Source organism: Collinsella aerofaciens (genome assembly GCF_040915545.1).
GTDB lineage: Bacteria > Actinomycetota > Coriobacteriia > Coriobacteriales > Coriobacteriaceae > Collinsella > Collinsella aerofaciens_BE.
Window position 1 is genome coordinate 21,602 of the sequence record NZ_JBCPDH010000005.1, and the last position, 82,132, is coordinate 103,733.

General features: G+C 61.3%; 68 protein-coding genes and 5 tRNA genes. 63 read left to right on the plus strand and 10 right to left on the minus strand.

The genetic code is table 11. The features are described from left to right. Positions 1–396 precede the first annotated feature (396 nt). From AB5202_RS02750 to AB5202_RS02795, 10 genes are all read left to right on the plus strand, one after another. Complete coding sequence (locus AB5202_RS02750; protein ID WP_349115405.1) at positions 397–831, plus strand: hypothetical protein; 435 nt, start codon at positions 397–399, stop codon at positions 829–831. Between the two features lie 154 nt (positions 832–985). Next, complete coding sequence (locus AB5202_RS02755; RefSeq protein ID WP_267473405.1) at positions 986–1,198, plus strand: DUF6036 family nucleotidyltransferase; 213 nt, start codon at positions 986–988, stop codon at positions 1,196–1,198. Beyond that, on the plus strand, positions 1,195–1,758 hold the full coding sequence (locus AB5202_RS02760) for a transcriptional regulator (RefSeq protein ID WP_154518499.1): 564 nt from the start codon (positions 1,195–1,197) through the stop codon (positions 1,756–1,758). Before AB5202_RS02755 ends, AB5202_RS02760 begins: the two co-directional genes overlap by 4 nt. 51 nt (positions 1,759–1,809) lie before the next feature. Beyond that, positions 1,810–3,165, plus strand: coding sequence for a DNA recombination protein RmuC (locus AB5202_RS02765; RefSeq protein ID WP_368143917.1), 1,356 nt, complete (start codon positions 1,810–1,812; stop codon positions 3,163–3,165). 125 nt (positions 3,166–3,290) lie between these two features. Continuing rightward, positions 3,291–5,093 carry an ABC transporter ATP-binding protein gene (locus AB5202_RS02770; RefSeq protein WP_368143916.1) on the plus strand — a complete coding sequence of 601 codons (1,803 nt, stop codon included), beginning with the start codon at positions 3,291–3,293 and terminating at the stop codon, positions 5,091–5,093. Between the two features lie 63 nt (positions 5,094–5,156). Next, positions 5,157–5,822 (plus strand): endonuclease III, encoded by a 666-nt coding sequence (nth, locus tag AB5202_RS02775; RefSeq protein ID WP_138113885.1) that lies wholly within the window; start codon positions 5,157–5,159, stop codon positions 5,820–5,822. Positions 5,823–5,979: 157 nt separating this feature from the next. After that, positions 5,980–9,612, plus strand: a complete 3,633-nt coding sequence (mfd, locus tag AB5202_RS02780) for a transcription-repair coupling factor (RefSeq protein ID WP_368143915.1) — start codon at positions 5,980–5,982, stop codon at positions 9,610–9,612. Positions 9,613–9,699: 87 nt separating this feature from the next. Further along, entirely contained in the window at positions 9,700–10,563 is an 864-nt protein-coding gene (locus AB5202_RS02785) for a phosphatase PAP2 family protein (RefSeq protein WP_368143914.1), read from the plus strand. Positions 10,564–10,608: 45 nt separating this feature from the next. After that, a complete protein-coding gene (locus tag AB5202_RS02790) occupies positions 10,609–11,634 on the plus strand; it encodes a threonine aldolase family protein (RefSeq protein WP_368143913.1) in 1,026 nt (341 codons plus the stop codon). 76 nt (positions 11,635–11,710) lie between these two features. After that, entirely contained in the window at positions 11,711–12,301 is a 591-nt protein-coding gene (locus AB5202_RS02795; protein WP_368143912.1) for a GNAT family N-acetyltransferase, read from the plus strand. Between the two features lie 21 nt (positions 12,302–12,322). Here the strand turns inward: AB5202_RS02795 and AB5202_RS02800 are convergent, their stop codons facing one another. After that, positions 12,323–13,045, minus strand: coding sequence for a GntR family transcriptional regulator (locus AB5202_RS02800; RefSeq protein ID WP_368143911.1), 723 nt, complete (start codon positions 13,043–13,045; stop codon positions 12,323–12,325). A 205-nt stretch (positions 13,046–13,250) separates the two neighbouring features. Here AB5202_RS02800 and AB5202_RS02805 point away from each other — a divergent pair, with 205 nt between their 5' ends. The 12 genes from AB5202_RS02805 to AB5202_RS02860 all read left to right on the plus strand — a co-directional run bounded on the left by AB5202_RS02805 (position 13,251) and on the right by AB5202_RS02860 (position 26,836). Next, positions 13,251–14,243, plus strand: a complete 993-nt coding sequence (locus AB5202_RS02805; protein ID WP_006235139.1) for an SIS domain-containing protein — start codon at positions 13,251–13,253, stop codon at positions 14,241–14,243. A gap of 284 nt (positions 14,244–14,527) precedes the next feature. After that, complete coding sequence (locus tag AB5202_RS02810) at positions 14,528–15,610, plus strand: DMT family transporter (protein WP_368143909.1); 1,083 nt, start codon at positions 14,528–14,530, stop codon at positions 15,608–15,610. Positions 15,611–15,793: 183 nt separating this feature from the next. After that, positions 15,794–16,717, plus strand: a complete 924-nt coding sequence (locus AB5202_RS02815) for a PTS sugar transporter subunit IIAB (protein WP_368143908.1) — start codon at positions 15,794–15,796, stop codon at positions 16,715–16,717. Positions 16,718–16,753: 36 nt separating this feature from the next. Beyond that, positions 16,754–17,548, plus strand: coding sequence for a PTS mannose/fructose/sorbose/N-acetylgalactosamine transporter subunit IIC (locus AB5202_RS02820; RefSeq protein ID WP_006235136.1), 795 nt, complete (start codon positions 16,754–16,756; stop codon positions 17,546–17,548). A gap of 13 nt (positions 17,549–17,561) precedes the next feature. Beyond that, positions 17,562–18,395, plus strand: coding sequence for a PTS system mannose/fructose/sorbose family transporter subunit IID (locus AB5202_RS02825; protein ID WP_368143907.1), 834 nt, complete (start codon positions 17,562–17,564; stop codon positions 18,393–18,395). A gap of 198 nt (positions 18,396–18,593) precedes the next feature. Beyond that, positions 18,594–19,577 (plus strand): SIS domain-containing protein, encoded by a 984-nt coding sequence (locus AB5202_RS02830; protein ID WP_347478033.1) that lies wholly within the window; start codon positions 18,594–18,596, stop codon positions 19,575–19,577. Between the two features lie 160 nt (positions 19,578–19,737). Then, positions 19,738–20,367: an HAD family hydrolase gene (locus AB5202_RS02835; RefSeq protein WP_368143906.1), complete on the plus strand. Its 630-nt coding sequence runs from the start codon at positions 19,738–19,740 to the stop codon at positions 20,365–20,367. A 354-nt stretch (positions 20,368–20,721) separates the two neighbouring features. Continuing rightward, entirely contained in the window at positions 20,722–21,729 is a 1,008-nt protein-coding gene (locus tag AB5202_RS02840; protein ID WP_040359122.1) for a YitT family protein, read from the plus strand. A 218-nt stretch (positions 21,730–21,947) separates the two neighbouring features. Further along, on the plus strand, positions 21,948–22,667 hold the full coding sequence (locus AB5202_RS02845) for a GntR family transcriptional regulator (RefSeq protein WP_215674215.1): 720 nt from the start codon (positions 21,948–21,950) through the stop codon (positions 22,665–22,667). A 321-nt stretch (positions 22,668–22,988) separates the two neighbouring features. Beyond that, a complete protein-coding gene (locus AB5202_RS02850) occupies positions 22,989–24,965 on the plus strand; it encodes a RecQ family ATP-dependent DNA helicase (protein ID WP_368143905.1) in 1,977 nt (658 codons plus the stop codon). Positions 24,966–24,967: 2 nt separating this feature from the next. Then, on the plus strand, positions 24,968–25,723 hold the full coding sequence (locus tag AB5202_RS02855) for a GntR family transcriptional regulator (RefSeq protein ID WP_368143903.1): 756 nt from the start codon (positions 24,968–24,970) through the stop codon (positions 25,721–25,723). Positions 25,724–25,867: 144 nt separating this feature from the next. Beyond that, a complete protein-coding gene (locus tag AB5202_RS02860; protein WP_368143902.1) occupies positions 25,868–26,836 on the plus strand; it encodes an SIS domain-containing protein in 969 nt (322 codons plus the stop codon). A gap of 132 nt (positions 26,837–26,968) precedes the next feature. Here AB5202_RS02860 and AB5202_RS02865 read toward each other — a convergent pair whose 3' ends face one another. Beyond that, positions 26,969–27,946, minus strand: a complete 978-nt coding sequence (locus tag AB5202_RS02865; protein ID WP_368143534.1) for an L-lactate dehydrogenase — start codon at positions 27,944–27,946, stop codon at positions 26,969–26,971. Positions 27,947–28,156: 210 nt separating this feature from the next. On the opposite strand from AB5202_RS02865, the gene metA reads away from it, so the two are divergent. Then, on the plus strand, positions 28,157–29,083 hold the full coding sequence (metA, locus tag AB5202_RS02870; RefSeq protein ID WP_117746724.1) for a homoserine O-acetyltransferase MetA: 927 nt from the start codon (positions 28,157–28,159) through the stop codon (positions 29,081–29,083). Between the two features lie 23 nt (positions 29,084–29,106). Here metA and AB5202_RS02875 read toward each other — a convergent pair whose 3' ends face one another. Beyond that, a complete protein-coding gene (locus AB5202_RS02875) occupies positions 29,107–29,703 on the minus strand; it encodes a 5-formyltetrahydrofolate cyclo-ligase (protein ID WP_368143535.1) in 597 nt (198 codons plus the stop codon). Between the two features lie 317 nt (positions 29,704–30,020). Continuing rightward, the gene (locus tag AB5202_RS02880) at positions 30,021–33,065 is read right to left on the minus strand and encodes an insulinase family protein (protein WP_368143536.1); all 3,045 of its coding nucleotides are present in this window, start codon (positions 33,063–33,065) and stop codon (positions 30,021–30,023) included. A gap of 527 nt (positions 33,066–33,592) precedes the next feature. On the opposite strand from AB5202_RS02880, the gene AB5202_RS02885 reads away from it, so the two are divergent. Continuing rightward, the gene (locus AB5202_RS02885; protein ID WP_368143537.1) at positions 33,593–35,059 is read left to right on the plus strand and encodes an ATP-binding protein; all 1,467 of its coding nucleotides are present in this window, start codon (positions 33,593–33,595) and stop codon (positions 35,057–35,059) included. A gap of 100 nt (positions 35,060–35,159) precedes the next feature. On the opposite strand, the gene AB5202_RS02890 is transcribed toward AB5202_RS02885, so the two are convergent. Further along, positions 35,160–35,651, minus strand: a complete 492-nt coding sequence (locus tag AB5202_RS02890) for a hypothetical protein (protein WP_368143538.1) — start codon at positions 35,649–35,651, stop codon at positions 35,160–35,162. Between the two features lie 215 nt (positions 35,652–35,866). On the opposite strand from AB5202_RS02890, the gene AB5202_RS02895 reads away from it, so the two are divergent. Beyond that, a complete protein-coding gene (locus AB5202_RS02895; protein ID WP_368143539.1) occupies positions 35,867–36,949 on the plus strand; it encodes an HNH endonuclease in 1,083 nt (360 codons plus the stop codon). Positions 36,950–37,394: 445 nt separating this feature from the next. On the opposite strand, the gene AB5202_RS02900 is transcribed toward AB5202_RS02895, so the two are convergent. Together AB5202_RS02900 and AB5202_RS02905 are read right to left on the minus strand one after the other, a co-directional pair. Further along, complete coding sequence (locus AB5202_RS02900; protein ID WP_368143540.1) at positions 37,395–38,081, minus strand: DUF5710 domain-containing protein; 687 nt, start codon at positions 38,079–38,081, stop codon at positions 37,395–37,397. A gap of 242 nt (positions 38,082–38,323) precedes the next feature. Continuing rightward, a tRNA-Val gene (locus tag AB5202_RS02905) sits at positions 38,324–38,398 on the minus strand. 289 nt (positions 38,399–38,687) lie between these two features. Here AB5202_RS02905 and AB5202_RS02910 point away from each other — a divergent pair. The 3 genes from AB5202_RS02910 (at position 38,688) to glmM (ending at position 43,587) form a co-directional block, all read left to right on the plus strand. Beyond that, positions 38,688–39,710, plus strand: coding sequence for a DMT family transporter (locus tag AB5202_RS02910; protein WP_195234207.1), 1,023 nt, complete (start codon positions 38,688–38,690; stop codon positions 39,708–39,710). A 149-nt stretch (positions 39,711–39,859) separates the two neighbouring features. Next, positions 39,860–42,172, plus strand: a complete 2,313-nt coding sequence (locus tag AB5202_RS02915) for a DUF4012 domain-containing protein (protein WP_368147477.1) — start codon at positions 39,860–39,862, stop codon at positions 42,170–42,172. Between the two features lie 83 nt (positions 42,173–42,255). Continuing rightward, positions 42,256–43,587 carry a phosphoglucosamine mutase gene (gene glmM / locus AB5202_RS02920; protein WP_368143543.1) on the plus strand — a complete coding sequence of 444 codons (1,332 nt, stop codon included), beginning with the start codon at positions 42,256–42,258 and terminating at the stop codon, positions 43,585–43,587. A 97-nt stretch (positions 43,588–43,684) separates the two neighbouring features. On the opposite strand, the gene AB5202_RS02925 is transcribed toward glmM, so the two are convergent. Further along, entirely contained in the window at positions 43,685–45,268 is a 1,584-nt protein-coding gene (locus AB5202_RS02925) for a carboxypeptidase M32 (protein WP_368143545.1), read from the minus strand. A gap of 505 nt (positions 45,269–45,773) precedes the next feature. Between AB5202_RS02925 and pheS the strand changes: the two genes are divergently transcribed. The 6 genes from pheS to AB5202_RS02955 all read left to right on the plus strand — a co-directional run bounded on the left by pheS (position 45,774) and on the right by AB5202_RS02955 (position 53,256). Continuing rightward, the gene (pheS, locus tag AB5202_RS02930) at positions 45,774–46,850 is read left to right on the plus strand and encodes a phenylalanine--tRNA ligase subunit alpha (protein ID WP_117770495.1); all 1,077 of its coding nucleotides are present in this window, start codon (positions 45,774–45,776) and stop codon (positions 46,848–46,850) included. A gap of 63 nt (positions 46,851–46,913) precedes the next feature. Then, complete coding sequence (gene pheT / locus AB5202_RS02935; protein WP_035136803.1) at positions 46,914–49,367, plus strand: phenylalanine--tRNA ligase subunit beta; 2,454 nt, start codon at positions 46,914–46,916, stop codon at positions 49,365–49,367. A 246-nt stretch (positions 49,368–49,613) separates the two neighbouring features. Continuing rightward, the gene (gene cbiM, locus AB5202_RS02940) at positions 49,614–50,699 is read left to right on the plus strand and encodes a cobalt transporter CbiM (RefSeq protein ID WP_035136804.1); all 1,086 of its coding nucleotides are present in this window, start codon (positions 49,614–49,616) and stop codon (positions 50,697–50,699) included. Next, positions 50,677–51,513, plus strand: coding sequence for an energy-coupling factor transporter transmembrane component T family protein (locus AB5202_RS02945; protein ID WP_035136805.1), 837 nt, complete (start codon positions 50,677–50,679; stop codon positions 51,511–51,513). Before cbiM ends, AB5202_RS02945 begins: the two co-directional genes overlap by 23 nt. Before the next feature lie 44 nt (positions 51,514–51,557). After that, positions 51,558–52,328 carry an energy-coupling factor ABC transporter ATP-binding protein gene (locus AB5202_RS02950; RefSeq protein ID WP_052044000.1) on the plus strand — a complete coding sequence of 257 codons (771 nt, stop codon included), beginning with the start codon at positions 51,558–51,560 and terminating at the stop codon, positions 52,326–52,328. 79 nt (positions 52,329–52,407) lie between these two features. Beyond that, complete coding sequence (locus AB5202_RS02955; protein WP_368143546.1) at positions 52,408–53,256, plus strand: hypothetical protein; 849 nt, start codon at positions 52,408–52,410, stop codon at positions 53,254–53,256. 202 nt (positions 53,257–53,458) lie between these two features. Here AB5202_RS02955 and pyk read toward each other — a convergent pair whose 3' ends face one another. Further along, positions 53,459–54,919, minus strand: coding sequence for a pyruvate kinase (gene pyk / locus AB5202_RS02960; protein ID WP_138374409.1), 1,461 nt, complete (start codon positions 54,917–54,919; stop codon positions 53,459–53,461). Between the two features lie 441 nt (positions 54,920–55,360). On the opposite strand from pyk, the gene AB5202_RS02965 reads away from it, so the two are divergent. The 25 genes from AB5202_RS02965 to proC all read left to right on the plus strand — a co-directional run bounded on the left by AB5202_RS02965 (position 55,361) and on the right by proC (position 79,269). Then, positions 55,361–58,042 (plus strand): cation-translocating P-type ATPase, encoded by a 2,682-nt coding sequence (locus AB5202_RS02965; protein ID WP_368143547.1) that lies wholly within the window; start codon positions 55,361–55,363, stop codon positions 58,040–58,042. A 339-nt stretch (positions 58,043–58,381) separates the two neighbouring features. Then, the gene (gene tnpA, locus AB5202_RS02970) at positions 58,382–58,840 is read left to right on the plus strand and encodes an IS200/IS605 family transposase (protein WP_368143549.1); all 459 of its coding nucleotides are present in this window, start codon (positions 58,382–58,384) and stop codon (positions 58,838–58,840) included. Positions 58,841–59,405: 565 nt separating this feature from the next. After that, a complete protein-coding gene (gene rsgA, locus AB5202_RS02975) occupies positions 59,406–60,359 on the plus strand; it encodes a ribosome small subunit-dependent GTPase A (protein ID WP_416378174.1) in 954 nt (317 codons plus the stop codon). Between the two features lie 252 nt (positions 60,360–60,611). Next, entirely contained in the window at positions 60,612–61,271 is a 660-nt protein-coding gene (gene cpaB / locus AB5202_RS02980; RefSeq protein WP_368143551.1) for a Flp pilus assembly protein CpaB, read from the plus strand. After that, on the plus strand, positions 61,271–62,917 hold the full coding sequence (locus AB5202_RS02985) for a nucleotide-binding protein (RefSeq protein WP_368143552.1): 1,647 nt from the start codon (positions 61,271–61,273) through the stop codon (positions 62,915–62,917). Before cpaB ends, AB5202_RS02985 begins: the two co-directional genes overlap by 1 nt. After that, positions 62,914–64,242: a TadA family conjugal transfer-associated ATPase gene (locus AB5202_RS02990; protein ID WP_368143553.1), complete on the plus strand. Its 1,329-nt coding sequence runs from the start codon at positions 62,914–62,916 to the stop codon at positions 64,240–64,242. The genes AB5202_RS02985 and AB5202_RS02990 overlap by 4 nt, the downstream gene beginning before the upstream one ends. 5 nt (positions 64,243–64,247) lie before the next feature. Next, the gene (locus tag AB5202_RS02995) at positions 64,248–65,141 is read left to right on the plus strand and encodes a type II secretion system F family protein (RefSeq protein WP_368143554.1); all 894 of its coding nucleotides are present in this window, start codon (positions 64,248–64,250) and stop codon (positions 65,139–65,141) included. Further along, positions 65,138–65,779, plus strand: a complete 642-nt coding sequence (locus AB5202_RS03000) for a type II secretion system F family protein (RefSeq protein WP_368143556.1) — start codon at positions 65,138–65,140, stop codon at positions 65,777–65,779. The genes AB5202_RS02995 and AB5202_RS03000 overlap by 4 nt, the downstream gene beginning before the upstream one ends. Before the next feature lie 10 nt (positions 65,780–65,789). Further along, positions 65,790–66,023 (plus strand): hypothetical protein, encoded by a 234-nt coding sequence (locus tag AB5202_RS03005; protein WP_006235091.1) that lies wholly within the window; start codon positions 65,790–65,792, stop codon positions 66,021–66,023. Continuing rightward, a complete protein-coding gene (locus AB5202_RS03010) occupies positions 65,987–66,550 on the plus strand; it encodes a hypothetical protein (RefSeq protein WP_161115718.1) in 564 nt (187 codons plus the stop codon). Before AB5202_RS03005 ends, AB5202_RS03010 begins: the two co-directional genes overlap by 37 nt. 1 nt (position 66,551) lies before the next feature. Beyond that, the gene (locus tag AB5202_RS03015; RefSeq protein ID WP_316365221.1) at positions 66,552–66,770 is read left to right on the plus strand and encodes a hypothetical protein; all 219 of its coding nucleotides are present in this window, start codon (positions 66,552–66,554) and stop codon (positions 66,768–66,770) included. Next, positions 66,706–67,242, plus strand: coding sequence for a TadE/TadG family type IV pilus assembly protein (locus AB5202_RS03020; protein WP_195521636.1), 537 nt, complete (start codon positions 66,706–66,708; stop codon positions 67,240–67,242). Before AB5202_RS03015 ends, AB5202_RS03020 begins: the two co-directional genes overlap by 65 nt. A 64-nt stretch (positions 67,243–67,306) precedes the next feature. Next, positions 67,307–69,367 (plus strand): hypothetical protein, encoded by a 2,061-nt coding sequence (locus tag AB5202_RS03025; protein ID WP_368143558.1) that lies wholly within the window; start codon positions 67,307–67,309, stop codon positions 69,365–69,367. Then, positions 69,367–69,843, plus strand: coding sequence for a TadE/TadG family type IV pilus assembly protein (locus AB5202_RS03030; RefSeq protein ID WP_368143559.1), 477 nt, complete (start codon positions 69,367–69,369; stop codon positions 69,841–69,843). The genes AB5202_RS03025 and AB5202_RS03030 overlap by 1 nt, the downstream gene beginning before the upstream one ends. Beyond that, positions 69,840–70,199, plus strand: a complete 360-nt coding sequence (locus AB5202_RS03035) for a DUF192 domain-containing protein (RefSeq protein ID WP_338404412.1) — start codon at positions 69,840–69,842, stop codon at positions 70,197–70,199. The genes AB5202_RS03030 and AB5202_RS03035 overlap by 4 nt, the downstream gene beginning before the upstream one ends. A gap of 157 nt (positions 70,200–70,356) precedes the next feature. Next, positions 70,357–70,429: transfer RNA gene (locus AB5202_RS03040), tRNA-Phe, on the plus strand. Positions 70,430–71,078: 649 nt separating this feature from the next. Beyond that, positions 71,079–72,140, plus strand: a complete 1,062-nt coding sequence (locus tag AB5202_RS03045; RefSeq protein ID WP_368143561.1) for a glycoside hydrolase family 5 protein — start codon at positions 71,079–71,081, stop codon at positions 72,138–72,140. A gap of 6 nt (positions 72,141–72,146) precedes the next feature. Further along, on the plus strand, positions 72,147–73,025 hold the full coding sequence (gene rsmI, locus AB5202_RS03050) for a 16S rRNA (cytidine(1402)-2'-O)-methyltransferase (RefSeq protein WP_347478070.1): 879 nt from the start codon (positions 72,147–72,149) through the stop codon (positions 73,023–73,025). A 69-nt stretch (positions 73,026–73,094) separates the two neighbouring features. Beyond that, positions 73,095–74,696 carry a methionine--tRNA ligase gene (metG, locus tag AB5202_RS03055; protein WP_368143562.1) on the plus strand — a complete coding sequence of 534 codons (1,602 nt, stop codon included), beginning with the start codon at positions 73,095–73,097 and terminating at the stop codon, positions 74,694–74,696. A 110-nt stretch (positions 74,697–74,806) separates the two neighbouring features. Further along, the gene (gene rsmA, locus AB5202_RS03060; RefSeq protein WP_368143563.1) at positions 74,807–75,667 is read left to right on the plus strand and encodes a 16S rRNA (adenine(1518)-N(6)/adenine(1519)-N(6))-dimethyltransferase RsmA; all 861 of its coding nucleotides are present in this window, start codon (positions 74,807–74,809) and stop codon (positions 75,665–75,667) included. After that, the gene (locus tag AB5202_RS03065) at positions 75,657–76,574 is read left to right on the plus strand and encodes a TatD family hydrolase (protein ID WP_368143564.1); all 918 of its coding nucleotides are present in this window, start codon (positions 75,657–75,659) and stop codon (positions 76,572–76,574) included. The genes rsmA and AB5202_RS03065 overlap by 11 nt, the downstream gene beginning before the upstream one ends. Positions 76,575–76,617: 43 nt before the next feature. Then, a tRNA-Leu gene (locus AB5202_RS03070) sits at positions 76,618–76,704 on the plus strand. A 305-nt stretch (positions 76,705–77,009) separates the two neighbouring features. Beyond that, positions 77,010–77,948 (plus strand): SPFH domain-containing protein, encoded by a 939-nt coding sequence (locus AB5202_RS03075; protein WP_270226098.1) that lies wholly within the window; start codon positions 77,010–77,012, stop codon positions 77,946–77,948. 6 nt (positions 77,949–77,954) lie between these two features. After that, positions 77,955–78,425 (plus strand): 23S rRNA (pseudouridine(1915)-N(3))-methyltransferase RlmH, encoded by a 471-nt coding sequence (gene rlmH / locus AB5202_RS03080; protein ID WP_035136824.1) that lies wholly within the window; start codon positions 77,955–77,957, stop codon positions 78,423–78,425. Positions 78,426–78,498: 73 nt separating this feature from the next. Beyond that, on the plus strand, positions 78,499–79,269 hold the full coding sequence (gene proC / locus AB5202_RS03085; RefSeq protein WP_368143565.1) for a pyrroline-5-carboxylate reductase: 771 nt from the start codon (positions 78,499–78,501) through the stop codon (positions 79,267–79,269). 159 nt (positions 79,270–79,428) lie between these two features. Here the strand turns inward: proC and AB5202_RS03090 are convergent, their stop codons facing one another. Then, positions 79,429–79,602 (minus strand): DUF6724 family protein, encoded by a 174-nt coding sequence (locus AB5202_RS03090; protein WP_006235069.1) that lies wholly within the window; start codon positions 79,600–79,602, stop codon positions 79,429–79,431. A 111-nt stretch (positions 79,603–79,713) separates the two neighbouring features. On the opposite strand from AB5202_RS03090, the gene serS reads away from it, so the two are divergent. The 4 genes from serS (at position 79,714) to AB5202_RS03110 (ending at position 82,130) form a co-directional block, all read left to right on the plus strand. Further along, positions 79,714–80,997 (plus strand): serine--tRNA ligase, encoded by a 1,284-nt coding sequence (gene serS / locus AB5202_RS03095; protein WP_161161074.1) that lies wholly within the window; start codon positions 79,714–79,716, stop codon positions 80,995–80,997. A gap of 173 nt (positions 80,998–81,170) precedes the next feature. Continuing rightward, positions 81,171–81,548: a hypothetical protein gene (locus AB5202_RS03100; protein WP_161161080.1), complete on the plus strand. Its 378-nt coding sequence runs from the start codon at positions 81,171–81,173 to the stop codon at positions 81,546–81,548. Between the two features lie 77 nt (positions 81,549–81,625). Next, positions 81,626–81,702: transfer RNA gene (locus tag AB5202_RS03105), tRNA-Arg, on the plus strand. Between the two features lie 354 nt (positions 81,703–82,056). Continuing rightward, a tRNA-Arg gene (locus AB5202_RS03110) sits at positions 82,057–82,130 on the plus strand. Positions 82,131–82,132: the final 2 nt, after the last annotated feature.

Below are 82,132 nucleotides of genomic sequence, written 5' to 3' on the forward strand. Positions count from 1 at the left end.
CCTTTGCCTCGCGCGACCCTGCGAAGCCGTGAGCGAGAGGGGAAGGTTTCCCCGCCCTGCGCCCCGGCGTTGAGTCGTCGCATGCTCGTTACAGAAAAGCTGATAATAAGTTTGTGTGCCGCCCCTTTGGGGCGGCACTTTTTGTGTGGGGTCCCGGTCTCCACAATTTTCGTCAAGCTTTTGGTTAGATTTTGGTCAGTTGGCGTAAGGGTGGAAGGCCAAAAGATTGCTGGCGAAAAAAGCTCAGAGAAAGTGCTGGTAGGGGAGTTGTTGAGCTTTTCGACAGCTTTTGAGCAAAAGAAACTTTGTGGCTATTGCCGGCGATTGCGTTGTCGCGGTCATGGCGGTGCGGGATGCTGGTCGTAAGCGTCGAATGCTCCGATTTTGGAGGCCAGCATGGATCTGTTTCTTGAGACTCCGCAGCAGCAAGCCGAGCGCATGTTGCGTCAGCAGCAACGACTCATGGAGATACAAATGCAAGGGGCGGCAGTCCAGCCCTTTGCGCAAAATGTCGTGCCCGCTGCTGTACCTGCAGCTGTGCCCGGGTGCGAATCGGCACCAGAGGCCTATTCCGTACAGCAAGATTCATATGCGCAGGAGCTCGCGTTCGACAAGCGTCGTGCGCGTCGTCGCCGCGTGGGCCAGCGCCTGCGCACCTTGGCGATGATCGTGCTCATCCCGTTAGGGCTTGTGGCCATCTTTCTGGCGTCGTATGCCCTCACGTGCATCCTCAACGGCGCATCGCCCAACGAGGTACTCCAACATCTAGCGGCTCTCGGCCAGCGCCTAGGCGATGTCGTAACAACCATTCGCGCCGGCTGGGAGAGTTAGCGTTTGTAACATTAGGACTTCTAGGGTGTAGGGATTATCGCCACGATCGGAATCCTTGCATCCTGTTGGTCCTGTCGTACGACTGAATAGTATTATTGAGGATGAATAATAATAGGATTTGTTATGTATAAGCAGGATTTAGAGCAGACCCCTCTTGGAGGATCTGGCGGTAATGAAGCTCTATGCCTTCCGTCCGAACGACATCATCGATCTTCATAGTCAGGCATTCGTCGACCGACTTGATTGGGGGCTGCTCGAACGGCTTATATTCGACGAGGGAGAAGCACTGGCGTCGTCGCCTTCGGAGCGGAGTTATCAAGAGATGGTCTGTGCATACAGGCAATACAAAAAGGAGGTGCTCGGTTGAATCTGACCTTTGAGGGATTCTTAAAAGGCTATTGCCGAGAGCTATCCGGACAGCAGTCGCTCAGTTTTAGAAAGCTGGTTAAGCAGGCGACGACGGTTGCGCCGCGCGTGGCGGAGCCCCTGTTTTTGCTCGCTTTGGCGCAGGGTAAAGCCGAATACGTTCTGGGCTTGTCCGAGGGCTCGTGGATGGAAGAAGATTACCGAGGCGTTTTGTCCTTGTACGCCCAAACGGGTAGCCTGGCATCTCTATGCGCCGAGGACAAACTCCCTAACCGTTATGCCAACGTTTGGCGTGCGTATAGAGCGGTGAAGGAAAAGCCGGTGGCGGACAGGAGGATCAACGCCCTGATGCGAAAAAGAACGTTGGGAGCGCTAGGGGAATCGGGCGTAACGCGCTACGGTCTCTGCCGCGATTTGAATCTGAATAAGGGAAACGTGTACGCATACTTAGCCGGCGATGACTCAAAGGTGAGCAGGGAGACGGCGCGCCGCATTATGGAATATGCGGAGGAGAGGGGCGCCCAAGAAGGGGCCGGGCGCCCGGTGCGTGTGGCGGGGTAAGATTGATCGCGGTTTTGATTGGTGCTCGATTGGGTTTGTTGGGCGGAGTTTATGTCTGCTATTGATATTGTGCTTGTTGCGATCGCCTTGGTGGCGGTGGGGGTTGCTGTGGCTTGCGCCCTCCAGCTCAAGAGCCTGCGTGCCGAGTTGCGGGAGCGTGGCGACAGTAGCGCGGAAACGCTGGCAGCACTCGAGCAGGCCAACAACGCGCTCGATGCCCTGAACGTCGCGCTGGCCGAAACTCGCCGCACGGCCAATGCCATCGCGCAGCAGCAGACGACAGATGCGGCCGTGGAGCAGCAACGTTACCTGACCATCGCACGTGAGTTTTCGCAAGCTGGTGACCGGATGGATGACCTGCGCCGCGAGACGGCCCAACAGCTCGGTGCCAACCGCGAGGGCATCGAGCACCGCCTGGACAAGGTGCGCGAGACGGTCGATGCCCAGCTGGGTGCTATCCGCAAAGACAACAACGTGCAACTCGATCAGATGCGCGCAACGGTGGACGAGAAGCTCTCCCGCACGCTCAACGATCGCCTGTCGGCATCGTTTAAGCAGGTGAGCGACCAGCTCGAGGCCGTGTACAAGGGCCTGGGCGACATGCAATCCATCGCCACCGGCGTGGGCGATCTTAAGCGCGTGCTGGGCAATGTGAAGGCGCGCGGTATTTTGGGCGAGGTGCAGCTGGGTGCGATCCTGACGGACATCCTCACACCCGACCAGTATCTGGAAAACGTTGCCACCAGGCCCGGAGCCTCGGAGCGTATTGAGTTTGCCGTCAAGCTGCCGGTGGACGAGGGCGATCCCGTGCTGCTGCCGATTGACTCCAAGTTTCCGGGCGACGCGTACGAGCATTTGCTCGACGCGCAGGAGTCGGGCGATGCGGAGACCGTGGCGGCTGCGCGCAAGACGCTCGACACCATGGTCAAGCGCGAGGCCAAGGATATCTGCGAAAAGTACCTGAGTGTGCCGGCAACGACCAACTTTGGCATCATGTTCGTGCCGTTTGAAGGACTGTACGCCGAGGTCGTCAGCCGCCCCGGGCTTATCGAGACCCTGGGCCGCGACTATCACGTCAACGTTGCCGGCCCCAGCACCATGGCGGCCATTCTCAACAGCCTGCAGATGAGTTACCAAACGTTTAAGCTGCAAAAACGCACCGACGATGTACTGCGCGTGCTCTCCGCTGTCAAGGCCGAGCTGCCGCGCTATCAAAAGGCGCTGCGCCGCGCCCAGCAGCAGATCGAGACCGCGGGCAAAACGGTCGAGGGCATCATCACCACGCGCACCAACGTCATGGAGCGCAAGCTCAAGGACATCGACGCCCTGGAAGATGCCGAGGAGGCCGACGAGATCTTGGGGCTTACGTCTGCGAGCCTGCTCGCAGACCAAAAAGACGAGGACTAGCTTCATCTGACGGCGGGGCGCCTGCGCAAGCGCGGGGCGCGGGCGCTTTTCGCGTCGCACTTGCCTGAAGTGCGCTTTAGTGTGCAACAATGGCGTTTCGCCCTATCAGACGCGAAAGGAAGCCCATGTCTCAGAGAAACACCAGTCCGCTCAAACGCTCCACCGTGCGTCGCACGCTGCAGCGTTTTTGGGACGTCACGCGCACGCAGCCGCTGATCGTCTTTCTCTCGGTGTTCTCGTCGGCGGGCTACATCTTTTTGCTCACGTTTGCCAACACCTATGTGATGGCCCTCATTGTCGACCGCGTTCAAGCCGGTCCCGTGGCGGGTGACCAGGTGTTTGAGGTCTTCGGCTCCTATATCCTGGCGCTCGTACTCGTTAACCTGGTGGGTCAGATCCTCTCCAAGCTACAGGACTACACCGTCTACAAGCTCGAGATTGCAGGCAACTATCACCTGGCGCGCCTATGCTTCGACACGCTCTCCAACCAATCCATGACATTTCACACCAGCCGCTTTGGCGGATCGCTTGTGAGCCAGACAAGCCGTTTTATGAGCGGCTACACGGGTCTGGTCGACGTGACGGTGTATTCGCTCATCCCCACCATCACCTCGGTCATCTGCACCGTGGCCGCACTCGCCCCGGTGGTGCCGACGTTTACCGTGATCCTGGTGTGCATCATGGTCGTCTACATTGCGTTTGTCTGGCTTATGTACAAGCGCATCATGCCTCTTTCGGCCGCGACGTCCGCCGCGCAGAACAAGCTCTCGGGCGTGCTCTCCGACGCGGTCACGAACATCTTGGCCGTCAAGACCTGCGGGCGCGAGGACTTTGAACGCGATCTGTTCGACGCCGCCGATCGTGCCGCGCGCGACGCCGAGACGGTCTCGATGCACGCCATGATGCAGCGCAACTTTACGACCTCGGGCCTTATCGTCATCACCATGGCCGTGGTGAGTGTGTTCGTGGCGGGCGGCAACGCGTGGTTTGGCATTTCGGCCGGCTCGCTCGTCATGATCTTTACCTACACCTATAACCTCACCATGCGCCTGAACTACGTAAGCTCCATGATGCAGCGCATTAACCGCGCGCTGGGCGATGCGGCCGAGATGACGCGCGTGCTGGACGAGCCACGTTTGGTGGCAGATGACCCGGACGCCCCTGAGCTCAAAGTGACCGAGGGCGCGATTGATTTTGAGCACCTGAGCTTTGCGTACCGTGACGCTGCGGCGGGCGAGGGCGTGTTCGATGACCTGACACTTCATGTGGCGGCGGGCCAGCGCGTGGGCCTGGTGGGCAAATCGGGCTCGGGCAAGACGACGCTCACCAAGCTGCTGTTGCGCTTGGACGATGTGCAGGGCGGCCGTGTGCTCGTGGACGGCCAGGACGTCTCGCGCTGCACGCAGCAGAGCCTGCGCCGCCAGGTTGCCTACGTGCCGCAGGAGGCGCTGCTGTTCCACCGCTCCATTCGCGAAAACATTGCCTACGGTCGTCCCGACGCCACTGATGAGCAGATTCGCGAGGCCGCGCGCCTGGCCAACGCCCTGGAGTTTATCGACCGCTTGCCTCGTGGCTTTGACACCATGGTGGGCGAGCGCGGCGTCAAGCTCTCGGGCGGCCAGCGTCAGCGCGTGGCCATCGCCCGTGCCATCCTAACCGACGCGCCGATTCTAGTGCTCGACGAGGCGACCTCTGCCCTCGACAGCGAGTCCGAGGCGCTGGTGCAGGAGGCGCTCGAAAACCTGATGCGCGGCCGCACCTCCATTGTGGTGGCGCACCGCCTGTCCACCGTGGCGGCGCTCGACCGCATTGTGGTGCTGGCCGATGGCGAGATCGTCGAGGACGGCACGCATGCGCAGCTCGTCGAGGCGGGTGGCGAGTATGCGAGCCTGTGGAGCCGTCAGACCGGCGCATTCTTGGAGGCGTAAGCGTCTCGGACGTGGGACAATTGTGTCCATAAGTTTATTGTGCCGTTGAGCCGAGGAGTCGTTATGCCACGCGAGACCAATGCCGCCAAACGAGAGCGCGCCGTTGAGGTGTGTGAGCGCCTCAACCGTCGCTATGGCCCGGTCGAGTGCTTTTTGGACCACGAGAATCCCTTCCGCCTGCTGATTGCGGTGCTGCTCTCGGCGCAAACGACCGACGCGCAGGTCAACAAGGTGACGCCGAAGCTGTTTGCCCAGTGGCCCACGCCCGAGGCCATGGCCGGGGCGAGCGTGGCTGACGTGGCGGGCACCATCAAGTCACTCGGCTTCTACAAGAGCAAAGCCAAGCATGCCGTCGAGGCCGCGCAGATGATCGTCGCCGACTATGGCGGCGAGGTGCCGGCCGACATGAAGGAACTCGTGAAGCTGCCGGGCGTGGGACGCAAGACGGCGAACATCGTGCTCAACGTGGGGTATGGCATCGTGGAGGGCATTGCGGTGGACACGCACGTCAACCGCATTGCGCACCGCCTGATGCTGAGTCCCAAGACGCATGCCAAGGAGCCGCTCAAGACCGAGCAGGATCTGCTCAAGATTTTGCCGCACGAGTATTGGGAGTCGGTCAACCATCAGTGGATCACCTTCGGTCGCGAGATCTGCGACGCCCGCAAGCCCAAGTGTGACGAGTGTCCGCTGGCAGATTTGTGCCCCAGCGTGCGCGTAGCGGGATAGGGCGGAACGCATCTTCGTCTGGCGTTTTTTGCGGGGCTGGGTTTGCCCTTGAGCCGGAGTCCTCTCCATGCGCTACCATGACAGACAATGTATTTGACGTACGACCCGCCGAGCTTGCCCCGGCGGGCTTTTGGCGTTGCGATGCCGGAGGAACAGCATGCTCATTCACCGTATAGCCGCGCAGCTCTACACTGCCGAGGCGCTGCAGACCGTCGAGGCGGGACTCGATGCCGGCGAGGACATGACGTTGGCCGTGTCGCAGTCGGGTCGCACGCTTATGGCGGCGGCCCAGTTTGCGCGCCGTCCGCGCCCCACGGTCTACATTGTGAGCGGCGAGGACGCGGCCGATCGCGCTGCGCGCAGCCTGGCCGCCTATGTGGGACTGGCGCACGTGTGCCGCTTTCCCGAGCGCAAGGACTACCCTTGGCGCGAGCAGACGCCCGACGACGCCGTGGTGGCGCAGCGCTGCGAGGCCCTGGGACGCATCGTGCGCGGGGACAACTGCATCATGGTTGCCTCGGCTCGCGCGCTGCTGCGTTGCGTGCCGCCGGTCGAGAGCCACTATTGGGAGTCCACCACTTTTGCGGTGGGCGAGGAGATTCCCTTTGACGAGGTGCCGCAGCGCCTGGTGGGCATGGGCTACACCAATGCCGGCGCCGCCGACGCGCCCGGTCTGTTCCGCGTGCACGGCGACACCGTCGAGGTGTTTCCCGCGCAGGAAAAAGCGCCCGTGCGCATTGAGTTCTTTGGCGACGAGATCGACCGCATCCGTCGCATGGTGAGCTCAACGGGCCAGACCATCGGCAACGAGGACAGCATCGAGATCTTCCCCTGTCGCGAGCTGGCGCTTACCGACGAGGCCGTCCACAACATGCATGTGGCGCTCTACCGCGCCAGCCAGGACGACAGCAAGTTGGCGGCGCTGCTCGAGATGGTGGATGCGCGCATCGTCACGCCTGAGCTCGACCGCTTTTTGCCGGTGATGTACGGCCAGACCGTGAGCCCGCTGTCGCATGTGAGCGGCAAGGCGCTCGTGGTGCTGTCCGAGCCGCGCTCGCTGTTCGACGATTGCCTGCGCGCCTACGAGGATATCGAGGCACGTGCCGGCGAGGCGGGAGTCGACCGTCTGGACGGCCTGTACGTGCGTGCCCAGCAACTCGACTTTGGTTCCCAGCAACGCCTGAACTACGTAAGCCTTATCCGTGCCGGCGGTGCGGTGACGGCCGAGCTCAAGATTGAGCAGCCCGCCATCGCAGGCTCGGACAACCGTTTTATGACGCGCATCCAAGAGGTCGTGGGCAAGCGCTATGCCTGCGTGTTTGCCATTCCCGACCGCGGTGCGCGCGAGTCGATGGAGCTCACCTTTGGCGACGAGGGCATTACCTTTGAGGAATCGCTGACCGCGGCGCCCGAAAATGCCGGTGCCATCGGCGATCGCGTGCGCGTGGCAGCGGCGGATTCCGCCGATCGCGCCGCACGCCAGGAGGCCCATGCTTCCATTCGCGAGCGTCGCGCCGACGCGCTCAACGCCCGTTCGCTCGAGGCGGGCGCCGCGCAGGCTGCCGCCGGCGCCGCCGTGCCCACCATCTCGCGCGGGCGCGTGACCTTTGTGGACGCTGCCCTGCCGCAGGGCGTGGTGGTGCCCGATGCCAACCTGGCCGTGTTCTCGATCGCCGACCTCAACGCCCGCATGGATGCCAACCGCGCGCGCAGCCGCCGCAAGGTTGACATTACGCAGATCACCTTCACGTTTAAGCCGGGCGACTACGTGGTGCACGCCACTCACGGCATCGCGCTCTTTAGCGAGATCGCGCGTCAGGAAGTGGGCGGCAAGGAACGCGACTACTTTTTGCTGGAATATGCCGATGGCGACAAGCTCTACGTGCCGCTGGAGCAGGTTGACCGCATTACGCGCTACGTTGGTCCCGACGGCGATAAACCGCGCTTGACCAGGCTCAACACCGCCGACTGGACGCGGGCCACCAACAAGGCGCGCAAGAATGCCAAAAAGCTGGCGTTTGACCTGGTCGACCTGTATACGCGCCGCTCGTCGATTACCGGTATCGCCTGTCCGCCCGATACGCCCGAGCAGATCGAGATGGAGGAGAGCTTCCCCTACGACGAGACACGCGACCAGCTGGAGGCCATCGCCGACATCAAGGCCGACATGGAGGCGCCCAAGCCCATGGACCGCCTGCTGTGCGGCGACGTGGGTTTCGGCAAGACCGAGGTCGCCCTGCGCGCGGCCTTTAAGTGCGTGGACTCCGGCCGCCAGGTCATGGTGCTCTGCCCCACGACCATTCTGGCCCAACAGCACTACGAGACCTTCTTTGAGCGCTTTGCCCCGTTTGGCCTGGAGGTCGAGGTACTCAGCCGCTTCCGCACGCCGGCGCAGCAAAAGCGCGCGCTCAAGGCGTTTGCCGAGGGCACGATTGACGTGCTCATCGGCACGCACCGTCTGCTTTCGGCCGACGTGAACCCCAAGAACCTGGGCCTGGTGATCATCGACGAGGAGCAGCGCTTTGGTGTGCAGCACAAGGAGCAGCTCAAAAACCTGCGCGAGCAAATCGACGTGCTCACGCTCTCGGCAACGCCGATTCCGCGAACCATGCAGATGGCCACGAGCGGCGTGCGCGACATGAGCCTGATCACCACACCGCCGACCGGGCGTCGTCCCGTGATCGTACACGTGGGGGAGTACGACCCCGACGTGGTGAGTGCGGCGATTCGCCTGGAGGTGGGCCGCGGCGGTCAGGTGTACTACGTGTCCAACCGCGTCAAGACCATCGACGATGCCGTGGCGCGCGTGCACGAGGCTGCGCCCGAAGCGCGCGTGGGCGTGGCGCACGGCAAGATGAGCCCGCGCGAGGTCGAGGACGTGATGATCGAGTTCGCGACCAAAAAGATTGACGTGCTTATCGCCACGACCATCGTGGAGAGCGGTATCGACAACGCAACGGCCAACACGCTCATCATCGAGGACTCGCAGCGTTTGGGCCTGGCGCAGCTCTACCAGCTCAAGGGCCGCGTGGGCCGCTCGGCCACGCAGGCCTACGCGTACTTTATGTTCCCGGGCGAGCTGCCGCTCACCGAGGAGGCCACGGCGCGCCTGACCGCACTTTCCGAGTTCCAGGACCTGGGCAGCGGCATGCGCATCGCCATGCGCGACCTGGAGATCCGTGGTGCCGGCTCGCTCATGGGCGCCGAGCAGCACGGCAACCTGTCGAGCGTGGGCTTTGATCTGTTTACGCAGATGCTGGGACAGGCCGTGGCCGAGGCGCGCGGCGATGATGACGCCGGCGTGGAGGCGGCGAGCGTGGGCATTAACCTGCCGGCCGACTACTTCTTGTCCGAGGAGTACATGCCGGCGGTGGACCAGCGCGTGCTCGTGTACCGCAAGCTCGCGGCGGCTGAGGACCTGGAGAGTATCGACGAGGTGCAGGAGGAGACCGAGGCCGCGCATGGCGAGCTGTCGTTGGCGGGACTCAACCTGTTCAATCGCGCGCGCATCCGCATTCGCGGTGAGCGCCTGGGGCTCGAGAGCGTTACGCTCAGTGGCGGCCGCATCACGTTCTTGGGCGTCGACGTGCCCAAGAAGGTAGCCTTTGAGCTTAAGACCCGCTATGGCGCGGTGAACTTTCCCAAGAGTCGCAAGCTGTCGGTGCCCTACAAGGCGGGCGCCGGCGCGGGCAGCGGCCTGGGTCGCGGCCTCGATGCCAACGACGGCACCGGCCCGGTGGCGGCCGCGCTCATGCTGCTGCAGCAGCTGGGTGCCAGCGACGACGACTAACAAGTAGGGGCGTGGCGGGACGGAGCTATCAGCTGCTCTTTGCCCCGCCGCCTCGCAGGTTGATTCTGACCCCATCGAAAGGAAAGCATGTTCGGATACATCTATAAGAAAGATGTCGCCATTATCGCGGTTGTCCTGTGTCTTTGTCTGGGCGTGGGCAGCTTCTTCGATTATCAGATCTCGAGCGCGCTGTTCAACATCGGCAGCATGTACGGCCGCTTTGTCGAGGCGGCCGGCGAGCTGCCGTTTGAGCTGACGGCGAGCGTCGCGGGCGTTATGCTCGTGCGCTCGGCACGACCCGATTCCAAGACGAGCAAGTGGCTCGCCGTGCTGGGCGTTCTGATCAACGTGGGCCTGGTCGGCTACGAGATTATCGGATCGCTGCGCGTCGGCGGCAAGCTTATTGCGTTTCAGCTGGTTCTGACGTTTGCGTTGGTCATCGCAGCCAACTTCATCGCCTACCGCCTCACGCGCACGACCGAGCCCGACGAGCTTACGCGCTGGGCGTTGATGGTGCTGGCCGTGTGGGTCGCTCAGGCCATCATCCTCAACGTCATTGTTAAGCCGTTATGGTCGCGCCCGCGCATGCGCGTGATCGAGGTCACGCCGGGGCTCAATTTTCAGCCGTGGTGGGTGATCGGCAACCCCGACAAGTGGACCTATATCGCCGCCGGCGTGATAAAGGACGGGTTCAAGTCGTTTGCGAGCGGACACACGGCGCATGCGGCGATCGGCCTTATGCTCGCCGGGCTTCCCGCGGCAGCCTTTAAGGAAAAACCTTCGCGTCGCCGCGTGATCTTTTGGGCGGCGGCTGTGGTTGCGGCGCTCGTCGCGCTTGGCCGCATCGTGATCGGTGCGCACTTTTTGAGCGACGTGAGCTGCGGTTTTGCCCTGGTACTGGCACTTGAGTGCCTTGCCGCACGCATTGCCTATCCCAACGGCGTACAATAGCTCCGTTTGAATCATCTGGCCGATACCCGGTAAGAGAGGATTGCCATGCTCGCGTTTAACAACGATTATTCCCACGGCGCACATCCGGCAGTGCTGCAGGCGCTCGTCGACACCAATATGGAGCCGCAGCCCGGCTACGGTACCGATGCGCACACCGAGCGTGCCAAGCAGCTTATCCGCGAGGCCTGTCAGGCGCCTGACGCCGACGTGTTTTTTCTGGTGGGCGGCACGCAGGCCAACGCGACGGTGATCGACATGCTGCTCGCGCCGTACGAGGGCGTCGTTGCTGCCGAGACCGGCCACGTCGCCTGCCACGAGGCGGGCGCCATCGAGTTTGGCGGCCACAAGGTGCTCACCATCCCCGGCTACGAGGGCAAGATGCACGCCGAGGACCTCGAGAACCATATCCAGGTGTTCTACGAAAACGAGAGCTACGAGCACACGGTGTTCCCGGGTGCCGTGTACGTGAGCCTATCGACCGAGTACGGCACGCTGTACTCCAAGGCCGAGCTCGCGGCGATTCACGCAGTGTGCCAGAAGCGCGAGATTCCGCTGTTTGTGGATGGCGCCCGCCTGGCCTATGCGCTGGCGGCCGATGAGTGCGACATTACCCTGCCCGAGCTGGCGCAGCTGTGTGACGTGTTCTACATCGGCGGCACCAAGTGCGGCGCTCTGTGCGGCGAGGCCGTGGTGTTTTGCGGCATGCACGCCCCGGCGCATCCCATTCCGCGTATTAAGCAGCACGGCGCGCTGTTGGCCAAGGGCCGCCTCACGGGCGTGCAGTTTGAGGCACTCTTTACCGACGGCCTGTATTTTGAGATTGGTCGCCAGGCGATCGAAACCGCGCAGGCGCTTCGTCGCGTGCTGCACGAGCACGGCTACCGGTTCTTCTTGGAGACGCCCACAAACCAGCAGTTTGTGATTCTGCCCAACGAGGACATGGCCCGCATTCGCGAGCATGCGGCGATTGAGTACTGGGAAAAGTACGACGATACCCACACGGTGGTGCGTTTTTGCACCAGCTGGGCCACGACGCAGGAGGATATCGACGCGTTGGCGGCGGTTCTGTAGCCTGATGTAATGACGAGGGGCCGCCTTGCGCTGGGTTTGGCGCAAGGCGGCCTTTGCTTTTGGGGAGAAGGGTTGTATGACAGAGATGTCCGAGCCGACGATTCGCCTGGCGACGCCCGATGATGCGCCGGCGTTGCTTGCCATCTATGAGCCGTATGTGCGCCAGACGGCGATTACCTGCGAATACGAGGTGCCGAGCGTTGAGGAGTTCGCCGGGCGCATCGAGCGTACGCTCAAGCGCTACCCGTATTTGGTGATGGAGCTGGACGGGCGTCCGGTGGGTTATGCCTATGCGAGCCCGCTCAACAGCCGCGAGGCATACGACTGGTCGGTCGAGACATCGATCTACCTGGCGCGCGATGTACGCCACGGCGGGCTGGGCCGCAATCTGCACGATGCGCTCAAGCAATGCCTGGTCGCGATGGGCATCACCAACATGTGCGCCCTCATCGCCGTGCCGCACGATAAGGACGATGAGTACCTGACGCACAACAGCCAGGATTTCCATGCCCATATGGGATATCGCCTGGTGGGCACCTTCGACCGCTGCGCCCAAAAGTTCGGCCGCTGGTACGACATGTGCTGGATGGAGCTGGTCCTAGCCGAGCGCACGCCCAACCAACCCAAACCAACCTGGTTTCCCGACCTCCCCAAACCCACCATTTAGGGACAGGTTTATTTTGGCGGGTTAGCCGATGGGCTCGGTGTATTTGGCGCGGTCGGTGCGCTGGATGCGCTTGGAGACGTGGAGCGGGCGGCCGTCGGTGTCGTAGACGTAGTCGGTGATCAGGATCAGCGCCTGCCCGCGCTCAACGTTGAGCAAAAACGCCTCGTTTTGCGAGGCGTAGCACACCTCAAAGGTCTTATGCCCCTGTGCCGGCGCGCGATGGAACTCCTGTCGCAGCGTGGCGTAGAGCGAACCGTTAATATCGCGATCGATGAGCGTCTCGAAGCTTGGCGGCAGGTAGGTGGTCTCCAGGCACAGCGGCGCGTCGTCCAGGTAGCGCAGGCGGACAAGTTTGACGAGCTTGCTGCCCACGGCGGCGTCAAAGAACTTAGCTATGCTGCCGGCCGCCTTGGCAAAGCCCGAGTCCACGGTGCGCGTGGTGGGCTTCATGCCCTGGCCTTCGACCTGCTTGGTATAGCTCGAAAACACCAGGTTGTTCTCGTGGAGCGCGGGCGTGTCGGCCACAAAGGCGCCACGCCCGCGCTCGGTGCGCACCAGGCCCTCATCAACGAGCACCTTAAGGGCGTGGCGCACGGTGCTGCGCGACAGCCCCGATTCGTCCATGAGCTCCATCTCGGACGGCAGCTTGTCTCCGCGTGCGTAGATGCCGGCGGCGATGCGGTCGCGAAGCGTACCCGCCAAGTGCTCGTATTGGGCCAGTTTCTTTTTAGACGAAGCGTTCATGCGATCAACCTGTATCTAACTTGTATGCGTATCTAATCAAGCATGTATTCAATACAACAACAAAACCGCTGGTAGCTAGCTATCGAAAACCGCATCAGCAAAATTTCTAAGACAAATATAGCATACAACTAGTCGACATAACCAAAACATGTATGTAACTTGTATGCCATCGAGAGCATCAAACGAGAAGAAAGGCTGATGCACGATGACTACTCAGGAACAGGTTAAGGATGTCGTCTCCCAGGTTTTGGCTGACAAGGCAGACAAGGGCGGCATCAAGCGCGTCGTGTGGATTGGCGCTGGCGGATCCAACGGCGGCAACTATCCTGCCCAGTACTTTATGGAGCACGAGGCCACGCAGGTCGTGAGCTCCAGCTACACCAGCAACGAGTTCGTGCACGCCACCCCGGCCTACGTCAACGAGAACACCCTGGCCGTGGTCGTGTCCATGCGCGGCACCAAGGAGACCATCGTCGCCGCCCAGGTCGCCAAGGACCACGGCGCCAGCACCATCGCCATCTATGTCGACGAGTCCGGCCTTACCGAGGTCTGCGACTACAAGATCCAGTACGATAGCCTGGCCGTCGATGAGTCCTGCATGGGCCGCACCAACTCCGCCGTCGTGACCATGATCGCTATGGAGCTCACGCAGCAGACCGAGGGCTATGCCGAGTACGAGACCGCCATGGCCGCCTTCGACTTGGTCGACCCCATCTATCGCAAGGCCGTCGAGTACACCCGTCCGCTCGCTGCTAAGTGGGCCGAGCAGAACGCCGACAAGCCCTGCATCAACGTCATGGCCCAGGGCCCGCTCTTTGGTGCCGCCTACGTCTTTAGCATCTGCAACGTGCAGGAGATGCTGCAGATCGACTCTTGCACCATCAACACCTGCGATTTCTTCCATGGCCCCTTCGAGATCCTGGACAAGCGCACCTCGCTGTTCCAGCTCATCAGCGTCGGCCGTAGCCGCTGCAACGACGAGCGCGGCATCCGCTTCGTCAACCAGTACGGTGGCGAGCGCGTCTATCAGCTCGACGCCAAGGAGCTCGGCCTCAACGACATCAAGGACAGCGTGAGCGAGTACTTCAACCACCTGATCTTTGCCCCGATCCTCAACAACGTGTATATGCGCGCGCTCTCTGCCGTCACCCACAAGGACTACATGACGCGCCGCTACATGTGGAAGCTGGACTACTAGGGGATAGAGCGGCCTAACAGCTCGATGTCCTCATAAGTTGCGGTGGAATAGTTCCTGTTTGGGGGCTTGAAGCCTCTATTTAGGAACTATTTCACCGCAACCGCCAAGTAATCCGCTGGGGACGGAGGAAAACGGATCACTTAGGGACTGGTCTGAGTCACTGATCCGTTTTCCTCCGTTCCCAGCGGATCATTTTTCCGTTCGGCGATTTGTGTCTTGAAAAATGTATATAACGACTATAACGTAGTATGAAACATATTGGAAACAACACCGAGGAGGCTGCGTTGAAGAAAAGCAATCTGGGCTATGTGCTGGTGCTGATCGCCGCGCTTATGTGGGGCACCATCGGAATCTTTGTTAACGGAATATCGGCCCTGGGTGTTTCGTCTCAGAGCATGGCGGCCTTTCGCCTGTTGTCGGGTGCCGTCTTAATGGCTCCGGTCTTGGCATTTATAGGTTGCCAGGGAGGTGCTCGTGAGGGAAAAGCCTCGGGTCCCATGGCACTGTTCAAGGCAAGTCCTAAAGAGCTTGTTCCCTGCGCGCTTCTTGGCATTATCGGCCTCGCCACCGCTAACACGCTTTATTACGAGTGCATGGGCGAGGTGGGCATGTCCACGGCCTCGGTGCTGCTCTACACCTCGCCGGTGTTTGGCGTCGCGCTCGGCCGCGTGCTTTATCGCGAGGACGTGACCCCCAACAAGCTCGTCGCCATCGTCTTTAACATTGTGGGTTGTGTGCTCGCGGTGACGAGCGGCGACCTGTCTGGTTTCCATTTCTCGGTTTGGGGCGTCGCGTCGGGTGTGATCGCCGGACTTTGCGGTGCACTGCTGGCGGTGTTTAGCCGTATGGCTACCAAGACGCTGCATCCGCTGGCGGTGACGTTTTGGGGCTTTGTCTTTGGCGGATGCTTTATGGCAGTGCTTTCGGCTCCGTGGTCCGATGTAGCCGCGGCAATGTCCCCGCAGCTCATTCTGCTGTTCGCAGGCTTTGGCTTTATTCCGACGGCTCTTGCGTACATCTTCTATATGCAGGGCCTTTCGATGGATCTTGAGACATCGAAGGTGCCGGTCGTGGCTTCGTTCGAAACCGTGGCGACCGTTCTGGTCGGTATTGGCATCTACGCCGAGCCCGCCGGCGCGATCAAGGCCCTGGGCATCGTGCTGGTGCTCGCGTCCATTCTGATTATGAACACCGACTTCTCCAAGCTGCGCAACAGTGTGTTTGTCGGTCATGTCATTGAGAGCATGACCTTTAAGCCCAACGCGTGGTGGACGGAGAAATCGCAGGACATGGATCTGTTCCGCGAGCGCACCGGCATTGCGTTGGAGCCCACCGTGCAGGAAAGCCCCTGGTACTTCGTGCGATAGGAGATTGCGCGCGGCATCCGACCTGGGGTTATCCAGTCAGCGCCGGCCTGCCCGGCCCCAACGTTTCAAGTACGTTAAACCCGTCAACGGTCGATTTTCATCCGCGAACGGTCTTTATACTAATTAGCAATATCCGCAACGTATAAGACGTTATAATGACCATAACGAAAAGGAGGAGGCAAGATGAATCAGATCATTCTCGCATCTCATGGTGGCCTGGCCGCAGGCGCCAAAGACACGCTCGAGATGGTTCTCGGCGACGTGTCGAACGTCCACGTCGTGTCGCTTGCTCGTGACGACAAGGAGCCCATCACCAATAAGGTGGACGCCATGATCGCCACGTTCAACGCGGACGACACCGTCTATGTGTTGACCGATATGCTCGGCAGCTCGGTCAACAACAACATGGTCGAGCTTTCCAAGAACGGCACGAAGTTCACGGTGATCAGCGGTTTCAACATTCCGCTGGCACTGACGCTCGCTATGAGCCCCGTCCCCGTCAAGGGCACCGAGCTCGCAGCCCTCATCAACGAGGCCCGCACCGGTCTGACCAACCCCAACGCACCGGTCGAGGCCGCCGCGGCTCCCGCCAAGAAGGCCAAGTCGTCCCGTCACAGCTCCGGTCCCGCCAAGATCGTCCTCGCACGTCTTGACTACCGTCTGCTGCACGGCCAGGTCGTCTTTACCTGGACCACCAAGGTTCAGGCCGAGCGCATCATCGTCGTCGACAACGCTGCCGCCAACGATGACATTAAGAAGGGCGCTCTTAAGCTTGCCAAGCCCCAGGGCGTGCGCCTGAACGTCTTCACCGTCGAGCGTGCCCTCGCCAAGATGGACAAGCTCAACACCCTCGGCGAGCGCGTCATGTTCGTCTTTGGCAACACGGCCGAGATGCTGCAGTTCTGCCAGGGCTACAAGCTCGACGCCATCAACTTGGGCGCCACCGCCAACCACGACGGCGCCGATCAGGTCGGCGGCAAGGACAGCTCCGTCTTCCTCGACGCCACCCAGAAGGCCGACGTCAACCAGCTGCTCGACATGGGCATCAAGCTCTATGTCCAGCAGACCCCTACGTATCAGAGCGTCGACATCGACGCCAAGCTGTAATCAACCAGGCTTTTGCCTGACTGAAAGGAGAAGGGTATGAATACGTTCATCAGTGCGGTGCTCGTCGGCCTCGTCGGCGTGTTCTGCATGTGGGACTCCCGCCTGCTCGGTCGTCTTAACTTCGAGCAGCCCCTCGTTGGCGCTACGCTCGTCGGTCTGCTGCTGGGCGATGTGCCCACCGGCCTTGCCGTCGGTGCCGCCGTCGAGCTCGTGTCCATGGGCCTGGTGCAGGTCGGCGCCGCCGTTCCGCCCGATATGGTCCTGGGCGGCATCGTGGCCGCTGCCTTTGCGTGCCTGACCGATGCTTCCGCCGAGACCGCCATGACGATCGCCATCCCGGTCGCCGTCCTGGGTCAGCTCCTCGGCATCGTGTTCCGTTCCATCATCGCCGCCCTCACCCATGTGGCAGATAGCGCGATCGATAACGGAAAGTTCAAGACCGCCTACCGTATGCACATCTGCGCCGGCTCCGGTCTGTACGCCGTCATGTACTTCCTGCCGATCTTCCTCGCCGTCTTTGTTGGCACCGACCTGGTTCAGGCCATCGTCAACATGGTTCCCGAGTGGCTGTCCACTGGTCTTAACGTTTCGACCAAGATCATGACCGCCTACGGCTTGGCCCTGCTGCTCACCATGATGATCAAGAAGGGTATGACTCCGTTCCTGTTCATCGGTTTCCTGCTCGCCGCTTACCTCAACCTGTCCGTCATCGCGGTCGCTCTGATCGGTGTGTGCCTGGCTGTCGTCTTCATGGGCTTCAAGTTCAACGGTTCCCATGCAGCCGCCGGTGTCGATTCCGACTACGATCCGCTCGAAGACGACGAAGACTAAGGAGGAACACACTATGGCAACCGCAACCAAGGACGTGTCCCTGAACAAGAAGGTCAGCCAGTTCTTCTGGCGCTCCTGGGCCATCCAGGCCTCTTGGAACTACGAGCGTCAGATGAACATGGGCTTCCTCTACGGTATGGTTCCCACGCTCGATCGCCTCTATCCGGATGAGTCCGACCCCAAGCAGCTTGCTGCTAAGAAAGAGGCTTACCACCGTCACATGGCGTTCTACAACTGCACCCCGCAGACGAGCGCCTTCATCCTAGGCCTCACCGCCTCCATGGAGGAGGAGTACGCCAGGGATCCCGAAAACTTCGATCCCGATTCGATCAACGCGGTCAAGACCTCCCTTATGGGTCCGCTTTCCGGCATCGGTGACTCCTTCTTCCAGGGCACCATCCGCGTTATCGCCTTTGGCCTGGGCGTTCAGCTGGCTCAGCAGGGCTCCATCATGGGCCCGATCCTGGCCATGCTCATCTCCATCGTCCCCTCTGTGCTGATCACCTGGTTCGCAGCCAAGATGGGCTATCAGGGCGGCCACGAGTACCTGAGCAAGCTTCAGGGCGGCGACCTCATGGAGAAGCTCATGTATGTCTGCGGCATCGTGGGTCTTATGTCCGTGGGCGGCATGATCGCTACGCTGATTGGCGCCACCACCCCGCTGCAGTTCGCTGAGGGCACCGTCGTTATCCAGGACATCCTGGACGGCATGATGCCCCAGATGATTTCCCTTGGCCTCACCGGCCTTATGTACTGGCTCATCAAGAAGAACGTCAACACCGGTTGGCTTCTCGTGATCGCCATCGTGGGCGGCATCGCCCTCTCCGCGGCCGGCATCCTGGCCTAGTCGCGGCCAAGCGCTTAACCGCTTTCCCCCGGGGGCCTGCCTGGCATCCCATACCCCAGGCAGGCTTCCATCCCTATGCGTGACAATGGGACAGCCCCTTTGTCGCATCCTCAACGGGCCGGCGATTCGGTCCAAACTACGGTAACCCTGCGAGCGTCCGGCAATGTGGCGCCGCAAAAATCGAAAGGAATGTGTCAGATGTACGAGATCGACCTTAACCTCCCTAAGCAGATCGTCGCTGACGTCCTGTCCAACCACGAGATCCACAGCGTCGCCTTCGTCGGCTGCGGTGCTTCCATGTCCGACCTTTACCCCGCCAAGTACTTCCTGGCCAACAACACGGACAAGCTGAACGTTCAGATCTTCACCGCTAACGAGTTCAACTACGACACGCCTTCCTGGGTCAACGAGCACACCTTCGTGATCACCTGCTCCCTCGGTGGCTCCACGCCCGAGACCGTCGAGGCCAACAAGACCGCCAAGAAGCACAACTGCCCGGTCGTCTCCCTCACCAACAAGGCTGGCTCCGCTCTGACCGTCGACGCCGACCACGTTATCGTTCACGGCTTCCACGCCAACTACGCTGCCAAGTGCGAGAAGCCCGGCTATGCCATCGCTCTTGCTCTCGAGATCCTTCAGCAGACCGAGGGCTATGACCACTACGAGGACATGATCACCGGCCTCACCAACGTCTTCGAGCTCTGCGAGAACGCCGCTCAGCACTGCAAGAAGCTCGCCAAGAAGTTCGCCGAGGACTTCAAGGACGACAAGATGATCTACTTCATGGCTTCCGGTGCCTCCGAGAAGATGGCTTACTCTAACGCCGCCTTCCTGTTCACCGAGATGCAGTGGATCGACGCCGCCGCCTACAACACCGGCGAGTACTTCCACGGCCCGTTCGAGGTTTCCACCGAGGGTAAGCCCTACGTCTTCCTCATGTCCGATGGCGCCACCCGTCCGATGGACGCCCGCGCCCTCACCTTCCTTGAGCGCATGGGCGCCAAGGTCGCTCTGATCGACTCCAAGGACTACGGCCTGGCCGACGCCGTGCCCGCGAGCGTCGTCACCTACTTCAACCCGCTGCTGCACCTCGCCGTTATGCGTGAGTACGGCAACCAGATCGCCGAGGCCCGTCAGCACCCGCTGACCATGCGTCGCTACATGTGGAAGCTTTCCTACTAATCACAAGTAAGTAGACCTTACGGGTTGATTGAGAGGGGATGGGGTTTGCGCCCCGTCCCCTTTTTTGCTTTGGGGAGGGTGCGTCTGTCGCGTCGCAAAACCCCAGATAAAACCTACCAAAATAAACCTGTCCCTTTTTGGCAGGTGGGAGGAGATGCGTATGATCAAGGCAGTGCTGTTTGATATGGACGGCGTGCTGGTCGATACCGAGTGGTTCTACAACCGTCGCCGCGTGGCGTTTATGGAAGAGAAGGGGTTCCACTTTGACGAGATCCCCGATCTTTCGGGGTCTAACGAGCCGGCCATTTGGAAAGCGCTGGTGCCCGACGATGTTGAGCTGCGCGAGCGCCTGCGCGTGGAGTATAAGCAGGTCTACAGCCCGGACCATCCCGTTCCGTATGCCGAGTTGCTCAACGAGCAGACGGAGCCGGTGATGCGTGAGCTGCACGAGCGCGGCGTGAAGTGCGCCATCGCGAGCTCGTCCTATCGCGAGCTCATTGACGAGCTGGTGGAGATTGCCGGCATCGCCGACGTGCTGGACTACACCATCAGCGGTCACGAGTGCAGTGCGTTTAAGCCCGACCCCGAGATCTACCTGCGCGCCATGGAGGCGCTGGGGGTGGAGCCTGCCGAGTGCCTGGTTATCGAGGATTCGCCTTTGGGCATCGAGGCCGGCAAGCGTTCCGGCGCCCGCGTCCTGGCGCTGCGCCCGCACGAGGGCGTCAACCTCGACCAGTCCGCTGCCGACGTTGTCATCGACAACCTGACCGACATTTTGGCCGCTTTGTAGTGTCAATCCGCCGCGAGAAGCACTGGTTCACGCGTCTTTTGCTACGGATTGGCTTAATTTGTCATCTATTTGAATCCGTTTGGCTTCGATTCGGACTAAGTGAGTAGACTTTTTGGTGCAGGACGAGCACAAAGTGCATCTGCTCTAGTAAAACCGCAGGTCACAGGGGTGGCGGTTTTGGGTGTGCTCTGCAGGTCGCGTAAAGTCTACTCACTTGTAATTTGGGCCTTTGGTCGTGGGGTTGCTGGTCCCGCTTTGGTTGTCGGGAGAGGGTGAATTGAAGCGCCCCCGCACGCTCCATGCTACAATCGCGGACATATCCCACAACTACATCTGCCTTCGAAAGGAGCCTGCGTGGCGAACGCCATCGATCAGCTCACGGACCGAGTGCTCGTGCTCGGCCGCCTCACCATCGTCCGCCGCGCCATTACTGCTGTGGCGGTCACCATTTCCGCCGTTCTCCAGACATTTCTGATCCAGGCGTTCATTCAGCCCGCCGACCTGCTTCCGAGCGGTCTTACCGGCGTCGCGGTCCTACTCGATCGCGTTACCTCGCTGGGTGGCGTTCATATCGACATCTCGCTCGGCATGCTCGCGCTCAACATCCCCGTGGCGCTCCTATGTTGGAGCGGCATTAGCAAGCGCTTCGTCATCTTCTCGATGATGCAGGTCGTGCTCTCGTCGCTGTTCCTTAACGTCTTTCACTTCGCGCCGTTTTTGGGCGACAAGATCATGCTCATCATTTTTGGCGGCGTGGTCTCGGGTCTGGGCGCTGCCATCGCGCTCAAGTCCGGCGCATCCACCGGGGGCACCGACTTTATCGCGCTGTGGGTCTCCAACCACACGGGCAAGACCATCTGGGGCGTCATCTTTGGTTTCAACTGCTTTATCCTGGCGATCTTTGGCTTTATGTTTGGCTGGGACAAGGCGGCGTACTCCATCGTGTTCCAGTTTATTTCGACCAAGACCATCGACAGTTTCTATCGTCGCTACGACCGCGTGACGCTGCAGATCACGACGCGCAAGGCAGACGAGGTCATGACTGCCTACGTAAACCATTTTCAGCACGGCATTAGCTGCGCCGAGGTCGTCGGCGGATACAGCCGCGAAAAGATGTACCTGCTGAACACCGTTGTCTCGACCTACGAGAGCCAGGACATTATCAAGTTGGTGTGCGACGTTGATCCCGGCGCCGTGATCAACGTGTTCCACACGCTCAACTTTGTGGGCGGCTGGTGGGGCGGTCATGTCGACGAGCCCATGCCCACGGCCGTTCCCGATCCCGACAAGCCCGCACGCATGGCCAGCAGGCAGGCGCGCCTCAGCGAACAGGACAGCCTGCAGCAGGACGACGGCAAGTAGGGTATTGGCATTTTGCCGGTCCTGCGCAACCCATCCGAACGAGCCCCCCGAAAGCCCCGTTGCTTTCGAGGGCTCTCGTTTGCCCAGATAAAACCTACCAAAATGAAGCTGTCGCTTTTTGGTAGGGAGGGTGTATCGTTTTATCAATATGAGGTAACATGAAACTAGACGTTATATACGTATGAGAAATTTAGCTATTTTGATAAGAGTGATCAGATATGCCTGCGCCCAAAAATGCACCGCTTTACCAGCAGATTTATGACGAAATCAAGGATGCGATCGAAAAAGGTGTTTATGCACCCAAGGAGCGTATTCCGTCCGAGCTTGAACTAGCCGAGCAGTACGAGGTGAGCCGTATTACGGTGCGCCGCGCTGTCGAGGAGCTGTGCTCCGATGGTTACCTGGTTAAGCAGCAGGGCCGCGGCACCTTTGTCTCCACGCCGCACATCAACCGCCAGTTTCACGCCTCGACGCTGCAGACGTTTACCGCGCTGTGTGCCGGCAACGGCATGAAGGCCGGTGCGCACGTGATCGATCGCCAGATCGTTCCGGCGCGCCAAAACGAGATGGAGTTCTTTGGCCTGCAGAAGGATGCGCTGTTGCTGCATATCAAGCGCGTGCGCACGGCCGACGGCGAGCCCATCTTTGAGGAGAACATCTTTGTGCCGTTTGACGCCTACCGTGAGCTGTTGACGGCCGATCTTGAGGACAAGTCGATTTTTGCCGAGGTCGAGCGTGTTGGCGGAATCCCGATTGTCTCGGTTGGCTACCGTACGGTCGAGGCCGTTCGAGCTAACGCCGAGCAGGCGGCCGAGCTGGGCATTGCTCCGCACGATCCGCTGCTCAATCTGCGTGCCGGCTTTACCGGTCCCAACGATGAGCCGGTCCTGATGGGTAAGCAGTACTACGTGGGATCGCGCTACGTTATGGTCATGTAAGTTACGCGGTTTTACCAAACCGCGTAACGGCCCGACGCTGCAAACGCCCCTAAGCGGCAATCTGACGTTCAATCGTCGGTCGCGTACCGAAGTACGCTTCCCTCCTCTTTCACGTCACCTTGCTCGCTTAGGGGCGTTTTCGCTGACTTATGCTCAACCAGCGACGTTTGCGCGCTTGTCAAGAGATTAGCCGTTGGGAAAGTGTCCAAAAATCCCACGCTCGTTCCTTTCGGATTGCATCGCCCGTGGTCGGCAGCTGTGCGGCACCGGTCCGCGTGGCGGCGTATAATCGGCGGCAGATGACTTGGACGTTAGGAAACCATGACCGATAGCATGCAGCAGATGGCGCTTGACACGCTCGGCGCCTATTTTGGCTACACCTCGTTTCGCCCGGGGCAGGACCGCATGGTCGATGCGATCCTTGCCGGCCGCGATGCGCTCGGCGTTATGCCCACAGGCGCCGGCAAGTCCATTTGCTACCAGGTGCCTGCGCTTATGCTGCCCGGCATCACCTTTGTGGTGAGCCCGTTGCTGTCGCTTATGGAGGACCAGACCCGCGCGCTGCTCGCGGCGGGTGCGCGCCCCAGTTATCTCAACTCCAGCCTTACCCCGGCTCAGCAAAACACCGTGCTCAAGCGGGCGCGCGAGGGCCGCTATCAGCTTATGTACGTGGCACCCGAGCGTCTGCTCGAGCCGCGCTTTTTAGCCTTTGCGCAGGAAGCCGCGGCGGACGGTGGCATTGGCGTGCCGCTCGTGGCCATTGACGAGGCCCACTGCGTGAGCCAGTGGGGCCAGGATTTTCGTCCCGCTTACCTGCAGATTCGTGAGTTTATCGATTCGCTGCCGCGGCGCCCCATCGTGGCGGCGTTTACCGCCACGGCGACCGAGCGTGTACGCGCCGATATCCAGCAAATGCTCGGCCTGCAAAACCCGGCGACTGTGGTGACGGGCTTCGATCGCAAGAACCTCTACTTTGGTTGCGAGGAGATGGGCGACAAGGCCAAGACCGCCTGGGTGCGCGACTACGTGATCGCGCATTCGAGCGAGAGCGGCATCGTGTATTGCTCGACCCGCAAGACGGTCGACGCGTTGGCCGCGGAGCTTGCCGAGGCACTGGGCCCCAGCGGCATTCGCGTGGGCCGCTACCATGCCGGCATGGGCAACGACGCCCGCCGCCAGAGTCAGCGTGCCTTTATCGACGACGACATTCAGGTGATGGTCGCCACCAACGCCTTTGGAATGGGCATCGATAAGCCCAACGTGCGCTACGTCATCCACAACAACGTGCCCGAGAGCATCGAGGCATACTACCAGGAAGCGGGCCGCGCCGGCCGCGATGGCGATCCGGCAAGCTGCCATTTGCTGTGGAACGGCAACGATTTCCGTATGCGCCGCTTTTTGATCGACCGCGGCGATGCTGCCGATGAGGCGCTCGACGATGAGCAGCGCGCGTGGGCGCTCCAGAACCGTTATCGCCTGCTCAGCCAGATGGAGGGCTACTGCAATACCACCGGCTGCCTGCGCGAATACATGCTGCGCTACTTTGGCGACGAGGCTGCGGCCGAGCATGCGGCAGCCGCCGCGGGCGGCACGGCAGACGACGCCGAGGGCTGCGGCAACTGCAGTAACTGTCTCACGCAGTTCGAGGTCGAGGACGTCACCGATATGGCCCGCGCTGCCGTGCGCTATGTGGCCACGCGTCCCATGCGCTTTGGCAAGTCGCTGATCGCCGATGTGCTCCACGGCGGCAACACCGAGCGCATTCGCCAGATGCATCTGGACGAGGACCGCGGCTACGGTGAGCTGTCGAGCGAATCGGTCGGGCGCATCAAGGACATCATCGGCCAGCTGTGCGGCCGCGGTTATCTGGCAACCTCGCAGGGGCAGTACCCGGTCGTGGGGCTGGGCCCGCGTGCCATCGAGGTCGAGGATGAGGCGTTTGCCTTTACCGTTAAGCGTCGCGCGTCCAAGCGCAAGGCCTCGGCCCGCGCCCGCCGTGCGGTGGATCTGCTGCGCGAGGAGGCCGAGCTGGATCAGCGCCCGCGCGTGGGCGACGATGCCGAGCTGTTCGAACGCCTGCGCGCCCTCCGCAAGGAGATTTCGACGGAGTTGGAGATGGCGCCGTATATGGTCTTTTCCGACAAGGCCCTGCGCGGCCTGTGCCGCCTGCGTCCGCGGACGCGCGACGAGCTCATTCAGGTCAACGGCATTGGCGAGAAAAAGGCTGACGCCTTTGGCGAGCAGTTTATGGCGGCGATTGAAGAATTTGAGTCCGAGCATGCGCGGGATGGAGCGTAACGATGGCATTCGACGATAAAACCGGCCGCGCTGACGTGTCCGCCGTACCGCTGTACCAGCAGGTCATGGACGACCTAAAGGGCGAGATCGCGCACGGTGTGTACCCTGCCGGTTCGCGCATCCCTGCCGAGATGGAACTCGCGAAGTCCTACGGCGTGGGACGCATCACCGTGCGCCGCGCCATCGAGGAGCTGTCGCGCGCGGGGTATCTCAACCGCCAGCAGGGGAGGGGCACCTTTGTGTGCGCTCCCAAGCTCAAGCGCAAGATTCGTCAGAAGGGTGACGTCCAGAGCTTTACTGAGGGTTGCGCTGCCAACGACATGGTGCCGGGTGCGCGTCTGGTATCGCGCACGGTGGTCGCGGCGACGCACGAGGATGCGGCGTTCTTTGGCGTGGAGCCCGGCTGCGAGCTTATCGTGGTCGAACGCGTGCGTACGGCCGACGGCATCCCCGTCATGCTTGAGAACAACGCCTTTGTGCTCGCCGACCATCCCTACCTGCAGATGCTTGCCGACAGGGACCTCACGGACAATTCCATCTTTGCACTCGTTGCCGAGCATTCGGGTCGCGCGCCGCTCAAGTCCGACCCCTGCACCGTGGAGATTGCGCTTGCCGATGCTCAAGCGGCCCCGCTGCTGGAGGTGCCGGTCGGCGAGCCGCTCTTCTATATGGAGGCTTACTTTACCGATGAGGACGAGCGGCCCTTGCTGCTCGGACGCCAAAAGATTGTGGGCTCGCGCTACGTCTTTGACATCTAACATCCACAGATAGAACAACATAGAACAACTTTGGTGAAATGACTTCACGGGCGTTGCCGTGCGTGTTATAAATAGGACAACATAGAACGACAGCAGGTACGAGCCGTCGTCGCTCAAAGCCGCCGCACAAGGAGGAACATCAGGATGAACGCACACGATCTGATTCAGGAAATCATCGAGCGCAAGGGCAAGATCGAGAACGTCTTTTGGATCGCTTGTGGCGGTTCGATGATCGACCTGATGCCGGCCAACGAGCTGCTCAAGCGCGAGGCCACCACGTTTACCTCGACGGTCTACACGGCACGCGAGTTTTGCCTGATGGCCCCCAAGAGCCTAGGGCCGAAGTCGCTCGTTATTGCCTGCAGCCACAGCGGCAACACGCAGGAGGTCGTCGACGGCTGCGAGATGGCGTTGGCTGCCGGCGCCGAGGTCGTCGCCATGACCGACTGCGAGGGCTCCAAGATCGACAACGGCAAGTGGATCACCTGGGTCTATCCGTGGGGCGAAGGCGTGCCGCAGGCCGAGGTGCCTCAGGGTATCGGCGCTCTGATCGCCGCCGAGCTGCTCGACCAGCAGGAAGGCTACGAGGCACTCGCCGACATGTACGAGGGCCTCAAGCAGATGGATGCGCTGCTGCCCGCCGCCCGCGAGAAGGTCAACGCCGAGCTGGGCGCCCGCTTTGCCGAGCTCTGCCAGCAGCACAAGTTCTTCTATATCCTGGGCTCCGGCCCCAACTTTAGCCAGACCTACGCCATGGCCATCTGTTCGCTCATGGAGATGCAGTGGCAGCACTGCTGCTACATCCACTCCGGCGAGTACTTCCACGGCCCCTTCGAGGCCACCGAGCCCGGCGTGTTCTACTTTGTGCAGCTTGGCGCGGGCGAGTGCCGCCCCATGGAGGAGCGCGCGCTTGCATTCCTCAACAGGCACACCGATACGGTCATGGTGCTCGATGCGCTCGAGTACGGCGTGGGCGACGTGCCCGCCAGCGTGCGTTCGTACCTAGAGCCGATCTTCTTCTACAACATGAGCTGCGAGCTGCGCGCCGCCCGCGGCAAGGTCTTCGACCACAGCCCCGAGGTTCGTCGCTACATGGGCATCGAGCAGTACTAGGTACCGGGAAAAGTATTCACCTTCGATTCGCAAGGGCACTGCGTGAGTCAAAAAAGCGGGCCGCGCCGGGGATTTTCGGCGCGGCCCGCTTGGCATCGCGTTTAGATTCGCAAGGTTGCGGCAGCCAGCGGCCTACTTTGCGTCGTAGGCCTCGGCGTCCCACCAGTCGAGCTGGGCGATGTTGTCGCGGATGTGCTGGCAGCTCTTGTGGAAGCCCTCGAGCTCGTACTCGGACAGGTCGAGCGTGTAGACCTCCTCGACGCCCCCGGCGCCGATCACGCACGGCAGGGAGGTAAAGATGCCCTCCTCGCCATACTGGCCGGTCATAAGCGTAGAGGCCGAAAGCACAGCGTGCTCGTTGTGCAGAACGGCAGCGCAGACGCGCGCGGCGGAGTTGGCGACGGCGTACTCGGTGCACTGCTTGCCCTGGTAGGTCACATAGCCGCCCTTGCGCGCGAGCTCCTCGATCTCCATGTGGTCGAAGGCGTACTTGTCGGGGTTTTCGGCTTGAAGCTCGTTGAGGCTCTTGCCGGCGATGGTCGCGGCCTTAAAGGCGGCCAGCTGGCTAAAGCCGTGCTCGCCGATCATGTAGGCGTCGATGGACTTGGGGCTCACGCCGACCTTCTTGGAGATCTCGGTGCGCAGGCGGGCGGAGTCCAGGCCGCAGCCCGAGCCGATGATCTTCTTGGGATCGTAGCCGGTCAGGTGCCGCAGCTCGGTGCACACGACGTCGCAGGGGTTGGAGATGCTCACGAAGATGCCGTCAAAGCCGGCGTCGACGATGCGCTTGGCAAAGGTGCGGGCGGCGTCGGTGGTAAAGAACAGCTCGCCGTCGCGGTTGCCGGCGGCCAGCGCGACCTTGCCGGCGGCGTTGACGATGACGTCGCAGCAGGCAAGCTCCTCGTAGTGGTCGTAGCAGTTGACGATCTTGGTGTTGTACGGGACAAACGAAAGGGAGTCGCGCAGGTCCTGGACCTCGGACGTCACCTTGGCCTCGTTGATATCGCACAGGTACAGCTCATCGGCAATGCCCTGCATGAGCAGACTGTTGGCAACATGTGCTCCTACGTGGCCCTGGCCGACCACACCGATCTTACGCGTCTGGTACATATATGCATCCTTTCGGCCGAGTTTTTCGCGTCGAACCATTGTAACGTCCTGCTGCCACTTTGCTAGGCTAAAGCGCCATAGATTTTTGGGTATGCCTTAATCTCTACTTTTGGAGTGATTTGGGCCGCTGACGGCATCGCTGGGCGATATGCTCGCGCGGATGGGGCCGCTCGTTGTACCATAACTGCAACTGACTCGTAAGGAGCATTCATGCCCATTCGCATCCCCGACGCCCTCCCTGCCGCCGCGCAGCTCGAGAGCGAGAACATCTTTGTCATGACCGAGTACCGCGCGCTGCACCAGGACATCCGTCCGCTGCGCGTGCTCATCCTCAACCTCATGCCCACCAAAATCGCTACCGAGACGCAGATCATGCGCAAGCTCTCCAACACGCCGCTGCAGGTGGAGGTGGACCTGCTGCGCACGAAAACGCACGAGGCCACGCACGTGAGCGCCGGCCACCTGGAGACGTTCTACCGCACGTTCGACGACATCCGCGACATCCACTACGACGGCCTGATCATCACGGGCGCGCCGGTGGAGCAGATGCCGTTCGAGGAGGTCGACTACTGGCCCGAGCTCTGCCAGATCATGGATTGGTCCACCACGCACGTGCACTCTACGCTGCACATTTGTTGGGGCGCGCAGGCCGGCCTGTACCATCATTACGGCATCCAGAAGTACGACCTGCCGGCAAAGGCGAGCGGCGTGTTCGAGCATTATCTGGTGAAGCCGCAAAGCCCGCTGGTCCGCGGCTTTGACGACCGCTTCTATGCCGTACATTCGCGCAACACCGACGTGCGCCGCGAGGACGTGGAGGCCGAGCCGCAGCTTGAGGTCGTGGCCGTGTCCGACGAGGTGGGCCTGTACATCGTCAAGTCGACCGACAGCCGTCGCTTCTTTGTCTTTGGTCACCCCGAGTACGATACCGACACGCTGCGCCTGGAGTACGAGCGCGACGTGAAGCGCGGCCTCAACCCTCAGGTGCCGGCGCATTACTTCCCGGGCGACGACCCCTCCGCCGATCCGCGCAACGTCTGGCGCAGCCAAGCTCAGCTGTTCTACACCAACTGGCTCAACTACTACGTCTACCAGACCACGCCCTACGACCTGGCCCGCGCCGGCGAGGAACACTAGGCCGTCGGGAGGTGCGCCAGCCGTTAGGCGCTGATGATGTGGGGTAGCGGCAGGTCGTGGGCGTCGGCGGGAACGTGGTCGACACGCTGCTCGTCAAAGGCGATGCCGATGATTTGACATACGGGTGAGAGCATGGGCAGGTAGCGGTCATAGCAGCCGCCGCCGTAGCCCAGGCGCGCGCCGGTGCGGTCGAAGGCTACGAGCGGCACGATAATCATGTCGAGAGCCTCGGCAGGCACGATAGGGAAGCGGTCGCTGTCGATGTCCGTGGCCGCGAAGGCCCTCGCGGGGTGGGCGATAAACGGAGCCGCGGACGCATCGTCGGCGGCAACTGCTCGCATGCACATGCGCTGGCCACAAGCTGCGGCATCAATTGCCGAGAGCATGCACGGATAGGCCACGCGCCAGCCGCGTTTGGCGGCCGCAGCGGCAAACGCGGCTGGGTCGACTTCGGAGCCCATCGCGGCATAGATGGCAACGGTGTGCGGCGCCGCGGCATCCAAGCGATCCAACAGCTCAACAAGCCGCGCGCAGATAACGGCAGACTTCGCTGCCCGCAAGTCCAAATCAAGAGCATCACGCCGAGCAATCACCGCCCGCCGCAACTCAGCCTTGTCCATCCCAACCTCCTCTAGCAAACTTGCCAAAAAGGGACAGGTTTATTTTGGCGGGTTTTATCTGTGCTGTGATGGGCGTCTGCGGCGGTATGTCTCGATCTGTAACAGTAACTCGGCAAAATTGGACCTAGTTGTTACAGATTGAGACAAAAGGTCGGCGTCGTCTGGAAACGTCTCGATCTGTAACATCTGGAGCCGATATTGCCGTCTAGATGTTGCAGATTGAGACAAACCGCCGCGGTGGGCTGCGCCACCCCGCTCAAACCGCAGAAAAAAGGTAGATTTTCAGACATGTCCCAAAAATCTACCTTTGCCGTGCGTTAGCCCATCAGGTCGACTACGTTAAAGCCGGCGTTGCTCTTGGCGATGACGTCTCGGCCGCCAAAAACACAGGTTGGCGATTCGGCCGCAATGCGCGTCACGTCGGCACCGAGCGAGCGAAGCTCACCGGGCGTGGCGGCGAGCATCTGGGCGCGGCGCTCCTCGCGTGCGTGCGGATCGAGCCCGGCCAGGTAGGTCGTGTTGCGGCGCTTGGTGAGCGCGTACGGCTTCACCGGCGCGTCCATGCCGCTCACGCAGCTTACGATAAAGCCCTCAAAGGCAGCCTCGTCGGGCTCAAAGCTGCCGAGCCATTCGCCTGCGCGCGCCACACGCTCAATCGAGGGGTCGATTGCTGGGTCGCGGTAGGTGTAGAACGCCGTCTGGCGCTCGCCGGCTGCGCGGAATCCGCAGCCGTACGCACCGCCCTTCACGCGAATCTCGTTCCACAGGTAGTCGTAGGAGAGCGCGTTGGCGGCAACCGCCCAGGCGCCCGTCACGTCGATGCCCAGGCGACGCGGGTCGGACGCGCTTGCCGCAAAGCAGATATCGCTGGGGATGACGAAAGCCTCGTGGCGGTCGCGCGGCGTCGGCACCACGAGAGCGTCGCGGCCGGCATCGGCACCATCGCCCGCACCCAGCCCCAGGTCGCCCGCGGCATCCCAGTATGCGTCAAAGTCCTCGTTGCTGCCGGTAAAGCTCGCCATGCAGCCATCGGCCACAAAGATGCGCTCCGCCAGCTCGGCAAGCTTGGTACGCAGCCCGTCCACGCGCTCGTCAAAGTGGTCGAGCAGATCGCGCAGGAACAGATAGAAGTCCACGCCCGAAAGCTGCTCGCGCACCACGGCCGAAGGCGAGCTGTAGCTCATCGCGCGACCGAGCGCCGCCGAGTGACCGTTGTTGATAAAGCCCTGCTCAAGCCCAATGCGAATCTGCGTGAGAACGTCGCGCACGCGGTCGGCGTCGGCATCGAGCAAAAGCGTGCTCGACCACACCTCGCGCGGCAGGCTTGCCAGCGCATCAATCTTCTCGGACAGGGCGCCGGCGCTCACCAGCAGGTAGGGGCGCACGCCGTCCACGTCGGGCTGGGTCATGACCTCGGTCGTAAAGCTCAAAAAGCCCAGCTTGCCGGCGAGCAAGTTGTCGAGCTCCTCGGCCGAGTGCTCGCTCGTGGGCAGCTGTTTGAGCAGGCGGCAGAGCAGCGTCACATAGGGCAGGTCCTCAAACGCAACGCAGCTCAGATCGAAATACTGCATGGCGTAGGCCAGGCGGTTGGTGGGGATGCCGTGGCGCAGACAGGGGATAGGCGCAGTCGTGTCCACGACCAGCGGCGGCTCGGGGCGCGCCTCGCCAATGTCGGACACGCGCAGGCGCGGCAGCGTGGCCTTGGCCTCGGGTGTGTCTTCCGCCTCCTGCGCGGCGCGCAGCGCGGCCGTGCGCTCGACCACGTCGGCCAGCTCGGCATCGGTCATGGCATCGCGCTTGGCTGCCAGTTCGGCGGCCTCGGCACCCTCCGAACCCTCGGCGGCATCCACCGGTACCAACTCGACCAGCGCCATGTGGTCGTTTTGCAGCACCAGCTCGCGCAGCAGGTCCTCAAAGTAGCTGCCGTCCAGCTCGCCACGCAGCTCCTCGTACACCGGGCCGTACTTGAGCGCCAGCGTCGCGGCGTCGTCATCGTAGAGCCAGGTGCTCAGCGCGTCGCACGCAATGGCCACGCCGTCGGCGATGCCATAGTCGCGCTGGCGCAGATCGTACTCGTTGCTGCTGATGATGGCTTCCAGACGCTCGCGCGGAACGCCGTGCTCGCACAGGTCGAGGCAGGCGTCCTGGAACACGCGACGCAGCTCGCGCGCCACGCCGGGCTGCGCGTTCTGCAGCATGATGAGCTCGTAGGGCTGCAGGCTCTCGGCCGCGGTGTAGCTCACCACGTTGCCGCCCAGGCCGGCGGCCAGAATGGCCTTCTTGACCGGTGCCTCGTTGGAGCCCAGCAGTGCCTCAAACAGGATGTCCGCCGCGATCGTGCGCTTGCGGTCGAGCGCACTGCCCAGCACCAGGCCCAGGCCCACCAGGGCGTTCTCGGGCGTGGTGGCCATCTCGATGCGCTTGTACTCGCAGGTCACGGGCGCCTGCACGCCCAGCGGATTGGGCGCCAGCGTGGACGGGTCCTCGCCGGCGGCGACGGCAGCGTCCATGCGGCGGCTCGCGGCGCTCGGCTGCGACAGATAGCGCTCGTCCAAAAAGGCCAGTGCGCGGTCCACGTCCAGGTCGCCGTAGAGCGTGATGTAAGAGTTGGAAGGATTGTAGTGGCGCGCGTGCGTGTCCAGGAACTGCTCGTAGGTGAGTGTGGGAATCGCGCGCGGGTCGCCGCCGCTTTCGTGCGCATAGGCGGTGTCGGGGTAGAGCGCGGTGTTGACGGCGTCGTCCAGCACGCTCATGGGGTCGGACAGCGCGCCCTTCATCTCGTTGAACACCACGCCGTTATAGCGCAGCGCGCCCTCGCGCAGGCTCGCGGAGCTGCTGTCGCCCTCGCCCTCGGCGCTCTCTGGCAGATCCAGCTCGTAGTGCCAGCCCTCCTGCTCAAAAATGGTGGGCTTGGTATAGATGGCCGGGTTGAACACCGCGTCCAGGTACACGTCCATCAGGTTATACAGATCCTGCTCGTTGGTGGTGGCAACGGGGTAGATGGTCTTGTCGGGGTAGGTCATGGCGTTGAGGAACGTCTGCATGGAGCTCTTGATCAGGTCGACAAACGGCTCCTTGACGGGAAACTTGGCCGATCCGCACAGCACCGAGTGCTCAAGAATATGGAACACGCCGGTGGAATCGGCCGGCGGCGTCTTAAAGCCAATGGCAAAGGCCTTGTTTTCGTCGTCGCACGCCAGGTACAGCAGACGAGCGCCCGAGGCAGTGTGTCGCAGCACGTAAGCGTCCGAGTCGAGCTCGGGCACGGTCTCGCGGCGCTCGACGGCAAAGCCGTGGCAGGTAGTGCCGGGCACCAGCAGTGCAGCGGCTGCGGCGCGCGGGTCGGTTGAGGTAGTGGGCATATGCAGTCTCCTTTGACGCCCCAGCGGGGGGCGAATCGAGTCGAATCCTCGAGAGTATACCCATATGGAGCCCTCGACCAATCTGCCGGATGAGCGTGGATTTTCGGACACACGAGAGTGGATATTCGGACGCAAATTGAACGAGAGAGGATTTTCGGACGGAAACAGCCCCAAAACGCCAAAAACCGTCCGGAAATCCACTCTCGATTCTTGACCGTCCATCACTCATGCATTTCTCATCTCTCACTCATCTCTCATATGAGAGATAATAGAAAGATGAGAGAAAAATATGAGAGATAACTGAGCAGCAAAGAGACGGGCAATCATGGTATTGTCTCAATACCGATTGTTCTACCAGCAAAAATATGTATAAATGAAGCAAATGGTAGACATTCCATCTCTATCTATCTCTTATCTCTAAGCCGAGAGATAGAGAGATAGATGAGAGATAATTACGAGAGATGACTAAGAGACGAGGGAAATCCATTCGCGGCATTCTTCGCAGAACCAAGCGAAAGGACGTGCAGATGAACGAAAACGAACTGACCGGTCTGCTCGAGTCTTTAAGGCGCATGGGCTCGGACGATCTTAACGTCGAGGTCAAGGAGAGCGCCACGACGCTTTCCCGCGACGTGTGGGAAACGGTGAGCGCATTCGCGAACACTGCCGGCGGAATCATCGTGCTCGGAGTGAGTGAGCGCGCAGGTTTTGTCCCGGTTGAGAACTTCGAGACCGAGAAAGTGCTCAACCAATTCGTGGCGGGCATGGGCGATGCCGGCGGTCGCGGAAAGCTGGCCAATCCGCCCAAATACACCATTGAGCGCGTGGAGCTCCAGGGCACCGTGGTTCTGGTCATCACGATTGAGGAGCTCGACCCGTCGAGCAAGCCTTGTTATGTCATAGAGCGGGGCGCCCAGGGCGGCAGCTACAAGCGCATCGATGACAAAGATGTGCCGCTTTCATCGACCGAGGTGCTCGCATTGGCGTCATACGGTCGAGCGACTCCGAGCGATCGCGACGCGGTGGCGGGTGCGGGCGCGGACGATCTCGACGAGACGCTGGTCGACCGTACGATAGATCGGGCTTTCTCGTTGACGCCCCGGGCAATGCGCGGCGCGCCGGACAAACAAACGAAGCTGGAGCGCCTAAATATCCTTGATTCCCAGGGCAATGTCACCAAGGCTGGACTCCTAGTTGTGGGCACCTACCCTCAGCAGTTCTATCCCAAGCTCTTCATTGACGTGGCTGTCCATGCGGGAACTCAGAAGGGCATGGCGGGGTCGCTGAGATTCATGGACCGCACAATCTGTGAGGGAACGTTGGGCGAGATGATCTCTGATGCTGTCGCGGCCGTCGCCAAGAATTTGCGGCGAACCTCGACCGTCCAAGGTGTCTCGCGTGTCGACTCGCTGGAGATTCCCGAGGAGGTTCTGCGCGAGGCAATCGCCAACGCCGTAATCCATCGAGAATACGGGGATCGGTTCTGTGGACAATCGATTGCCGTCGACGTCTTTGACAATCGTGTCGAGGTGACGAATCCTGGCGGCCTTTACGGGGGAAAGACTCGCGAGAACTTGTTTGACGGCAGCTCCCGATGCCGTAACGCGACGCTCGTGAAACTCATGTGGATTGTCCCGCTGCCGGATGGCGCAGGTTCGCCGGCTGAGGGCAATGGCTCGGGCATCCCGATGATGATCGATGCCATGCGCGCGCATGGTCTGGCCGAGCCCCTGTTCTGCCCGGGGCTCGATCGGTTCAAGGTCGTACTTTACCGTTCAAAGATCGAACCGGTCGATCATGGCGGGGGCTTAATTGTGACGGCACTCAAACACTACGGCGAGCTGGGGACGCGTGAGCTGGCAGAACGCACGGGGCTTACAATTTCCCAGGTTAGGTCGCGCGTCAACGCGCTCATTGCTCAAGGCGAGCTTGAGCCCACGGCGCCGGCGACGAGCCGCAATCGCAAGTATCGACTGTCGGAGTGCGTGGGATAGATGCGTTAGTGGACGAGACGACCCAATAATCGACCCTCGATTGGCGTCCATTAAGGTAAAGCGGTTGTTGCCCAGTCGACGGTGATGCTAAAGACTCGGCTTACGCCGGCATGGCCCCGAACCCGTCTATCAAGAACAACCTAAGAACCAGCTTGATGACATTTCCCGGTTTGACTTCTGCCGCGTCAAAGACGTGGCGCTCGGCGAGCTCGCTGCAGTATGCATAGATGTCGCGGATAAGGTCCGCGCCCGAGAGCGTAAACATGTAGCCTGCGTCCGAAAGCGCATTGGGCGCGGCAGGCAACTTGGCCATGTGACAGAACGTTTGCAGGTCGGGCGCCATAACGTTCTGGTAGTCGAGGTGGCCGTTGGCATCCTGCGCGGCAAGCTCCAATTGGCGCACAAAATCCAGCGCCGCCGCTAACACAAAGCTCGGCGTAGGCGCATTGACGTCCTGAGTGGTCGCCACAAGCCTGCCCGCCGCCTGCGTGACAAGCCAGGCGACCTCGCGCTGGCAGCGCACGGCCTTGCGCGTAACCGGCTTGATGGACGAAGAAGAAACGCTCCCCTTAGGCGGATTCGAAGCAATCATAAGACCCTCCCATGAACAATCCGGCCCAACAAGCCCGGATGAAACACGTGCTACATCAGTATACAGGGGAGTGGGGTAGCGGGGTACAAGCGCGCCAACGGCAAACCGAGAGCATCAACGATGTGCCGATCGCGGAATGAGATCTCGTAATAATTGACTCTCGGCCATATTATTGAGGGGCATGACTCGCGTTCGTATGGTTGTAGGTGCTGGCGATGAACGACATTGACCTTGCTGTTCCGTTGATGGATGGACCAAGCTATGACCGTGCCTGCAGTCTCGTGCCTTCCGAATACGTTGAGGCATGGGAGTGGTTTCTGGGTGAGGAACAGCGCGGCGGCGTTTGGACCAGCCTTCCGCACCACACCAAGGAAGATAGCCCTCAGTATCAGTATCGTTTGAGAATTGGCTCGGACTTCTTTCCCGTAACGCGGGATTCAGGGATCTTCTGGCCGGGCCAGGATCGGGTGAAGCAAGATCCCAATAAGATCTTTGCGCTTTCGGTCCATAACTCTAAAAAGAGCTTCTACACCGATGTGCCTCCGCTCTATTTGGACGATGGTACGTGGGTCATTAAGTACTCGGTTCAAGCGCCGGGTACCGTTGGTTTCCGAGACCAGAATTACAACCGTAAAATGCTCAACTGCATGGAATGTGGCGTTCCAGTCGGAGTCATATTTGCAACCGAGGTGGGCTACAAGGTGCTCGGCCTTGCGTTTGTTGAGCGGTTCGAGCCCGAAAACGGATGGTTTGTTCTGCACGGTCCTGTTCATATAGGCGGACCGGACCCTCGTTTTGCACCCGACATGAGTTATCTGAAGCACATGCCCGTCGATATTGAGTTTGCCGGACAGGGTACGACCGACGACGAAAAGGTCCGCTATGCGTTAAGGCGCGAGCGATTGGGGCAGCAATGGTTCCGCAAGCAGCTCGTTGCCGCCTATGATGGCCGTTGCGCGGTGTCGGACTGCGGCGTCAGCGAAGCTCTGGAGGCTGCACATATCGAGAATTACTCGGGACCCAAATGGCAGGTTGCCAGCAACGGCATTCTGCTTCGGCGCGATCTTCATTCCCTATTTGATGCTCACCTGATTTCGTTTGAGCCTGTTTGCGGCGAATATCGGCTGTGCGGATCGTACCTGCTGGATAAGACCGACTACGTTTCCTTTGCGGGTGCGACGCTAAGGCAGCCGAATGAGCGTCAGTGGCGACCCAATACGGTGTTTCTTGAGGCCCATCGCATTGAGTTCGATCGCTCGGAAAAGAAGCGTGAAAAGGCGGGGCTTCTGCCGTATTAGCGTATTTGGCTTTGGCATTCTTTGACGATCGTGTTGTTTGATCGGATCGCGTGGCGATGCAATCTCGCGCACGCCTGCCGGTGCATGCTCTTCCTGTTTTGTATAGCGAGAGGGGAGCGTGTATGAGCTGGCGAGGCGATATTGCGATGGGGAAGTACGAAAAACTGCCGTGTGCCCTTATAGACAACAATATGTTTCCGAGCGTAGGGGTTGATTGCGGGTCGTTTGTCGTCACCTGCCCTTGTTGCGGCTCGCAAATACCGTGTCTCGACATTCGGTTCATCGATGCACGTGACAGGTTCAGCGACGAAGTGAGGAAACGTACGGGCGTTCATATGCCGGTGTATCCGGAGAAATGCCCTGTTTGTGGCCTCGATATCGTGTACGACGCCGGCGACGAGGGATAGGTGATGCGGAGGAGCTGACTGTGAAGGCCTCTCCGTCCCTACAAATAAATCCCCTCACCGAGTTGCTTGTGGAACTCGGCGTGATGGTCGCGTGCCCAGGTAAAGAGCGCCTGGTCAAAGTCGGTGCGCGTGGTCGGGACGCCAAAGACGCCGGCAACTTCGACGCGCACAAACTCCAGTGCCGGCAGCTTGTTGATGGCAGTGAGGGCAAACGGGGACGAGGGCTCCTCGAACAGATAGCGGCTGCCTTGCAGCGCGTCGCAACTGGTGCACGTGTTGCCGAGCGACGGGGCTTTGGAGGCTCGCGCGCCTACGGGCTTGTAGCCGCAGCGCTTATGAAGGTAGTCGCGGATCTCGCCCGGCACGCAGCCAAGAGCGGGCACGATGGCGAGTGCGTTGGCGTTGGCCGTGTCGATGGCAATGTGCCCGGCTTCGTTGGGCGCGTGCGCGATGGTGATGCTCTCGTCGTTATCGGTTCGATAGGGAATGCCGAAGGCCGCGACCGAGGTCTCTTTGTGACACTTCCAGCACTCGCGCTTGCCCAGTACTAGATATATATACGGCGCTGAGGGGTCGGATCGGTCAACACCGGGCAGCCACTCGGCAAAGGGCTCGGGGTTGACGCCGCTGGGTACATACCAGATTTTCTTGATCCGGTCCCATTTGGCGCCCAGCGCCTTGGCTTCTTCTTTGTGCGAAAAGGGGACATCGAGCTCGGTGCGCATGGCGGCTCCTTGGTGCTGCAGGTGCAAGTGGCTCAAGGATACCGCAGGGCGCAGACATCGCGGCGTTTTGCTGAGAAGTTGCGGTGCGGATGGGTTCGAGACGTGTTGGCCTCGGCCTCGGTGGCTATTGACGCGGTTTTGTGTATGGGCAGGGTGGTTGCTTGGGCGGTTGGGGCTGCCAGCTGATTTGGCGACATAAAACAAAACAGCCCAGAGGACATAGCCTCTGAGCTGCGAACATTTGGTGGGCGTTAGAAGATTTGAACTTCTGACCTCTTCCGTGTCAGGGAAGCGCTCTCCCCCTGAGCTAAACGCCCGATCAAGGGTGCGCAAGTGCGCAAGGGATAATATAACGGAGCCTGAACTCGGTGGCAAGAACATTTTTAAAAATCGCTTACATTGTGGAATTCGGGGGCTTTGTCGTATCCATTTCAAAAGAGCCTGCTGCCGCGATTTGGCTGTCGCATAATGCAAGGCCATTGCGGTATCGAGCTATGGAAAGACGCCTGCGGAATTGTCCTACCGATAAACGGACAAGCCTCCAGCTGGTGACTTCGCCGTGGTAAGGTAAGCCGAATTGTTTCCAGGCTGTTTCGGGGGAGTGGAATGAGCAAAGAGTGTGTCGAGCAGGTCGAAGGCGCAGGGGCTTCGGTGCCGATGACCGATATATCGAACATTGATGTGCCCGAGGGCACCGACGAGCTCAGCCGCAACACCCGTCGCGCATGGCGCGACCGCCTGAACAGCGCTTCGACGCGCAAGATGATCACGGGCGTCTTGGCTACGCTGGTGGGCGGTTCGTTTTGGGGCTTCTCGGGCACCAGCGCGAGTTTTTTGTTCGATACCTACCATGTCGATACGCTGTGGCTTATGAGCGTGCGTCAGATTCTCGCCGGCCTGCTCTTTATGGCTGTGGTTGTCACGCGCGACCGCGCACGCCTGGTCAAGCTTTGGACGACGCCCGCTGATCGCAAGCAGCTGCTGCTCTTTACCGCTTTTGGCCTGCTGTTCAACCAGTTTTGCTATCTTTCGGCCGTGCGCCTGACGAACGCCGGAACCGCGACGGTGCTCCAGTGCCTGCAGCTCGTTATCATCATGGGCTACGCCTGCGTGACCGATCGCCGCATGCCGCGTACTCGCGAAGTCATCGGCATTGGCCTGGCTCTGGGTGGAACCTTTTTAATCGCCACCGGCGGCGACCCCACCAGCCTGAATATCTCGCCGCTTGGCCTGGCAGCAGGTCTTATGTGTGCGGTCAGCGCCGCGTGTATGGCGGTGATTCCCGCCAAGATCCTGCCCGAATACGGTAGCCCCATCGTCACGGGCTCGGCAATGCTCACGGCGGGCGTGGTCTCATGTGTCTTCGTGCAGCCCTGGGCGCATATGCCGGCGCTCGATGCCGCTGGTATCGAGGCGCTCGCGGTGTTCGTGGTTATCGGCTCGTTTTTTGCTTACATGCTCTATATGCAGGGCGTTAAGGACATCGGCTCGGTGCGTGCGAGCCTCATCGGAACTGTGGAGCCGGTTTCGGCGACCATCACCAGCGCCGTTATGCTGGGCACGGTGTTTTTGCCGACCGACCTTATCGGCTTTGCCATGATCATCGTGATGATGTTCCTTACGGTGTAGTTGACGCCGCCGCCAAGACAGAAAAGGTGTTGTGCCGCATTTTCGCCAATTGATGTCCGTGTCTGGAGTTTAGCTGTCGATGCTCAAAATGCCATAAACTAGTAACGTTATGGACTTTTTCATTGCGACTCAATTGCGAGGATTTCTTTATGGCTGGTAATCACTTTAAGGGCAGCGATAGCGGCCGCCCTGCAGTTCCGCCGCGTCCGAACGGGGCTGGTAAGGCCGGCACGCCGGGCGGCGCTGGACAGGGCGGTTCCGGTAAGCGCGTGTCCCCGGGCGAGACGGCGATGTTTACCGCTCTGTACGAGCAGTCTCAAAAGGCAAAAAAGACCGGCCGTGCAAGAGGGAATGTCTTTGCGGGCGGTGCAACCTCCGCGTCGCAGCCGAGCGGGGCTCCTTCGGTGCCTGCGAACAACGCAGGTGCTGCCAACGCCGCGAATGCTGCCGGCAACGTTAATGCCGGCAAGGCCGCCAACAATACTCCCTCTGCTGGTGGCGCGGGGCTTACGGGTAACCTTGGCACGATTTACACCGGCGCCTCCGAGACTGGCACGTTCGCCCGCCTGGATGATAGCGGTGCCGAGTTTGCGGGCTCGGGTTCCAAGGAAGATTATTACGATTTTGGCTTGAACTACGGTAGCGACGCTTCGTCGAGTTCGACCTCTGACGGTCTGGTCCGTCATCGCCATCGCAAGGGCGAGCGCAAAAAGCGTCACGCCGGCGCCATTATTGCCGCTGTGGTCGCGGTGCTTTTCGTTGCGCTTGGCGCAAGCGGCTTGATGCTGCTTAACTCGGCAAAGACCGTAAAGAGTGAAGCGAAGGAGGCTGTCGAGATCGTCGGTGGCCTTAAGGACAAGGTCACGTCGGGCGATTTTTCGACGCTGCCTGACGACGCGAAGAAGATCGATGAGCTCTGCAACAGCATGAAGGCGGAGACCTCGAGCCCGCTGTGGACGGCGGCTTCGTTTATCCCGGTGTATGGCAGTGACATCAACGCAGCCCGCACCATGATTGATGCCCTGTCCGATGTCTCGAGCAACGCGCTGGTTCCCATGGCCGATAACCTTTCGCAGGCTACGCCCGGCAAGCTGTTCCAGGACGGCATGATTAACGTGTCCGCGCTACAGGCCGTTGCCGATTCGCTTTCCGATAGCTCCAAGGTGTTCAAGAGCGCCAACGAGAAGATCCAGGGTATTGGCGATACTCATATTTCCCAGGTGACCGAGCTGGTCGATAAGGCCAAGGACGGCTTTGCCACCCTCAACGGTGCGGTTGACGCGGCGGAGAAGGTCGCCCCCGTCCTTCCCCAGATGCTCGGCGCCAACGGCCAGACGCGCAACTACCTTGTGTACGCCATGAACAACGTCGAGATTCGTGCTTGCGGCGGCTTTGGCGGTTCGCAGGGCCTGATTTCGGTCACCGACGGCCAGATGTCGATTGGTGACTTTGTTCCATGTATTGCGCTTAGCAAAGACGAGGCGGTTGAGAGCGTCGACGAAGAGGACGAGGCACTGTTTGGTGACCACAGTAACCTGTACAACTCTGGTAACGCGTATTCGCCCGATTGGCCTCGCAACTCGCAGCGTGTCGCCGCGCTGTGGAAGTCCCAGTATGGGCAGGACGTTGACGGCGTCGTGGGTATCGACCCGGTGTTCCTGCAGTATCTGCTGGGCCTGGTCGGTAACGTGTCGCTGCCCGACGGAACGGTTGTCGACGGCGCCAACGCCGCAAAGGTCCTCATGCACGATGTGTACTGGAACTATCCGGTCGAGGAGTCGGACGGCATCTTTGCATCCGTTGCCAGCGCTGCCTTCGACAAGATTCTCGGTGGCATCGGTGACGTCGACGTTACAAAGCTTGTCGGTGCATTCGAGCGCGGTGCCGAAGAGGGCCGTCTGATTGCTTGGATGAGAAACGATGATGAGCAGAATGCCATCAAAGAGACGGGCATTGACGCCTCGCTGCCCGATCCGGATGATCCGAGTGCCGATCCCGTTGCCGGCGTTTACTTTAACAACCTGAGCTTTTCCAAGCTCGACTGGTACCTGAACGCCGATACGCAGATTGGCCAGGGCGTCAAGAACGGCGACGGCACGTGCTCGTATCGCATCACCGTTACCCTGACGAACATCATGACGCGGGAGGAGGCAGGCAAGCTGCCCGACTACGTCGCGGCGAGCGCGCCCGATGCCGCGCGCGACGACGAGCGTCTGAATGTCTCACTGTTTGCCCCGACGGGCGGCAACATCAGTGACCTTACGGTTGAGGGCACCCAGTTTGGTCTTGGCGCCGCTGCGTGGCATGGAGTCCCCTTCTATTCGGGTACCGTTGACCTGCATGCTGGCGAGACGACGACGATCACGTATACGCTGACCACGTCGGCCGAGGCGGGGGACAAGCCGCTTACACTGCGTCAGACTCCTACATGCCAGGCGGCTCGCGATAGCGCGTCGGCGTAGGGTTTTTCTGGTAGCGCAGATAATCGAGTACCATTTTGGGGCGGACAGACAATCTGTTCGCCCCTATTTTGTAAGGAGAGCGCATGAAGTACTTTGGCACCGACGGCTTTCGCGGTGAGGCCAACGTTGGGCTGACGGTAGAGCACGCTTATAAGATTGGCCGTTTTGTGGGCTGGTATTACGGCGCCAACCGCGAGCGCAAGGCGCGCGTTATCGTGGGCAAGGACACACGTCGCTCGAGTTATATGTTCGAGGCGGCGCTGGTGAGCGGTCTGGTCGCGAGCGGTGCGGACGCCTATATGCTGCACGTGATCCCGACGCCGGGCGTGGCACATCAGACCGTGGAGGGCTGCTTCGATTGCGGCATCATGATCAGCGCGAGCCACAACCCGTTTTGCGATAACGGCATTAAGCTCGTCAATAGCGACGGTTTTAAGATGGACGAGGACGTACTGGAGCTCATCGAGGACTACATCGATGGCAAGAGCGAAGTTCCGTTGGCCACGGGCAACCACATCGGTGCCACGGTGGACTACATGCAGGGCCGCAACCGCTACATTGCTTCGCTCATTGCAAGTGCGAACTTTTCGCTGCAGGGCGTCAAGATCGGTATCGACTGCGCCAACGGCTCGGCTTCCTCGGTGGCCAAGCCGGTGTTTGACGCGCTCGGTGCCGACGTGCGCGTGATCAATGCCGCGCCCGATGGCTTTAACATCAACGTCGACTGCGGCTCCACGCATATGGAGCGTCTGCAGCGCCATGTGGTGGAGCAGGGCCTGGACGTGGGTTTTGCCTACGATGGCGATGCCGACCGCTGCCTGGCCGTGGATGAGCGCGGTCGCGTGGTAGACGGCGACCAGATCCTGTACGTGTGCGGCGTGTATCTGAACAAGCACGGTCGCCTTTCGGGCGGTACCGTGGTGCCGACGATTGCCAGCAACTTTGGCCTGATCAAGTCGTTGGAGCTTGCCGGTCTGAGCGCCGTGACCAGCGGCGTGGGCGACCGTCACGTGTATGCCAAGATGCGCGAGGGCGGCTACAGCCTGGGCGGCGAGCAGACGGGCCATACGATCTTTGGCGATATCGAGCGCACGGGCGACGGCATTATGACCTCGCTGCGCGTGATGGAAGTGATTCGTGCCGAGCGCGAGACGCTCTCGCAGCTCACGGCTCCGTGCAAGCTGCTGCCGCAGGCGCAGGTGGCCGTGCGCGTGGCGGACAAGGACGCCGCGCTCGAGAACATGGGCGTGCAGAACGCCATCGCCGAGGCCGAGGTTGCGCTGGCAGGCGAGGGCCGCGTGCTCGTGCGCAAGAGCGGAACCGAGTCGGTTATCCGCGTGCTGGCCGAGGCGCCCGACCAAGCATCTGCCGATGCCGCCATGAAGCGCATCGCCGCCGCGCTGGAAGCTCTGTAAGGTAGTCGTTGGGGACGTTCTTAAACGACTAGGTGGAAAGGGGGCGCCGCGGATTGGTTCCGCGGCGTCCCCTTTGCGTTGGCGTGTCGGTTATGCCTTACAGCTCGTAGAGCGTGGTGAACTTGTCCTGCAGGTAGCTGCAGTAGTAGCGGGCATCGAATGCCATGCCGCACGCGCCCTTGATGAGCTCCGGCGCGTCCTTGGCGCGGCCCCACTGCCAAATGTGCTCGCCCAGCCAGGCGCGGACGGGTGTCAGGTCGCCGCTCGCACAGGCGCCGTTGAGGTCGACACCGTCGCGGCACATGGCCGGCACAAACATGGCGTCGTAGGCGCTGCCCAGCGCATAGGTGGGGAAGTAGCCAAACGAGCCGCCGCTCCAGTGCGTATCCTGTAGGCAGCCGTGCGTGTCGTCGGGAACGGGAATGCCCAGGTACTCATCCATGAAGCGGTTCCAAAGCGCGGGGATGTCCTTGGCCGTGGCCTCGCCGGCAAACAGCATGCGCTCGATCTCGTAGCGCACCATAACGTGCAGCGGATAGGTGAGCTCGTCGGCCTCGGTGCGGATCAGCGAAGGCTGCGCGATGTTCACGGCGTGGTAGAGCGTGTCCTCGTCGACGTCGCCGTAGACCTCGGGTGCGTGGCGGCGCAGCACCTCGAGCAGCGGTCCCATAAAGGCGCGGCTGCGACCCACGGTGTTCTCAAAGAAGCGGCTCTGGCTCTCGTGGATGCCCATGGAGGTGCCGCCCTCAAGACAGGTGCGCGCATAGGCGGGATTGACGCCCAGCTCGTACATGGCATGTCCCGCCTCGTGGATGATGCTGTAGGCGTTGGAGATGCAATCGTTCTCGTAGATGTGTGTCGCGATGCGCGCGTCACCCACGGCAAAGCCCTCGCTAAACGGGTGTTCGGTAAAGGCAAGCGTGGTGTCGTCCAGGTCCAGGCCGACGAGCTTCATAAGGTCGAAGCTCATGGCGCGCTGGGCGGCCTCGGGCACGCGGGCGTGCAAAAAGTCGGCAGCGGGCTGCTGGCCGCGCTCGCCGATGGCGTGCACGAGCGGCACGACCGTCGCCTTGACCTCATCGCAAAACGCATCGAAGCTCTCGGCAGAAAGGCCGCGCTCGTACTGGTCGAGCCAAACGTCGTATGGGTCGCGCTTGGGGTCCATGAGTTCGGCCTGATGCTTAAGTTGGGCGACGATTTTATCCACATAGGGCTCAAAACTCGCCCAGTCGTTGGCCGTCTTGGCCTTGTGCCACACGGCGTCGGCCTCGCAGGTGAGCCTGGTCCAGGCCTCGGCCTCCTCGGTAGGAATAACGCTTGCCTCGCGCTGGTCGCGGCCGAGCACGCGGATCTCGTCGAGCAGCTGCGGGTCGTCTACGTGTCCGCCTGCAACCGTCTCGCGCGCTAACGAGCGTACGAGCTCAACGGACTTCTCGCTGGTCAGGAGCTTGTGATGCTCGCCGGCAAGCGTGCCCATAGCATCGGCGCGGGCCGCGGCGCCGTTGGCGGGGGCAATCGTCGCGCCATCGAACTCGGCAATCTTGAGCAGGTACTCGCGAGTCCACAGCTTGCCCTCGAGTTTGCGGAACTTTTTGACGGCCTTGTCGACTTTAGCAGCCTTGACGCCCTTGGCAGCCTTTGCCACGGCGGCCTGGGCCTTCTTATCGAGTTTCTTTCCCATACCGTATCCTTAATCTCGCAGGCCGAGCGCCGCAGGCGGGTGCGCGGCCAATTTGCACAGCTACCTGCCTTGTACCCAGCGCGAACAAAACGGAACGCGGCGATGCGCTCGCGAAATGTGTTATCCTATAGCCCAATGCGTTGACGGAGAGGGTTTTGCCCGCCGCGTCGCCGGCAAGAGAGGGAAGGTCATGGGCTGCAAACCTTCCTGCGGTGGCAAGGGCCAAGCGTTCACTTCCGAGCAGCGACCTCAACGGGCGCGCGGCCAGCGGCGGCGATGTCCCCAGTAGGGAAGCCGTGAGCCTCGCGACAAGGGGCAAAGAGTGGGCGCGGCGGGCCAGACATCCGTCGGGTCAAACAAGGTGGTACCGCGGAATTCAACCGTCCTTGGGCAATGCACATGCCCGAGGGCGGTTTTTTGTTACCGAACCGGGCCGCGTTTTCGCAACGTCAGACGGCGGCAGCCGCCTCGGCAAGCGGGGAACGCGAGAGACGAAAGGGAAGACATGAGTCTGATTGATGATCTGGTCAAACTCGAGGAAGAGGCCAAGGAGCTCGTCACTAGCGCCGACGACGCCGCCAAGCTCGAGGCTGCGCGCGTTGAGCTGCTCGGTCGCAAGGGCCGTATCACCGGCCTGATGCGCATGATGGGCAAGCTCGCTCCCGAGGATCGTCCCATGATGGGCAAACGCGCCAACGAGATGCGCCAGCTGATCGAGGGCATGCTCGACGAGCGCACCACCGAGATGAAGGCCGCCGCCCTCAAGCACGCACTCGAGCACGAGGCCGTCGACATCACGCTGCCGGGCATCCGTCCGCAGATCGGTCACCAGCACCTGATCAAGCAGATCATCGAGGAGGCCGAGGACATCTTCTGCGGCATCGGCTACACCGTCGAGTCCGGCCCCATGGTCGATACCTCCTACTACAACTTCACCGCGCTCAACGCGCCCATGGATCACCCGAGCCGCTCGGCTCGCGACACGTTCTATGTGGTCGACAACAACCCCGGCAGCGTCGCACATCCCGAGGCTCACGCTCACGGCGAGTCCGACGTACTGCTGCGCACCCAGACCTCGGGCGTGCAGATCCACACCATGGAGTCGCAGAAGCCGCCCATCTACATGATCTGCCCGGGCACCGTCTACCGTCCCGACACGGCCGACGCCTGCCACCTGCCGCAGTTCAACCAGATCGAGGGCCTGGTCGTCGACGAGGGCATCACCTTTGGCGACCTCAAGGGCACGCTCGACTACTTTGTTAAGTGCATGTTTGGCGAGGATCGCAAGACGCGCTACCGCCCGCACTTCTTCCCCTTCACCGAGCCGAGCTGCGAGGTGGATGTGAGCTGCCACGTGTGCGGCGGCAAGGGCTGCAACTTCTGCAAGCACAGCGGCTGGATTGAGATCCTGGGCTGCGGCATGGTCGACCCCAACGTCCTGATCAACTGCGGCATCGATCCCGAGAAGTACACCGGCTTCGCCTTTGGCATTGGCGCCGAGCGCGTCGCGGCCCTGCGCTACGACCTGCCCGACCTGCGCACGTTGATGACTGGTGACATGAGGTTCTTGAACCAGTTCTAGAACGCTTTCTTCTTAGTTGCAGTTTCCGGCTCAAAGCCGCATTTATGAAAGGAGACCAGTTAGATGCGCGTTTCTTACGACTGGCTCAAGACCATGATCGATATTCCGGAGGATCCCAAGACCCTTTCGGACGAATATATCCGTACCGGCACCGAGGTCGAGGCGATCGACACCGTGGGCGAGTCCTTCGACCACGTGGTGACCGCCAAGGTGCTCACCAAGATCCCGCACCCCGATAGCGACCACATGTATGTGTGCTCGGTCGATGTGGGCGACAAGAATCTCGACGCCGACGGCAATCCCGCTCCGCTGCAGATCGTCTGCGGCGCGCAGAACTTCGAGGCCGGCGACCACATCGTCACGGCCATGATTGGCGCCGTGCTTCCCGGCGACGTCAAGATCAAGAAGAGCAAGCTTCGCGGCGTCGTGTCCATGGGCATGAACTGCTCCGCGCGCGAGCTCGGCCTGGGTGGCGACCACTCCGGCATCATGATCCTGCCCGAGGATACGCCCTGCGGCATGCCGTTTGCCGAGTACGTGGGCTCGAGCGACACCGTGCTCGACTGTGAGATCACGCCCAACCGTCCCGACTGCCTGTCCATGATCGGCATGGCCCGCGAGACCGGCGCCATCTTCGACCGCGATTTCCACGTTGAGCTGCCCGCCATCAAGGCCGAGACCGGCCGCGCGACCGACGACGAGCTTTCGGTCGAGATTGCCGACGAGGGCCTGTGCGACCGCTACGTTGCCCGCATCGTGCGCAACGTCAAGGTCGGCCCGTCGCCCGACTGGATGGTCAAGCGCCTTAACGCCTTGGGCGTGCGCCCGCACAACAACATCGTCGACATCACCAACTATGTGATGATGCTCACCGGTCAGCCGCTGCACGCCTTTGACCTGGACACCTTTGCCGAGCGCGATGGCCACCGTCGTGTGGTGGTTCGCGCCGCCCAGCAGGACGAGAAGTTCACGACGCTCGACGGCGAGGAGCGCGTGCTCGACGCCGGTATGGGCCTCATCACCGACGGCGAGCGTCCCGTGGCGTTGGCCGGCGTTATGGGCGGCATGGATTCCGAGATCGAGGACGACACCGTCGACGTGATGGTCGAGAGCGCCTGCTTCAACGCCGGTCGCACCTCGCACACCAGCCGCGACCTGTCGCTGATCTCCGACGCCTCCATTCGCTTTGAGCGCCAGGTCGACGAGACCGGCTGCGTGGATGTCGCCAACGTTACCTGCGCGCTCATCGAGCAGATCGCCGGCGGCGAGGTCGCCCCCGGCTATGTGGACGTGTTCCCCGCGCCCAAGACCATCGACAGCATCAAGCTGCGCTTGGCCCGCGTGCACGCCATCTGCGGCGCCGACATCGAGCCCGACTTTATCGAGCGCTCGCTCACCCGCCTGGGCTGCACCGTCGAGCGCGACGGCGAGGACTTTATGGTCACCCCGCCGAGCTTCCGTCCCGACCTGCCGCGCGAGATTGACCTGATCGAGGAGGTCCTGCGCCTGTGGGGCATGGGTCGCGTCACGGCGACCATCCCGGCTGCCAAGAACCACATCGGCGGTCTGACGCGCGAGCAGAAGCTTACCCGCAAGGTCGGCGAGATCCTGCGCGCCTGTGGCCTCAACGAGACCACGACCTTTGGCTTTGCCGCCCCGGGCGACCTGGAGAAGATCGGCATGTCCACCGAGGGCCGCGGCTGCCCCGTGGTGCTCATGAACCCGCTGGTGGCCGAGCAGACCGAGATGCGCCGCTCGCTGCTGCCGGGCCTGCTGCAGTCTGTGGCCTATAACGAGGCCCACGGCACGCCCAACGTGCACCTGTACGAGGTCGGCAGCCTGTTCCACGGCCGCGAGAACGCCAGCCTACCCAAGGAGACCAAGTCCGTGGCGGGTGTGCTCTCGGGCCAGTGGAGCGAGCAGTCTTGGAGCATGAAGTACCGTAAGCTGCGTTTCTTCTTTGGCAAGGGCATCGTCGAGGAGCTGCTCGCCCAGCTGCGCATCGAGAAGGTTCGCTTCCGTCCCGTCGAGGGCGAGGGCTATGCCTTCCTGCAGCCGGGTCGCGCCGCCGAGGTCCTGTCCGGCGGCACCGTGCTGGGCTGGGTCGGCGAGATTCACCCCGAGGCGCGCGAGGCGATGGGCATCGATGAGGTCGTCGTTGCCTTTGAGCTCGATCTGGACAAGCTGATCAAGGGCGCTCGCAACCAGGAGAACTACCGCGAGTTCTCGCAGTATCCGGCTGTTGAGCACGACCTGGCTATCGTGGTCGATAACTCCGTGACCTGCGAGGATCTTGAGCGCCGCATTACCAGCGCCGGTGGCAAGCTGCTCGAGGGCGTGCGCCTGTTCGACGTCTACCGCGACCCGGTCCGCGTGGGCGTGGGCAAGAAGTCCATGGCCTTTGCGCTTACGTATCGCTCCGACGACCACACACTCACCAGCGAAGAGGTCGAAAAAGCACACCAGAAGATCGTCACCAAGGTGTGCAAGGGCGTAAACGGCGAGGTCCGCGGATAGGTCCTGCACTGGGATATGGGTCGGCGGTGGCTGCCGCCGAGTCCTACGTGACCGCTATGCTCGGTATGAGGCACCGTTGAGCCTGTATATATGACACGCGCATTACATAACGGCGTGCTGCTTTGTCGGCAGTGCGCCGTTTTGCTATGATAGCCCGCGTCGTGTTACGAATTTGACAATACGTAACACTGTCAAGGTGATTTAAGCGGCGTTGCAATTCTGTGCGCCGACAACCGGGAGGCGTACATGCACATTCCAGATAACTATCTGTCCCCGCAGACCGATGCCGTCATGGCGGTGGCGATGGTGCCCGTTTGGGTTCACTGCATCAAGAAGGTGCGTGCCACGCTCGATCGCGAGCATATGGCGTTCCTGGGCATCTGCGCCGCATTCTCCTTCTTGCTCATGATGTTCAACGTGCCGCTGCCCGGCGGCACCACAGGTCACGCCGTCGGCGGCGCGCTCATCGCGCTGCTGCTGGGCCCCGAGGCCGCGGCTATCGCTGTCTCGGTCGCGCTGGCGCTGCAGGCGCTGCTATTTGGCGACGGCGGCGTTCTGTCGTTTGGCGCCAACTGCTTTAACATGGCCTTTGTGCTGCCGTTTGTCGCTGCTATCGTGTTTCGTGCGCTCAACAGCCGTCTGCACGACAAGAGCTGGGGCACTTCGGTTTCTGCCATCGTGAGCGGCTGGGTTGGCCTGTGCCTGGCGGCCCTGTGCGCGGCGGTCGAGTTCGGTATTCAGCCGATGCTCTTCACCAACGCTTCGGGCGCTCCGCTGTACTGCCCCTTCCCGCTGTCCGTGGCTATTCCGGCCATGTTGATCCCGCATATGCTGGTTGCCGGTGTGATCGAGGGCGTGGCGACGGCCGCCATCTACGGTTTCATTAAGAAGACGGCGCCGAGCATTATCGTCGGGCCCGAGGCCGTCGATGGCCAGCTTGCTGCCGAGGGCGCTGCTGCCAAGAAGACCTCGCTGGTCCCCACGCTCATTTTGGTCGCCGTGCTCGTGGTGGCCACGCCGCTGGGCTTGCTTGCCACCGGTGACGCCTGGGGTGAGTGGGACGCCGAGGGCGCCGCGACCGCCGTTCAGGAGGCTGGCGACGACAGCCTGCAGGCTTCGGTCGGCCTCGATACCCCGACCTTTGCCGACGCGCTGCCCACGGGTGATTACCTGCAGGCTTATTCCGAGGAGCAGGGTCTTGGCTTTGCCGGTCAGGCTGCCATGTATATCCTGTCCGGCGTGATTGGCGTGGCGGTGCTCACCATCGCATTCCGTCTGATCTCGCTGACGGTCAAGGAAAGCGGTGCTCATGGCAATAGCCGAGCTGCCTAGCTGGCTTGCGACCGAGCAGCGTTACGAGCCCGCGGGGGCTCGGCATCGTGTGATGCAAAAGAATGTCCTGCACCTGGCGAGCCTGCTTGAGCGGGTTCGCCTGGGTGGAGGCGCGCACGAGGGCGGGTCGATGGTCGACCGCGCCCTTTCTTGCGTTTCGGCTCCGGTGCGCCTGGTGGGGATGTTCGTCTGCGTCCTGTGCGTGTGCCTGACGCAGAGTCCGCTGTACCTGATGCTGATGGCGGCAATCGCGTTGGTGCTGGTCGCGGTGCGCCCCGCACGCGGGCTGCGTGCGACCTTTGTACCGGCGCTCGGCGCCACGGGGCTTGCCGTGGTTCTGGCACTGCCTGCCCTGCTGCTGGGCGCGTCTGCCACGGGCGCCATGCTCAAGATCGCGCTCAAGACGTTTATTAATGTGTCGCTGGTGCTGGGTGTTTCGTGGACGCTTACCTGGAGCCGCATGTCGGCGGCGCTCAAAATGCTGCACCTGCCCGACGAGGTTATCTTTACGTTTGATATGGCACTCAAGCATATCGAGGTGCTGGGACGCACGGCGCACGATCTGTGCGAATCGGTCATGCTGCGCAGCGTCGGTTCCGCGCCCGCGGGTTTTTCGCGTACCGACTCGCTGGCGGGTATCATGGGCATGACGTTTATCAAGGCGATGGAATGCAGCCGCGCGATGGACGAGGCCATGCTGTGCCGCGGCTTCGCCGGCGTGTATCCGGCGCCTGCACGGAGCGGCTTTGGCTGGCGCGATGCGGTTTACGCGGCCGGCGTTGCGTTGCTCGCCGTGTTGTGCGCGGTGCTGTAGCGCGGACGGTCGAACCGTCGATGTGAGTAGGGAAGGGCGACGTTTTGGCAAACGATACGAATAACGCGATGGGTGCGAGCGGTGCTGCCGGCACCGAGGTCACGCCGATCATCGAGTTTCGCGACGTGCTGTTTTCCTATGCGGGTCATACGGTGATCGACGGCATTTCATTGCAGGTGAACCGTGGGGAGCTCGTTGCTCTGCTCGGTCCCAACGGCTGCGGCAAGACGACGATCATGCGCCTTATCAACGGCCTTGAACTTGTGGACGCGGGTGCGTATCTGTTTGACGGGCATGCGGTCGATGCGGCATATCTCAAGGATTCCGCGACGGCCCAGCGGTTCCATCAGCGCGTGGGCTTTGTGTTCCAGAATGCCGATGCGCAGCTCTTTTGCGCCACGGTGGGCGAGGAGGTCGCGTTTGGCCCGGCTCAAATGGGGCTGCCGGCAGACGAGCTCGAGCGTCGCGTCCGCGACGCCATGGAGCTGTTCCAGGTTGCCGATCTGGTCGATGCCTCGCCCTATCAGCTTTCGGGCGGGCAAAAGAAGCGCGTGGCGCTGGCTGCCGTCGTGTCGATGAACCCGGATATCCTGGTGCTCGACGAGCCTACCAACGGACTTGACGAGGACTCTTGCGACATCGTGGTCAACTTTCTACTGGCCTATGTTGCTGCCGGTAAGACGGTCTTGATGAGCACGCACCATCAGGATTTGGTACGACGCCTGGGTGCCCGTGCAATCTTTATCGATCGATATCACCATGTGGTCGAGGCGCCGGTATCGTCGTATGGAACCGAGAGCGGCGTTGTGGAATAGTTGCTGCGTGGAGCGTGCGTAGCCGCCCGCGCGGCTTTGCCGTGATGGTATAGTTATCCAGGTTTTTATGGGGGTGGCTATGCCAAGCTGGAACATTCATATCGCTCAGACGGAGCGTTTGCTGGAGCGCACCGGTGCGCTTGCCAATAGCGTGCGCGACCGCAATGCCTTTTTGTTTGGCTGCGTGGTTCCGGATATCTTCGTGGGCTATATGGTCCCTGGCATCGCCGATCCCATCCCGTACCGCATTACGCACTTTGCAAAGCCCGAACCTATCCCTAAGCCTCGTGAGCATGAGTTCTGGGATACCTATGTGGCACCGTTGCTTAAAAGTTCGCCCACCGGTGCGCCAGCTGCCGCGACCTCGATTGTCGAGGAGCGCGAGCGACTCAATCGGGTGCATTATCCCCAACGTTACAAGGACGCCGAGCCGGTCGCCGGTCCCGGTGCTAGCGAGCTTTCGCTCGCGCCCGATGACGTGGCGCAGTCGCTGCTCGATCTGACGCTGGGCGTTTGGTCGCATCTGGTGGCCGATACCGTATGGAATACGCGTGTGAATCAGTACCTGGAGGCGCACGGCGGCAAGCCGTGCGAGGAATTCCGCATTAAAAAGCAAGGCGACTTTGACTGGTTTGGCAAGACACTCGGCATCGTTTCGATACCGCGCGCGACCGATCGCCTGTATACTGCGGCGACCCGTTTTGGTCAGTATCCCATCCATAAGGAGTATGTGCTCAAGACCATCGGCGTTATGCACGAGATTGTACGCGAAAACCCCGGCGAGTCCGATCATCCGCCGTATCGCCTGCTAACCGAGGAGTTTTTCGATACAACGTTTACCGAGGTCATCGAGCTAACCGAGGCGGGATTTGCGCCTCGCGTCGAATCGCCCGATATGCCTGCGCTTCCCCTGATTGCTAGCTGCTAGCTGGCCGGCTTGACGGTGAACAGTTCATCCCAATTGACCAACGGCTCCCGTCGCAGGGCGTCTTCGGTGGTGCACTCGGCATCGGAGAGGCTTGCGACTGAACGCAAATCGATGAGGCGGCATATGAAGAAGGTCTTAAAAAGGGCCCGGAAGGCAATGCCTTCCGGGCCCTTTGCAATGCAAATGTGCTTGCAAGTACGATTTAGCGCACCTGAGCGACGTAAGCGACGTTGGTCGAGGAGACCTTGTCCTCGAGCTGGACGCTCATGCGGGGGTCGCCGGCGGTGGCGACGGTCAGATCGCCGGCCTCGACGTAGCCGAGCTCCTTAGCGGTCTCGATCGCCTTGACGATCGTGCCGTTGACGGTGCCCTGGGTAATCTCGGCCTGGTGCGGGATAACGCCCCAGTACATGATCATCTGCTGGACGGCCCACTCGTGGCGGGAGAACGCGCAGATCGGCATGTTGGGACGGAAGTGCGAGATCAGGCGAGCGGTACGACCGGTGGTCGTCGGCACGGTGATGCACTTGGCGCCAACGGTGGTGGCCATGTTCACAGCGGACATACCCACAACGTTGTTGACAACGCGGGTGCCGTGAGCGTCAGCCGGAACCTCGAGCGGAGCGTGAGCCGGGAGGTACTTCTCGGTCTCGAGAGCAATGCTGGCCTGCATCTTGACGGCCTCGACCGGGTACTTACCGGCAGCGGACTCGCCGGACAGCATAACGGCGTCGGTGCCGTCGTAAATGGCGTTAGCAACGTCGGCAACCTCGGCGCGCGTCGGGCGCGGGTTCTGCTGCATGGAGTCGAGCATCTGCGTAGCGGTGATAACGGGCTTGTAGGCCGCGTTGCACTTGGCGATGATCTCCTTCTGGATGTGCGGAACGAGCTCGGGCTTGATCTCGATGCCCAGGTCGCCACGGGCGACCATGATGCCGTCGGAAGCCTCGAGGATCTCGTCGAAGTTCTCGACGCCCAGGGCGCACTCGATCTTCGGGAAGATCGTCACGTGCTCGCCGCCGTTCTCGCGGCAAAGCTCGCGGATGCCGCGGACGGACTCGCCGTCGCGGATGAAGGAAGCGGCGATGTAGTCGATGTTCTCGGTCAGGCCAAAGAGGATGTCCTGACGATCGCGCTCGGTGATGGCGGGCAGCGAGATGTTGACGTTGGGCATGTTGACGCCCTTGCGCTCGCCGATCAGGCCGTCGTTCTTAACGACGCAGGTCATGTCCTGGCCGTCGACGGACTCGACCTCGAGGGCAACCAGGCCGTCATCGATCAGGATGAGGGAGCCCTTCTCGACCTCGGAGGGCAGAGCCAGGTAGTCGAGGGAGATGTGCTCAGAGGTGCCGTGGAAATCCTCGGTCGTGGGCTGAGCGGTGACGACGATCTTGTCGCCGGTCTTGACGGCAACCTTCTTGCCGTCGACCAGAAGGCCGGTGCGGACCTCGGGGCCCTTGGTGTCGAGCAGGATGCCGACGGGCATACCGAGCTCCTTGGAAATACGACGGACGCGCTCGATGCGACCGTGGTGCTCGTCGTAGGAGCCGTGCGAGAAGTTAAAACGGGCGACGTTCATGCCCGCCTTGATCATCTCGCGGATGGTCTCGTCGCTATCGCAGGCGGGACCCATGGTGCATACAATCTTGGTGCGCTTGTACATTCAGACCTCCATCTGACATCGTCTTGCGCTGATAGATAAACCATAAGAAATAAAACCGAGTTGATTATAACGAAATGGCGTCCGAATACCCCAAAAAATCGACCGTATGCCGAATTAGAAGTTCATTTTTTGCGGAAAAACGGTATATGCAAAAACTTTACCAACCGTTCTAACCGCTGCTATCTGGGCGATATTTCAATTTGATGATGCGCCGAAGAAAAAACGTTTTATCAGTATTGAGCATCACACGGTCTGCACCGTTGCTTATGGACCATATTTCCAAATGGATTGTTTTGGCTAGACGCGTTGCTTTGGGGTACCATAGCTCCACTATCAACTGCCGCTCAGCACGGCAGCCTTGATGAGCCCTTGCCCTTCTCCTGGGAATTATGATCGGGCATCAATCTGCTGAGTGGCCCGAATCCCAGGAGGGGACTCTATATGCAAAAGGAATACCTGTCCGCCGCGGCGGAGGTGCTCAGCGACCAAGGTGTCGATGAGAACCTCGGCCTGAGCGACGACGAGGCGTCGTCGCGCCTCGCTAAGACAGGCCCTAACAAGCTCGAGGAAGCCGAGAAGACGCCGCTGTGGAAGCGCTTCTTTGAGCAGATGGCCGACCCCATGGTCATCATGCTGATCGTTGCCGCCGTCATCAGCGCGCTCACGGGCATGGTCAAGGGCGAGGCGGACTTTGCCGATGTCGCCATCATCATGTTCGTCGTTATCGTCAACTCGGTGCTGGGCGTGGTCCAGGAGGCTAAAAGCGAGGAGGCTCTCGAGGCCCTGCAGGAGATGAGCGCGGCGCAGTCCAAGGTGCTGCGCGACGGCAAGCTCGTGCACCTGCCGAGCGCCGAGCTCGTGCCCGGTGACGTGATCATGCTCGAGGCGGGCGACTCCGTCCCGGCCGACTGCCGCGTGCTCGAGAGCGCCACGATGAAGATCGAGGAGGCCGCCCTTACCGGCGAGTCCGTGCCCGTCGAGAAGCATGCCAACGTGATCGAGCTCGCCGCCGGCACCGACGACGTGCCGCTCGGCGACCGCAAGAACATGTGCTACATGGGCTCCACCGTGGTGTACGGCCGTGGCCGCGCCGTCGTAGTCGGTACCGGTATGAACACCGAGATGGGTAAGATCGCCGGCGCCCTGGCCGAGGCCAAGGAAGAGCTCACGCCGCTGCAGGTGAAGCTTGCCGAGCTCAGCCGCATCCTCACTATCATGGTTATCGTCATCTGCGTCGTTATCTTTGGCGTCGACATCATCCGCCACGGCGTGGGCAACGTTCTCACCGACCCGACCGCGCTGCTCGATACCTTTATGGTCGCTGTCTCGCTTGCCGTCGCCGCCATCCCTGAGGGTCTGGTTGCCGTCGTGACTATCGTGCTTTCGCTCGGCGTGACCAAAATGGCCAAGCGCCAGGCGATTATCCGCAAGCTCTCTGCCGTCGAGACCCTTGGCTGCACGCAGACCATCTGCTCCGACAAGACCGGTACCCTTACCCAAAACAAGATGACCGTCGTCAAGCACGAGCTCGCTGCGCCTAAGGAGAAGTTCCTGGCCGGTATGGCGCTGTGCTCCGATGCCCAGTGGGACGAGGACCTGGGCGAGGCCGTTGGTGAGCCGACTGAGTGCGCGCTCGTCAACGATGCCGGCAAGGCTGGTCTTACTGGCCTGACTGCCGAGCACCCGCGCGTGGGCGAGGCCCCGTTCGACTCGGGCCGTAAGATGATGTCCGTGGTCGTCGAGACCCTGGACGGCGAGTATGAGCAGTACACCAAGGGCGCGCCCGACGTGGTGATCGGCCTGTGCACCCATATCTACGACGGCGACAGGGTCGTTCCGCTGACCGAGGAGCGTCGCGCCGAGCTCGTGGCCGCCAACAAGGCCATGGCCGACGAGGCCCTGCGCGTGCTGGCGCTGGCAAGCCGCACCTACACCGAGGTCCCGGCCGATTGCAGCCCCGCCGCGCTCGAGCATGACCTGGTCTTCTGCGGCCTGTCCGGCATGATTGACCCGGTCCGCCCCGAGGTCTCCGACGCCATCCGCGAGGCCCACGACGCCGGTATTCGCACCGTCATGATCACGGGCGACCATATCGACACCGCCGTGGCCATTGCCAAGCAGCTGGGAATCGTCACCGATCGCAGCCATGCCATTACCGGTGCCGACCTCGACCGCATGAGCGACGAGGAGCTCGACGCGCACATCGAGGACTACGGCGTGTACGCCCGCGTCCAGCCCGAGCACAAGACGCGCATCGTCGAGGCCTGGAAGTCGCGCGACCAGATCGTCGCCATGACGGGCGACGGCGTCAACGATGCCCCGTCCATCAAGCGCGCCGACATCGGCGTCGGTATGGGCATCACCGGCACCGACGTCACCAAGAACGTTGCCGACATGGTGCTTGCCGACGACAACTTCGCCACCATCATTGGTGCCTGCGAAGAGGGCCGTCGCATCTACGACAACATCCGCAAGGTCATCCAGTTCCTGCTTTCGGCCAACCTTGCCGAGGTGTTCTCGGTGTTTATCGCCACGCTCATCGGCTTTACCATCTTCCAGCCGGTGCAGCTGCTGTGGGTGAACCTGGTCACCGACTGCTTCCCCGCGCTCGCGCTGGGTATGGAGGACGCCGAGGGCGACATCATGAAGCGCAAACCGCGCAACGCCAAGGACGGTGTCTTTGCCGGCAATATGGGCCTGGACTGCGTGGTCCAGGGCCTGATCATCACCGTGCTGGTGCTGGCGAGCTTCTTTGTGGGCGTGTACTTTGACATGGGCTACATCCACATCGCCGATATGATCGCCGGTAATGCCGACGAGGAAGGCGTGATGATGGCCTTCATCACGCTCAACATGGTCGAGATCTTCCACTGCTTCAATATGCGCAGCCGTCGTGCGTCGCTGTTTAGCATGAAGAAGCAGAACAAGTGGCTGTGGGCTTCGGCCGCGCTGGCGCTGGTGCTGACAGTGATCGTAACCGTGCAGCCGACGCTTGCCGAGATGTTCTTTGGCCCTGTGACGCTTGAACTCAAGGGCGTTATCGCCGCCCTGGGCCTGGCCTTCCTGATCATCCCGCTGATGGAGATCTACAAGGCGATCATGCGCGCGGTCGAGAAGGAGTAAGTTAACCTGTCCGGGCCCGCCCCACGCCCTTTCTCCCTCACTGGTCCTCGCGCTTCGCGCTGCGGGATCGTTCGGGAGAAAGGGCTTCCGGGGCGGGCCCTGCGCTATCCTTGCTGGCTTCTCTCCCGTGCGGATGAAAAGGGCTGAAGGAAAGACGGTGAGCGGTCGAGCAATTGCTCGACCGCTCTTTTTCAAGACTTTAGTCCGCTGGCCGCGCAGCGGCCAGCTTTAAACCACCCGCTACGCGGGTGGAGACAAACGGCTTTACAAAGCCACCCCTCCGACCGATATTGACGATTGTTCAGGCCGTCAAGAATTCGAGTCGAAGGGGTGGTCGCCATGGCCCAGAAGGCCTACAGCCTTTCCCGCACGAAGTGGATGTGCAAGTACCACATCGTGTTCACGCCGAAGTATAGGCGCAAAGTGATCTACAACCAAATCAGGAGCGACATAGGGGAGATCCTCAGGAAGCTGTGCGAGTACAAGGGGATCGAGATAATCGAGGGGCACCTGATGCCCGACCACGTGCACGTGCTGCTGGCGATCCCGCCGAAGTACAGCGTCGCGAGCGTCATGGGCTACCTGAAGGGGAAGAGCTCGCTGATGATATTCGACAGGCACGCCAACCTCAAGTACAAGTTCGGCAACAGGAAGTTCTGGGCGGAGGGCTACTACGTGTCCACCGTCGGCCTGAACGAGGCGACGATCGCCAAGTACATCAGGGAGCAGGAGTCCCACGACATCGCGCTGGACAAGCTGAGCGTGAAGGAGTACGAGGACCCCTTCAAGAGGGGGTGATCCCGCCGGTTCGACCGGCGCGCCACGGGTCAAGATGCACTAGGCCTGGACGAAGTCCGGGCCCGCGCCTTTAGACGCGAGCCCGGGGCCCGTGGGTTATACCCTAAGAGCAAACCACCCTTTTTAAGGGTGGTTCTGATTTGTTTGATTAAGGGATGTGCCCTTAGGAAACCCCTCCCGGCGGGCGGGCCCTGCGGTATCCTTGCTGACTTTTCTCCCGTGCGGATGATAAAGGGCTGAGGGAAAGTGTGTGAGCTGGTCGGGCTTTGCCCGGCCAGCTCTTTTTGATTTAAAATACCTGCTCAGTTGTGATTTTTGGTGCTGGGAGGCGTTTGTGGCTAAGGCTAAGGCTAAGGCGAAGAAAAAGACGACGGGGGCGCGGGCTAAGCGTGATCGTCGTCGGAAGCTCGCGACCGAAGCCCCTGCATCTGCTGAGGAGTTGCTGGCGAGTGTACCGGGGCTCGATGCGTTGCAGGATGTTCCGGCGTTCGATGACCTGCCGGTCGATGCGGCTCAGCAGGCTGCATTTGACGACTTTTGCGCCCAGGCCGAGGAGCCCGAGCAGATGCAGCTCGGTGCCGTGGTGCGCCTGGACCGCGGGTTTCCGCTGGTGGCAACTGCCGATGACACGTTTCGTGCCGAGCATGCCGTAGGGTTTGCCAAGTCGCGTGGCGAGGACGAGGTCTTGCTGCCCGCCGTGGGCGACCGCGTGGCGGTTCGCCGTGCTCCCGGGCACGACATGGGCGTGATTGAGTGCGTACTGCCGCGCCGTACGAGCTTTGAGCGCTGGCGTGGCCGTGCCCGCGGTGAGCGTCAGGTGCTCTGCTCTAACGTTGACAGTGTGCTGATCGTGCAGGCGCTCGGCGCCGGCGAGGTGCTGCTCGACCGCGTGGCGCGCTCGCTGGTGCTGGCGCTCGACTGCGATGCCGAGCCGGTGGTGGTGCTCACCAAGGCCGACCGCTGCGAGGCCGATGAGCTCGAGCGCGATCTGGACCGTGTGCGCCGTCTGGTGGGTCCGGACGTGCGCGTGATCGTGACGTCTTCTGCCGAGGGCCTCGGCCTGGACGAGGTGCGCGCCTGCGTGCCGGCTGGGAGCTGTGCCATGATCTTGGGCGAGTCGGGCGCCGGCAAGTCGACGCTGCTCAATGCGCTGCTGGGCCACGATGCGCTGGCCACTGGCGGCGTGCGCGAGCGTGATGACCAGGGTCGCCACACCACGGTTGCGCGCGTGATGGTGGCGCTGCCGGGCGACGCCGGCGTGATCGCCGATGCCCCGGGCCTGCGCAGCCTGCCGCTTGTGGGGCATGAGCGGGGTCTGGCGCGTGCCTTCCCTGAGATCGTCGAGGCGTCGCGTGCGTGCCGGTTTGGCGATTGCACGCACACTCACGAGCCGGGTTGCGCCGTTCGCGAGGCCGAAGATGCCGGACAGATCGACAGCCTGCGTCTGGAGACGTTCCAAAACCTGGCGTCATCCATGCGCGTGAGTGCCCAGATGCTCGATCCCGATGTCCATCTGTAATTGATTTTTCCTATGACAGCCGTCTCCCAACTGTTCGGGAGACGGCTTTTTTGCTGCGGAAAAGCCTCGAAACATGCAGTTTGCTGACGTGTTGGCCAAAACCTTGCCACGAGCTTGACGGGCTGGTCAGCTTTTGGTCAGTGATTGGTTTGACATCGAAAACCAAGATCGCGATTGCGCCGCTTTGCGCTCTGACCGCCCAGACAATGGTGGTACGGGCATTCGCCCGGCACTGCCATGAGAGGAGCGGCCGTGAACAAGAGCAAGCGCATCGCCATCAGTCTGGTCGCGGGCGTGCTCGCTGCTCTGCTCTGCATGGTTTACGGCTCGTCGATCCGCTCGCAAGCCGAACAGGTCCAGGCTGAGGCCTTGGCCAAGTACGGTGGCGATCACGTCGAGGTATGCGTCGCGGCGCGCGATATCGATGTGGGCGAGACCCTCGATGAGACCAATGTCATAACCCAGGAATGGCTGACGAGTCTGCTGCCGCGTGACGCGGCGATCGAGCTGCGCCAGGTGCGCGGCGACGTGACGACTTCGCGTATTCCCAAAAACGCCGTGATCTGCAATGTCTACACCAAGGCCGAGAGCCACAAGCTCGAGGTGCCTAAGGGCAAGGTCGCCGTTTCGGTGGCGGTCGATGCCGAGCACTCGGTCGGCGGTGCCACGGGCGTGGGCAGCTACGTGGATGTGTATGTGCAAAAAGACGGCGTAACCGATCGACTGTGCGGCGCGCACGTGATCGATACCAGTGAGAATTCCGGTGCCACGCGCGAGGGCAAGATCGAATGGGTGACGCTGGCGGCTGACCCCGAAGACGTTAAGGAACTGCTGGGAGCCTCGGGCAAGGGAACGGTCAGCTTGACGATTCCCGCCACGGCGCGCGGCAAAAAGAGCGGAGGCGACGAGTGATGAAGGCGATCTGGCTTGCGTGCTGCGCGTGCGGCGATTACGGGCTGTTGCAGCAGGAAGTCGAGGGCCGTGATGCGGGTGCACAGGTGCTTCGCGTGGGTGACCTGGACGGGCTGGTTTCCATGGCGCGGGCGTTTCCGTCGCGCCGCGGGGCTGCCATCATCGCGGCGTCTCTGTTTGATACCGAAGATGTGCGCAAGACTGTTGCGCGCCTGACGGCCGAAGGCCGCGTGAGTCGCGTGGTCGTGTTGATAGAAGCGCTCGATCCGTCGGATATCGAGGGGCTGTTTCGCGCGGGGGCGACCGAGGTCATCGCTGCGCACAGTATATGCGGCAACGGGCGCGCGGGCGAGGGAGCGGTTGATTCCGATCGGCGCATGACGATTGAGCCCGATGCTTTTGTTGATAGGGAACCCGGGGCGCCTCGCGCTACAAGAGGCCCGCGTGTTGATGATTATGGAAAAGCGGAAGCCGAGCATGGTCGGCGCCCCCGGAACCCCCTTGTATACGATGACGCTGGAGGGCCGGAGCAGCATGCTGGCGACTCCCCGGCTGTAGATATGGGATACGTGTACGGCGTGAATCTGGTGGATGAACTCGACGAAGTTGAGGGCTTTGCCGGGTGCGGCGAGTTGTCGCTGATGCAGCATGAGCAGATTGCACAAAACAAGCCTGCCTCGCAGACCGAACAAGCTGCCATGCCGGCTTGGGCGCAGCGTGTGGTTGCGGCGGAGGAGACGGGGACGCTGTCACCGACACCCGCTCCGCCGCCTCCGATGCCGCCGGCAGACGCTGCCGCTCCGCAGCATCGAGCTCCGGTCATCTGCGCCATTTCGGGTTCGGGCGGTTGCGGCAAGTCGACGATCGTTGCCACCATGGCACACACATCGTCGCTGTTGGGCTTGCGTGCCGCCGTGCTCGACCTGGACCTGATGTTTGGAAACCTTTACGACTTGTTAGGCGTCGATGCTCCGCGCGATATGGCGGCACTTATCGAGCCGGCGGCGGGCGCGCTCACCGAGCCGGATATCGTAGCCACATCGATGCGCGTGGCGCCGGGCGTTACGCTCTGGGGTCCCGTCGCGGCTCCCGAGCAAGCCGAGCTCATGGCACGTCCGGTGGAGCTACTGCTTGATGTCCTGCGTCGCGAATCCGACGTGGTCTTTATCGATACCTCGGTCTTTTGGGGCGACGCCGTGGCGGCTGCGGTGGCGGCGAGCGACCGTTGCCTGGTCGTTGGCGATGCTGCGGTGTCGTCCGCGACGTCGGCGTCGCGCGTCATTGAACTGGCAAGTCGAGTAGGTGTGCCGCGCACGCGCATGAGCGCCGTGTTCAACCGGTTCGGTGCGCGCGGGACAGACGAGGACGTCGCTATGCGCTTTGAGATTGCCTGTGCGTTGAGCTCCAAGATTCGTATCGCCGATGGCGGGCAGGATCTCGCCGCGCTCATGGCGTTTGGGCGCGCTGACGAGGCAGTGGGGCAGACCAGCGCTTTTGCGACCAGCGTACGCGAGGCCACGCGCGAGATGCTCGTGGAACTGGGGTGTGCCGTCGGCCCTTGGAGCGATATGGTCGCCGACCGTGTAACGCGCACCGAACGCCCGCGTATCCGCCTTCCCTGGTCGCGCGAGGGTGATCAGCGATGAGCCTGCAAACGAGGATTAAGGCTGCCGGCGCTGCAGCGGCGGCAGCGCCTGTAGATGCGGGGCGTCGCCGCGCGGTGAAACGACGCACCAAGCGCGCCGTGATGGACCGCATGGGTTACGACGAAGTGGCGCGTATCAGCGCCTATATCGACCCGGCACTTGCCCGCTTGGAATTGCGTCCCGCGGTGGAGGCGGCGCTCAATGTTGAGGAGCCGACCGATCTCGCGACGCCCGAGCGCGAGACCATCATCGACGAGATTTTGGATGACGTGGTGGGCTTGGGGCCGTTGCAGCCGCTCATCGAGGACGACACCGTTACCGAGATCATGATTAACGGCTGCCGTTCGGCTTTCTTTGAACGCGGCGGCGTCTTGCACCCCATAGAGCATGCGTTTGAGGATGATGAGCAGATCCGTGTGCTTATCGACCGCATCATCTCGCCACTTGGCCGCCGTATCGACGAGCGCAGCCCCATCGTCAACGCCCGCCTCAAAACGGGCTATCGCGTCAACGCGGTGATTCCGCCTGTGGCGATTGACGGACCGATTCTCACCATCCGAAAGTTCTCGGACCGCATCTGCTCGCTGGACGAGCTTGTGGGGCTGGGGTCGCTGCCGCTTTGGTATGCGCAGCTGCTGTCGTGCGCGGTGTCGCTGCGACAGGACCTGGCGGTTGCGGGAGGCACGGGATCTGGTAAGACCACCCTGCTCAACGCGTTGTCATGCGAGATCTCCACCGGCGAGCGCATCGTGACGATCGAGGACTCTGCCGAGCTCAAGTTTGCGCATCATCCGCACGTGGTGCGCCTAGAGGCGCGCGAGGCTTCAATTGAGGGCGAGGGCGCGGTGACGATCCGCGACTTGGTGACCAATGCCCTGCGCATGCGCCCCGACCGCATCGTGGTGGGCGAGGTGCGCGGTGCCGAGTGCTGCGACATGTTGCAGGCCATGAACACGGGCCATGACGGGTCGCTCACCACACTTCATGCGGGTTCCGAGCAGGAGACCGTGGTGCGTCTGACGTTGCTTGCACGTTATGGCATCGATCTGCCGAGCGAGCTCATCGAGGAGCAGATTGCCATGGCGCTCGACGGCATCGTGATGTCCGAGCGCCACGCCGATGGCAGGCGCTTCGTCTCCTCGTATTCGGGGGTGCGTCGCGCCGCGTCGGGCGGCGTAGAGCTCGAGCGCTATGTGACTTTCGATGCCGCCGAGCGCACCTGGACGCTTGACCGCGAGCCGCCGTTTATCGCAGAAGGCCTGCGGTCGGGGACGCTCACACAAGAGGAGGTGGACGAATGGAGGTCGCTGTGCCCCTCGTCGTAGGGGGTTTGGCAGGGTTTTCTGTCGCGACGGCGTGCGGGGCGGAACCTCGTGTGCCGCAGGTGCCGCCGGCGGAGCTGGCGCGTCAGGCGCTCGAGACGGTGGCAGAGAAACTGCCGCGTGAGCTGGTGGAAAACGATCTGCTGAAAAAGATCGCCCGTTCGTGGGCATCGCTGGCTCCGGCGCATCGCCTTGGCCTCGTGATCGAAGATGCTTCGGGGCGTTTGGCGTTTCTGCTGCTCTCGAGCGGTGTCTGCTGCATTTTACTAACGATGGTGTCGTTATCGCCCCTCGGATTTGCCTTGGGACTTGTTGCTCCGATTGCCGTTGGCGCCGCTCGGGATGGCTTTGAGAGCCGGCGCGAGCAACACGATGCAGAAGAGGCCATGCCCGAGGCGTTTACCGCACTTTCCATGTCGCTTGCCTCGGGACATTCGCTGGCCCAGGGCATGCGCTTTGTGGGCGCTCATGCGCAAGAACCGGTGCATACCGAGTTTTTGCGGGTGGCGGCGGCGATCGATTGCGGCATCTCGGCGATCGACGCGCTCGATGACTTGCTCGTGCGCATCGACGCCCCCGGTCTTTCGCTTGTGACCTTGGCGCTTAAGGTGTCACAGCGCACCGGCGCTCCGCTTGCCGACTTACTGTCCGAGGCGTCGAGCATGGTGGGGGAGCGCATTGAGCTCAAGCGCCGCCTAGATGTTAAGACGTCGCAGGCCCGCATGTCTGCGCATATGGTCGCGGCGATGCCGACGGGCATGTGCGCGGTGTTGGCGCTGCTTTCGGCAGATTTTCGTCGCGGTCTTGCGACGCCTGCCGGCGCGGGCGCTGTGGTACTGGGTTTTGCCCTCAACGCCGTTGCCCTGGTGGTTATCAGGCGCATTATGCGGGTGGAGCTATGAGCGCCCCGGTTGCAGTTGCGGCTTGCCTGTGCGCTCTGAGTGTATTTGTCGCGACGGGTTTGGATCGGGCGGATGCACGCAAGATCGCAGAGGCCTGCAAGCGTGAGGCGGTGCTGGTCGCTGCCGCGGGTCGCTCGGTGGTCGATGCTCTGACCGCGCGAATGAAGGGCGCGGTTGGAGCGGGCGGCCCGGTGCGAGTGTCGCTCGGCGAAGTGTCCGAGATGATCGATGTTGTGCGCTTGGGTCTTTCGGCCGGTCTTTCGTTTGATGCGGCGCTTGAGATTTTCTGCGCCAACCGCCGGTCAGTGCTGGCTCTTCGACTTGAGCGGGCCTGCATGGCGTGGCAGGTGGGCGTGGGCACGCGTGAGGACGAGTTGTTGGCCGCCGCGCGCGACCTGGACGTGCGAGCGCTCGAGACCTTTGCCATCACGGTGGGACAGGCGCTCGCCCTGGGTGCCCCACTTGCCGAGACACTGGCCGCTCAAAGTCGCGAGATCCGTGCGGCTCATCGCGCCGCGGTCGAGCGCGAGATCGAGCGTGCGCCCGTCAAGCTGCTGATTCCCACCGGCACACTCATCTTGCCGGCGTTGCTTCTGTCCATATTGGGCCCGCTGTTGGGAGCAGGCGGGATGATGTAGGGAGGAATACATGAACACGATGACTGACGTTGCTGGCAAGGTCTGGAGCTGGGCTGTTTGCCAGTCAATTCGCGCTCGCCAGCATGCCGGGGAGCTACTGCAGGAGGAGAGTGCGCAGGGCACCACCGAATACGCCATCTTGGTCGGCGTGCTCGTGGTGATCGCCATCATTGCCATTGTCGCATTTAAGGGCAAGGTCCAAGATCTATGGAACGCTATCAGCGAGGGCATCAACAGCCTGTAGAGGGCGAGCGCCCCATCGGGGTGCTGCTGGTGTTTGCTTGCCTGACCGTGGCGATAGCGGCGGTGCTTTGGGGGCTTAACGCTGCGCGGCAGCAGCGTCCTGGGGCCGCCTTCGATTCGGGCTCAGATTCGGCGGTGGCGTCTCAAAAAGATGAGATGCGAGATGCGGACGATTCGGATGTCGCTGTCACGGCGCAAACCTTTCTGCGGACGCTCGACAAGCGGTCTGGCACTGCGACGGATTCACCTGAGGACAACGCGATTGCGGTCCGGCTTGCATGGTCCGAGGACCGACCGATGACCGAGGCAGCGGCGGATATGTTACGCGCCTACCGCGAGGTGCCAACGGCCCAGCTCGCCCTGAGCGGCTATCTCGATATTAAGGGCAACGTATGGGGCGCCATCGTGCGCGATGGGCGCGGCTGGGTCGATATGGTGACGGTTGCCGCGGATGCTGGCGATGCTTCGTGTCGTCTGCGCGCCGTGCGTCTGGTCCCGCAAACAATAAGCTCAAAGGAGGGATCGTGAAATGCATGGCATTCTGCGTGAGGAATCTGCCCAGGCGACGGTCGAATACGCCATCGTCACGGTGGCGCTGTTATCGATCGTGCTGGCGATTGTGGGACTTTGGCGTGCTGGCACCGATGGACGCTTGGCGGCGCTGGTTGAGCGGGCGGCATCCCATGGCGTTGCCTCGACGTCGGTTATCGACGCCGCTGCGGGCGCTAAGGACATCGCGTTGTATTGATATCGCGCGCGAGGACCGGGCGCAGTCTACGGTCGAGGCCGCTTTTTTGCTGCCGACGTTTCTGACGCTCATCCTTCTCGCACTGCAACCGGTGTGCCTGCTTTATACGCGCGCGGTCATGGAGTCTGCCGCCGCCGAGACCGCGCGGCTCATGACCACGACGACGGCGGAGGACGACGATCTTAAGGAGTTCACCCTCCGCCGGCTTGCCGCAGTGCCCAACGTTTCGATCTTTCATGCCGGCGGGCCGTTGTCGTGGGATGTCGAGCTTAGCCGGGCCGATGCGGGCGGCGTCTCGTCCGTGTCCGTTTCCGGCGAGGTCAAGCCGTTGCCTGTGATCGGTGCGTTTGCGCAGGTTATGGGTGGTACCGCCGAGGGCGGCTACGTTGAGCTCAAGGTCGATGTCTCGTATCAATCACGTCCCGAATGGCTGGAGGGAGATTATGATTCGTGGATTGCTGCATGGGATTAAGCGTTTCTGGTCTAGACGCGTTTTGACGCGCCGTCCGAGCTGCCATCGCAAGCGAGGCGGCTTTATGGGTCGAGCCGGTATCGACCTGTTTATCGAAGACGGTGCCTACACCACGCTTTCCTCTGCGGTGGTCATCTTGGTGGTGCTCACGCTGCTGTTTTCGTCGACGGCGGCGATATGGAGCATGTCGCGCGCGGGGGACACCCAGGTGGCTGCCGATAGCGGCGCGCTGGCAGGCGCCAATGTGGTGTCGTCCTATCACACGGCTGCCACGGTGGTGGATGCGAGCATCTTGAGTTTGGGCCTAGCGGGGTTTGCCACGATCGGGACGGGCCTGGTCGCCATCCTCATCCCGGGTGCCGAACCAGTTGCCGGCAATATGGTCGACACCGGGATTGAGATCATTAAAACGCGCAACAAGTTTGCCAAAAGCGCATCGGAAGGCTTACAGAAAATCGAGACGGCTCTGCCGTATCTGATCGCCGCGCGTGCCACGCAGGCGGTGTCGGCGCAGGATACCGATAGTGTGACCTATACCGGTACGGCGCTTGCCGTGCCCAGGACATCCGAGTCGGACTTCGCTGCGCTCAAAGGGTCAGAGATCTCGACCGATGCCATCGAGAGCACCTCAAAAGACCTTGACTATGCTGCCAAGGAACTGAAGAAAGCGTCCGAGAAAACGTCAAAGGCCAAGGAACGCGCCTGGCTTGCCGACTGCGGTGGATCGGACAGAGGCGCAGTCGGAAGCTGTTCGTGCATGTGGGAACGCGCGAAGAGCTTGGCGAAGCTTTCGGATATTGAGAATCCGCACTATGCCTCGAGTGTCACATGGGAGCCGCAAGTGGCGCTCGATCGCGCGAAGGCCTATTACCGCTTGCGCCTTGCAAACGAGGCACCTCAGGGCTCAAGCGTCGAGACGAAGGCGGAGTCGGCGGCGCGCAAGGCGTTTTACACCTATGCGAGTACAGAGGTCAATCGTGCATATGTAACCGAGGACGGAGATGAAGTCGCTTCCTATATCCCGCTGTTGCCGCGCAACACTGACGAGGTGCGAGCGACGGAACTCTATACCGATACGGTGTGGCCAACCAGTGCCATCGATGGCAAGACGTATCTGCATTACGGAACGAGTTGCCCCAACTATAAGAAGGGGGCGCCATGCGGGCTGGCCTCGGTTGCTGCTTATGACGGGCAGGACAAATGCAATAGATGCCATTTTGGTGTTTCGTCGCTCGGTGCCGTTGCGGCTCCTTCGACTTCTATCGAAAACGGCTTTGAGTACCACTTTGATCGATTCAAAGAGGCTCTGGAAGACTACGTCGAATGCCGCAACAAAGAACTCGAACTTGAGCGTCAGACCGAGGATGAGGCCGACCGTGCGGGCAATGCGTTTGACCAGGCCATTAAAGCGCTTTCCGGCGAGCGCCCGCGTATCGCCCCACCTGGCCGCAACGGCGTGGTCGCCTTTGCAGTTTCGGGTGACATTACCAGCCCCGATCAACTTAACTCCTCGTTTAACGCGGCAGTCAGGCTTGGCGATCGCGGTGCTATCTCTGCCGCGGTGCTGGCGTCCGATGAGGCGACGGCGCAAAACAACGTGCTTTCGCGATTTTTCTCGACATTGAAGGAACGCTCGGGCGGCGTTGCCGGCGTGCTCGACGGCGTCATGGATGTTTGGGGACGGCTACTCGTGGGATACGGAGACATCCAAGGTTCGGCCGACGAACTTATGGACGAGATGATTAAAGACCTAGGAGGGGGCAGCGGTGCGTTGGGCTCCATTGCATCGTGGCTCGGCGATACCGTTTCGGCGTCCGTGGCGGCGCTGGGTTTGGAACCGTGCGACTTGCGCCTGCGAAAGCCGGTGCTGACCGATTCCGCCAACGTCATTAAGAGTCCGGGGTCTGACATTGCGGGTCTCTCTCAAACGCAAGACAAACTGCGAAGTATTCCGTTGGGCGTGACCGATCCCAAGGCGCTTTGCGAGGCGTTGGAATATCAAGTCGAACGCACCATTAGCGGTACGGTGTTCACACTTGCGGAGATTCCTCTGCCCGGCGGCGGCTCCATCCCGCTCACCGTCGATGTCGCCACGCTGGTTGGCGCTTTGGGCGGTGGGTCGTAATGAGTATCCGCATGCGTCTGCGCGAGGAGCGCGCCCAAGCGACGGTTGAGATGGCAGTGGTTACGCCCGTTTTGCTGGTGCTGGCACTCATCGTGTACAACGTCATGATCTTTGCCAGCGCTGTCGCGCGCTTCGACCGCGTGGTGCCCGACATCGTGTTGGCGCACGCTGTGGCGCCGGGCGGGGAGGGTGACGAGAACTCTGCCGATGCCTCGGTGACGGTCCAGACTCAAATTCTGAATGCCATGGAAGGCTATGACTTACAGATCGAAGTGTCGAGCGAGCAAGGCGCGGAGGCATCGGATGGTGGCCTGCTCTCCCTATCCGGTACGTTTAAGACCTACACCTGCACCATGCACTATGAGCCGTGGCCGACTTCTCTCAGCATCGCTGGCGTTCCGCTGGGGGCGCCGACAACGTTGTCGCACGAGCGCGCGGTGACGGTCGATCCATGGCGCCCGGGGGTGGTCATGTGACCGCGGTCTCGTCCTACATCGCCTACGCGCGGGCACTCAATAGGCTGGGTTGGACGCCGGCCGAGTTTGTGGTAGCGGAGTCGTTTGTCATGCGCCTGCGCGGCATGCTGGGACGGCGTCCGGTTGCCGCCAACGGCCTGCCGCTCGTCATGGCGTTTCCACGCTGCTCTTCGGTCCATACGTGTTTTATGGCCTATCCCATCGACATCGCCTTCATCGATGCACGCGGCAATATCCTCGCGCGCTACGAAAACGTATGTCCCTGGTGTATGTGCTCCTGCCCCGGCGCCTGGGCCGTACTAGAGCGTCCTTCAATCATTGTTTCGACCCCTGCTCTCCAACGCGTGCCGGCTTAAGGGACTGAGCGAAAAACTTCTTGCTGCCGGCTGATGTCTCTGACGTGCCGATTTATAGAACCGAGGCTGTGCTCAAAAACTTTTTTAAAATTCTCGGTTGACCGGAACGCGTCCTTGGTTATACTAATCAAGCCTTGAAACAAGGCACACCTCAAATGGCTGGGTAGCTCAGTTGGTAGAGCAGAGGACTGAAAATCCTCGTGTCAGGGGTTCGATTCCCTTCCCCGCCACCTTGAATTGACTAGGACCTCTGCAAAGGGGTCCTTTTCTTTTATGCAGCCCCCACATGGAATCGAACCCCGTGAGGGCGCGGAGCTGAGTAAACGCGTAAGCGTTTGCCAGCGCAGCTCGCAAGGCGCGTAAGCGCCGCAGCGGTCCGTCCGCGCAGCGCGCGGACGCGATTCCCTTCCCCGCCACCTTGAATTGACTAGGACCTCTGCAAAGGGGTCCTTTTCTTTTATCGAGGGCTCTGCGAAACTGCGTCCCGGAATTTGGCTTCAGAGTGGGATGCGTTTTCCGCTTTGAGGCCGCTTGGGAAAGCGCGACCCGGAATCCGGGCGTCAGAATGGGATGTGCTTTCCTTTTGCGGTCTTTGGCGGAAACTGCGTCCCAGATCCCGCGCTCAGAACGGGATGCATTTTCCGATTGAGGCCTCGAGCGGAAAATGCATCCCAGTCTTTTGCGAAAAACGGGACGCGCTTTCCGGCGCTTACTTCCGACGTGCGTGCACATCTCGGGCCCGCCCAGATATTCCTCCCGCTTTTGCGCCACTTTACAGACCGTTCGGTCGTCTATCCGCACGCGCGGGTATACTCAAAACGATACTTTTCCTATGCAATACGATGCAGGTTTGGCCTGCACGATCCGAAGGGGGCAGTGATGGAGAGGATACTCGGCGTTAATCTCTCTGGCTGGTTTATTCCCGAGCCTTGGGTGACCCCGTCGCTATACGCGGCGACCGGTGCATCCAATGCGGCCGAGCTGCAGGAGGCCATGGGCACCGCCGCCTATAACGAGCGCATGCGCCGTCATTACGAGACGTTTGTGAGTGAGGACGATTTTCGCCGCATGGCGCAGATCGGTCTCAATGCCGTGCGTCTGCCGGTGCCCTGGTATGCCTTTGGTTCGCAGGAGGCCGATGCGTCCTACATCTCGGTTGTCGACTACATCGACCGTGCAATTGAGTGGGCTGCCAAGTACGACATCCGCGTGCTGCTCGATCTGGCGACGGTGCCCGGTGGCCAGGGCGATTCCAACGATTCGCCCACCACGCCGGAGGCTGTTGCCGAGTGGCATTCGTCCACCAACGGCCGTCATGTCGCACTCGACGTGCTCGAGCGCTTGGCCGATCGCTACGGCGAGGCCGAGAGCCTGCTGGGCATTGAGCTGCTGGACACGCCGCAGATGAGCGTCCGCAAGAGCCTCTTCACCATGACGGATGGCATTCCTGCGCACTACCTGCGCAACTTCTATCGCGATGCCTATGAGCTCGTCCGTTCGTATATGCCCGAGGACAAGATCGTCGTCTTCTCGTCTTCGGGGCATCCCAGCGAGTGGAAGCATTTTATGCGCGGCGCTAAGTACAAGAACGTCTACATGGACCTTCACCTGTACCATTACCGCGACGAGTATGCGCTCGACATCACGAGCCCCCGCGGGCTGACGACGGCGATTTCGCGTAACAAGCGCGAGCTTAAAGAAGCGATCTCGACAGGGTTCCCCGTGCTGGTGGGCGAATGGTCGGGCGCGGCGATCTTTGCCAACTCGTCGGTTACGCCCGAGGGGCGCAATGCCTACGAGCGCGTGTTTATCGCCAACCAGCTGGCTTCGTTTGCGCCGGCTGCCGGTTGGTTCTTCCAAACGTGGAAGACCGAGAAGCGCATTGCAGCGTGGGACGCCCGCGCGGCGCTCGGCACGCTCGAGCGCGGCATGATTGAATAGGTTGATATGACGCAAAACAGCGCCCATACGGGCAAACTCTATGTGGTCGGCACGCCCATCGGCAACCTGGGCGACCTGTCCCCGCGCGTTGGCGAGGCCTTTGCCGCCGCCGATGCCATTTGCTGCGAAGACACGCGTGTGACGTCGAAGCTGCTGATGCACCTGGGCATTTCCAAGCCGCTTGTCCGTTGCGACGAGAATGTGATCGCCAGCCGCGCCGCCGGCCTGGTCGACCGTCTGCTGGCGGGGGAGACCCTCGCCTTTGCCTCGGACGCCGGCATGCCGAGCGTGTCCGATCCCGGCCAGGCGCTGGTCGAGGCGGCGCGTGAGGCCGATGTGCCCGTAGAAGTTATTCCCGGGCCCTCCGCTTGCGTCACGGCGCTCGTTTCGTCCGGCATTCCCTGCGAGCATTTTTTCTTCGAGGGCTTTTTGGGCCGAAAGCACGGCGACCGCGTGCGCCGTTTGCAGCGCCTTGCCGTAGTGCCCGGCGCGCTCATCTTCTACGAGTCTCCACATCGCATCGTGGCGACGCTCGAGGCCGTGGCGGAGGTCTTTCCCCAGCGTGAGGTTGCCGTCTGCCGCGAACTCACCAAGCTGCACGAGGAGGTCTTGCGCGGGCCCGCTGCCCAGCTCGCCGAGGAGCTGCGTGCTCGCGGCGAGGTAAAGGGCGAGATTGCGCTGGTCATCGCGCCGCCGAGCGAGGACGAGGAGGCCGGTATCGTGCCGGTTGGCGCCGCGGCAGCGGATTCCGATGAGGCCCTGCGCGAGGATATCCGCGCCGCGCTCGAGGAGGGGGAGCCCGCCTCTGCGGTGGCCAAGCGCCTGTCTCAGAAGTATTCGCGCCGCAAGCGCGATGTCTATGCCATGGTGCTCGATATGCAATAGATGGAGGATATCCAGCCCTTGCGCTAGAATCATCCCCTGTATGCAACGTTTTTCTGGAGGACAAACCCCATGGATCAAAGCAAGCCTTCGTTCTTTATCACGACGCCCATCTACTACGTCAACGCCGATCCGCACCTGGGCACGGCTTATTCCACCATCATCGCCGACGTTCAGGCCCGTTATCGTCGCTCCGCCGGCTATAACGTCAAGTTCCTGACCGGCATGGACGAGCACGGCGAGAAGGTCGCCGAGGCCGCAGCCAAGCATGGCATGACGCCGCAGGAGTGGACCGACAGCCAGGCCCCGCACTTCAAGGAGCTTTGGAGCAAGCTCGAGATTTCCAACGACGACTTCATCCGCACCACCGAGCCGCGCCAGCATCATGCCGTGCAGTACCTGTGGGAGCGCATGAAGGAGTCCGGCTACCTGTATAAGGGCAGCTACGACGGTTGGTATTGCGTGCCTGACGAGACCTACTTCACCGATACGCAGGTCCAGAAGGGCGACGAGGAGTACGGCAGCGTCGGCCAGCACCTGTGCCCCGACTGCCACCGTCCGCTTGAGCGCGTGCAGGAGGAGTCCTACTTCTTTAAGCTTTCCGCTTTCCAGGACAAGCTGCTCAAGCTTTACGACGAGCACCCCGACTTTGTCGAGCCTGCGTTCCGCATGAACGAGGTACGTAGCTTTGTCGAGGGCGGCCTTAATGACCTTTCCGTGAGCCGTACGAGCTTTGACTGGGGCATTCAGGTCCCGTTTGACGAGGGTCACGTGACCTACGTGTGGTTCGATGCGCTGCTCAACTATATGACGGCCGTCGGCTACGGTGTCGACACCGACGAGGCGCGTGCCGAGCTGGCCTATCGCTGGCCCGCGCAGTTCCACATCGTGGGTAAGGACATCATCCGCTTCCACTGCGTCATTTGGCCCGCCATGCTCATGGCCATCGGCGAGGCCCTGCCCGAGCACGTCTTTGCCCACGGCTTCCTGACCGTGCGCAATGCCGAGACCGGCAAGGCCGAGAAGATGTCCAAGAGCCGCGGCAACGCCATCGCTCCGCAGGACGTTATCGACATGCTGGGCGTCGAGGGCTATCGCTACTACTTTATGACCGACGTCGTCCCCGGCACTGACGGTGCCATCAGCTTCGACCGCATGGAGCAGGTCTACAACGCCGACCTGGCCAACAGCTGGGGCAACCTCATCTCGCGTTCGCTCAACATGAGCGGCAAGTATTTTGACGGTTGCGCGCCCGCCAAGCCCGCATCGTTCGATGCGTTCGACAACCCGCTGGCAAAGATCGCCAATGGTCTGGTCGAGCGCTACATGGCCAAGATGGACGTGCTCGATTACGGTGGAGCCAAGGACGAGGTCATGGAGCTCATCCACGCCGCCAACCACTACATCGAGGACTCCGAGCCTTGGGCACTTGCCAAGGACGAGGCCAAGGCTGACGAGCTGGCGTTTGTGATCTACAACCTGCTCGAGGCCATCCGCATTGCCGCTCACCTGCTGATGCCGCTCATGCCCCAGACTTCTGCCGAGGCTCTGCGCCGCCTGTCCTGCGAGGACGAGGCCGCGAGCGACGACCTCAAGGGCATTTGCGCTTGGGGCCTGCTTGCTGGTGGTCAGCCCGTCGAGAAGGGCGATCCGCTGTTCCCGCGTCTGGCGTAGAGACCGCGCGAGCGCCATATCGGCAATTTGCTGTTTAGCTGTAAGGGCATGGCCGCCACGGTCCATGCCCTTTCGTTTCAAGACGCCGCCATCATGCTAAGGAGGCAACTATGACAACTTCGCCTTTGGCAAACCCCACGGCAACAAGGGAGCTGCTGGAGGAGTTTGGCCTTGCGACCAAGCATCGCCTGGGCCAGAACTTCCTGATCGACAACCATGTGATCGAGCGCATTTGCGAGCTTGCCGAGCTTGCGGGCGATGAGCGCGTGCTCGAGGTTGGTCCGGGCGTTGGCACGCTCACGCTTGCGCTGTTGCAGGAGGCGGCGTGCGTCACGTCGATCGAAGCAGATCCCGAGCTCGAACCGGTGCTCGACGCCCATGCCGCCGACTATGCCAACTTCCGCTTTATCATGAGCGACGCGCTTAAGGTGGGCCCGGAGCAGATTGAGCAGGCCGCCGGCGGCGAGCCCACGGTATTTGTCGCGAACTTGCCCTATAACGTGGCGGCGACGATCATTTTGCAATTTTTCCAGACGATGCCGGCGCTCAAGCGTGCCGTCGTCATGGTGCAAAAGGAGGTTGCCGATCGCATTGCCGCAGTGCCGGGCAACAAGACCTATGGCGGCTATACGGCAAAGCTCGGCCTGTATGCGCAGGTGACGGGTCGCTTTGAGGTGCCGCCGCGTTGCTTTATGCCAGCGCCGCACGTGGACTCGGCCGTCGTGCGTATCGACCGTGTTGACGGCGTGGTGCCCGAGGGGCTCGATCGCGAATTCGTGGCTCGTGTGATCGACGCTGCATTTGCTCAGCGGCGCAAGACCATCCGAAATTCCATGAGCGCCAACGGTTTTGCCAAGGACGTGCTCGATGCCGCTTTTGAGGTTTGCGGTATCGCACCCACCACGCGCGCCGAGACGCTCGATGTTGCCGACTTTGTCCGTCTGGCCCGGGAGCTAATCCATGACGCCTAATGCCGAACGCGTGACGTTTACCAAGAAAAAGAAGACGGTTGCTTGTCCCGTGCCCTTGGCGCCGCTTGCCGACACGCATGCACATCTGCTTTCGTTTTGGGGCAAGGATGTGCCCGAGACGCTCGTGCGCGCCAAAGCCGCGGGCGTCGACCTGTTGGTGACGATGTTCGACCCCATCGCTGACAAACGCAGCGTGACGGACTATAGCGACTGGCTGGTTCGCGAGATTCTGCCGATGCGGGATATTCCGCAGGTCAAGTATCTCGCTGGCGTTCACCCCTATGGCGCGCCCGACTACACCGATAACATCCATGCCCAGATTGTGACTGCGCTCGATGATCCCCTATGCGTTGGCATTGGCGAGATCGGTCTGGACTACCACATGGATTACGACGACGATATCGCGCCGGCGCCCCACGACGTGCAGATCGACTGTATGGCGCGCCAGCTTGAGCTTGCCGTACGCCGCAATGTTCCGGTGGAGTTGCATCTGCGTCATGAGGACGCGGACGAGGAGCGCACCTCGCATGTGGATGCGTACAACGTGCTGCGCGAGGTGGGTGTGCCCCAGGCCGGTTGCGTACTGCACTGCTTTGGCGAGGACCGAGCCACAATGGAGCGCTTTGTGGATTTGGGTTGTTACATCGCCTATGGCGGCGCGGCTACCTTTAAACGCAACGACGAGGTGCGCGAGGCATTCGCGGCAACCCCACTCGATCGAATTTTGTTCGAGACGGATTGCCCGTATATGGCTCCAGAGCCCATCCGCGGTCTTGAATGCGAGCCCGCAATGATCTCCATTACGGCAAACACGCTGGTCAACGACCGTGTCGATCGTACCGGCGAGGATGCTGAGGCAATCGCGCAAGCCGCTTGGGAGAATGCCTGCAAACTTTTTCAAAAATAGTTCTTGCGTTCGTGGTGGCGCTCCGTTATTCTAATTTCTGCACGCGGGCGTGGCGGAATTGGCAGACGCGTACGGTTCAGGTCCGTATGGGGGCAACCCCATGAAGGTTCAAGTCCTTTCGCCCGCACCATTAAATGAAAGAGCTCCCAGCAATGGGAGCTTTTTTGTTATGGGCCCATCACAGGGACCTGAACCTGTGAAGGAGCGAGCGTAAAGAAAACGCGGAGCGTTTTTAGCGAGCTGGCGAGGACGCCGGCAGGCGGCCGAAGCCGGTGCGGATCCGCGAAGCGGATACGCGGACGTCCTTTCGCCCGCACCATTGATTGAAAGAGCTCCCAGCAATGGGAGCTTTTTGTTATGGGCCTCTTGTTGATGTCACGTTGCTGCTTCGTGCGGGTATCCTAGTGCCAACGTGTGCCTATCAGAGGAGAGACCATGCTGTTGTCCGGTATCATCGCCGCCCTTACCAGCCTTTTGATTCCCATCATCATTTTGTTGTTACTGCTTCCCAACGCCTGCTATGTCGTTGAACAGCAGCATGCCGTGATCATCGAGCGTCTGGGCAAGTTTAACCGCATCGTCAACGCGGGCTTCCACATGAAGGTGCCCGTGATTGACCGCAAAGCCGCCACGGTGAGTCTGCGCACCATGAAAAACGGTTTTGGCATCGACGTTAAGACCCAGGACAACGTGACCATCGGCCTTGAGGTCTCTGCTCAGTACCACGTGAGCTATGACATGGGCGCCGGCCCGGCAGATTCGGGTATCTACAAGAGCTACTACATGCTGCAGGAGCCCGTCGACCAGATGCGTGACTTCATCACCGACGCCCTGCGCTCTTCGATTCCCGTCTACACACTCGACGAGGTCTTTGCCAAGAAGGATGACATCGCCAAGGATGTCAACGCTACCGTTTCCGAGCAGATGGCCGCCTACGGCTTCACCCTCGTGTCGACGCTCATCACCAAAATCGCACTGCCGACCGAGGTCGAGAACTCCATGAACGACATCAACGCCGCCCAGCGCAAGCGCGCTGCGGCACAGGAGCTCGCCGAGGCCGACCGCATCAAGCGCGTCACCGAGGCGACCGCCGAGGCCGAGGCTATGGAAAAGGCGGGCGAGGGCATCGCCAACCAGCGCAAGGCCATCGCACTGGGTATCAAAGATTCGCTCGAGATCATCCAGGAGACGGGTGTCGGCAATGACGAGGCCAACCAACTGTTCATGTTTACGCAGTGGTCCGAGATGATGACGGAGTTTGCTCGCACGGGTAAAACCTCGACGGTCGTGCTGCCGAGCGACTTCTCGCAGTCGGCCTCTATGTTCGAGCAGATGCTGACCGCCGGCAAAGTTCAAAACGATTCGAAGGAGTAGACGCGCGTGAAATACACCGTCGTTTGCGTCGGTAAGCTCAAGGAGCGCTTTTGGAAGGACGCGTGCGCTGAGTACACCAAGCGCCTAGGCGCCTATGCCAAGGTGGATATCCGCGAGGTGGCCGATATCGACCCGGCTAAGGCGGGCGGCGTGGATGCCGCGCGCGACAAGGAGGGGGCGGCAATTCTTGCTGCATTGCCGTCTCGAGCGCATGTGATCCTGCTGGCTATCGAGGGCAAGGAGCGTTCGAGTGAGGAGCTCTCGGCGAGGCTCGACGATCTTATGCTGCGAGGCAGCAGCGACATCGCCTTTGTGATTGGCGGTTCGGACGGCGTGAGCGATGAGGTGCGCGCCCGCGCCGACGAGATGCTCAGCTTTGGACGCATTACCTTGCCGCATAACTTGGCGCGCGTGGTGCTGCTGGAGCAAATCTACCGCGCCTGCAAGATCAGCCGTGGCGAGCCGTATCACAAATAGGTCGGCAATACGAAACAATGGCGTGGGACAATAGCTTTCGTTTTGAAGAGCGTGTCTGAGAGGACTATGAGATATGAAGATTGGATTTGTCGGTTTTGGCAATATGGCGAGCGCTATGGCCGATGGCTGGATCGCTGCCGGTGTAGCTGCGAGCGACATGTGCGCCTGCGCGGGTCGCTACGACGCACTGGTTGAGCGCTGCGAGGCGCGCGGCATGGTCGCCTGCCACGATGCCGCCGAGGTTGCCGCCGCATCCGATATCGTGGTCGCTGCGGTCAAACCGTACATGATCGAGAAGGTATTCGCCCCGCTCAAGGATGCTCTTGCCAAAAAGGTCGTTCTGTCGGTTGCCTGGACCTGGGACAGTGCCAAGTGGGAGCAGGTCCTGCCGGGCGTCGCGCATATCTCGACGGTGCCCAACACACCGGTTTCGGTGGGCGAGGGCGTCATCGCTTGCGAGAAGACTTCCACGCTTAGTGATGAGCAGAGCGCCGTGGTGCTTGATCTGCTTGGCAAACTCGGTGCGGTGGTCGAGCTCGATACGAGCCTGCTGTTTGTGGGCGGCACGGTGGGTGGTTGCGCTCCGGCATTTGTCGCCATGGCAATCGAGGCCCTGGGCGATGCGGCGGTCAAGCACGGTATCCCGCGTGCCGATGCCTATCGCATTGTGAGCCAGATGGTGCTAGGTACGGCAAAGCTGCAGCTTGCAACTGGCCAGCATCCTGCGGCGATGAAGGATGCCGTATGCTCGCCCGGTGGTGCCACCATCAAGGGCGTCGTTGCGCTCGAGGACGCCGGCATGCGCAGCGCCCTGGTCAAGGCAATCGACGCAACTCTCCAGTAAAACCGACCAAAAAAAGGACGGGTTTATTTTTGGCAGGTATTTTCTGCGGTTTTGTCCTTTTAGCGAAAAGCGCCCCGCAACTGGCTCAATTCCAGTTGCGGGGCGCTTGCGTTTGCCCAGATAAAACAGACCAAAATAAACCTGTCCCTTTTTGGCAGGTTAGTCCCAGAAGCTGTCTTCCTCATCCTCGGACTTGGGTCCGCGGTCGACGTACATCTTATGGGTACGCTTCTCCATTACAAAGGCAAGAATCGCAAATAACAGGATGCCGCCGGCGAAAAGGATGGCAAAACCGGTGCGGGTGCCAAACAAAAAGGAAAAAACTGCGTCCATTGGGTGCCTTCTTGCGTAGTTGAGTTGGGTCGTAAACGCTCATAAGTATATACTTGCCCATACATGTACAAGGTTGCAACCTAAATGGAATGTATATCGCCGGAGGATCTAATGCTTGATATCAAGTTTGTTCGCGAGAACCCCGATGCCATCGATGTCGCCATGGCTAACCGCCAGACGTCTTGGGATCGCGAGAAGTTCTTTGAGCTCGACGACGAGCGCCGTGCCGTCATCACCGAGGTCGAGGAGCTCCAGGCTACGCGCAACGCCGAGTCCAAGAAGATCGGCGCCCTGATGAAGGAGGGCAAGAAGGACGAGGCCGAGGCCGCCAAGGAGGCCGTGCGCGCCGTCAACGAGAAGATTGACGGTCTGGCCGAGCGCCGTACTGCTCTCGAGCAGGAGCAGTACGACTTCATGGCTCACCTGCCCAACATTCCTTGCGAGGCCACGCCGTACGGCAAGGACGAGGACGAGAATATTGAGCGCCGTCGTTGGGGCACCCCGCGCGAGTTCGACTTCGACTTTAAGCCGCATTGGGATCTGGGCACCGATCTGGACATCCTCGACTTCGAGCGCGGCAACAAGCTCTCCGGCAGCCGTTTTACCGTTCTCGGTGGCGCCGGCGCCCGCCTGGAGCGCGCCCTCATCAACTTCTTCCTCGATACGCACACCAGCCGTGGTTTTAAGGAGTGGTGGCCGCCCATCGTCGTCAAGCGTCAGACCATGTTTGGCACGGGTCAGCTGCCCAAGTTCGAGGACGACGCCTACCACGTCTCGGGCGACAACTTCCTGATCCCCACCGCCGAGGTCGTGCTCACCAACCTGCACGCCGGCGAGGTCCTCGACGCCGACACCCTGCCGCGCCGCTACACCGCCTTCACCCCCTGCTTCCGCGAGGAGGCCGGTTCCGCCGGTCGCGACACCCGCGGCATCATCCGTCAGCACGAGTTCGACAAGGTCGAGATGGTCAAGTTCGCTAAGCCGGAGGAGTCCGACGAGGAGCTCGAGAGCATGACCGCCGAGGCCGAGTACCTGCTGCAGCAGCTGGGCCTTCCGTATCGCGTGATTAGCCTGTGCACCGGCGACTTGGGCTTCTCTGCCCGTCAGACCTACGACGTCGAGGTCTGGCTGCCGAGCTACAACGCCTACAAGGAGATCAGCTCCTGCTCCAACTGCGGTGACTTCCAGGCTCGCCGCGCCAACATCAAGTATCGCGACCCCGAGAACTTCAAGGGTTCGCGCTACCTGCACACGCTCAACGGTTCCGGCCTGCCGGCTGGCCGCACCATGGCCGCCATTCTGGAGAACTACCAGAACTCCGACGGCACCATCACGATCCCCGAGGTCCTGCGTCCTTACATGGGTGGTCTCGAGAAGATCGAGCCGGTCGCGTAAGTTGGCTGCATAGGGGATATGCAAGGGCGCTCCTTCGGGGGCGCCCTATTTCGTGCGCAGGTCTATACCATGCCGTGCGGACAGCTCAATAGAAAACACACGAACAACTGTTCTGTATACAGCCATCTACCTGCTATGCTTTTGCTAAATAAGAGCGAGAGAAAGGGGACGCGATGGAGCTGTTTGATGATCGGGTGGTTTTGTTTGAGAGCGACGAGGGCGGGGAGTACCTGCTTGTAACGTGTGAGCCGTCTGGCATGGGCGGCCTGGTGGTTCGGCAGACGAGTGAGGGTCCGTTGACACAATGGTGCTTTGAGGAGTCGCCGCATGTGGTCGAGACCTTTGTGATGCACGAGGGACTTGTGGCGCTGGAGCACTTCTATGGAGTTGGGACTTCCAACCAGGTCGCGCGCATGCTGAGCATCTCGTTTGCCGATTATGATTGTGCCCAGCGGGTGAGATCGCTCCTGAGGGAACTTGATGCCAAGTTCGACGTGATCGAAAAGCCAATCGATCGTACGGGGAACAGCGGTATATGCGGAGCAGCATGACAAAACTGCGTTCCACAAAAAAGTTTGAGATTGTGCTTGACTCCAATAAGCTAAAGTGGTTTTATATGTCTTGCGCTGCGGCGTTACCTCAGCTGGATAGAGGGTCTGACTACGAATCAGAACGTCATAGGTTCGAATCCTATACGCCGCACCAATTGAAATCGAAAGCCTCCGGCAACGGGGGCTTTTCTTTTACGTCGGCACTGCATGGATTCGAACCTCGGTCGAGGCGCGGGCGTAAAGAAAACGCGGAGCGTTTTTAGCCCGCGGGCGAGCACGCCGGAAGGCGGGCGGAGCCGGTGCGGATCCGCGCAGCGGATGCGCGGAATCCTATACGCCGCACCAATTGAACTTGAAGCCTCCGGCAACGGGGGCTTTTCTTTTACGCCGGCACCGCACGGATTCGAACCTCGGTCGAGGCGAGGGCATCTTAATCATCACTTCGTAAATTTTTTCCAAATTGTCGCTTGACCCATCGAGGGGTCACGTGCATAATAATCCGTGCGTTGCGGCGTTACCTCAGCTGGATAGAGGGTCTGACTACGAATCAGAACGTCATAGGTTCGAATCCTATACGCCGCACC

Bases quoted from the DNA above. Each gene is read 5' to 3' on its own strand.
- AB5202_RS02795 (WP_368143912.1), top strand. From the start codon at position 11,711: ATGACAGAGATGTCCGAGCCGACGATTCGCCTGGCGACGCCCGATGAT.
- metG (WP_368143562.1), top strand. From the start codon at position 73,095: ATGGATCAAAGCAAGCCTTCGTTCTTTATCACGACGCCCATCTACTAC.
- AB5202_RS03005 (WP_006235091.1), top strand. From the start codon at position 65,790: ATGAACACGATGACTGACGTTGCTGGCAAGGTCTGGAGCTGGGCTGTT.
- AB5202_RS02800 (WP_368143911.1), bottom strand. From the start codon at position 13,045: ATGAACGCTTCGTCTAAAAAGAAACTGGCCCAATACGAGCACTTGGCG.
- AB5202_RS03030 (WP_368143559.1), top strand. From the start codon at position 69,367: ATGAGTATCCGCATGCGTCTGCGCGAGGAGCGCGCCCAAGCGACGGTT.
- AB5202_RS02805 (WP_006235139.1), top strand. From the start codon at position 13,251: ATGACTACTCAGGAACAGGTTAAGGATGTCGTCTCCCAGGTTTTGGCT.
- AB5202_RS02750 (WP_349115405.1), top strand. From the start codon at position 397: ATGGATCTGTTTCTTGAGACTCCGCAGCAGCAAGCCGAGCGCATGTTG.
- AB5202_RS02955 (WP_368143546.1), top strand. From the start codon at position 52,408: ATGCCAAGCTGGAACATTCATATCGCTCAGACGGAGCGTTTGCTGGAG.
- rsgA (WP_416378174.1), top strand. From the start codon at position 59,406: ATGCAGCTCGGTGCCGTGGTGCGCCTGGACCGCGGGTTTCCGCTGGTG.
- AB5202_RS03015 (WP_316365221.1), top strand. From the start codon at position 66,552: ATGCATGGCATTCTGCGTGAGGAATCTGCCCAGGCGACGGTCGAATAC.
- AB5202_RS02985 (WP_368143552.1), top strand. From the start codon at position 61,271: ATGAAGGCGATCTGGCTTGCGTGCTGCGCGTGCGGCGATTACGGGCTG.
- AB5202_RS02820 (WP_006235136.1), top strand. From the start codon at position 16,754: ATGAATACGTTCATCAGTGCGGTGCTCGTCGGCCTCGTCGGCGTGTTC.
- AB5202_RS02850 (WP_368143905.1), top strand. From the start codon at position 22,989: ATGACCGATAGCATGCAGCAGATGGCGCTTGACACGCTCGGCGCCTAT.
- pheS (WP_117770495.1), top strand. From the start codon at position 45,774: ATGAGTCTGATTGATGATCTGGTCAAACTCGAGGAAGAGGCCAAGGAG.
- AB5202_RS02915 (WP_368147477.1), top strand. From the start codon at position 39,860: ATGGCTGGTAATCACTTTAAGGGCAGCGATAGCGGCCGCCCTGCAGTT.
- rsmI (WP_347478070.1), top strand. From the start codon at position 72,147: ATGACGCAAAACAGCGCCCATACGGGCAAACTCTATGTGGTCGGCACG.
- AB5202_RS02830 (WP_347478033.1), top strand. From the start codon at position 18,594: ATGTACGAGATCGACCTTAACCTCCCTAAGCAGATCGTCGCTGACGTC.
- AB5202_RS02770 (WP_368143916.1), top strand. From the start codon at position 3,291: ATGTCTCAGAGAAACACCAGTCCGCTCAAACGCTCCACCGTGCGTCGC.
- AB5202_RS02900 (WP_368143540.1), bottom strand. From the start codon at position 38,081: ATGCGCACCGAGCTCGATGTCCCCTTTTCGCACAAAGAAGAAGCCAAG.
- AB5202_RS03020 (WP_195521636.1), top strand. From the start codon at position 66,706: ATGGCGTTGCCTCGACGTCGGTTATCGACGCCGCTGCGGGCGCTAAGG.
- AB5202_RS03000 (WP_368143556.1), top strand. From the start codon at position 65,138: ATGAGCGCCCCGGTTGCAGTTGCGGCTTGCCTGTGCGCTCTGAGTGTA.
- AB5202_RS02965 (WP_368143547.1), top strand. From the start codon at position 55,361: ATGCAAAAGGAATACCTGTCCGCCGCGGCGGAGGTGCTCAGCGACCAA.
- pyk (WP_138374409.1), bottom strand. From the start codon at position 54,919: ATGTACAAGCGCACCAAGATTGTATGCACCATGGGTCCCGCCTGCGAT.
- AB5202_RS02855 (WP_368143903.1), top strand. From the start codon at position 24,968: ATGGCATTCGACGATAAAACCGGCCGCGCTGACGTGTCCGCCGTACCG.
- AB5202_RS02860 (WP_368143902.1), top strand. From the start codon at position 25,868: ATGAACGCACACGATCTGATTCAGGAAATCATCGAGCGCAAGGGCAAG.
- AB5202_RS02895 (WP_368143539.1), top strand. From the start codon at position 35,867: ATGAACGACATTGACCTTGCTGTTCCGTTGATGGATGGACCAAGCTAT.
- AB5202_RS03100 (WP_161161080.1), top strand. From the start codon at position 81,171: ATGGAGCTGTTTGATGATCGGGTGGTTTTGTTTGAGAGCGACGAGGGC.
- cbiM (WP_035136804.1), top strand. From the start codon at position 49,614: ATGCACATTCCAGATAACTATCTGTCCCCGCAGACCGATGCCGTCATG.
- pheT (WP_035136803.1), top strand. From the start codon at position 46,914: ATGCGCGTTTCTTACGACTGGCTCAAGACCATGATCGATATTCCGGAG.
- AB5202_RS02825 (WP_368143907.1), top strand. From the start codon at position 17,562: ATGGCAACCGCAACCAAGGACGTGTCCCTGAACAAGAAGGTCAGCCAG.
- AB5202_RS02765 (WP_368143917.1), top strand. From the start codon at position 1,810: ATGTCTGCTATTGATATTGTGCTTGTTGCGATCGCCTTGGTGGCGGTG.
- proC (WP_368143565.1), top strand. From the start codon at position 78,499: ATGAAGATTGGATTTGTCGGTTTTGGCAATATGGCGAGCGCTATGGCC.
- AB5202_RS02845 (WP_215674215.1), top strand. From the start codon at position 21,948: ATGCCTGCGCCCAAAAATGCACCGCTTTACCAGCAGATTTATGACGAA.
- tnpA (WP_368143549.1), top strand. From the start codon at position 58,382: ATGGCCCAGAAGGCCTACAGCCTTTCCCGCACGAAGTGGATGTGCAAG.
- AB5202_RS02925 (WP_368143545.1), bottom strand. From the start codon at position 45,268: ATGGGAAAGAAACTCGATAAGAAGGCCCAGGCCGCCGTGGCAAAGGCT.
- AB5202_RS03090 (WP_006235069.1), bottom strand. From the start codon at position 79,602: ATGGACGCAGTTTTTTCCTTTTTGTTTGGCACCCGCACCGGTTTTGCC.
- AB5202_RS03065 (WP_368143564.1), top strand. From the start codon at position 75,657: ATGACGCCTAATGCCGAACGCGTGACGTTTACCAAGAAAAAGAAGACG.
- AB5202_RS03010 (WP_161115718.1), top strand. From the start codon at position 65,987: ATGGAACGCTATCAGCGAGGGCATCAACAGCCTGTAGAGGGCGAGCGC.
- AB5202_RS02880 (WP_368143536.1), bottom strand. From the start codon at position 33,065: ATGCCCACTACCTCAACCGACCCGCGCGCCGCAGCCGCTGCACTGCTG.
- AB5202_RS03075 (WP_270226098.1), top strand. From the start codon at position 77,010: ATGCTGTTGTCCGGTATCATCGCCGCCCTTACCAGCCTTTTGATTCCC.
- glmM (WP_368143543.1), top strand. From the start codon at position 42,256: ATGAAGTACTTTGGCACCGACGGCTTTCGCGGTGAGGCCAACGTTGGG.
- AB5202_RS02815 (WP_368143908.1), top strand. From the start codon at position 15,794: ATGAATCAGATCATTCTCGCATCTCATGGTGGCCTGGCCGCAGGCGCC.
- AB5202_RS02990 (WP_368143553.1), top strand. From the start codon at position 62,914: ATGAGCCTGCAAACGAGGATTAAGGCTGCCGGCGCTGCAGCGGCGGCA.
- AB5202_RS02790 (WP_368143913.1), top strand. From the start codon at position 10,609: ATGCTCGCGTTTAACAACGATTATTCCCACGGCGCACATCCGGCAGTG.
- AB5202_RS02885 (WP_368143537.1), top strand. From the start codon at position 33,593: ATGAACGAAAACGAACTGACCGGTCTGCTCGAGTCTTTAAGGCGCATG.
- AB5202_RS02865 (WP_368143534.1), bottom strand. From the start codon at position 27,946: ATGTACCAGACGCGTAAGATCGGTGTGGTCGGCCAGGGCCACGTAGGA.
- AB5202_RS02910 (WP_195234207.1), top strand. From the start codon at position 38,688: ATGAGCAAAGAGTGTGTCGAGCAGGTCGAAGGCGCAGGGGCTTCGGTG.
- serS (WP_161161074.1), top strand. From the start codon at position 79,714: ATGCTTGATATCAAGTTTGTTCGCGAGAACCCCGATGCCATCGATGTC.
- rsmA (WP_368143563.1), top strand. From the start codon at position 74,807: ATGACAACTTCGCCTTTGGCAAACCCCACGGCAACAAGGGAGCTGCTG.
- AB5202_RS02890 (WP_368143538.1), bottom strand. From the start codon at position 35,651: ATGATTGCTTCGAATCCGCCTAAGGGGAGCGTTTCTTCTTCGTCCATC.
- AB5202_RS03045 (WP_368143561.1), top strand. From the start codon at position 71,079: ATGGAGAGGATACTCGGCGTTAATCTCTCTGGCTGGTTTATTCCCGAG.
- mfd (WP_368143915.1), top strand. From the start codon at position 5,980: ATGCTCATTCACCGTATAGCCGCGCAGCTCTACACTGCCGAGGCGCTG.
- AB5202_RS03025 (WP_368143558.1), top strand. From the start codon at position 67,307: ATGGGTCGAGCCGGTATCGACCTGTTTATCGAAGACGGTGCCTACACC.
- AB5202_RS02945 (WP_035136805.1), top strand. From the start codon at position 50,677: ATGGCAATAGCCGAGCTGCCTAGCTGGCTTGCGACCGAGCAGCGTTAC.
- AB5202_RS02785 (WP_368143914.1), top strand. From the start codon at position 9,700: ATGTTCGGATACATCTATAAGAAAGATGTCGCCATTATCGCGGTTGTC.
- metA (WP_117746724.1), top strand. From the start codon at position 28,157: ATGCCCATTCGCATCCCCGACGCCCTCCCTGCCGCCGCGCAGCTCGAG.
- nth (WP_138113885.1), top strand. From the start codon at position 5,157: ATGCCACGCGAGACCAATGCCGCCAAACGAGAGCGCGCCGTTGAGGTG.
- AB5202_RS02835 (WP_368143906.1), top strand. From the start codon at position 19,738: ATGATCAAGGCAGTGCTGTTTGATATGGACGGCGTGCTGGTCGATACC.
- AB5202_RS02875 (WP_368143535.1), bottom strand. From the start codon at position 29,703: ATGGACAAGGCTGAGTTGCGGCGGGCGGTGATTGCTCGGCGTGATGCT.